The sequence below is a fragment of the Halomonas sp. CH40 genome, assembly GCA_041875495.1.
In the GTDB taxonomy this organism is placed as follows: domain Bacteria; phylum Pseudomonadota; class Gammaproteobacteria; order Pseudomonadales; family Halomonadaceae; genus Vreelandella.
Map to the genome: position 1 here is coordinate 1 of CP112982.1, position 115,343 is coordinate 115,343.

At 54.7% G+C, this 115,343-nt stretch carries 97 protein-coding genes, 3 tRNA genes, 6 rRNA genes and 1 other RNA gene (1 of these 107 running past the window's edge); 54 read left to right on the forward strand and 53 right to left on the reverse strand.

Going from position 1 to position 115,343, the window contains the following annotated elements:
- The 4 genes from dnaA to gyrB all read left to right on the forward strand — a co-directional run bounded on the left by dnaA (nt 1) and on the right by gyrB (nt 6,353).
- Nucleotides 1-1,467 (forward strand): chromosomal replication initiator protein DnaA, encoded by a 1,467-nt coding sequence (gene dnaA / locus OR573_00005; protein ID XGA80087.1) that lies wholly within the window; start codon nt 1-3, stop codon nt 1,465-1,467.
- Between the two features lie 23 nt (nt 1,468-1,490).
- Nucleotides 1,491-2,594, forward strand: coding sequence for a DNA polymerase III subunit beta (dnaN, locus tag OR573_00010; GenBank protein ID XGA80088.1), 1,104 nt, complete (start codon nt 1,491-1,493; stop codon nt 2,592-2,594).
- A gap of 124 nt (nt 2,595-2,718) precedes the next feature.
- A complete protein-coding gene (gene recF / locus OR573_00015; GenBank protein XGA80089.1) occupies nt 2,719-3,843 on the forward strand; it encodes a DNA replication/repair protein RecF in 1,125 nt (374 codons plus the stop codon).
- A gap of 89 nt (nt 3,844-3,932) precedes the next feature.
- Nucleotides 3,933-6,353, forward strand: a complete 2,421-nt coding sequence (gene gyrB, locus OR573_00020) for a DNA topoisomerase (ATP-hydrolyzing) subunit B (protein ID XGA80090.1) — start codon at nt 3,933-3,935, stop codon at nt 6,351-6,353.
- A 294-nt stretch (nt 6,354-6,647) separates the two neighbouring features.
- On the opposite strand, the gene glyS is transcribed toward gyrB, so the two are convergent.
- Nucleotides 6,648-8,714, reverse strand: coding sequence for a glycine--tRNA ligase subunit beta (gene glyS, locus OR573_00025; protein XGA80091.1), 2,067 nt, complete (start codon nt 8,712-8,714; stop codon nt 6,648-6,650).
- Nucleotides 8,714-9,673, reverse strand: coding sequence for a glycine--tRNA ligase subunit alpha (gene glyQ / locus OR573_00030; protein ID XGA80092.1), 960 nt, complete (start codon nt 9,671-9,673; stop codon nt 8,714-8,716). The genes glyS and glyQ overlap by 1 nt, the downstream gene beginning before the upstream one ends.
- A 140-nt stretch (nt 9,674-9,813) precedes the next feature.
- On the opposite strand from glyQ, the gene waaF reads away from it, so the two are divergent.
- A complete protein-coding gene (gene waaF / locus OR573_00035) occupies nt 9,814-10,854 on the forward strand; it encodes a lipopolysaccharide heptosyltransferase II (GenBank protein XGA80093.1) in 1,041 nt (346 codons plus the stop codon).
- Here waaF and OR573_00040 read toward each other — a convergent pair.
- The gene (locus OR573_00040; GenBank protein ID XGA80094.1) at nt 10,841-12,502 is read right to left on the reverse strand and encodes a sulfatase-like hydrolase/transferase; all 1,662 of its coding nucleotides are present in this window, start codon (nt 12,500-12,502) and stop codon (nt 10,841-10,843) included. The two genes, waaF and OR573_00040, sit on opposite strands and share 14 nt — an antisense overlap.
- Nucleotides 12,503-12,906: 404 nt before the next feature.
- Here OR573_00040 and OR573_00045 point away from each other — a divergent pair, with 404 nt between their 5' ends.
- From OR573_00045 to OR573_00055, 3 genes are read left to right on the forward strand one after another with little or no spacing between them, the layout of a single operon-like run.
- A complete protein-coding gene (locus OR573_00045) occupies nt 12,907-13,914 on the forward strand; it encodes an NAD-dependent epimerase (protein ID XGA80095.1) in 1,008 nt (335 codons plus the stop codon).
- Between the two features lie 25 nt (nt 13,915-13,939).
- Nucleotides 13,940-14,752: a glycosyltransferase family 2 protein gene (locus tag OR573_00050; protein XGA80096.1), complete on the forward strand. Its 813-nt coding sequence runs from the start codon at nt 13,940-13,942 to the stop codon at nt 14,750-14,752.
- A 26-nt stretch (nt 14,753-14,778) separates the two neighbouring features.
- Nucleotides 14,779-15,684 carry a glycosyltransferase family 2 protein gene (locus OR573_00055; GenBank protein ID XGA80097.1) on the forward strand — a complete coding sequence of 302 codons (906 nt, stop codon included), beginning with the start codon at nt 14,779-14,781 and terminating at the stop codon, nt 15,682-15,684.
- Between the two features lie 73 nt (nt 15,685-15,757).
- Here the strand turns inward: OR573_00055 and OR573_00060 are convergent, their stop codons facing one another.
- The 6 genes from OR573_00060 to OR573_00085 form a co-directional block, all read right to left on the reverse strand.
- The gene (locus OR573_00060; GenBank protein ID XGA80098.1) at nt 15,758-16,510 is read right to left on the reverse strand and encodes a glycosyltransferase family 25 protein; all 753 of its coding nucleotides are present in this window, start codon (nt 16,508-16,510) and stop codon (nt 15,758-15,760) included.
- Nucleotides 16,511-16,588: 78 nt separating this feature from the next.
- Nucleotides 16,589-17,494 carry a glycosyltransferase gene (locus OR573_00065; GenBank protein XGA80099.1) on the reverse strand — a complete coding sequence of 302 codons (906 nt, stop codon included), beginning with the start codon at nt 17,492-17,494 and terminating at the stop codon, nt 16,589-16,591.
- Nucleotides 17,491-18,780 carry an O-antigen ligase family protein gene (locus tag OR573_00070; protein XGA80100.1) on the reverse strand — a complete coding sequence of 430 codons (1,290 nt, stop codon included), beginning with the start codon at nt 18,778-18,780 and terminating at the stop codon, nt 17,491-17,493. The genes OR573_00065 and OR573_00070 overlap by 4 nt, the downstream gene beginning before the upstream one ends.
- Before the next feature lie 3 nt (nt 18,781-18,783).
- On the reverse strand, nt 18,784-19,737 hold the full coding sequence (locus tag OR573_00075) for a DUF6492 family protein (protein XGA80101.1): 954 nt from the start codon (nt 19,735-19,737) through the stop codon (nt 18,784-18,786).
- Nucleotides 19,734-20,639, reverse strand: coding sequence for a glycosyltransferase family A protein (locus OR573_00080; protein ID XGA80102.1), 906 nt, complete (start codon nt 20,637-20,639; stop codon nt 19,734-19,736). Before OR573_00080 ends, OR573_00075 begins: the two co-directional genes overlap by 4 nt.
- Before the next feature lie 180 nt (nt 20,640-20,819).
- Nucleotides 20,820-21,551 (reverse strand): 3-deoxy-D-manno-octulosonic acid kinase, encoded by a 732-nt coding sequence (locus OR573_00085; protein ID XGA80103.1) that lies wholly within the window; start codon nt 21,549-21,551, stop codon nt 20,820-20,822.
- Between OR573_00085 and OR573_00090 the strand changes: the two genes are divergently transcribed.
- Together OR573_00090 and waaA are read left to right on the forward strand one after the other, a co-directional pair.
- Complete coding sequence (locus tag OR573_00090) at nt 21,550-21,915, forward strand: hypothetical protein (GenBank protein XGA81785.1); 366 nt, start codon at nt 21,550-21,552, stop codon at nt 21,913-21,915. The two genes, OR573_00085 and OR573_00090, sit on opposite strands and share 2 nt — an antisense overlap.
- Nucleotides 21,916-21,917: 2 nt before the next feature.
- Nucleotides 21,918-23,219, forward strand: a complete 1,302-nt coding sequence (gene waaA / locus OR573_00095; protein ID XGA80104.1) for a lipid IV(A) 3-deoxy-D-manno-octulosonic acid transferase — start codon at nt 21,918-21,920, stop codon at nt 23,217-23,219.
- Here the strand turns inward: waaA and rpiA are convergent.
- Nucleotides 23,216-23,890: a ribose-5-phosphate isomerase RpiA gene (gene rpiA / locus OR573_00100; GenBank protein ID XGA80105.1), complete on the reverse strand. Its 675-nt coding sequence runs from the start codon at nt 23,888-23,890 to the stop codon at nt 23,216-23,218. The two genes, waaA and rpiA, sit on opposite strands and share 4 nt — an antisense overlap.
- A 124-nt stretch (nt 23,891-24,014) precedes the next feature.
- On the opposite strand from rpiA, the gene ilvA reads away from it, so the two are divergent.
- Nucleotides 24,015-25,562, forward strand: a complete 1,548-nt coding sequence (gene ilvA / locus OR573_00105) for a threonine ammonia-lyase, biosynthetic (protein ID XGA81784.1) — start codon at nt 24,015-24,017, stop codon at nt 25,560-25,562.
- Between the two features lie 449 nt (nt 25,563-26,011).
- Here the strand turns inward: ilvA and OR573_00110 are convergent, their stop codons facing one another.
- The 3 genes from OR573_00110 to OR573_00120 form a co-directional block, all read right to left on the reverse strand.
- Entirely contained in the window at nt 26,012-26,725 is a 714-nt protein-coding gene (locus tag OR573_00110; protein ID XGA80106.1) for a 5-formyltetrahydrofolate cyclo-ligase, read from the reverse strand.
- Between the two features lie 4 nt (nt 26,726-26,729).
- A non-coding RNA gene (gene ssrS / locus OR573_00115) (6S RNA) lies at nt 26,730-26,912 on the reverse strand.
- Nucleotides 26,913-27,023: 111 nt separating this feature from the next.
- Entirely contained in the window at nt 27,024-27,347 is a 324-nt protein-coding gene (locus OR573_00120; protein ID XGA80107.1) for a cell division protein ZapA, read from the reverse strand.
- 191 nt (nt 27,348-27,538) lie between these two features.
- On the opposite strand from OR573_00120, the gene OR573_00125 reads away from it, so the two are divergent.
- The 4 genes from OR573_00125 (at nt 27,539) to OR573_00140 (ending at nt 32,252) form a co-directional block, all read left to right on the forward strand.
- Nucleotides 27,539-28,117 carry a YecA family protein gene (locus tag OR573_00125; GenBank protein ID XGA80108.1) on the forward strand — a complete coding sequence of 193 codons (579 nt, stop codon included), beginning with the start codon at nt 27,539-27,541 and terminating at the stop codon, nt 28,115-28,117.
- 63 nt (nt 28,118-28,180) lie between these two features.
- Complete coding sequence (gene pepP / locus OR573_00130; GenBank protein XGA80109.1) at nt 28,181-29,527, forward strand: Xaa-Pro aminopeptidase; 1,347 nt, start codon at nt 28,181-28,183, stop codon at nt 29,525-29,527.
- A gap of 151 nt (nt 29,528-29,678) precedes the next feature.
- The gene (ubiH, locus tag OR573_00135) at nt 29,679-30,932 is read left to right on the forward strand and encodes a 2-octaprenyl-6-methoxyphenyl hydroxylase (protein ID XGA80110.1); all 1,254 of its coding nucleotides are present in this window, start codon (nt 29,679-29,681) and stop codon (nt 30,930-30,932) included.
- Between the two features lie 72 nt (nt 30,933-31,004).
- Nucleotides 31,005-32,252: a UbiH/UbiF/VisC/COQ6 family ubiquinone biosynthesis hydroxylase gene (locus OR573_00140; GenBank protein XGA80111.1), complete on the forward strand. Its 1,248-nt coding sequence runs from the start codon at nt 31,005-31,007 to the stop codon at nt 32,250-32,252.
- Between the two features lie 8 nt (nt 32,253-32,260).
- Here OR573_00140 and OR573_00145 read toward each other — a convergent pair whose 3' ends face one another.
- The 3 genes from OR573_00145 to gpmI all read right to left on the reverse strand — a co-directional run bounded on the left by OR573_00145 (nt 32,261) and on the right by gpmI (nt 36,397).
- Complete coding sequence (locus OR573_00145; protein XGA80112.1) at nt 32,261-33,580, reverse strand: S41 family peptidase; 1,320 nt, start codon at nt 33,578-33,580, stop codon at nt 32,261-32,263.
- Nucleotides 33,581-33,682: 102 nt separating this feature from the next.
- Nucleotides 33,683-34,822 carry a peptidoglycan DD-metalloendopeptidase family protein gene (locus OR573_00150; GenBank protein ID XGA80113.1) on the reverse strand — a complete coding sequence of 380 codons (1,140 nt, stop codon included), beginning with the start codon at nt 34,820-34,822 and terminating at the stop codon, nt 33,683-33,685.
- A 9-nt stretch (nt 34,823-34,831) separates the two neighbouring features.
- Nucleotides 34,832-36,397 carry a 2,3-bisphosphoglycerate-independent phosphoglycerate mutase gene (gpmI, locus tag OR573_00155; protein XGA80114.1) on the reverse strand — a complete coding sequence of 522 codons (1,566 nt, stop codon included), beginning with the start codon at nt 36,395-36,397 and terminating at the stop codon, nt 34,832-34,834.
- Nucleotides 36,398-36,590: 193 nt separating this feature from the next.
- On the opposite strand from gpmI, the gene OR573_00160 reads away from it, so the two are divergent.
- From OR573_00160 to ruvX, 7 genes are all read left to right on the forward strand, one after another.
- Nucleotides 36,591-37,013, forward strand: coding sequence for a rhodanese-like domain-containing protein (locus OR573_00160; GenBank protein ID XGA80115.1), 423 nt, complete (start codon nt 36,591-36,593; stop codon nt 37,011-37,013).
- A 34-nt stretch (nt 37,014-37,047) separates the two neighbouring features.
- Nucleotides 37,048-37,551, forward strand: coding sequence for a protein-export chaperone SecB (gene secB / locus OR573_00165; protein XGA80116.1), 504 nt, complete (start codon nt 37,048-37,050; stop codon nt 37,549-37,551).
- A gap of 5 nt (nt 37,552-37,556) precedes the next feature.
- The gene (locus tag OR573_00170) at nt 37,557-38,318 is read left to right on the forward strand and encodes a 16S rRNA (uracil(1498)-N(3))-methyltransferase (GenBank protein XGA80117.1); all 762 of its coding nucleotides are present in this window, start codon (nt 37,557-37,559) and stop codon (nt 38,316-38,318) included.
- A gap of 54 nt (nt 38,319-38,372) precedes the next feature.
- Entirely contained in the window at nt 38,373-39,083 is a 711-nt protein-coding gene (locus tag OR573_00175; protein ID XGA80118.1) for a S1-like domain-containing RNA-binding protein, read from the forward strand.
- Between the two features lie 112 nt (nt 39,084-39,195).
- Nucleotides 39,196-40,161 (forward strand): glutathione synthase, encoded by a 966-nt coding sequence (gene gshB, locus OR573_00180; protein ID XGA80119.1) that lies wholly within the window; start codon nt 39,196-39,198, stop codon nt 40,159-40,161.
- 42 nt (nt 40,162-40,203) lie between these two features.
- Complete coding sequence (locus tag OR573_00185; GenBank protein ID XGA80120.1) at nt 40,204-40,761, forward strand: YqgE/AlgH family protein; 558 nt, start codon at nt 40,204-40,206, stop codon at nt 40,759-40,761.
- Nucleotides 40,761-41,216, forward strand: a complete 456-nt coding sequence (ruvX, locus tag OR573_00190; GenBank protein XGA80121.1) for a Holliday junction resolvase RuvX — start codon at nt 40,761-40,763, stop codon at nt 41,214-41,216. The genes OR573_00185 and ruvX overlap by 1 nt, the downstream gene beginning before the upstream one ends.
- Before the next feature lie 41 nt (nt 41,217-41,257).
- Here the strand turns inward: ruvX and OR573_00195 are convergent, their stop codons facing one another.
- The gene (locus OR573_00195; protein XGA81631.1) at nt 41,258-42,283 is read right to left on the reverse strand and encodes an aspartate carbamoyltransferase; all 1,026 of its coding nucleotides are present in this window, start codon (nt 42,281-42,283) and stop codon (nt 41,258-41,260) included.
- A gap of 635 nt (nt 42,284-42,918) precedes the next feature.
- Between OR573_00195 and OR573_00200 the strand changes: the two genes are divergently transcribed.
- From OR573_00200 to OR573_00215, 4 genes are all read left to right on the forward strand, one after another.
- Nucleotides 42,919-44,451: ribosomal RNA gene (locus OR573_00200) — 16S ribosomal RNA — on the forward strand.
- Between the two features lie 336 nt (nt 44,452-44,787).
- Nucleotides 44,788-47,675: ribosomal RNA gene (locus tag OR573_00205) — 23S ribosomal RNA — on the forward strand.
- Nucleotides 47,676-47,805: 130 nt separating this feature from the next.
- Nucleotides 47,806-47,921: ribosomal RNA gene (gene rrf, locus OR573_00210) — 5S ribosomal RNA — on the forward strand.
- Together the 16S, 23S and 5S rRNA genes form the textbook arrangement of a ribosomal RNA operon.
- A 244-nt stretch (nt 47,922-48,165) precedes the next feature.
- Complete coding sequence (locus OR573_00215; GenBank protein XGA80122.1) at nt 48,166-49,500, forward strand: deoxyguanosinetriphosphate triphosphohydrolase; 1,335 nt, start codon at nt 48,166-48,168, stop codon at nt 49,498-49,500.
- A 15-nt stretch (nt 49,501-49,515) separates the two neighbouring features.
- Here the strand turns inward: OR573_00215 and OR573_00220 are convergent, their stop codons facing one another.
- The 9 genes from OR573_00220 to tkt all read right to left on the reverse strand — a co-directional run bounded on the left by OR573_00220 (nt 49,516) and on the right by tkt (nt 58,198).
- Entirely contained in the window at nt 49,516-50,427 is a 912-nt protein-coding gene (locus tag OR573_00220) for a nuclease-related domain-containing protein (protein XGA80123.1), read from the reverse strand.
- A 40-nt stretch (nt 50,428-50,467) separates the two neighbouring features.
- Entirely contained in the window at nt 50,468-50,842 is a 375-nt protein-coding gene (locus OR573_00225) for a translation initiation factor Sui1 (GenBank protein ID XGA80124.1), read from the reverse strand.
- Between the two features lie 2 nt (nt 50,843-50,844).
- Nucleotides 50,845-51,546, reverse strand: a complete 702-nt coding sequence (locus OR573_00230; protein XGA80125.1) for an HAD-IA family hydrolase — start codon at nt 51,544-51,546, stop codon at nt 50,845-50,847.
- 171 nt (nt 51,547-51,717) lie between these two features.
- Complete coding sequence (gene fba, locus OR573_00235) at nt 51,718-52,782, reverse strand: fructose-bisphosphate aldolase class II (protein XGA80126.1); 1,065 nt, start codon at nt 52,780-52,782, stop codon at nt 51,718-51,720.
- 72 nt (nt 52,783-52,854) lie between these two features.
- Nucleotides 52,855-54,024, reverse strand: coding sequence for a phosphoglycerate kinase (locus tag OR573_00240; protein XGA80127.1), 1,170 nt, complete (start codon nt 54,022-54,024; stop codon nt 52,855-52,857).
- Nucleotides 54,021-55,100, reverse strand: a complete 1,080-nt coding sequence (locus OR573_00245) for an erythrose-4-phosphate dehydrogenase (protein ID XGA80128.1) — start codon at nt 55,098-55,100, stop codon at nt 54,021-54,023. Before OR573_00245 ends, OR573_00240 begins: the two co-directional genes overlap by 4 nt.
- Nucleotides 55,101-55,131: 31 nt before the next feature.
- On the reverse strand, nt 55,132-55,845 hold the full coding sequence (locus tag OR573_00250) for an LrgB family protein (protein XGA80129.1): 714 nt from the start codon (nt 55,843-55,845) through the stop codon (nt 55,132-55,134).
- Complete coding sequence (locus tag OR573_00255) at nt 55,835-56,188, reverse strand: CidA/LrgA family protein (GenBank protein ID XGA80130.1); 354 nt, start codon at nt 56,186-56,188, stop codon at nt 55,835-55,837. Before OR573_00255 ends, OR573_00250 begins: the two co-directional genes overlap by 11 nt.
- A gap of 12 nt (nt 56,189-56,200) precedes the next feature.
- Nucleotides 56,201-58,198 carry a transketolase gene (gene tkt / locus OR573_00260; GenBank protein XGA80131.1) on the reverse strand — a complete coding sequence of 666 codons (1,998 nt, stop codon included), beginning with the start codon at nt 58,196-58,198 and terminating at the stop codon, nt 56,201-56,203.
- Nucleotides 58,199-58,470: 272 nt separating this feature from the next.
- Here tkt and metK point away from each other — a divergent pair, with 272 nt between their 5' ends.
- Nucleotides 58,471-59,691: a methionine adenosyltransferase gene (gene metK / locus OR573_00265; protein XGA80132.1), complete on the forward strand. Its 1,221-nt coding sequence runs from the start codon at nt 58,471-58,473 to the stop codon at nt 59,689-59,691.
- Nucleotides 59,692-59,816: 125 nt separating this feature from the next.
- Nucleotides 59,817-61,520: an NAD-dependent DNA ligase LigB gene (ligB, locus tag OR573_00270; GenBank protein XGA80133.1), complete on the forward strand. Its 1,704-nt coding sequence runs from the start codon at nt 59,817-59,819 to the stop codon at nt 61,518-61,520.
- A gap of 3 nt (nt 61,521-61,523) precedes the next feature.
- On the opposite strand, the gene OR573_00275 is transcribed toward ligB, so the two are convergent.
- Nucleotides 61,524-62,462, reverse strand: coding sequence for an AEC family transporter (locus tag OR573_00275; protein XGA80134.1), 939 nt, complete (start codon nt 62,460-62,462; stop codon nt 61,524-61,526).
- Nucleotides 62,463-62,618: 156 nt separating this feature from the next.
- Here OR573_00275 and metF point away from each other — a divergent pair, with 156 nt between their 5' ends.
- Nucleotides 62,619-63,461 carry a methylenetetrahydrofolate reductase [NAD(P)H] gene (gene metF, locus OR573_00280; protein XGA80135.1) on the forward strand — a complete coding sequence of 281 codons (843 nt, stop codon included), beginning with the start codon at nt 62,619-62,621 and terminating at the stop codon, nt 63,459-63,461.
- Between the two features lie 85 nt (nt 63,462-63,546).
- Here metF and OR573_00285 read toward each other — a convergent pair whose 3' ends face one another.
- The 5 genes from OR573_00285 to prlC form a co-directional block, all read right to left on the reverse strand.
- The gene (locus OR573_00285) at nt 63,547-65,745 is read right to left on the reverse strand and encodes a TRAP transporter fused permease subunit (GenBank protein ID XGA80136.1); all 2,199 of its coding nucleotides are present in this window, start codon (nt 65,743-65,745) and stop codon (nt 63,547-63,549) included.
- Nucleotides 65,746-65,850: 105 nt separating this feature from the next.
- Nucleotides 65,851-66,831, reverse strand: a complete 981-nt coding sequence (locus OR573_00290; GenBank protein ID XGA81632.1) for a TAXI family TRAP transporter solute-binding subunit — start codon at nt 66,829-66,831, stop codon at nt 65,851-65,853.
- A gap of 304 nt (nt 66,832-67,135) precedes the next feature.
- On the reverse strand, nt 67,136-68,917 hold the full coding sequence (locus OR573_00295) for a Na/Pi symporter (protein ID XGA80137.1): 1,782 nt from the start codon (nt 68,915-68,917) through the stop codon (nt 67,136-67,138).
- Nucleotides 68,918-68,952: 35 nt separating this feature from the next.
- Entirely contained in the window at nt 68,953-69,204 is a 252-nt protein-coding gene (locus OR573_00300) for a YheV family putative metal-binding protein (protein XGA80138.1), read from the reverse strand.
- Nucleotides 69,205-69,257: 53 nt separating this feature from the next.
- Nucleotides 69,258-71,306 carry an oligopeptidase A gene (gene prlC, locus OR573_00305; protein ID XGA80139.1) on the reverse strand — a complete coding sequence of 683 codons (2,049 nt, stop codon included), beginning with the start codon at nt 71,304-71,306 and terminating at the stop codon, nt 69,258-69,260.
- A 183-nt stretch (nt 71,307-71,489) separates the two neighbouring features.
- On the opposite strand from prlC, the gene OR573_00310 reads away from it, so the two are divergent.
- The 3 genes from OR573_00310 to OR573_00320 all read left to right on the forward strand — a co-directional run bounded on the left by OR573_00310 (nt 71,490) and on the right by OR573_00320 (nt 74,243).
- Nucleotides 71,490-72,830, forward strand: a complete 1,341-nt coding sequence (locus OR573_00310; protein XGA80140.1) for a sodium-dependent transporter — start codon at nt 71,490-71,492, stop codon at nt 72,828-72,830.
- Between the two features lie 36 nt (nt 72,831-72,866).
- The gene (locus tag OR573_00315) at nt 72,867-73,412 is read left to right on the forward strand and encodes a gamma carbonic anhydrase family protein (protein XGA80141.1); all 546 of its coding nucleotides are present in this window, start codon (nt 72,867-72,869) and stop codon (nt 73,410-73,412) included.
- A gap of 159 nt (nt 73,413-73,571) precedes the next feature.
- On the forward strand, nt 73,572-74,243 hold the full coding sequence (locus OR573_00320; protein ID XGA80142.1) for a metal-dependent hydrolase: 672 nt from the start codon (nt 73,572-73,574) through the stop codon (nt 74,241-74,243).
- Here the strand turns inward: OR573_00320 and OR573_00325 are convergent.
- From OR573_00325 to OR573_00335, 3 genes are read right to left on the reverse strand one after another with little or no spacing between them, the layout of a single operon-like run.
- Nucleotides 74,219-75,601, reverse strand: a complete 1,383-nt coding sequence (locus OR573_00325; protein ID XGA80143.1) for a sigma-54 dependent transcriptional regulator — start codon at nt 75,599-75,601, stop codon at nt 74,219-74,221. The two genes, OR573_00320 and OR573_00325, sit on opposite strands and share 25 nt — an antisense overlap.
- Complete coding sequence (locus OR573_00330; GenBank protein XGA80144.1) at nt 75,594-77,498, reverse strand: ATP-binding protein; 1,905 nt, start codon at nt 77,496-77,498, stop codon at nt 75,594-75,596. Before OR573_00330 ends, OR573_00325 begins: the two co-directional genes overlap by 8 nt.
- Nucleotides 77,495-78,265, reverse strand: a complete 771-nt coding sequence (locus tag OR573_00335) for a GntR family transcriptional regulator (protein XGA80145.1) — start codon at nt 78,263-78,265, stop codon at nt 77,495-77,497. Before OR573_00335 ends, OR573_00330 begins: the two co-directional genes overlap by 4 nt.
- A 693-nt stretch (nt 78,266-78,958) precedes the next feature.
- Here OR573_00335 and OR573_00340 point away from each other — a divergent pair.
- From OR573_00340 to rrf (OR573_00365), 6 genes are all read left to right on the forward strand, one after another.
- Nucleotides 78,959-80,491, forward strand: a 16S ribosomal RNA gene (locus OR573_00340).
- 87 nt (nt 80,492-80,578) lie between these two features.
- A tRNA-OTHER gene (locus OR573_00345) sits at nt 80,579-80,665 on the forward strand.
- Between the two features lie 9 nt (nt 80,666-80,674).
- Nucleotides 80,675-80,751 (forward strand) — tRNA-Ile (locus OR573_00350).
- 24 nt (nt 80,752-80,775) lie between these two features.
- Nucleotides 80,776-80,851, forward strand: a tRNA-Ala gene (locus tag OR573_00355).
- Nucleotides 80,852-81,202: 351 nt separating this feature from the next.
- Nucleotides 81,203-84,091 (forward strand): 23S ribosomal RNA (locus OR573_00360).
- A 134-nt stretch (nt 84,092-84,225) separates the two neighbouring features.
- A 5S ribosomal RNA gene (gene rrf / locus OR573_00365) occupies nt 84,226-84,341 on the forward strand.
- 134 nt (nt 84,342-84,475) lie between these two features.
- Here rrf (OR573_00365) and OR573_00370 read toward each other — a convergent pair.
- The 4 genes from OR573_00370 to flgA all read right to left on the reverse strand — a co-directional run bounded on the left by OR573_00370 (nt 84,476) and on the right by flgA (nt 86,828).
- Entirely contained in the window at nt 84,476-85,219 is a 744-nt protein-coding gene (locus OR573_00370) for an SDR family NAD(P)-dependent oxidoreductase (protein XGA80146.1), read from the reverse strand.
- Nucleotides 85,220-85,321: 102 nt separating this feature from the next.
- Nucleotides 85,322-85,771, reverse strand: a complete 450-nt coding sequence (gene flgN / locus OR573_00375; protein XGA80147.1) for a flagellar export chaperone FlgN — start codon at nt 85,769-85,771, stop codon at nt 85,322-85,324.
- Between the two features lie 38 nt (nt 85,772-85,809).
- On the reverse strand, nt 85,810-86,073 hold the full coding sequence (flgM, locus tag OR573_00380; GenBank protein XGA80148.1) for a flagellar biosynthesis anti-sigma factor FlgM: 264 nt from the start codon (nt 86,071-86,073) through the stop codon (nt 85,810-85,812).
- Nucleotides 86,074-86,159: 86 nt separating this feature from the next.
- Nucleotides 86,160-86,828 carry a flagellar basal body P-ring formation chaperone FlgA gene (flgA, locus tag OR573_00385; protein XGA81633.1) on the reverse strand — a complete coding sequence of 223 codons (669 nt, stop codon included), beginning with the start codon at nt 86,826-86,828 and terminating at the stop codon, nt 86,160-86,162.
- 234 nt (nt 86,829-87,062) lie between these two features.
- Between flgA and flgB the strand changes: the two genes are divergently transcribed.
- The 11 genes from flgB (at nt 87,063) to flgL (ending at nt 98,619) form a co-directional block, all read left to right on the forward strand.
- Nucleotides 87,063-87,494, forward strand: a complete 432-nt coding sequence (gene flgB, locus OR573_00390; protein XGA80149.1) for a flagellar basal body rod protein FlgB — start codon at nt 87,063-87,065, stop codon at nt 87,492-87,494.
- 12 nt (nt 87,495-87,506) lie between these two features.
- Complete coding sequence (gene flgC / locus OR573_00395) at nt 87,507-87,917, forward strand: flagellar basal body rod protein FlgC (protein XGA81634.1); 411 nt, start codon at nt 87,507-87,509, stop codon at nt 87,915-87,917.
- Nucleotides 87,918-87,920: 3 nt separating this feature from the next.
- Nucleotides 87,921-88,613, forward strand: coding sequence for a flagellar hook assembly protein FlgD (locus OR573_00400; protein ID XGA80150.1), 693 nt, complete (start codon nt 87,921-87,923; stop codon nt 88,611-88,613).
- An 87-nt stretch (nt 88,614-88,700) separates the two neighbouring features.
- Nucleotides 88,701-90,023, forward strand: coding sequence for a flagellar hook protein FlgE (flgE, locus tag OR573_00405; protein ID XGA80151.1), 1,323 nt, complete (start codon nt 88,701-88,703; stop codon nt 90,021-90,023).
- 43 nt (nt 90,024-90,066) lie between these two features.
- The gene (locus OR573_00410; protein XGA80152.1) at nt 90,067-90,825 is read left to right on the forward strand and encodes a flagellar basal body rod protein FlgF; all 759 of its coding nucleotides are present in this window, start codon (nt 90,067-90,069) and stop codon (nt 90,823-90,825) included.
- Nucleotides 90,826-90,855: 30 nt separating this feature from the next.
- The gene (gene flgG, locus OR573_00415; protein XGA80153.1) at nt 90,856-91,638 is read left to right on the forward strand and encodes a flagellar basal-body rod protein FlgG; all 783 of its coding nucleotides are present in this window, start codon (nt 90,856-90,858) and stop codon (nt 91,636-91,638) included.
- A 16-nt stretch (nt 91,639-91,654) separates the two neighbouring features.
- On the forward strand, nt 91,655-92,347 hold the full coding sequence (locus OR573_00420) for a flagellar basal body L-ring protein FlgH (protein ID XGA80154.1): 693 nt from the start codon (nt 91,655-91,657) through the stop codon (nt 92,345-92,347).
- Nucleotides 92,348-92,465: 118 nt separating this feature from the next.
- The gene (locus tag OR573_00425) at nt 92,466-93,524 is read left to right on the forward strand and encodes a flagellar basal body P-ring protein FlgI (GenBank protein XGA81635.1); all 1,059 of its coding nucleotides are present in this window, start codon (nt 92,466-92,468) and stop codon (nt 93,522-93,524) included.
- Nucleotides 93,524-94,549 carry a flagellar assembly peptidoglycan hydrolase FlgJ gene (gene flgJ / locus OR573_00430; protein ID XGA80155.1) on the forward strand — a complete coding sequence of 342 codons (1,026 nt, stop codon included), beginning with the start codon at nt 93,524-93,526 and terminating at the stop codon, nt 94,547-94,549. Before OR573_00425 ends, flgJ begins: the two co-directional genes overlap by 1 nt.
- Before the next feature lie 68 nt (nt 94,550-94,617).
- Nucleotides 94,618-97,308, forward strand: a complete 2,691-nt coding sequence (gene flgK, locus OR573_00435) for a flagellar hook-associated protein FlgK (protein XGA80156.1) — start codon at nt 94,618-94,620, stop codon at nt 97,306-97,308.
- A gap of 18 nt (nt 97,309-97,326) precedes the next feature.
- Nucleotides 97,327-98,619: a flagellar hook-associated protein FlgL gene (gene flgL, locus OR573_00440; GenBank protein ID XGA81636.1), complete on the forward strand. Its 1,293-nt coding sequence runs from the start codon at nt 97,327-97,329 to the stop codon at nt 98,617-98,619.
- Between the two features lie 66 nt (nt 98,620-98,685).
- Here the strand turns inward: flgL and fliR are convergent, their stop codons facing one another.
- From fliR to fliF, 13 genes are all read right to left on the reverse strand, one after another.
- The gene (gene fliR / locus OR573_00445; protein XGA80157.1) at nt 98,686-99,480 is read right to left on the reverse strand and encodes a flagellar biosynthetic protein FliR; all 795 of its coding nucleotides are present in this window, start codon (nt 99,478-99,480) and stop codon (nt 98,686-98,688) included.
- A 3-nt stretch (nt 99,481-99,483) separates the two neighbouring features.
- Nucleotides 99,484-99,753 (reverse strand): flagellar biosynthesis protein FliQ, encoded by a 270-nt coding sequence (gene fliQ, locus OR573_00450; protein ID XGA80158.1) that lies wholly within the window; start codon nt 99,751-99,753, stop codon nt 99,484-99,486.
- A 30-nt stretch (nt 99,754-99,783) separates the two neighbouring features.
- On the reverse strand, nt 99,784-100,497 hold the full coding sequence (fliP, locus tag OR573_00455; protein ID XGA81637.1) for a flagellar type III secretion system pore protein FliP: 714 nt from the start codon (nt 100,495-100,497) through the stop codon (nt 99,784-99,786).
- A gap of 95 nt (nt 100,498-100,592) precedes the next feature.
- A complete protein-coding gene (gene fliO, locus OR573_00460) occupies nt 100,593-101,054 on the reverse strand; it encodes a flagellar biosynthetic protein FliO (protein ID XGA80159.1) in 462 nt (153 codons plus the stop codon).
- Nucleotides 101,051-101,635, reverse strand: coding sequence for a flagellar motor switch protein FliN (fliN, locus tag OR573_00465; GenBank protein ID XGA80160.1), 585 nt, complete (start codon nt 101,633-101,635; stop codon nt 101,051-101,053). The genes fliO and fliN overlap by 4 nt, the downstream gene beginning before the upstream one ends.
- A complete protein-coding gene (fliM, locus tag OR573_00470; GenBank protein ID XGA80161.1) occupies nt 101,632-102,684 on the reverse strand; it encodes a flagellar motor switch protein FliM in 1,053 nt (350 codons plus the stop codon). The genes fliN and fliM overlap by 4 nt, the downstream gene beginning before the upstream one ends.
- A gap of 21 nt (nt 102,685-102,705) precedes the next feature.
- Nucleotides 102,706-103,179, reverse strand: coding sequence for a flagellar basal body-associated protein FliL (gene fliL, locus OR573_00475; protein XGA80162.1), 474 nt, complete (start codon nt 103,177-103,179; stop codon nt 102,706-102,708).
- A 147-nt stretch (nt 103,180-103,326) separates the two neighbouring features.
- Entirely contained in the window at nt 103,327-105,549 is a 2,223-nt protein-coding gene (locus OR573_00480) for a flagellar hook-length control protein FliK (GenBank protein ID XGA80163.1), read from the reverse strand.
- A 17-nt stretch (nt 105,550-105,566) separates the two neighbouring features.
- Nucleotides 105,567-106,031, reverse strand: coding sequence for a flagellar export protein FliJ (fliJ, locus tag OR573_00485; protein XGA80164.1), 465 nt, complete (start codon nt 106,029-106,031; stop codon nt 105,567-105,569).
- Nucleotides 106,028-107,437 carry a flagellar protein export ATPase FliI gene (fliI, locus tag OR573_00490; GenBank protein XGA80165.1) on the reverse strand — a complete coding sequence of 470 codons (1,410 nt, stop codon included), beginning with the start codon at nt 107,435-107,437 and terminating at the stop codon, nt 106,028-106,030. The genes fliJ and fliI overlap by 4 nt, the downstream gene beginning before the upstream one ends.
- Nucleotides 107,438-107,439: 2 nt before the next feature.
- Nucleotides 107,440-108,234 (reverse strand): flagellar assembly protein FliH, encoded by a 795-nt coding sequence (locus OR573_00495; GenBank protein XGA80166.1) that lies wholly within the window; start codon nt 108,232-108,234, stop codon nt 107,440-107,442.
- The gene (fliG, locus tag OR573_00500) at nt 108,227-109,234 is read right to left on the reverse strand and encodes a flagellar motor switch protein FliG (GenBank protein XGA80167.1); all 1,008 of its coding nucleotides are present in this window, start codon (nt 109,232-109,234) and stop codon (nt 108,227-108,229) included. The genes OR573_00495 and fliG overlap by 8 nt, the downstream gene beginning before the upstream one ends.
- Entirely contained in the window at nt 109,227-110,993 is a 1,767-nt protein-coding gene (gene fliF, locus OR573_00505; protein ID XGA80168.1) for a flagellar basal-body MS-ring/collar protein FliF, read from the reverse strand. Before fliF ends, fliG begins: the two co-directional genes overlap by 8 nt.
- A gap of 256 nt (nt 110,994-111,249) precedes the next feature.
- On the opposite strand from fliF, the gene fliE reads away from it, so the two are divergent.
- Nucleotides 111,250-111,591, forward strand: a complete 342-nt coding sequence (fliE, locus tag OR573_00510; protein XGA80169.1) for a flagellar hook-basal body complex protein FliE — start codon at nt 111,250-111,252, stop codon at nt 111,589-111,591.
- 4 nt (nt 111,592-111,595) lie between these two features.
- On the opposite strand, the gene OR573_00515 is transcribed toward fliE, so the two are convergent.
- Nucleotides 111,596-111,979 carry a flagellar protein FlaG gene (locus OR573_00515; protein XGA80170.1) on the reverse strand — a complete coding sequence of 128 codons (384 nt, stop codon included), beginning with the start codon at nt 111,977-111,979 and terminating at the stop codon, nt 111,596-111,598.
- Between the two features lie 338 nt (nt 111,980-112,317).
- Between OR573_00515 and OR573_00520 the strand changes: the two genes are divergently transcribed.
- From OR573_00520 to OR573_00535, 4 genes are all read left to right on the forward strand, one after another.
- Nucleotides 112,318-114,012: a PilZ domain-containing protein gene (locus OR573_00520; protein ID XGA80171.1), complete on the forward strand. Its 1,695-nt coding sequence runs from the start codon at nt 112,318-112,320 to the stop codon at nt 114,010-114,012.
- Between the two features lie 172 nt (nt 114,013-114,184).
- Nucleotides 114,185-114,580: a flagellar export chaperone FliS gene (gene fliS / locus OR573_00525; GenBank protein XGA80172.1), complete on the forward strand. Its 396-nt coding sequence runs from the start codon at nt 114,185-114,187 to the stop codon at nt 114,578-114,580.
- A 7-nt stretch (nt 114,581-114,587) separates the two neighbouring features.
- A complete protein-coding gene (fliT, locus tag OR573_00530) occupies nt 114,588-115,001 on the forward strand; it encodes a flagellar protein FliT (GenBank protein XGA80173.1) in 414 nt (137 codons plus the stop codon).
- Nucleotides 114,998-115,343: the 5' portion of a flagellar hook-length control protein FliK gene (locus OR573_00535; GenBank protein XGA80174.1), read on the forward strand. It continues 959 nt past the right edge of the window; the window shows 346 of its 1,305 coding nt (coding positions 1-346); it begins with the start codon at nt 114,998-115,000; its stop codon lies beyond the right edge, outside the window. Before fliT ends, OR573_00535 begins: the two co-directional genes overlap by 4 nt.

Genomic DNA, 115,343 nt, shown 5'->3' on the forward strand with positions numbered 1-115,343 from the left:
GTGTCTCTCGCGCTTTGGCAGCAATGCCTCGATTATCTGCAGGACGAGCTGAATTCGCAGCAGTTCAATACTTGGATACGTCCTCTTCAGGCCGAAGAAGGCGAGTCCAATGAGCTGTGTCTTTTAGCGCCTAACCGTTTTGTACGTGATTGGGTAAATGATAAATATGCCAAACGAATCAGCGAGTTGGTCAGAGAGCTCTCACCGGCAAAGCCTCCCAAGGTAAGCCTGACAGTCGGTAGCCGCCGCGTGGCTGCTCCTGCACCGCAGCCGCGTCAGCTGGGAACCCCCGTTTCAGCCTCAGCCAACAGGTCGCCGTCACCGGCTGTCAGTACACCTTCACGCACTCATATGAACGATGATCGTGAAATTGATCAACTGCGTGAGGAATCTGCGTCTAAACGCTCCGGTGAGCGTCAGGTGCAGGTCGAAGGCAGTCTGAAACACACCAGTGGCCTTAATCCTAACTTCACTTTTGAAACCTTCGTTGAAGGTAAATCCAACCAATTGGCGCGGGCCGCATCACGTCAGGTATCAGAAAACCCCGGTGGGGCTTATAACCCGTTGTTTTTATATGGTGGTGTGGGATTGGGTAAGACCCACCTGATGCATGCGGTGGGCAATGCGCTGGCAGAGCGGCGGGAAAATGCGCGCGTGGTGTATTTGCACTCAGAGCGTTTTGTAGCGGATATGGTAAAAGCCCTGCAATTGAATGCCATCAATGACTTCAAGCGTTTTTACCGTAGTGTTGATGCCCTGTTGATTGATGATATTCAATTCTTTGCTGGTAAAGAGCGTTCTCAGGAAGAGTTTTTCCATACGTTTAATGCCCTGCTGGAAGGTGGGCAGCAGATGATCCTTACCTCTGACCGCTATCCGAAAGAGATCAGTGGCGTTGAAGAGCGTTTGAAATCACGTTTTGGTTGGGGGCTGACGGTGGCGATTGAACCACCTGAGCTTGAAACTCGCGTGGCCATTCTGATGAAGAAAGCCGATCAATCCAAAGTGGATCTTCCCCATGATGCGGCGTTCTTTATTGCTCAGAAAATCCGCTCCAATGTCCGTGAGTTGGAAGGTGCCCTGAAAAAGGTGATTGCCGACTCCCACTTCATGGGCAAACCCATCACTCAGGATTTCATTCGTGAGTCGCTGAAAGACCTCTTGGCCCTGCAGGATAAACAGGTGGGTGTGGATAATATTCAGCGTACAGTGGCAGAATATTACAAGATCAAGGTCGCTGATCTGCTTTCCAAAAGGCGTTCACGTTCTGTTGCAAGGCCGCGTCAGGTGGCAATGGCACTTGCCAAAGAGCTTACCAATCACAGCTTGCCAGAGATTGGCGACGCCTTTGGTGGACGTGACCACACCACTGTGTTGCACGCCTGCCGCAAGGTAAAAGCCCTGCAGGAAGAAAATGCGGATATTCGTGAGGACTACAAGAATCTGTTGCGTCTGCTGACCAGCTAATTACCGACTAATCTGGAGCGTTGATGAAATTTTCCATTTCCCGAGAGGCGTTGCTGCGTCCACTGACACTGGTAGCCGGCGTGGTCGAACGTCGGCAAACGCTACCTGTGCTCTCGAATGTACTCATTGAAATTGAAGGCGACCAGGTCGCCTTGACCGGCACAGACCTTGAGGTTGAACTGATAGGACGCACGGTTGCCAGCGCTGTAGAGCAGGAAGGAGCCGCTACTGTACCTGCCCGTAAGTTGATGGATATCTGTAAATCGCTGCCCGAACAGGCAGAGATTCAGCTGGCCGTTGAAGAGGGTCGTGCGGTATTACGTAGTGGTCGTTCGCGCTTTACACTTTCTACGCTTCCCGCCGCTGAATTTCCGAGTATCGAAGAAGCTGAAGGGGGGCAGGAATTAAGCGTCCCCAGGGGAACGCTCAAGCACCTGATCGACTCGACGGCGTTTGCCATGGCCCAGCAGGATGTACGCTACTATCTGAACGGCCTGTTACTGGAAATTCAGACCAACCTGCTGCGCGCTGTCGCCACTGACGGGCACCGTCTGGCAATGTGTTCACGTTCAGTAGAGGTTGTTGTTGAGCAATCACAAAAGTTGATTGTGCCGCGTAAAGGTATTCTTGAGTTATCTCGCCTGCTGGATGACAGCGACGAACCAGTCAGCTTGACGTTAGGCTCAACCCATGTACGTGTACATACCGGTGACTTCACCTTTACGTCCAAGTTGATTGATGGCAAGTTTCCTGATTATGAACGGGTTGTGCCGCGTAACGGCGACAAGGTATTGCTTGCTGAGCGCGCTGATCTGCGCCAGATGCTGTCGCGTACAGCCATTCTGTCCAACGAGAAATATCGAGGCGTGCGGCTCTATCTGGAACCCGGCAACCTCAAGGTCATGGCAAATAATCCTGAGCAGGAAGAAGCCGAGGAAAATATTGCGGTTGAATACAATGGCGCCGCGATGGAAATCGGTTTTAATGTCGGTTATCTCGTCGACGTGCTCTCGGTGTTGAATGAAGATCGCATGCAAATGACGCTGGCAAATTCCAATAGCAGTGCTTTGATGGAAGAGCCTGGTGGTGGTGATGCCTTGTATGTTGTTATGCCAATGCGGTTGTAGTGGTTGGTGTGACGGCTTTTTCTGCCAGCATTGTATGTCTGATCAGGCGGCGCCACTCTTTCCCGGTGGCTGCCGTCTATGTTTTTATATCCGTGAATAGCACCTCGACAGGGTTGCGTCTCCAATGAGCATCCAACAGCTCAATTTTCAGGGGATACGAAACCTCCAGCCAACTCAGGTCTCTCCCTCAAGCCGCATCAATATTATTAGCGGTGCCAATGGAAGCGGTAAAACCAGCTTGCTTGAAGGCATTAATATTCTTGGATTGGGGCGTTCATTTCGTACCCGTCAATTAAAGAATGTTATTCAGCAGGGTGCCTCCGAGATGACGTTGTTTGCAAGGCTTGATGATGAGCAAGCCACCACTCTGGGTGTCCGTCGTCTACGTGAACAGCGCGAATTGGAGCTGCGTATTAAAAGCCAAAAGCAGGTTCGCCTGGTCGAGCTTGCTGAAATGATGCCGCTGCAATTAATTAATCCGGATGCTTTTCGCCTGCTTGAAGGCCCGCCTTCTGGCCGTAGAGAGTTTTTGGATTGGGGAGTGTTTCACGTGAAACATGAGTTCTTTAGCGTCTGGAAGCGGACGAGGCGGGCGCTGAAACATCGGAATGCTCTTCTCAGGCGTGGTAGAATATCCCCTGCCGAGATTGAGATATGGGAACAGGAACTGGCAAATAGCGGTGAAAGAATCGACCAGCAACGCCGAGAATGGTTTAGTAACTTTCTGCCGGTGTTTGAAGAAACGTTGCAATCATTATTATCGTTACAAGGGCTGACGCTTCACTATGCGCGAGGCTGGGATAAGAATCGCCCCTTGGCGGACGTCTTGGCAGCAAGCCGCGCAACGGATGAGCAGATGGGGTTTACTCAACAAGGCCCGCAGCGCGCTGACCTGAGAATTAAGGTCAACAAGCAGCCAGCTGTTGAGGTGCTTTCCAGAGGTCAGCAAAAATTGGTAGTGAGTGCCCTAAAACTGGCACAAGGCCGATTTCTGGAAAGCACAGCTAACAGACATTGCGTGTACCTGATTGATGACTTGCCAGCTGAGCTGGATGAACAGCATCGCCAGCGGTTTTGTCACCTTCTTGAATCTATTCAATGTCAGGCTTTTATAACGAGCGTCGAACCAACCGCCCTACAGAGTCGATGGCTTTCCGGTACTGAAGTGAAGATGTTTCACGTGAAACATGTTGAGCAGGATGGGGGAGTGCAGCCACTGTTAAGCCAGTTAAAAGAAACTGGGCAGTGAGCTTTGCAAGAGTCGTGCAACACTAAGCAAAAAGTGGTACCAGGCGGGTAGGCGATACGGACAAGACAGACTTCACGATGGAGTGGTCAATGAGCGAGCAGGCTTACGATTCATCAAGTATCAAAGTGCTCAAGGGGCTGGACGCAGTTCGCAAACGTCCAGGGATGTATATTGGCGACACAGATGACGGGACAGGGCTGCACCATATGGTGTTCGAGTTGGTGGATAATTCCATCGATGAAGCCTTGGCAGGTCACTGCAGCGAAATTCGCGTTATTATCCACCCCGATGAATCTATCAGCGTTAGCGATAATGGGCGTGGCATACCCACCGAGCTGCATGAAGAAGAAGGGGTGTCAGCCGCAGAAGTCATCATGACGGTGCTTCACGCCGGTGGTAAATTTGATGATAACTCCTACAAGGTCTCGGGTGGTCTGCACGGTGTTGGGGTGTCGGTTGTCAACGCACTCTCATCTGAGTTGCGCCTGACGATCTGGCGTCAGGGCGAAGTTTTCGAGCAGATTTATCAGCACGGTGTGCCTCAGGCGCCGCTTTCCGTTGTGGGTAAAACGGAGCAAAGTGGCACCAAGGTGCATTTCCGGCCTTCACCGGATACGTTTGCCAATATCGAGTTTCACTACGACATACTCGCCAAGCGTTTGCGTGAACTGTCATTCCTGAATTCAGGTGTTGCCATTCGGTTGATGGATGAGCGTAGTGGTAAAGAAGAGCTTTTCCACTATGAAGGCGGCCTTAAAGCTTTTGTTGACCACCTCAACAGTAAAAAGACTGTGCTCAACCCTGTGTTCCATTTCAATGCCGTGCGCGAAGATGGTGTTGAGGTGGAGGTTGCCATGCAGTGGAGCGATACCTTTACCGAGAATATTTTCTGCTACACCAATAACATCCCTCAGCGCGATGGGGGAACCCACCTGGCAGGTTTTCGTGCTGCATTAACGCGCACGCTGAACCACTATATTGAAGCAGAAGGTCTGCTCAAGAAATCCAAGGTGAACACCTCTGGTGATGATGCGCGTGAAGGCTTGACGGCGATTATTTCCGTTAAGGTGCCTGACCCCAAGTTCTCATCCCAGACCAAAGAAAAACTGGTATCCAGTGAAGTTAAAACAGCCGTCGAGCAGGAGATGGGTCGGTTGTTTTCTGAGTATCTGATTGAAAAGCCTAACGAAGCCAAGTCCATCGTTAACAAGATGTTGGATGCTGCCCGCGCTCGTGAAGCCGCGCGCAAAGCGCGCGATATGACGCGTAGAAAAGGCGCCCTGGATATTGCAGGTTTACCCGGCAAGTTGGCCGACTGTCAGGAAAAGGATCCCAGTTTTTCTGAGCTCTATCTGGTAGAGGGTGATTCTGCTGGAGGAAGTGCCAAGCAGGGGCGTGACCGCCGGACACAGGCAATATTGCCGCTGAAGGGTAAAATCCTCAACGTCGAAAAGGCACGCTTTGATAAGATGCTGTCTTCAGCTGAAGTGGGAACACTGATTACGGCGTTAGGCTGTGGCATTGGACGGGAGGAATTTAACCCGGATAAGCTGCGCTACCACTCAATTATTATCATGACCGATGCGGACGTGGACGGCTCACATATTCGTACCCTGTTGCTGACGTTTTTCTTTCGGCAAATGCCGGAGCTGATTGAGCGCGGCCATGTGTTTATCGCCCAGCCGCCGCTGTACAAAATCAAGCGTGGCAAGCAGGAGCTTTACCTTAAAGATGAACAGGCCATGGTGGACTACCTGACATCCACCGCGTTAGATGGCGCTCGCCTGCATGTTAATGCGGATGCGCCTGGCATTGCCGGTTCTCAGCTAGAAGCCCTGGTGACCCAATATCGTGGTGTGATGAAGCGTATTGATCGCCTGTCACGGGTTTACCCCCTTGAGGTGCTCAAGCAGGTGGTGCATGCATCCGGGCTTATGGGTGAAGAAAGCCTGAAAGATAACCTGACCATGCAGAACTGGATTGCAGAATTGCAGAAAGCCATGGATGATCAGGTTGCTTATGAAGGTGGGCCGCGCTACCACTTCCACCTGAAGGAAGATACTGAGCGCGGTCTCTATCTGCCGACCGTGTCTTTGCTTGCTCATGGTGTGACCACGGATTATATGTGGGGGCTGGATTTCTTCGAAAGCGCCGATTATCGCGCCATGGTGGCTTTGGGTGAAACTCTGAATGGTTTGCTGGAAGAGAGCGCCTATATCGCTCGCGGTGAGCGCCAGAAGCCTGTCAAGCAGTTTGCTGACGTGTTGAGCTGGCTGATGCAGGAAGGGCAGAGGGGGCTTTCTGTGCAGCGTTATAAAGGGTTGGGCGAGATGAACCCGGATCAGCTGTGGGAAACCACGATGGATCCGGACAGTCGCCGTATGCTCAGGGTGACCATTGAGGATGCTGTTGCCGCCGATATGATGTTCAATACTCTGATGGGCGATGACGTTGAGCCACGGCGCGACTTTATTGAAACCAACGCGCTTGTTGCTAACCTTGATATATAATCGGTAATGAAACTGAGAAAGCAAAAGATGTTTCACGTGAAACACCTTCCGCCTCTCTGATCTAAAGCAGGTTATGCTATCAAAAACGCCGCTGAACCATTGAGTTCAGCGGCGTTTTCCTTTGCCTGTTCTGAGTTGATGACACCATCCCGGTCGAGAATGATCAGTTTTTGCGCAGAAATCGACATGGCGTAGCTCTGTGTTTCACGTGAAACATCGTCAGTGAGTAAGACATAAAAAACCCGGCATAGCCGGGTTTTCGATTAGCATATATAAACTTCATGCGTCCGCGTATTACTGAGGAAGTTCAGAAATATCGGCAACTTCAAGGAATAACGCCTGCAGGCTGGCCAACAATGCCAGGCGATTGTTACGCACGGCAGTATCGTCCGCCATCACCATTACCTGATCAAAGAAGTCATCAATCGGCTGGCGTAGTGTTGCCAAGGTGTCGAGAGCTTCCATGTAATGACCACCTGCAAACAGCGGAGCAACACTTTCCCGCCGATTGGTAATTTCATGGTAAAGATTCTTTTCAGCCTCTTCACTCAACAGGCTGGCATCTACCTGGGCGCCACCATCATGGGACTGCTTGGTTAAGATGTTGGAAACACGCTTGTTGGCAGCGGCGAGGGCGGCTGCTTCTTCACGCTGGGCAAAGGCTTTTACCGCACGCAGGCGGCGGGCAAAATCCAAGGGCTTGGTAACCGGACGGGCACGAACAGCAAGGTACATTTCAGCGCTGATGCCTTCTTCCTGACCCCAGGCACGGAAGCGATCCATTACATAGGTCAACACATCCTCTACCAAGCTATCTGTTTTGGGTAGGTCACGATGTTGCTCAGCGGCACAAGCCAACAGCTCGCGCAAATCCAGATTCAGCTCGCCCTTGATCAGGATGTTGAGCACGCCTATGGAGGCACGGCGCAGAGCGAAGGGATCTTTGGCGCCGGTCGGGCGTTGGCCAATCCCAAAAATACCTACCAGGGTATCCAGACGGTCAGCAAGCGCCAGCGCCTTGCCGGTCGCGGTATGTGGAATATCATCGGCGGCAAAGCGGGGCAGATACTGTTCTTCCAGCGCCGTTGCGACTTCGTGGGGTTCGCCATCCTGTTTGGCATAATAGTGGCCCATGATGCCCTGCAGTTCAGGGAATTCCAGTACCATTTCAGTGACCAGGTCACACTTGGCAAGTTCGGCGGCGCGTTGGGCCAAAGCCGGATCACCGCCAATCTGATTGGCAATCAGTTGGGCAATGGTGCTTGTACGGCGTGCCTTATCCGCCAGGGTGCCCAGCTTCTGCTGAAACACAACGCTTTCCAGCATGGGAATGCGGCTGGCCAGGGTGCGCTTACGGTCTGTTTCGTAGAAGAAGGCAGCATCGGCCAGGCGAGGCCGAATGACCTTTTCGTTGCCCTGGATAACCTGATCCGGATCCTGGCTCTCAATGTTAGAAATGGTGATAAACAGCGGCTTGAGCTGGCCGCTGTCATCTACCAGATGGAAGTACTTCTGGTTGGCTTTCATCGAAGAAATCAGGCATTCGGCAGGTACTTCCAGGAAACGCTCATCGAAGCTGCCTGTCAGGGCGACGGGCCACTCTACCAAGCCACTGACCTCTGCCAGCAGTGACTCGTCAATCACGGCGGTTGCTTCCTGAACTTCCGCCTCAGACAGAACCTGTTCACGAATACGCTCGCGGCGCCTGTCGCGGTTGGCCAGTACATAGGCGTCTTCAAGCGCTGCCAGGTAGTCATCTGCATGGGCCAACTGAATGGCATCCGGGGCGTGGAAGCGGTGGCCGAAGGTGGTGCGGCTAGCTTCCAGGCCCAGGACTTCAGCGGCAATGACATCGCTGCCATACAGGGCGACCAGCCAGTGAACCGGGCGGGAGAATTCAACCCGTGAGGCACCCCAGCGCATGTTCTTGGGCACGGGTAGCCCGCCAATGGCCTTGCGCACAATCTCAGGCAACAAGGCCTGAATGGTCTCACCGGCTTGCTGTTCGTGATAACCCAGCCAGGTGCCTTTATCGGTTTCCAGGTGGATCAGTTGATCCACCGTAACACCGCAGGAGCGGGCGAAGCCCTCAGCGGCCTTGGTAGGTTGACCATCCTTGAAGGCAGCGGCCAGGGCTGGCCCGCGGCGCTCCACGTTGCGGTCTGGCTGTTTATCAGCCAGTTCGCGCACCTGGACGGCCAGGCGGCGCGGGCTGGCATAGGCGGTGACGTTATCAAAGGTGACGCCGGCTTCTTCCAGGCCGCGCTGAATGCCATTGGCAAAGGCATCTGACAGCGTATCCAACGCCGAGGGCGGAAGCTCTTCTGCGCCGAGTTCCAATAGAAGCGTATTAACAGCCATTATGCGTCTCCCTGATCGGCCAAGAGTTCACGCCGTAAGGCCTCTGGCGCCATGGGGAAACCTTCGGCTTTGCGTGAGTCATAATAAGAATGGGCAACATTGCGAGCCATGGTACGTACTCGCAGGATAAAGCGCTGACGCTCGGTCACTGAGATGGCGTGACGGGCGTCCAGCAGGTTGAAGGTGTGAGACGCTTTCAGCACCTGTTCGTAAGCGGGCAGCGGTAGCTTGGCATCAAGCAGCTTGCCGCACTCCTGCTCCTGATGATCAAAGGCCTTGAACAGTTGCTCAACGTCGGCATGTTCGAAATTGTAGGTGGATTGCTCGCGCTCGTTCTGAAGGTAAACGTCGCCATAGGTGACCTTGCTGCCATCCGGTGCGACGGTCCACACCAGATCATAGACGCTGTCCACGTCCTGCAGGTACATGGCAATCCGCTCAATACCGTAGGTCAGCTCACCGGTGACCGGGAAACACTCAATGCCGCCTGCCTGCTGGAAATAGGTAAACTGGGTAACTTCCATGCCGTTCAGCCAGATTTCCCAGCCCAGGCCCCAGGCGCCCAGAGTAGGGGATTCCCAGTTGTCTTCGACAAAGCGGATATCATGCACCAGAGGGTCAAGCCCCAGGCGCTTCAACGAGCCCAGGTAAAGCTCCTGGAAGTTGGCCGGTGATGGTTTCATTACCACCTGGAACTGGTAGTAATGCTGCAGGCGGTTCGGGTTTTCGCCATAGCGGCCATCGGTGGGGCGGCGTGACGGCTGAACATAGGCTGCATTCCAGGTTTCAGGACCAATGGAGCGCAAAAAGGTGGCCGGATGAAAGGTACCCGCGCCAACTTCCATATCCAGTGGCTGTAGCACAACACAACCTTGCTCTGCCCAATATTGCTGCAGGGCAAGGATTAATCCTTGAAAGGTCGACACATCAGGTGCCGCGCTTGGGGTTGAATCACTCATCGGGAAAAGCACCATTGGCCATGAATTCACAGAGCGTCAAGTATACAATCACAAGCAGGCAGGTTATAGGCGCATGGAGTATCCATTACTATCCAGCAAAGCTATGCTTTAACCCTTTCGTACCACAGTGAGCGTTATGAATGAATGAGTCCGCCAAGCGGCTACTGGTAATTGGCCCCTCCTGGGTGGGGGACATGGTCATGGCCCAGAGTCTGTTTATCACCCTGAAACAGCGTAATCCTGAAGCTATGCTGGGCGTGGTGGCACCGGCCTGGTTCCAGCCGATTCTGGCGCGCATGCCGGAAGTGGATGAGGTGTTGCCATTGGGCGTTGGGCATGGCGAGTTCGGCATCAAAACGCGTCGGGAGCTGGCCGGTAAGCTTAAAGGGCGTTACGATCGTGCCATTGTGCTGCCGCGTTCCTGGAAAGCAGCCCTGGTGCCTTTTCTTGCGCGTATTCCTGAGCGTGTCGGCTTTCTTGGCGAGCAGCGCTATGGCTTGCTGAAAGAGCGCCGCAAACTCGATAAACAGGTGCTTGACCAGACGGTGAAGCGTTTTGTATCGCTAGGGTTGTCAGAAGACGAAGCCAGCGCGGGGCAGTTTGCCATTCCACGTCCCCGCCTGATGATTGATCGCGATAATCTGGTCAATCTGCGTATTGCTCACCACCTGTCTTCCCGACCCGCGGTCGGCCTGATGCCAGGCGCCGAGTATGGCCCTGCCAAGCAGTGGCCGCTAACCTATTTTCATCAGCTGGCTGAGCGCCTAATGAGTGACGGCTATGAGGTACGTATCTTCGGTGGCCCCAAGGATCAGGATGCCGGTGATGTGATTGCCGAAGGGTTGCTGCATACCCATAATCTGTGTGGCAAGACAGGCCTGGCGGATGCCGTTGATCTGTTGGCGGATTGTGGCCAAGTGGTGACCAACGATTCGGGGCTGATGCACGTTGCCGCTGCAGTAGGTACTCGGGTACATGCTGTTTATGGTTCTTCATCACCTGCCTACACGCCACCGTTGACTGCCAACGCACAGATTCACTATCTAGCGCTGGAATGCTCTCCCTGCTTTCAGCGTGAATGCCCGCTGGGCCACACAAATTGCCTGAATAAACTGGATGTCGAGGGTGTCTATGCGGCTATCAGGTCAACGCCACGTCCACTGAAACTCAATGCGCAATAGGGTGTTCTTCTGTAGTGTCCTGCGGGGTTTCAAGTATTTGTGACTCTGTATCCGGGAGACTCTCAGGTTCTGAAGTCCGCTGAGGAGCCAACCCCTCCCACAGGCGCTGCTGCAGTTCGCTTTCTGCGTGTAAGCGCTCATTGATAGCTGCAACACCATGGCGCTCTATCAGGGTTTCCGAATCGCTGAGTAGCGAAACCCCCAGACCTGCCCGTGAGTTGTGCGGCGTATAGCCAAGCGCGTCCAGCAGAGTTGGAAAAACATCCATGGTCGAGGCGCTGCGTGTGATGCGCTGGGGCGCTTGATCGCTACCTAGCAGAATAAAGGTATTGTCCCTATCCAGAGTGGTCAGCTCATCCCATACTGAAACGCGCATGGTGAGGTGATCACTGAGAATCGCCACCACGGTATTCTCAAGCAGGTCGCGTTCTTCCAGGCGTTCGATAAGGTCGCGCGCCAGCCAGGCCGAGCACTCTACTGAATACAGAATATCGACCTCATCCCACTCGCCTTGCCGCTCAACGCAGCGCTGGGCGGGATAGCCGTTGGGCGCATGACCGGTAATGCTCAGGTTAACGACCCCCCAGGGGCTATCCGATTGGCGATCCAGGCGCTCGATTTCTTTCAGCGTCAAATCATAAAGGGTGTCATCATAAAGCCCCCAGTCATTGACGTATTCAGGATCTTCCAGCTGAGTCTGCAGAGCTTGCAGGCCGTAGACATGCTCAAATCCATGGTCGCGATAAAAACGCCCTTTACCGGCGAACTCGGTGCTGGCACCGCCCAGAAAGCTCAGCTGATAGCCCTGCGCACTGAGCAGGTCACCCAGGCATTCAACGCCTGGCACCACGGATGAAAGCGGCTCAAACTGGCGATCATGCAAAAGCCCGGCAGGCATCAAGGGGGCGCCGCACTGGCTGGCAATCATACCGGCCATGGTCCAGCCGGTATTATCAAGCTGCTTAACACCTTCAAATACCAGGCCCTGCTCGCCCAGATGGTCGAGATCTGCATAGGCATCACCAAAGGCAGGATGACTATAGGTGCGCTCAATGCTTTCCAGATACAGCACCAGCAGGTTGGGAGGGGAAGATTGAGAAGCAATGTCTGGCGTGACATAACGTCTGTCCAGCCAGCCATGATCATCCGCCACTACTACCGCGCTGCGCTGCCCCAGGCTGTAAAGCAGGGGGTTAGTTGCCATCAATAATACGGCAAGGAAAGGCTCCGAGCGTCGCCAGCGCCAGTCATTGCGTGCCAGCCAGGTGATTGAGATCAGCATTGCCAGCATGATCAGGGTGTAAAGAACCGCCGCCACTAGCCGCCCGGACCCGCCGTGGTCTTCCATGCCCGCCTGAAGGTGGTAAAAAACAGCCCCGATATCAACATCACCAAAACTGTCAGCCAGGTAAATGTACAAGCCCCAAAGGCACAGCGGTAGCAATGACCAGGGGGTTAGCTTGCGATAGCGGCGATAGCGTGGCTGCCCGCTACCCAGGCGGCGGCCAAGCCAGACAAAGGCGATGGCTATAAACGCAAACGACCACCAGGGGAGCCGGGTCAATATGGCAATCGCATAGCCCAGCCCGACACCGATAATGACGAGTGGTAACCAGGTACCAGGCGGCGGAAGCTTGAATCGGGGCATGAGGCTCCTACACAACAGTGATTCAAAAGGCTGTTCAGCGCCAGTCAATGCTTTCTCACGGCGCTGTTGTTGAATACAGTGAAAGCTTATCATGAGAAAGGGCCAGATGGGCGATGGCGGGTGCTTGCTGCCTTGATGGTTCAGTCGCCCTAGATAAGTGCGCTAAAGCATAAGTGATCCACATAAAATTGTGGATCACCCACACAGCACCGGATCAATGAATTTACTTTGAGTATTTGCCTGAAAAAATGGGGCCATAGGGGCCAATCGACATCGCCGGGTATGCCTGAATGCGCTTATCATGAAAGAAGAGAAGTGCTGACAACGGTCGATTATGCAAGAATTATAAGGCCTGCATGTGCTCGTTTGAGCTATTTTTTCATTAACGTTTGTGGAGCATCCATTTGACTACTCTGGTGACTGGCGCGGCAGGATTTATCGGTTCTGCAGTCGTGAAGCGTTTGCTTGAAAATGGCGAGAGAGTTGTCGGTCTGGACAACCATAATGCGTATTACGACCCTGAACTGAAAGAAGCACGGGTGTCACGCTTTGCTGCCCATAGCGGTTATGAACATTTGCGCGTTGACGTGGCAGACCGAGAAGCCATGGCAGACGTATTTCGGCGACACTCTTTCAGTCGTGTCGTCCATCTGGCCGCCCAGGTAGGTGTACGCTACTCGCTCGAGAATCCTGCTTCCTATATTGACAGCAATCTGATTGGGTTTGGCAATATCCTCGAAGGGTGCCGACAGCAGGTTGTTGAACACCTGGTTTACGCCAGCAGTTCCAGTGTATATGGCGCCAATGAGCAGATGCCATTTTCTACCCATCACACTGTCGACCACCCGATCAGCCTTTACGCAGCGACCAAGAAAGCTAATGAAGCCATGGCACACAGCTACAGCCACCTTTATGGCATCCCGACCACAGGCCTGCGCTTCTTTACTGTCTATGGCCCATGGGGGCGCCCTGATATGGCCCTTTTCAAGTTTACTCGGGCGATTTTGGCGGGAGAAACCATCCCGGTGTATCACTTTGGTCAGCATCGGCGCGATTTCACCTATATTGATGACATTGTGGAAGGCATTATTCGCGTACTGGAAAAGCCTGCGCAACCGAATCCGCAGTGGTCAGGTCAATCACCAGACCCTGCCACCAGTATGGCTCCTTGGCGTCTTTATAATATCGGAAATCAGGAGCCTGTTATCCTGATGGATTATATTGCAGCCCTTGAGCGTGCGCTGGGTATTAACGCCAATAAACAGTTGCTGCCCATGCAGCCTGGCGATGTACCGGATACCTACGCTGATGTGGAGGATTTGGTCGAACAGTTTGGTTACCAGCCTGCCACCCGAGTCGAGGACGGTGTGGCGAATTTCGTGGCCTGGTACCGCGATTTTTATCGTGTTTGATTTGTTAACTCTATAGTGATTGTTCATGAAGCTTTCTGTCGTTATCAGTACCTATAACTCGCCAAGGTGGTTGGAAAAAGTTCTTTGGGGTTATAGCGTACAGTCACATCAAGATTTCGAAATTATTATCGCCGACGACGGGTCAGGCAATGAAACGCGTCAATTGATTGACCGCTTTTGTAAGAACACATCCATGAGCATTCAACATGTTTGGCATCCGGATAACGGCTTTCAAAAGTGCCGCATCCTCAACAGCGCAGTAATAGCATCGGCTTACGACTATATAGTGTTCAGCGATGGGGACTGCATTCCGCGCAGGGATTTTCTCAGTGTTCATGCAAGCCAAGCGGCGCCTGGATATTATCTGTCAGGCGGTTACCACAAGCTTCCTATGGCGACCAGCGAGGCAATAACCAAAGACGATATTCTGTCCGGGCTCTGTTTTGATCTGAAGTGGCTTAAATCTAAAGGGTTGGCAACATCCTACAAGAACGTAAAGTTAACGGCTAACCACTGGCAGGCACGTCTGTTTAATACGCTGACCCCCACACGTTGCCGTTTCAAGGGGTCTAACGGTTCTGCCTGGAAAAAAGATATTCTGATGGTTAATGGTTTTGACGAAACCATGGCCTATGGCGGTGAGGACAGAGAGTTTGGCGTCCGGCTTGTCAATGCCGGTATCAAGCCAAAACATGTTCGCTACAACGCTGTGGTTATACACTTGGATCATGCCAGAGGCTATGTAGACCCTGATATTGTCATTGCCAACAAGCAGCATCGTCTTAAGGTTGAAAAAACCGGTATAAAGCGCACAGATCACGGCATTCAGCAACATTAGGCCTTTTATACGACTGGAGTTTGACATTGATTTTTTTTGTATTTTCATATAACCGCGGCCCTCATCTGAGAAACTGTATTGAATCCATTGAGATTTGTGCGCCCGATTCTCAAATTATCGTTTATGACGATGCCAGCAACGACCCTGAAACTCGACAAGTCCTTAATGACATCGAAACACGTCATGACGTCAGACGCCGAGACGACAAGGGTTCTGAAAACCAGCACGGTGCACTTTATACTAATATGCAGCGTGCCCTCGACTCCGTTGACGGCGATGAACTAATCTGTTTTCTTCAGGACGACACCCAGTTGGTGCGTCGGATTGAGGCAGAAGATATCCGCTTGATGGAAAACTATTTTGAAAAATTTCCCACCGCTGGATTCCTGGCGCCGGTTTTTCAGAAAGCCATCACACGTAAGCGCACACTCGAGCGTTTTGTTTATTATCCAGACCGTGACGTTTTTGTCTGTGAACACAGTAGCCGCAAACAGGTTGCTGGCGTCTACTATTCAGATATCTCGATTACCCGAAGTGAGCGCTTGCGTAAGGCTAACTGGCAATTTATTTCAGGAGAGTTTGAAAACGAAAAACAGGCAAAGGCGCATTTTCTTGAAATGGGTTATCTACGAGCCCCTTTTGCCATGTGGCTGCCTAATCCTCCTGCATATCGTAACAAAAAGAAAAGCTTTACCTTTCAGTTGGCGGAAATTATCAACAAGGCGGGGTTTTACCCTTTTAATATTATGGATGCTGAATCTACCAAGAAACTTCGCCAACATCCGACAAGCAAGGTTCCGATTGCTGAAGATTTTCTCACCGTTACTGATGAAACGCTCAAGTCGCCGTGGATCTATGATCCTCTGCGGCGCTATCGATTCTTACGCAAACTGGCCAAGTTTGAAGCACTGCTGAGGCGTTGTTGTCGATAGATAGGAAGGAGCACTCACCATTAAAAAAACCACCTGTATATATATCTTCACGTCAAAATTTCAGTGTCTAAGGCTACTTTTGCATTCTAGCTTTGAACATATAGTTATGGAGTTCTCGATTAAACTTGCCTTTCAGAAGGTACCAACGCCAACGTAGACGCATTAATCCACGCCTTGCCTGAGAAGTATCAATACCAGAATCTATAGCGGAGTCAAACTTGGGGTTGTGAGTAAGGCAGGGTTCAAGCACTCCGTAGCATTCAACGCCATTTGCCCAGAATTGATCCATCTCTATATCTACAGGCTCTACCCAGCGTTCACTATACTTCAGAAACTTCCGTGCAGCAGATGGAGTGAGGTAATAACCAGTAGCACTTTTATGGCCTCTTAGAAACTTGGCTATAGAGATATCCTCTTGCTCGAAAACCTGCCAGCTTTTTTTGTTTCGGGACTTGTTCTTGAACAACCTGACACATTCAATCTCCTGCGGGAGATTGGAAGACTGTTCCACAAATTTCAAAAATGGTTCTGGAAAGATCATGGCATCATCTTCGAGAACAATCACTGGCTTCCCTGCTTCGACGCAGTGCTGCCAGACAATAAAATGGCTTGCATAACAACCTAAGTGACCTGTTGTCAGAGGAATTTCGCCGATGCGTCTCGCCTTATCAGCATCATATTTGGTAAAGAGCTCGTGACCCTGCTTTCCATCGATTGCATCTAAAAAGCTAAAAGGCAACTTCAATTCAAAAAATTGTTGCTCAATTGATTGTCGTCTTTCGGTCGCTCGCTTCAGGCTAATGACTATAATTTTCGGTGATTCCATATTTTAATTATCCAGGCAGCAATATATTTTAAGCATTTTTATCCGGCAGAAGAAGTCCAATGACTTCGCTCAGGTCAATCAAATTTTAAACCAGCGTCGGAACATGATTTCAATATTGTTCATGTTTTTAAACAGTTTTAGCCCAGTTAAGGGGTTGTAAGTCCAAGGCTTTGGTGGCGAACTAGGAGTGCATTCAAGATAGTCTTCAGCGACTGGTAAGCGAGGAGGGTTCTGATGTCGAATTGAGACAGCTTCTTCGTCAGAGAGTCGTCTGAAGGGGTAAAAACCTACACGCTTTTTCTTTTCCGCCAATCGCAACCCAAGCGTTTTTTTCTTACCACGATAAGCAGGCACTTCAGGCAACCACATTGCAAATGGAAGCCACATGTAAGCCATCATATCGAAGTGTGTTCTAGCCTGTTCATCGTTGGCAGGCTCTGATTGTTGAAAATGCCAGCCTGCGCTGATGAGCCGGTCAGGTTTGAAAACGGCTAGGTCAGAATAATAGATGCCAGCACTTTGTCCACTGTCTTGGCGGAAAAAAATATTTGTAGTTGGCCCGCTCAATGGGATAACAGGACGCTTTTTTAAATCGATACCTCTGATAAAGCAAGGGTGCAGAAATCCCAGGGTAGGTTGGCAGTCAAATAATGTCTTCATTTCTTCAAGCTCTTGACTAGAGACAGGCCGGACTATCTGGGTATCATCCTGTAGAAAACATATCAGTTCGCGGTCATGGAAAAGTTCGAGTGCTGTATTCATATTGTGGTACAGACCGCCATGCTTAATGGTTCCAACTTCCTTTGGGCCTATAACCTGAAAGGTTTTTGCTGCTTGTTCAAGGTATTCTTGAGTATCAGGGTCATCACTAGAGTCATCAAAAATGATAATTTCAGCATCAGTAATGCATTGTTGAACAGACTCGACACAGTTTCGCAGGTATTTCCCTCGATTGAAGGAGAATATGCAGACCGTTAAGCTCATCTTGATATTCCTTTGGTGTGGTTGTGGGTATGTAAGGAGTGACTTTGTTCTTCACGCTTATAGCGACACCACGTCCAAACAAACACCAGAGGAATCCAGCCGATTAGCCAGACTGGGTGAGGGGAAATTAACAAGGTGTATTCATCCGTGAGAGTCAACAGCACAAAAAGGCCAAGAATGACAACAAGATGAAGCTTATTTGCGATGCAAAATGAGCTACGCAGAATGGCCATTAATGGAAGTGCCAAAAGCCCTACTTGCATGGCAACTCCGATGATGCCTGTATCCATGAAAGCGCCAAGCCAGATATTGTGAGGATGATAGACCTCGAATTCTAAGTCATTCAAATCGATTTTTGCTGCATCGGTCAGCCTGAAATCAAGGCCTGCGCCATGTCCTAACAGAAAGGATTCTGGTGGATGGTTAAAGACGGAAGTCCAGATATCCAGGCGATAGGAGGTGCCTCTTTCCTTAAATTGTTCATAAAGCAGGTCAAATCCAATAAACCAGTAAATGGCTAGAAGTAAGCCGATAAATATTCCGCCAACGAGATAGAACGTTGCAGGCCTTCGGTACTGATAGCTGATAAAAAGCCCGAAAAAGACGAGGTACCCCAAAAAAGTCACCTGTGGTGCCCGGCTCTGGCTAAGCGTTACAAAAATGCAAACAGCGATAATCGAAATAACAGTGAAAATAATATCGCCTCGGTTAACGGTTTTTTGGTTGGCATGGATTAAAAATAATCCTGTCGCCAGCAAGATGATGCTTATTGATGCGCCTTGAATCGGGTGCTCCATCATACCTAAGCCGCCGATACGAGCAGTAACCGATATATCTGTAAGTGACGATAAAAGACCAGCAAAAGCCCCTGCCGATGCAATAAATAAAAAGCCTCTTCCCCACAGGCGGGGCTGCGATATAACAGTTTGCATCCATATCCAGTAAGCGAGCATACCCAGAAAGGCCTCAAGGCCCCATCGGGATGCCTGGACGTTATCTGATAAAGCGTTATTCCCTACCAACCAAGTGGTAATAGCCATATAACCGCAAAAAATAATAAAAAGCCGTATAAAATTATCTTGCCATATAATTTTGTTATCTTGATTGGCTATCAAATAAATAGTTAATGGATAAATAAGAATATGAAAAAAAGCCCGATAAATAGTGTCAGGCATTGTGACACTAAGTAATAACCAAATGGCAAATAATAATGGCAACCAGTCAACCAACTTGAGATTTTTGAGGGTAGCTAAGCTGGCGACTGTTTGTCTAAAAGGTGTGTGCATGGTTCAGCCACCTTTTTGTATAAGTGATAAAAGCGGCCCAAGATAGGCATTTGCATCCCGAAGTTCGCGTCCACTAGCCTGAGAGTGAATCGTGATATAGTGAATACTGGGCTCTTTAAGTAATTCACTTACGGTTTTAATCACAGTTTGAGGGTGAGAAGTATCGTACAGGTAATGACAAAAAGAGGGAATACGCCAGTCCACACTGATTTTTGGTGTTTGCTTCAGCAAATATGCCTTGTAAATACCAAACTCGGACCATCGACGCGGTGGTCGATCCAGCAAGGCAGCATACCATGCTTTATGGGTATTGGATTCGAGGGTCGTGAGAGCTTTACAGAGTAGTTGCCGGTCAAATACAAAAGGGGTATCAAAATACGCATTCACTTGAGGTGTTTCCGAAGCTACATTAATCAGATATTCAGATTCATGGATCCAATTTTTGACTTTTCCTTTCAATCCAGCGCGATTCTGCCAATCAGCGAAGCATACGTAGCTGATGTCACTGACAAAGTCTTTATAACTGGCATTTGGGGTAACAATCACATCAGAATCAATAATAACGGCTTTATCGTAGTCAAGCTCACTAGCAAGCGTTAACTTGCAAAGTTGCTGGGTATGCCATCCTGTGTAAGACGGCCACACAGGCCAGGAAAATATGCGTTTGAAACTGCCGCATATTCGGGTCACTTTGCGGCCCAGGCATTGCGAAAGCCGACGTGCACGGTTTCTGCGATGTTCTATGTATTCAGGTAGCACGTCACGGGTGGAGAGAAGCGTTAGACCACTACGCCCACGAAATTCCTCGAACAGAGCGACGTCCTCATGCTGTACAACAACGTAATGGTCAAACCCGGCGAGGGGAGATTGTTCCAAGGAGGCTCGCATGACGCGGAAATGATCAAGGTCTCCCGCCCAAGTGGGTGTTATAAACACCATGCGCTGATTGTCGCTCATTCGCTGTTGTCTCTCTCTTTCTTGTCTCGCCAACGGGACTGCCAGACACGTAGTATTCTTCTTAATTTACTGCGCGTTTTATTTCCACTATAGCGCCCTTTAGCAACATGACGGATCCGATAGACGCCAGGCAGGTTGATGGGCTCCCCCTGACTACGGAGTAACCAGCGAAAAGCGCGATCTTCGTGGCATTTGGCAAAGGTGTCCACCGGTTGTTGATACAATGCGATTGCTTTGCAATAGCCCACGTGTCGGCACACGTCGCCATGAGCAATCTGTAACGGCCCGGTGGCTTTGGTAATAGTTCGAGACGTAAACGCAGACGTATCAATGTCCAAAACCTGTGGCCCCTTGTTGCCGGTTTGCAGCATGGGATTATTTTCTGCCAGCAGATCGGTTGTGCGCTCTTCTTGTGGAAAAAGCAGTGCATCCTGGCGACCCTGAAGGCTGTCAGCCAGGCTGTCCAGGCAGTTTTCACGGAACATAAGGTCACAGTCTGTGAACCAGACCCAATCTGCCGTGGTTGCCAGTGCTGCACGGTTCCGCCCAATGCTTCGCCGAAACAATGACTGCCTGGAAATGGGCTGCCAGTTCCAGGTAACGCCAGGCACCTGTTGTTCCTTGAAGAAAGCCAGCAACTCGGCTGTTTTTTTGTCCTCGGGGCTGTAGAACACCGTCATGGTGATATCAAGCTTTTGGGGAGGAAATAATACCAGGGAGCTAAGTTGGTAAACCAAAAAGTGGGAATAGTTCCAGCAGTGACTGACGACTTCCAGCTGAAGGTGCCCTGTTTTAGTCGCCCTGTTTTGTTGCAAGGGCAGGTTGGGCTCAAACCATTGTGGTGGTATTTTACCGCCGGCTGCAAAGCGGAAGAAAGCCAGTTTTATCGTGTTCCACATCATTAATTTTCCGGGTAGTGCTATTTTATGTGGCTGAAGGCAAATCGTGCTCGGCAGCCGCGCCGTCAAGATACAGGAATTCTAACATAGCAAATTGATTCATCTCATTTTAAGGCAGACGTGAAGAGCTGAATAATGACGCTATGATTATCCCTAGGAATGAGGCAGGGCGATTGTGGTTGATCAGTCTGGTGTACGGTAACCTTGAAGGATAGGCGTGGCCGATACGCTTGGATTAAATTTGTGTAAAGAGCGTTCAATTCTGTCCAAGTTTGCGTTCTGCCACATCCCCGGCTGGCGTAACCGGCAACGGTCTAGATCAATCAGCCAGGGCCTGTGTTGTGAATCAATCAGAATATTGCGGGCGTTGAGATCCACATGGTCTAAATGATGGTCGTGGAAGCGGCGAATCATGCGCCCGACGCTTGTGAGCAAGGTTCTTAAGGTGTTCTTCGATATTTGCTGGTCGTTTAAACAATCTGCCAGTGCCCGGGCGCCAGGTATGCGCTGTGTGATAAGCGCGGCCTCATAGGTGAATCCATGGCGACTGACCCAGGCGGCAATCGGGCGGGGTACGGGCAGGCCCAGTTCAAAAAGATGCGCATTCAGGCGCATTTCAGCAAAGGCGCGGGTGCGTTCGCGTCCGGTCCAGAGATACTGGTTGCGGCTCAGTTTAGCGATCAGCCCACCACGCAGGTAGTGGCGAATCACCCACTCCTGGTGGCTATCGGGTTCTGGCTGTATAAAAAGACTGTTGCCACGCCCGAGTGCTTCGCCGGTTATCCGGCCAAGCTGTTGCCAGTAAGAAGCAGTAAACAATGCGGGCTGAATCTGGTGCGACCCTACTGCGCCCGATAAACTGTCCGCATCGTATAAAATCAGGTTTTCTTCCTGTTGGAGTGTCGCTAAGCGCATGAAGCCCTCTTTGCCCGACCAACCTAAGCATATTGCCGCTCAGCAGTCAGCACTAGGCGATATGTGCAATATGATCCCGACCGTTCGGGCTTTCCGACGTTATTGTCATCAGGCGCGTAGTACCTGGCGTAGTACCTGGATGACCAACCTGGTAGCGTACAGTTTACTGGCTGCGGTATTGGGGGTCGAGCTTGTCGCTTACGACAGGTTCACTATCGGCCGGTTGATTGAAACCATTCAGCCAGATGAGATTGCCGGGGGAGCTGCCGTGCGCGCCAGAGGAGGAGAGGTCAAAGTGCTGGGCTTTGAAGACGGTGTTTCCACCACGGCAATGATTGCCACCATACTGGATCGTGAAGGGTGAGGATGGACTGGCCGCGTTTAGGTTATTCAGCCGCTTTGTATGCGCTGTCTCCGCTGATCTGGCAGCGGGTATGGCGTGAGCAGGTGCCCACTTACCAACGCCGGCAGCGGCTTGGCATCGAGTCGTCAGCGCGTTCAGGGCAAGCCTATATCTGGCTGCACTGCGCTTCAGTGGGTGAAGTGCGCGCCGCCCAGCCGCTTATCAAGGCGCTACTGGCGCGTTATCCACGCCATCACCTGTTGTTGACTACCATGACTGCCAGCGGCGCACAGCAGGTGCAAGCGCTCACTCACCTGTCATCGCGATTAATCCACCGCTTTATACCCCTGGACTTCCCCGGCAGCGCCAAACGCTTTGTGCGCCACTGGCAGCCTGCGCTGGCCATCCTGTTTGAAACCGAGCTATGGCCCAATCTGATTGCCTGCTGCCATCAACACCACCTACCTGTTGCTGTGGTCAATGGTCGTCTGTCGCCGCGGGCATTCAAGCGTTACCAGCGAATTCGCCCGCTGATGGTCAATACCTTACGCCGTATCAGCTGGCTGGCAGCCAAGTCTCAAGCCGATGCTGAACGTTTTGCGGCACTCGGCATGTCAGCTAATCGAACGCAGATTGTCGGCTCGCTCAAGTTTGAAATCAGCCACCAGAAAGGCACTGGTACTGAGAGTAAGTACTTACGTCGTGAGCTGGGTCTGGAGACCTGTAAACGCCCTGTCTGGGTAGCTGGCTCAACTCGGGAAGGAGAAGAAGCCGTGCTGCTCGCGGCTCATCGCAAGCTTGGCTGCCACCACCCTGAGGCGCTGTTGATACTCGCGCCGCGTCATCCGCAGCGCTTTGACGAGGTGGCAAAACTGTGTGAGAAAGCGCAATGTACAACGGCGCGTCGAAGCCTGCAGCAGCCGGTGACAGCGCAGACCCAGGTGTACCTGGCAGATACCCTGGGTGAACTGGAGCAGCTCTACACTGTAGGGGATCTAGCTTTTGTGGGTGGTAGTCTGGTGCCTCTGGGCGGCCATAACGTGGTGGAACCGGCAAGCCTTGGGCGCTTTACCCTGTGTGGCCCGTCACTGGAGAATTTCGAGGATGTGGCCAAGCCCCTGCAAGCTGCCGGAGCGCTGGAAAGCGTAGCCGATGAGCAGGCGCTTGTGGCAGCACTGGTGGCCGCCTTTGATGACCCCGAGGAGACGGCGCGCAAAGGTGCCCTGGGGCAGCAGGTTGTCGAACAGCAGCGCGGCGCGCTTGAGCGTACGCTGGCAGGTCTGGTTCAGCTACTGCCAGCGGAGGCGGGGCAAAATCCGGATTAGCGCCGCGCAGTGCGTTCGACGCCTTTTGGCGTACCCAGCAACAGGATATCGGCGCCGCGGGCGGCAAACAGGCCATTGGTCACCACGCCAACAATATTGTTCAGGCGAGCTTCCATGGCTTCAGGGTCATCAATCATGAACTCATAGCAGTCGATGATCTGGTTGCCGTTATCCGTCACCACCCCTTCACGGTAAACCGGCTCGGCGCCGAGTTTGACAAGCTCGCGGGCCACATAGGAGCGCGCCATGGGAATCACTTCAATGGGCAGGGGGAATTCGCCCAATCGAGCCACAGACTTTGAGCCATCCGCAATGCAGATAAAGCGTTCAGCGCAGGCAGCGACGATTTTCTCCCGAGTCAAGGCAGCACCGCCGCCCTTGATCATATGTAAGTGAGCATTCACTTCGTCTGCGCCATCGATGTAAAAGGGTAGCGTGCCCACAGAGTTAAGTTCGAGTACGTCAATTCCCTGCGCTTTCAGACGGCTGGCACTGGCGTCAGAACTGGCAACAGCGCCCTGGAAGCGGTCCCCCAGTCGTCCCAGGCGGTCGATAAACAGGTTGGCCGTGGAACCTGTGCCAATGCCCAGCACGGTATCCTTTTCAAGCCATGGTTCGATTTCCTTGATAGCGGCATCTGCCACTGCTGCTTTGAGTTCATCCTGGGTCATGGTGAGCCTTTTGATGCAATAAAAACTGAAAATGGTTAGGGCCTGTTGAGTCAGCAGTATAATGGCTCAAACAGTTCTAGACGACACTGGCCAGAATCTGCTAACAATATCGGCTTTATCTTAAATCAGTCCGAAAAGCCGCCAACGAGATACCTCCATGCTTGAAGCTACAGTGAAAAAGATCCTTAACGCTCGCGTTTACGGCGCTGCGCGTGAAACGCCTATTTCTTCCGCGCCTCTTCTATCACGTCGCTTCAACAACAAGATTCTGATAAAACGCGAAGATTTGCAGCCGGTGAACTCTTTCAAGATTCGCGGCGCCTATAACAAGATGACTCAACTGACGGAAGAACAGAAGGCCAAGGGGGTGATTGCGGCGTCAGCGGGTAATCACGCCCAGGGGCTGGCCATGGCGGCCAAGCAGATGGGCGTCAAGGCGGTGATTGTCATGCCGCGCATTACCCCCGAGATCAAGGTGCAGGCCGTGCGCGGCTGGGGCGCCAAGGTGGTGCTGAAAGGCGATGCCTTTGCCGCTGCCGCCGAGCATGCCCAGACGCTGATCGCCGAGCATGGGTATACCTATATTCCACCCTTTGACGATATTGATGTGATTGCGGGCCAGGGCACCATAGCGGTAGAAATGCTGCGCCAATATCCTGAACCGATTGATACCATTTTTGTAGCGGTGGGCGGCGGTGGCCTGCTGGCCGGAGTGCTGGCCTATGTCAAGTATCTGCGCCCCGAGATCAAGGTGATTGGCGTGGAGTCAGAAGACAGCGCCTGCCTCAAGGCTGCCATGGACGCCGGTGAGCGGGTGGTGCTGGAACATGTGGGGGTTTTTGCGGAAGGGGTGGCGGTTGGCCAGATCGGTGAAGTGCCTTTCAGCATCATCCAGGGGCTGGTGGATGATGTGATCACTGTCAATGCCGATGAAATGTGTGCCGCCGTGAAGGATATTTTTGAGGATACCCGCGCGGTTCCCGAGACATCCGGAGCGCTTTCCCTGGCAGGGTTGAAAAAATACGTGCAACAGACCGGGGTGGAAGGCCAAACCCTGATGTGTATCAACTGCGGGGCCAACATCAATTTTGATCGTCTTCAGCATATTGCCGAACGCGCCTCATTGGGTGAGCAGCGCGAAGCCATTCTGGCGGTGACCATTGATGAGCAGCCCGGCAGTTTCAAGAAGTTCTGCCGCACCCTTGGCAAGCGGATGGTGACGGAATTTGGCTATCGCTATTCGAATGCCAGTGAAGCGCATATCTTTGTGGGTGTGCAGGTCAAACCGGGGGGAGAAGACCGTCTGGCGGTTATCGAAAAGCTGGAAGAGGCTGGTTATCAGGTGGAAGACCTGACCGAAAACGAACTGGCTAAACTGCATACCCGTCATCTGGCAGGCGGGCGCCCCAGCGAGCATTTTGAAGAAGAACTTTATCGCTTTGAGTTTCCTGAGCGTCCGGGGGCGTTGATGAACTTCCTGACCAAGCTACCCCATGACTGGAACATTTCACTGTTTCATTACCGCAATCATGGTGCGGCATATGGTCGCGTGCTGGTAGGCATGCAAGTGCCTAATGGCCACCGTAAAAATGTTGAAACGCACCTGGATGCGATTGGTTACCGCTATTGGAAGGAAAGCGACAATCCGGCTTATCGCCTGTTTATGGCTTAGCACGTCTGTCTGAGCTTGAGTTGACTGCTTGTGAGACAGCCTCTCTCACAATGTGGGTAAAGTTAATTGGAGTTAAATCTGCGTTTAAGGGCATCCAGAGACTCAATTGGCCATTGATTGAGGGTGCCCATTGGCCCTATAGTCAACGGACTTTCTTATCCATTATTCATTGGTCGTCGCCACTGGTGATAAGCCACCCAGCATTTCTATGCTTGGATTTTGTGGAACGTCCTTGAATAGTTAGTTCAATCACTGCAAACATTCTTGGAGAAGGACAACATGCGCCGTAAAAAGCCGGATACGATCATGGCATTATTTGTGATCTTTGTACTGGGAGTCTTGGTTACCGGGTACGCGCAGGCACTGTCCGGCAGCTAACAAGCTGGATAAAGGCCGCATTCTTGTAGGGATGCTCCCTCTTCTGGAAACTTCTCTGGCGTCCGTGTCGGCTACTGGCTGACACGGACGCTTTCGTTAGCTCGAATGTCGCTGGTGCGAAGAAGGGTTGGGCGTATAACACCTTGATCTGTCACGATCGCACTGAGCGGAATATCCCAGGGTTCGACGGGAAGTGAGTCAACTTCCTGGCAGGCGTGGGCAACTCCCATCAAGCGTGGCGCCGGTCGACGGTGACGAACAAATGCCAGGGTGCGATCATAATAGCCACCGCCCATTCCCATCCGGTTGGCCTTAGCATCAAAGCCGACTAATGGTACCAGCATGGTATCCAGCGCCCAGGGGGGTAAGCGATTGCGCCTGTGAGCACTGAACTGGGCTGCGGGTTCCCAGATACGATAACGGTTCTTCACCATAGGGGTGTCTGGCCGGTAAGCAACAAACCACAGCGTATTGTCTGCCAATGGGCGCAAGACGGGCAGGTAAACCTTAACCCCACGCCGATATAACCAGGGCAGCAAGGGGGTAGGGTCGATTTCACCGTTGAGCGGTAAATACAGGCTGATGCGCCGGGCGCGCTGAATTTCCGGCAGCTGTTTTAGCTGCGCGCACAATTTCCGGGCGGCGAGCTGTTGAGCCTGCATGGAAAGGTTTCGCCGGCGGCGCTTGAGTTCGCGGCGCAGGGACGTTTTATCTTTACCTGCTGCCAGGGCGCCAGTGGGCTCTTGAGCAAGCGTTGGCGAGGCAAGGGTTACATCATACGTCATCTTAAGGTTCCCCAGAGTGCCGCTGTCGTTCTGGCCCTGAACCCAAAGGTTCAGGTGGGTGGCCGCAGCCAGCCCATCAGGCTTTCCGTCACGCGGACATGCACACAGGACTGGCTAGCATTTGGCCCCCTAGGTATTGCGCATAGGCTCAAGGGACGTAAACGACTGGCGAACACCCCAGGGAACGCAACCATCCTAACAGAGCCGCTTCGGATACCAAAGATGCGCTGTGAATTTTGCGAAACCTTTAGGCAATAATTTGCTGACTCAAACGCTTGGGAGCGACCCGCTGTTGCTGTCATGATGGCTTATTGGTGCCGTTGGCTGGCTCACGGCTTTTTGTTAGCGCAGTTTCCAGGCGCTCACTCAGGCGAGTGATATCAGCCTCGTAATGGCGCTGGGCGTCCTTGGTTTCCAACAGCTCATTGGTAATGTTGAGCGCAGCCATGATGGCAACGCGTTCGGTACCCAGCACGCTGCTTTGCGCCTGAATGCCCTGCATGGCACGGTCAAGGTAGCGGGCGACCCGCTCAAGTTTCTGCTCTTCACCCGGATCACAGGCAATGGTGTAGTGTCGCCCTAGCAGGGTGATATCCGTGGTTGGACGCTTGGCGTCACTCATTGAAAGCTCCGGCGCGGGCCTGCGTGGGCCCGATGCGTTAATATCACCGCATGGAAACATGCGTACAGCCTCAACTATAAGGAGCCACTGTTGCAGGGTCAATCGACGCCGTCAGTAAGATGCGCCGACGCGATTGTTGCAGCAGTGCCACGCTCAATTTTCACACACTTCAACACCTGATGGATTCTGTTATGTCCCTGATCGATGAACGCCACGAATTTTCTGATATTGCCGATGTGTTTCTGCTGCATGGCAGCATGCAGTCGCCCGCTTTTCTAGACGGGCGCTTGTGTGGGCTATTGGCACTTCGGGATATTTCAGCGTCGGCATGGCTGGAAGAGGTATGCCTGAGTCTGGGCGTTGAACAGCCCGCTGACACCAGCAGCGGTGAGCGCCTGCTGGGTTGGCGCAAGCAGACGCTGGAGGCTTTGAGTGCCAGCGATCTCAACTACACCCCCTTGCTGCCGGATGAGCTTTTTTCACTGGCTGAGCAGGCGCAAGGCCTCAAGGACTGGGTGCAAGGTTTTAACGAAGTCATTGACGACGTGGTAGATGATGAAACACGTAAGCGCTGGTCCCAGGCCTTGTGCGAGGCCCTTGATGATATGCCAGCCATTGCGGGGATCGACGCCGATATTGATGATAGCCCCGAAAATGAAAACGATCTGTTTGCGCTGACCGAGCACGTGCGTATGACGGCAATGTTGCTGTATACCGAACAGCACCCCGGCCAGCCGCAGGTTGAACAGGCCGATGCGCCCACCCATTAGCCAGGGGTTTCAGGTTGCTGGAAATATGCAAGGTTTTGAAAAGCTGACGTGACTGGAGACGCTATGCAGCCCGATTTGATGTTATCGCCCGCCCCGATTGCGCCACAGGTTTATCAGGCGCGCCGTGCTCGATTGATGCACAAGCTGCCAAGCCATTCGGCAGCCCTGATCCCGGGGGCCTCCTTGGTAACCCGTTCGCGCGACAGCGAATACCCGTTTCGCCAGGATAGTGATTTCTATTACCTGACCGGGATCACTGAGCCCGGCGCCCTCCTGGTGTTACTGCCTGATGGCAGCGATCAGGGCGGGCAGTGCGTGGTGTTCTGTCAGGATCGTGACTTCACCATGGAAGCCTGGACGGGGCGTCGCCTGGGGGCTGAAGGCGTTATGCGAGAGCATGCTGTTGAGCTGGCGTTTGAAAATGCCGAGCGCGAGGAGCAGCTCAAGACCTTGCTCAGCGGCCGTGAAATGCTCTATATCCCCCTCTCGCATCCAGAAGCCCAAGGCTTGGCTGACGACGCCTATCAGCAGGCGCAGGCCGCTCAGCGGCGTGGTCACCCGACGCTGCAGGGTTGGCTGGATATTGCGCCCTTGATTCATGATATGCGGCTGATCAAGGGAGATGAAGAGCTCACCTTGCTTCGCCATGCGGCCGCCATCTCGGCGCGGGCTCATTGCCGTGCCATGCGAGCAGCCGCACCTGGGCTGCATGAATACCACCTGCAGGCTGAGCTGGAGCATGAGTTTGTCTGGCAGGGCGGCAGCGGCCCTGCCTACAGCACCATTGTGGGCAGCGGTGCAAACGCCTGTGTTCTGCACTACATTGAAAATTCTGCCCCGCTCAAGGCAGGTGAGCTGGTGCTGATAGACGCTGGCGCTGAATATGCCCTCTATGCTGGTGATATCACCCGAACCTTCCCTGTCTCAGGCGTGTTTAGCGCACCCCAGCGGGCGCTTTACAGCCTTGTTCTCGAAGCCCAGAAGAATGCTGTTGCGGCTGTTTGCCCCGGTGCAACGCTTCATGAGATCCATCAAGGTGTGGTGCGCGACCTGACACAAGGGTTAATAGCGCTTGGGCTGCTGGAAGGTGAGCTTGATGAGTGCATCAAGAATGAAAGCTATCGGCGCTTCTACCTGCATTCCACCTCCCACTGGCTGGGTCTGGATGTTCATGACGTGGGCGCTTACCGCCTGGATCCAGAAACCTCTCGCCCTTTACAGCCGGGCATGGTGATTACCGTTGAACCAGGGCTTTACATGCCGGATGACGAAGATATTCCGGCTGACTACCGCAGCATCGGTATCCGTATCGAAGATGATGTAGTGGTGACCACTGAAGGCCACGAGATAATTACCTCTCATGTACCCAAAGAGATTGCAGATATTGAGGCCCTGATGGCTAATAAATAACCGCTGTTGGCTGGTTGTTTTATTTGTTATGTAATTTACATTACGAAATAAGCAGCTGATTTTTATGGTTTATGTCTTTTCCTGAGCCTTTCAACTTAGGTTATGTGCTGAGGCTTTTGTGCTGAGGCTTTTATACTAAAGAGGCGCAACGATGGCGATGTCCGAGCAAGCAGTCACTTACGATATTGTGATTATAGGAGGAGGCCTGGTGGGCGCCAGCCTGGGCTGTGCGCTGGCACCGCTGATCACGCAATATGGGTTACGCGTGGCGGTGATTGAAGCCACCGCCTTGCCGGAGGCTGCTGAACCGCCTGTCTGGCAGCCGAGTTTTGATGCCCGAGCCAGCGCGATTGCTGAGGGTTCGGCGCAGCGCTTTCGTCGCCTGGGCGTGTGGGAGGCGATGCAACAGGAAGCCTCTCCCATCCGGCGGATTCATATCAGTGAGCGGGGGCGGATGGGGGCAACACGTCTGAATGCGCAAGACGTTGGCGTTGAGGCGCTGGGGCATGTCATCCCGAACGCCTGGATAGGGCGTGTTTTACACCACGAACTAAGCGGCTTGCCGCTTGAATGGCATTGCCCAGCGCGCGTTGAACAATTGGCACCCGTGGCCGAGGGGCACCACCTGACCCTATCGGATGGCAGTGAGCTGGTGGCAGGGCTGACAGTGCTGGCCGATGGGGGGCGTTCAGGGCTCAAGGAGCAGCTGGGTATTCCCAGTGCGCAGACGTCCTATCAACAGACGGCCCTGATCACCCACGTAGGTGTCAGCCAGCCCCATCAAGGCATTGCCTATGAGCGTTTCACAACGGATGGCCCCATTGCACTACTGCCTTTGCCGGGCAATGCCATGGAACTGGTGTGGACGCACCCCAGCGGGGACGAAAAGGCCAGGTTAGCGCTGAGCGACAGTGATTTTCTCGCCCAGCTGCAAAAGGCCTTTGGTGACCGCGCCGGGCGTTTCACCCGGGTGGGCAACCGCCATGTCTATCCGCTCAAACTCACTACCGCAGATGAGCCGGTGCGGCCCGGCCTGGTGGTGTTAGGTAATGCGGCCCATGCGCTGCACCCGGTGGCAGGTCAGGGCTTTAACCTGGCATTGCGAGGCGTGATGGATCTTGTTGACACCCTGGCTCAAGCGCTGGCGCAGGGCAATTTTGAGAAAGGCGATAATCACTTGAACGCAGCGGCTACCCTAGGGGCGATGGAGACGCTGGCCCGATTCGAACAGCGCCGCGAGCGTGACCGCGCTAACGTTATCCGTTTCAGCGATGGCTTGGTAAGGCTGTTTGGGCTCGATTGGCCACTGTTGGGCCATGCCCGTGCGGCGGGGTTGATCGGCCTGAACCTGGCAGGGCCGCTGCGTCGCAGCTTGGCTCGCCGGGCAATGGGCGTGGAGCGTTGAGCAAGTAGTTGTCAGGAAAAGCGGTTTTCAGAAAAGGCGGCCAGAAATTTACAGCCAGAGGGTGTCGAGTCAATGCAATCAGCAAATCAACATACAGCAGCGTTTGATGTGGTGATAGTCGGTGCGGGTATGGTGGGAAGCAGTTTAAGCGCTCTGCTGGGCAATGCCGGCATGCGGGTTGGGCTGGTAGAAACCCGGCCAGCGCCGCTTATGCCAGCAGAGCGGGGTGTTGATACACCGCCAACGCCTCGGGTCAGTGCATTGACGCCTGTCTCTCAGCGTTTGCTGACCCATCTTCAGGCGTGGCCTGGCATGCAGGCTGATCGTGTGACGCCATACTCATTCATGCATGTCTGGGACGGCGAGGGCAGTGGTGATATTCATTTTTCAGCCGATGAAGCCGGGGTGGCGGTGCTTGGGCATATTGTTGAAAACGATGTCACCCTGGCAGCACTGAATCAGCAGTTGGTCAACCACCCCAAGGTGACGCGCTTTAATGGCGTCACGGTTGAGGCCTTGCAGACCGGGGCCAGGCAGCGCTATCTGGCGCTTAACGATGGCCGTCAGCTGCAGGCACCGCTGGTGGTTGCAGCCGACGGGGCGCGTTCACTGTTAAGAGAGATGGCAGAAATCGAGGTGCGCGAAGAAGATATGGGGCACACCTCAGTGGTGACCACGGTGCGCTGTGAAAAGCCCCACGGCAATACCGCCCGCCAGGTTTTCGTGGATGGCCAGCCGCTGGCTTTTCTGCCCTTGACGGTAAAGGGTGATGACCATTATTGCTCGATTGTCTGGTCTGTTGAGCCATCTAGAGCCGAACAGCTGTGTGGTTTATCCCGTGATGCATTGGGGAAGGCGCTGGCGGCTGCTCTTGAGCATCGCCTGGGCCAAGTAGAGGTGTGTGATCAGGCCCACAGTTTTCCGTTGGTCCAACGTCATGCCCGCCATTACGTGTTAGCGAATTTTGCATTAGTTGGTGATGCGGCGCACAGCATTCACCCGTTAGCCGGGCAGGGGGTTAACCTTGGCCTGATGGATGCAGCCGTATTGGCAGAAGAGGTCACCAATGCCTGGCAGCGCGGCGCCGCCTGGGGAGATGAGCGCATTCTGAGCCGTTATGAGCGCCGCCGCCGCGCAGACAACACGGCCATTCTGGCGCTGATGAAGGGGTTCAAGACCTTGTTTGGTTCGCGCCATCCGGTCCTGATGCTGGCGCGTAATATGGGTATGAGCGGTATGAATCGCCTGGCCCCATTGAAGCGCGCCGTCATGCATCAGGCAACAGGCGAACGGGGTCGCCTGCCCGCCAGCTGTCGCTGACGCTTTTATCAACGTCGGCGGCGATCCACCACATTCAGGGCTTTGAGCAGGTTCAGCGCTTCGCCCAGCTGATAATCGTCGCGTAGGCGCTGCGACATTGCCTGGCGCTCGGGGGCTTCATTTTGTGATTGCAGATGCCCGTCAAGGTCGGCTTCGCGAACCTGGCGGCGGCTTTCGGCGACTTCGAGCCGGCCGCGCACTACTTCAACGTCCGGGGTTATCCCCTGAGCCTGAATCGAGCGACCGTTAGGCGTGTAGTAAAGCGCCGTGGTCAGCTTCAGGCCCTCGCCGTTGTCTAACGGCATAATCTGCTGCACCGAGCCTTTACCAAAGCTGTCGGTGCCCATGATGACGCCGCGCCGCTGATCCTGAATGGCACCCGCGACGATTTCTGCTGCAGAGGCGCTGCCGCTGTTGATCAGCACCACCAGTGGAATCTCGGCGGCAGGCGTATTGCTAGTGGCTGAAAAGGACATCTGCGTATTGGACAGGCGCCCTTCGGTATAGACGACCAGGCCGTCATCCAGAAAAATGTCGGCAATATCAACGGCGCTTTGCAGGATGCCGCCTGGATTATTACGTAAATCCAGCACCAGGCCTTCAAGGGCTTGATCATCAGCCATGCGCTCCAGTGCCCGACGTGCCTGCTGGGCGGTGCGCGACTGGAACTGACTGATTCGCAGGTAGCCGTAACCGGGTTCGAGCAGCTCATGTTTGACGCTTTCGCTGCGAATGACTTCACGGGTCAGGGTGACATCCCTTGGGTTTTCCTCGCCGGGGCGCAGGATACCAAGGGTCAGTTCGCTGCCCGGCTCGCCGCGCATCAGGCTGACGGCCTCCTGCAGCGACATGCTGTCTGTGGGGGCGCCGTCGATGCTGATGATCAGATCCCGTGACATCAGTCCGGCTCGGGATGCAGGAGTGTCATCCACCGGGGTGATAATGGTCAACTGGCCGTTCTCCATGCCGACCTCAATGCCGATACCGCCAAATTCACCCTGTGTCGACTCCCTCAGGCTGGTGAACTCGTCTTCATCCAGGTAGGCCGAGTGCGGATCCAGTTCGCTGAGCATACCGCGCATGGCATTACGTAACAGGGTGCGATCATCAACGTCTTCCACATAGGCGCGCTTGATGCGTTCAAACACCTCGGCAAAGGTCTTGATTTCTTCAAGAGGAAGGTCGTCAAACTGACTTTCTGCATCAGGGCTAACGACATCAGGCGACTGTGCTGCCGCTATGACCGGAGCCGTCAGCAGAGCAACGGGTATAAGTACAGCCAGTGCCCGCTTGACGGGGGCTCTTAGCACCTCAACTGATAGCGTCATGATGACTCCGCAAAGCGTTAGGCAGTTTTGCTGCCGGATGAATGTTGGCTAACCATGGCGTTCGTGCAGCAGACGACACATTAGCCGCCCCAGCTTATCCCGTCAGCGCCGCGCAATCCATTGCTCTGGGTTGGTGGGTTCGCCGCGTCGGCGAACTTCAAAATAAAGCCCTGCCCGAGATTGCCCGCCAGTGTCACCCACTCGGCCTATCTCATCACCGCGCTGAACGGCCTGGCCGGGGCTGATACTAAAGCGCTGCAGGTGGGCGTAGAGCGTCATCATATGGTCGCCGTGATCAATAATCAGTAGATTGCCAAAACCACGCATCCAGTCAGCAAAGACCACTCGCCCTTGATGCACGGCAGTTACCGGGGTGCCGGCACTGGCCTGAATCATGATGCCCTCACGGTGAACGCCGGTGTCCTGGTGAAAGCCTTGTTGCAGGCTGCCTTTCACCGGCCAGGGCATGTCACCCCGAGTCTGGCTGAAACGGGTGCTGGGTGAGGGTTTGGAGAGACTCACCATTTCCTCACGAATGCGTTGCAGCGTTTTACGCGCCTCTTTCTGGTCGGCTTCAAGTGCCGCAAGTCGCTGTTCTTCCGTTTGATGACGGGCATCCAGTCGGCTGACCAGCTGCTGTCGCTGAGCGGTACGGTCGGCAAGCTGTTCACGCTGTTCTTCGAGTTGGCGGGCCAACTCATCCAGGCGGGTCTGGTGGCTCTGCAGCTGTGTGGCAGAACTGGCCAGGCTGGCATCCAGTTCGGCAATAGCCGCCATGCGCCGTTGACGTGCCTGGCCAAGCCGGTTCAGGTAAGCCTGCATGCGATCCAGTTGAGCCGGGTCTTCCTGATTAAGTAGCAGTTTGATCTGCAGCGTTGGCCCCAGCCGATGAAGCGCGATGAGCTGTTCACTCAGCGCTGCCGTCTGCTGATGGCGCTCCTGCTGTAGCTGCTCACGCTGCTGACGTAGCTGGTCGGCCTTGTCGTCAAGCTCCTCTCGCTCGCTTTGCAGCGTATCCAGGCGCTGGTGAGTTTCGGCAAGCTCGGTTTCAATCGCCTGAAGCTCGCGGCTGGCCTTGTCGCGCTCCGAGCCTGTGGCAGTCAAGCGCTTGGCAACGTTTTCAATCTTCTGACCAATACTTTCCAGCAGCCGCTGGGCACCGGATTCGCTTTCTTCCTGCCCCAGGGCTGGTGTTACCAGCCCTATGCAGCATATAAAACCCAGTGCGATAAAACACTTCATGGCGATCTCTCAGTCCAGGGAGATCAGCGGGGTCCCCGTCATGGCGTCGGGTACAGGCTGATCCATCAGCGTAAGCAGGGTAGGGGCGAGGTCACAAAGTCGTCCGTCGCTCAGTGTTCCTGGGCGCTCACCCACATAGACAAGCGGCACAACAAAGGTAGTGTGGGCTGTTTGCGGCTCGCCGGTTTGCGGATGAACCATCTGTTCGGCATTGCCGTGGTCAGCGGTGATCAGGCAGGCGCCATGGGCGCGCTCAATCGCCTCTACCACTCGGCCAACACATTCATCCACCGTTTCAATGGCCTTGACGGCAGCCTCAAAATCACCGGTATGACCCACCATATCGCCATTGGCATAGTTGCAGACAATCAGGTCAAAACGGTTGTTATCAATGGCATCGACCAGCTTGTCGGTAATTTCTCGGGCGCTCATTTCGGGCTTTTCGTCGTAGGTGCGAACATCCTGAGGGGAGGGCAGCAAAATGCGCGTTTCACCGTCGAATTCATCTTCCCGGCCGCCGGAGAAAAAGAAGGTAACGTGTGGGTATTTTTCTGTTTCAGCAATACGCAGCTGGGTCAGCCCACGCTTGGCGACCACTTCGCCCAGCGTATCGCTGAGGTCTGAGGGTGGAAACGCCGTAGGGGTGGGAATGTCAGCGGCGTAGCGCGTCATCATTACCAGGCCGTCGCCTGCCAGTCGGGGGCAGGTGTGGCGCTCAAAACCGCTAAAGTCAGGCTCGGCAAAGGCGCGGGTCAGCTCACGTGCACGGTCGGCACGGAAGTTGGCAAAAATGGCCGCATCACCGTTTTGCAGCGTTACCGCCTGATCGTTATTGACAATGCGAGTCGCTGATACAAATTCGTCAGTTTCTCCACGCGCATAAGCCTCCTGCAGAGCCTCTTCGGCACTCGCTGCCGTAAAGTCGGCACGCCCTTCGGTCAGCAGTTCATAGGCCTGGCTGACGCGCTCCCAGCGATTGTCGCGATCCATGGCATAAAAACGCCCAATCACAGAGGCTACAAAGCCATTATCTGCGCCAACCAGTTCTGCCAGACGCGTATTCGCGCGTTCAATGGAGGGGCGCGCACTTTCCGGTGGCATATCGCGGCCATCCAGAAAAGCATGGATATAAATCTGCTTGGCTCCGCGCCGTGCGGCGACTTCGGCCAGGGCCAGGAAATGGTTTTCATGGCTGTGAACACCGCCCGGTGACAGCAGCCCGATCAGGTGAACGGGGCGCTGGTTGGCCACGGCGGCATCAATTGGCTGGGTAAGCACCGGGTTGTTATCCAGATCACCGTCTTCAATGGCTTTGGTAATGCGGGTGAAGTCCTGATAAACAATGCGTCCGGCACCCAGGTTCATATGGCCGACTTCTGAGTTGCCCATCTGGCCGTCAGGCAACCCGACATGGCGGCCATCGGTATGTACGAAAGCGTGGGGGCGCTGAGACCATAGCGCATCCATGACAGGCGTATTGGCGCTGGCGACAGCGTTATGTTGGGCATCAGGATTGTGGCCGTAGCCATCCAGGATAATCAGCGCAACTGGGCGCGGTGTACTTGTTGTGTCCATTAAAGCCTCTTTATTGCCGAATGCAGATCGGTTCGGGGTCGCGACCCACCGACTCTTCGGGCATCATAGCGCAGGCCGTGTGGGTTCGTCATGATATCGGCCTGCGCGCAACCTTATGTGGCGTGTATACTGTGGCGTTTAAACGGCGGCAGTGCCGCTTTATTTCCGCATTGACCAAGAGATTTTGCACGCGATGATCGATCAGCTGTTCGAATTCGTACAAAACCATCCATTGCTGGTGGGCGCCTTTCTGCTCGTTCTGACCGCCTGGCTTATCTATGAAACGCGTAACGCTGCTACCAGCGGTGTGACGTCTACCCAGGCGACTCAGCTTATCAACCGTGAAGATGCGGTGGTACTTGATCTGCGCGAAAGCAAGGATTACAAGGCCGGCCATATCGCAGGTGCGCTTAATATTCCGCAAAGCAACCTCGATAGCCGCATGAACGAACTGGAAAAGCATAAAAGCAAACCGGTAATCATAGTATGCAAACATGGCCAGAGCTCAGGCGCTGTTCAGGCGAAACTGGCCAAAGCCGGGTTTGAGCGTGCGGTGAAACTCAAGGGCGGCATGATGCAATGGCAGGCTGATAGCCTACCCATGGTGAAAAAATAACCATTTAATCTAAATTGAATCCAAGGAGTCTCCAATGGCAGAAGACAACAACACCAATCCGGCAGCCGGTGCGCAGGCTGAAGACAAGCCGCAGCTGAAATTCTCGCTGCAGCGCATTTATGTCAAGGATATCTCGTTTGAAGCGCCTAATTCACCCGAGGTGTTCAAGCAGCCGTTCAAGCCCAAGGTTAATCTTGATCTGAACACTACCAGCAATCAGGTGGCTGAAGATCAGTTTGAAGTGGTCGTCAAGGTCACTGCACGGGTCGATGATAACGAAAGCGGCACAACCTCTTTCCTGGTAGAAGTCGAGCAGGCTGGCCTGTTCCGTATTTCCGGTATTGAAGGTGCTCAGCTGGATCAGACCCTGGGCGCGTTCTGCCCGAACCTGCTGTTCCCTTATGCTCGCGAATGTGTCGACAGCCTGGTCAACCGTGGTGGTTTCCCGCCGCTGATGCTGGCGCCGGTCAACTTCGAGGCCATGTATGCCCAGCGCAAGCAGCGTGAAGCCCAGCAGGCAGAAGGCACCCAAGCCTGATCAACATGAACAGTGTTGAATGGTCTGCTGAATACGCCAGGATGCCACGTATCCATGTGTCGGCGCCTTTGATTGAAGGGGCAACGCTGACCCTGCCGGAAGGTCCGGCGCGTCACATCACCCGTGTGTTGCGTATGCTGCCGGGGGCGCCGCTGGTGATCTTCGACGGTAACGGCCAAGAGGCCGGTGTGCGTCTGGCAGAAGTGACACGCAAGCAGGTCACGGTAAGCGTAGAAGCCTTATGGCCCGGACAAGGTGAGTCGTCGCTGATGATTCATCTTGGCCAGGCGGTCTCCAAGGGAGATCGTATGGATTACGCCATTCAGAAGGCTGTTGAGTTAGGCGTGAGTTGTATCACGCCGCTCTATACGCAACGCACCGAGGTGCGTCTGAAAGGCGAACGGGAAGCACGCAAGCATGCTCACTGGCAGGCCGTTGCGGCTAGTGCCAGTGAGCAGTGCGGGCGCGCCGTGGTACCCAGTGTTCACCCTCCCCAAGCGCTTGCGAGTTGGCTTGAACAGCGTGATGAAACCCTGCGGCTGATGCTTCATCTGGCCACCGGGAATCCCTTTCAGCGCACTGAAGCGCCTGCCAGTGTCGCCTTGTTGATCGGCCCGGAAGGTGGCTTGGCGGAGGATGACATCAAGGCAGCTGAAAATGCCGACTTCACCCCATTGACGTTGGGGCCACGCGTTTTGCGTACTGAAACCGCTCCTGTTGTTGCCTTGTCGCTACTTCAATATCATTTCGGTGATTTTCAGCCCTGATATCGGGCAGACAGGCGCCGCTTTTCTTCTCTTTATTCTCAGGACACCTTTGCCATGGCCCGTGATTCACGCTCCTCTCCTCCTCCTGCCACGGCCGTCAGCGCGTCCATCGGGGAGGTCGCCTACCTGACCGTGACGGCTGTCACCAGTGTGGGCGCCTTTCTGCGCTGGGGGCCACCGAAGGATGTCCTGCTGCCTTACAGTGAGCAGTCATTCCGTCCGGATGTGGGTAAACGTGTTCTGGTCAAGCTGTATGCAGATGATCAGCAGCGTCCAGTGGCTTCGATGCGCCTTGAGCGCTTTTTACAGGATGAAGCCTGGGCGCTTTCCCAGGGTGACCAAGTGACCCTGGTGGTTGCCGAGCGAACGGATCTGGGCATGAAGGTAGTGGTCAACCACGCCTATTGGGGGCTGGTCTATCAGGATGACCTCACTCAGCCACTGCGCCGTGGGCAAGGCCTGACAGGATTTGTCAAAAGGCGTCGTGAAGATGGACGTCTGGATATTGCGTTGTTACCTCCCGGTGAGGCGCGCCTGGATGTGGTGGGCGACAAAGTGCTTCAGGCACTGCGTGAAAGTGGTGGCTATCTGCCCCTGGGCGACAAAAGCAGTGCCCAGGAGATCAAAGCGCGGCTGGGCGTCAGCAAAAGCGCCTACAAACAGGCGATTGGGCGCCTTTACAAGCGTGAGCTGATTAGCATTGAGCCTTTGGCCATTCGCCTGCAGCCAGGTGTGGCCGCTAGCCTGACTCAGAACGCTACCTGAGATGCGTCAGGTTTGGCGTCTGGCACACCCTGCGGCATACTGCCCGTCATGGAAGAAGCGCCTGTTCACCAAGGGCAACTACTAACCTGTCTATTTCCGGAAGCGCTGATCAATGAGTCAATCGAGTCTTCGTCTGGGCGTAGTGATGGATCCCATCGCTGATATCGCCTATAAGAAAGATACTACCCTAGCCTTGCTCTGGGCAGCCCAGGATCGCGGCTACCAGCTGTATTACATGGAGCAGGAAGACCTGTTCCTGCAGGCGGGTGAGGCGTTTGCGCTGATGCGCCCGCTGAGCGTTCATCGTGACGCTGGGCACTGGTTTGATCTGGGAGACGCTGAAGCGCGACCGCTGACCGAGCTGGATACTATCCTGATGCGCAAGGATCCGCCGGTAGACGCAGACTTCATCAATGCGGTGCATCTGTTGGGGTTTGCCGAGCGAGAGGGGGTTCAGGTTGTCAATCCCACCGCTGCGCTGCTGCAGTGTAATGAAAAGCTGTTTGCCCAACAGTTCCCGCAGTGCTGTGCTTCTACCCTTGTCTCCAGCCGTGATGAGGTACTGCGCGCTTTCCACGCAGAACACGGTAACGTGATTTTTAAACCGCTTGATGGTATGGGCGGCACGGGCATCTTCCATATTGGCCCGGACGGTCGCAATATTGGCGCCGTGATTGAACAGCTGACCCTGCGTGGCCAGCGCCAGATCATGGCCCAGCGCTATCTGCCGGAAATCAAGGACGGCGATACGCGTATTCTTCTGGTGGATGGCGAGCCGGTGCCCTTTGGTCTGGCGCGCATACCGTCGGCGGGTGAAACCCGTGGTAACCTGGCAGCTGGTGGGCGCGGTGTTACCCGTGAATTAACCGAGCGCGATCACTGGTTGATTCAGCAGGTACAGCCGATGATCCGTGAAAAAGGCCTGCTGTTTGTGGGCCTGGATGTGATCGGTGACTACATTACTGAAATCAATGTCACCAGCCCTACCTGCGTACGTGAAATTGACGATCAGCGCGGTACCCATATTGCCGGTCTGCTGCTCGATGCCATCGAGCGCCGCCTCGTACCGTCAGCCTGAGACTGAAAAATTTGCCCGTAGAGGGTAAATGTTAGGAGCCGCATGCAAAGTCTGAAACATCATTTCCTGTTGGCCATGCCGCATATGGAAGATGCCAATTTTGCTTCCAGCCTAGTGTATCTATGCGACCACGATGACAACGGTTGCATGGGCGTTATTGTTAACAAACCGCTGGAAGTCACTCTGGATGCGCTGTTTGATCAGCTTTCTCTGGGTGGAGAGCGCAGCCTGCATCGCAGTGCGCCTGTTTATTATGGCGGCCCCATGCACAAGGATCGTGGTTTTATCCTCCATCGGGGTAATAGCCAGGAGTGGGATTCCAGCATTCAGGTGACCGATGACATCGCCCTGACGACCTCCATCGACATACTTCAGGCGCTGGCCAATAACACCGGGCCAGCGCATTTTCTCATTTGCCTGGGGTGCGCCGGTTGGGATGTGGGTCAGTTGGAGGATGAGCTGAAGGATAACGCCTGGCTGACGGTTGATGCCGCCTTGAGCGTTCTGTTCGAAACGCCACCTGCCGAGCGGCTTTCTGGCGCTGCAGGCCTTTTAGGAGTTGATCTTAACCTGATGACCCGGGATGCAGGGCACGCCTGATGGCTACCATGGGGCAACGCCTGGTGCTGGCATTTGATTTTGGTACTCGGCGTATCGGTATCGCCGTGGGTAATGAGCTTTTGAAAAGCGCCAGAGAACTCACACCGCTTCCAGCTCGTGATGGCATTCCCGATTGGAACCAGTTAACACGGTTAGTGGAAGAGTGGCAGCCGGATTTTTTCGTGGTGGGTTTGCCGCTTAACATGGACGGTAGTGAATCAGTCATGAGCACGCGGGCACGCAAGTTTGGTAACCGCTTGCATGGCCGCTATGGCAAACCCTGTCAGATGGTTGATGAGCGTGGCACCACTCGAGAAGCCAAGCAGATTGCCCATGCGGCTGGGCATCGCGGTAACTATCGTCAAGACAGTGTTGACGGTATTGCCGCTGTGCTTATCTTGGAAGGTTGGTTTGCCCACCTGGAAGGTTTGCCAGATGGGCGCGTCTCTTTATAACCAAACTAATATAACCAAAAGTCTGCTGCAGGCCGCCTACCTTAGCGATCCAGCGTGCCCGTCTGGTCAGGAACAAACCAGCGCACAGGGCGCATATCCTTTTCGATTAATTCATCGACCTGCAATAGCGTAGCGAAAATCGCCATACGCATGGGAATGCCATTGTCTGTCTGGCGGAAGATAGCCAGACGTGGGTCACCGTTCAGGTTCACATTCAGATCATTGGCCCCCGGGCGGCTGTCGCGGGGTAGCGGGTGCATCACAATGGTGCTCTGGCTGCAGCGCTGATCAAGAAAGTCCCGGTTGACCATGTAATCCTGGGAAAGCCCCTGAAAGCTCTCATTCATCTCATCGGTAAAGCGTTCTCTCTGGATGCGGGTGGTGTACACCACGTCCAGATCGGAAAAGTCGCTGGCCAGGGAGTCGCGCTGCTCGACAATGTGCCCACGGGAGGTGACCCGGTCAATCAACGCCTTAGGCATTTCAAGTCCCGGTGGAGATACCAGGGTAAAGCGCAGCGGATCATAAAGGGAAAGCAGCTTGATCAAGGAATGCACGGTACGCCCGTACTTCAAATCCCCAGTGAGCAAGATGTGCGCGCCCTTGAGTGATTTCCCCAGCCGCTGGAATTCTTTATCAATCGTATAGAGATCTAGCAGCGCCTGGCTGGGGTGTTCGCCCGGGCCATCACCACCGTTAATCACCGGCACGTTGGTCGCTGCTGCAAATTCCGCTACAGATCCTTGATCCGGGTGGCGCATGACAATCGCATCACAGTAGCCACTCATCACCCGGCTGGTGTCATAGAGTGACTCGCCCTTGGCCATGGAGGAGAACGTAAAGCCAGTGGTATCGCAGACGCTGCCGCCCAAACGGCAGAAGGCGGCATTAAAGCTCACCCGTGTGCGAGTGCTGGCTTCAAAAAACAGATTGCCGAGCACCGCTCCTTCCAGTACCCGTGTGACCTGGCGACGACTGGCAATCGGCTCCATACGCGCGGCGACGCGCAACAGGTGATCGACACTTTCTCGGTTTAAAGAATCGATGGTTAGCAGGTGCTGGCTCATCATGGACCTCAGGCTGGTTAGGGCGAATAAACAGAGACATTAAACAGACGGATAATCAAACAGACGGATAGTAGTGTAACTGCCAACCAAGTCATCGCCGAAGCGCTTTTCATCCGGTGAGCTTTAATCTGATAAGGTGGGTAATTGAAATTTTTTTACAAAGCCTCTTGCATCCCCGCCGGCAAATCCGTAAAGTACGCATCCGCTGCCGGGGACGCACAGCGTTACCAGCGGTACTTATTCGTAAGTTCGGAGGTGAAAACCTTCGGTTTGTCAGAGAGTTAGAGAACGTTGGCGAGAAGTTGCCGCGTCTAATTTCCTCGCTGAAATCGATCGAAACACGGTATCGAAATCAGCAGTTGACAAACACACAGGAATGCGTAGAATACGCTTTCCTCGCTGAGGCAAGTCATTCAGGTCATCGAATGGCAGGTTTAATAGCCGTCTCGCGAACAGCTCTTTAAAAATTTGATCAGGTAATTCATGTGGGCGCTTGCCGATGAGGGTGATAAATCACCAACTATCAAGGCAAGCGGTCATGACAATGTAAATTGAAATGAATTCGTTTGAACCTTGAGCCAAGTTTGATGCGCTTCTGTTGCCTTAGGGTGACGAGTAAGCATCACAATGATTTTAAACTGAAGAGTTTGATCATGGCTCAGATTGAACGCTGGCGGCAGGCCTAACACATGCAAGTCGAGCGGTAACAGGGGTAGCTTGCTACCCGCTGACGAGCGGCGGACGGGTGAGTGATGCATAGGAATTTACCCGATAGTGGGGGATAACCTGGGGAAACCCAGGCTAATACCGCATACGTCCTACGGGAGAAAGGGGGCTCCGGCTCCCGCTATCGGATGAGCCTATGCCGGATTAGCTGGTTGGTGAGGTAATGGCTCACCAAGGCGACGATCCGTAGCTGGTCTGAGAGGATGATCAGCCACATCGGGACTGAGACACGGCCCGAACTCCTACGGGAGGCAGCAGTGGGGAATATTGGACAATGGGCGCAAGCCTGATCCAGCCATGCCGCGTGTGTGAAGAAGGCCCTCGGGTTGTAAAGCACTTTCAGCGAGGAAGAACGCCTGGCGGTTAATACCCGCCAGGAAAGACATCACTCGCAGAAGAAGCACCGGCTAACTCCGTGCCAGCAGCCGCGGTAATACGGAGGGTGCAAGCGTTAATCGGAATTACTGGGCGTAAAGCGCGCGTAGGTGGCTTGATAAGCCGGTTGTGAAAGCCCCGGGCTCAACCTGGGAACGGCATCCGGAACTGTCAGGCTAGAGTGCAGGAGAGGAAGGTAGAATTCCCGGTGTAGCGGTGAAATGCGTAGAGATCGGGAGGAATACCAGTGGCGAAGGCGGCCTTCTGGACTGACACTGACACTGAGGTGCGAAAGCGTGGGTAGCAAACAGGATTAGATACCCTGGTAGTCCACGCCGTAAACGATGTCGACCAGCCGTTGGGTGCCTAGCGCACTTTGTGGCGAAGTTAACGCGATAAGTCGACCGCCTGGGGAGTACGGCCGCAAGGTTAAAACTCAAATGAATTGACGGGGGCCCGCACAAGCGGTGGAGCATGTGGTTTAATTCGATGCAACGCGAAGAACCTTACCTACTCTTGACATCCTGCGAACTGGTGAGAGATCACTGGGTGCCTTCGGGAACGCAGAGACAGGTGCTGCATGGCTGTCGTCAGCTCGTGTTGTGAAATGTTGGGTTAAGTCCCGTAACGAGCGCAACCCTTGTCCTTATTTGCCAGCACGTAATGGTGGGAACTCTAAGGAGACTGCCGGTGACAAACCGGAGGAAGGTGGGGACGACGTCAAGTCATCATGGCCCTTACGAGTAGGGCTACACACGTGCTACAATGGCCGGTACAAAGGGCGGCGAACTCGCGAGAGTCAGCGAATCCCTTAAAGCCGGTCTCAGTCCGGATCGGAGTCTGCAACTCGACTCCGTGAAGTCGGAATCGCTAGTAATCGTGAATCAGAATGTCACGGTGAATACGTTCCCGGGCCTTGTACACACCGCCCGTCACACCATGGGAGTGGACTGCACCAGAAGTGGTTAGCCTAACGCAAGAGGGCGATCACCACGGTGTGGTTCATGACTGGGGTGAAGTCGTAACAAGGTAGCCGTAGGGGAACCTGCGGCTGGATCACCTCCTTAAACGATGCATCATCCCTCGCGGTAAGCGCTCACAATGAATTACCTGATCAGATAAACGCTGACATTGCGCAGTGATAAACGAACACACGCCTCTGGCAACAGATGCGCTTGGAAGAAAACGTCTTCCTTATCGGTTCTTTTATCACTGCGCATAGCAGTCGCTCTTTAACAAGATATATCAAGCTGATAAACCTTTTGAAAGGTCAGTGATTCATCACGTTTTACGTGGTGAGACCCTGCCTGAAAAAAGGTGTACGTAGTAAATTGTTGTGTGATACGTCTCAAGCGTATCCGGCAATCGTTATCATTGCGCGACCAGACTCCTTCGGGTTATAGGGTCAAGCAATGAAGCGCACACGGTGGATGCCTAGGCAGCCAGAGGCGATGAAAGACGTGGAAGCCTGCGATAAGGCTCGGCGAGGTGGCAAACAACCTGTGACCCGGGCATTTCTGAATGGGGAAACCCACTCATCACAAGATGAGTATCTTACGCTGAATACATAGGCGTAAGAGGCGAACCAGGGGAACTGAAACATCTAAGTACCCTGAGGAAAAGAAATCAACCGAGATTCCCCTAGTAGCGGCGAGCGAACGGGGACCAGCCCTTAAGCATGTGACTGATTAGGCGAATGCGCTGGGAAGCGCGGCCATAGTGGGTGATAGCCCCGTAGTCGAAAATCTGATCATGTGAAATCGAGTAGGTCGGGGCACGAGAAACCTTGACTGAAGACGGGGGGACCATCCTCCAAGGCTAAATACTCCTGGCTGACCGATAGTGAACCAGTACCGTGAGGGAAAGGCGAAAAGAACCCCGGAGAGGGGAGTGAAATAGACCCTGAAACCGTGTGCGTACAAGCAGTCGGAGCGGACTTGTTCCGTGACGGCGTACCTTTTGTATAATGGGTCAGCGACTTATATTCTGTGGCGAGGTTAACCGATTAGGGGAGCCGTAGCGAAAGCGAGTCTTAACTGGGCGATGCAGTCGCAGGATATAGACCCGAAACCGAGCGATCTATCCATGAGCAGGGTGAAGATTGAGTAACATCAATTGGAGGCCCGAACCAGGATCTGTTGAAAAAGATTTGGATGACTTGTGGATCGGAGTGAAAGGCTAATCAAGCTCGGAGATAGCTGGTTCTCCTCGAAAGCTATTTAGGTAGCGCCTCATGTAGCACCACCGGGGGTAGAGCACTGTTTCGGCTAGGGGGTCATCCCGACTTACCAACCCGAGGCAAACTCCGAATACCGGTGAGTGACGCGTGGGAGACACACAGCGGGTGCTAACGTCCGTTGTGAAAAGGGAAACAACCCAGACCGTCAGCTAAGGTCCCGAAATCCTGATTAAGTGGGAAACGATGTGGGAAGGCTCAGACAGCTAGGAGGTTGGCTTAGAAGCAGCCATCCTTTAAAGAAAGCGTAATAGCTCACTAGTCGAGTCGGCCTGCGCGGAAGATGTAACGGGGCTAAATCAGGTACCGAAGCTACGGGTTCATCCTCTGGATGAGCGGTAGAGGAGCGTCGTGTAAGCCAATGAAGGGGAATTGAGAAGTTCGCTGGAGGTATCACGAGTGCGAATGCTGACATGAGTAACGATAAAGGGCGTGAAAAACGCCCTCGCCGGAAGACCAAGGGTTTCTGTTCGACGCTAATCGGAGCAGAGTGAGTCGGCCCCTAAGGCGAGGCCGAAAGGCGTAGTCGATGGGAAACGGGTCAATATTCCCGTACCGGACATGATTGCGATGGGGGGACGGAGAAGGCTAGGTGAGCCAGGCGTTGGTTGTCCTGGTGAAAGCAAGTAGGCCGAGTGCTCAGGTAAATCCGGGCGCTTAAAGCCGAGATGCGAAACGAACTGACCACGGTCAGGAAGTCACTGATGCCACGCTTCCAGGAAAAGCCTCTAAGCTTCAGATCATGTGCGACCGTACCCCAAACCGACACAGGTGGTCAGGGTGAGAATCCCAAGGCGCTTGAGAGAACTCGGGTGAAGGAACTAGGCAAAATGGTGCCGTAACTTCGGGAGAAGGCACGCCGGCGTAGGGTGACGAGACTTGCTCTCCAAGCCCGAACCGGTCGAAGATACCAGGTGGCTGCAACTGTTTAGTAAAAACACAGCACTCTGCCAAGTCGCAAGACGACGTATAGGGTGTGACGCCTGCCCGGTGCCGGAAGGTTAAGTGATGGTGTTATCCTCGGAGAAGCTCTTGATCGAAGCCCCGGTAAACGGCGGCCGTAACTATAACGGTCCTAAGGTAGCGAAATTCCTTGTCGGGTAAGTTCCGACCTGCACGAATGGCGTAATGATGGCCACGCTGTCTCCACCCGAGACTCAGTGAAATTGAAATCGCCGTGAAGATGCGGTGTACCCGCGGCTAGACGGAAAGACCCCGTGAACCTTTACTATAGCTTCACACTGGACGCTGATGTTGCCTGTGTAGGATAGCTGGGAGGCTTTGAACCTCGGACGCCAGTTCGAGCGGAGCCACCCTTGAAATACCAGCCTGGCATCATTGGCGTTCTCACTCAGGTCCGTTATCCGGATCGAGGACAGTGTGTGGTGGGTAGTTTGACTGGGGCGGTCTCCTCCCAAAGCGTAACGGAGGAGCACGAAGGTACCCTCAGCACGGTCGGACATCGTGCAATGAGTGCAAGAGCATAAGGGTGCTTGACTGCGAGACAGACACGTCGAGCAGGTGCGAAAGCAGGTTCTAGTGATCCGGTGGTTCTGTATGGAAGGGCCATCGCTCAACGGATAAAAGGTACTCCGGGGATAACAGGCTGATACCGCCCAAGAGTTCACATCGACGGCGGTGTTTGGCACCTCGATGTCGGCTCATCACATCCTGGGGCTGAAGTCGGTCCCAAGGGTATGGCTGTTCGCCATTTAAAGTGGTACGCGAGCTGGGTTTAGAACGTCGTGAGACAGTTCGGTCCCTATCTGCCGTGGGCGTAGGATGTTTGAGAAGGGCTGCTCCTAGTACGAGAGGACCGGAGTGGACGCACCTCTGGTGTTCCGGTTGTCACGCCAGTGGCATTGCCGGGTAGCTAAGTGCGGACGGGATAACCGCTGAAAGCATCTAAGCGGGAAGCCCCCTTCAAGATGAGGCATCCCTGAGGCCTAGAGCCTCCTGAAGGGCCCAGCGAGACCAGCTGGTTGATAGGCACGGTGTGGAAGCGCTGCAAGGCGTTGAGCTAACGTGTACTAATGGCCCGTGAGGCTTGACCCTATAACACCCAAGGGGTCTGAAGCTAGTGATAACGACGCGCGAAAGCGCACCGGATACGCAGAGACGATCACCGACATTACGCAGCGGCCATTGAACGCCGTTGAATCAGCTTGCTATATCACCTGTTACGCCTGACGACCATAGCGAGTGGGAACCACCTGATCCCTTGCCGAACTCAGCAGTGAAACCGCTTAGCGCCGATGGTAGTGTGGGGTCTCCCCATGCGAGAGTAGGTCATCGTCAGGCACTTATACCGCAAAAAACCCAGCCAACCGGCTGGGTTTTTTGTTTGTGTAGTGAAAGGAAAAGAAGGGTCTCCCCATGGAGAGTCCCGGAAGCCCGGCGCAGTCCTCGTGAGGCACTTATACTAAAAATCCCCCAGAGCTGACGGCTCTGGGGGATTTTTTTATGCGTGGAAATTTTGGCGTAAGGCGTGAGGAGAATTGTTGCAGCTATTTATGTCAGAATGCAGCATCTAAGGAGGAGCCTGATGACATCAATGCGCTGGGAGCAGCTGCTTTCACCACAACGTTTGCACGACAAACGCCTCGGCAGCAGCCGTGAGATTGGCCGAAGCCCTTTCCATAAAGATCATGACCGTATCATTTTTTCAGGGTCATTTCGCCGCCTGGGGCGTAAGACGCAGGTACATCCCTTAACTGAGAATGATCATATCCATACCCGTTTGACGCATTCGCTGGAAGTAGGCTGTGTTGGCCGCTCCTTGGGTATGAGCGTGGGTGAACTACTGGGAAGCCGTTTACCTAGCTGGATATCGCCTGCTGATTTGGGCGTCATTATCCAGACGGCCTGCCTTGGCCATGATATTGGTAACCCTCCTTTTGGCCATGCCGGTGAGTATGCTATCCGTGACTGGTTTCAGCGCGCTGAGAGCAGTGGCCTGCTGGATGGCTTATCAACGCCTGAACGGGATGACTTGCTTACCTATGAAGGTAATGCCCAAGGATTTCGAGTCATCACCCAGATTGAGTACAACCAGTTCCAGGGCGGTATGCGCATGACAGCAGCAACTTTGGGCACCTTGTTGAAATATCCCTGGAGCGTTGAGCATCGAACCCAGGAAGGTAAGTTTGGCGCTTACCAGTCAGAACTGGACATATTGCGTGAAGTGGCTGAAGCACTCGGGCTTTTAGCGCAGGGAGATAATCGTTGGTGTCGTCACCCGTTGGCCTGGTTGGTAGAAGCGGCTGATGATATTTGCTATGCCCTTCTAGATCTGGAAGATGGACTGGAAATGGGCATTCTGCACTACAGTGAGGTGAGTGACATTCTCAAGCATATTGCCGGAGAGGTGCCCGTTGAATATCTTGAAATGCAAAAGCGCGGCGTCTCCCAGCGGAGGCGTATTGCGCTTCTGCGCGGCTCGGCGATGGAGCGGGCGGTGAATGAAGTCAGTGCTGTGTTTGTTCAGCATGAGCAGGCGCTGTTAGCGGGCCGTCTGGAAAATGACCTGCTGGAACTTTGTCACCCTGACTTGGGTTGGGGGGTGCGTGCGGCTAAGCAGCTGGCACGGGAAAGGATATTCCAGAACGAAAGAAAGGCAAAACTTGAAATTGGTGCCTACACGACGCTGGGCATCTTGCTGGAAGCCTTTATAGGCGCTGCCCATGAGTTGCATCACACCGGGCGCTTATCCTTCAAGCATCAGAGGGTGTTGGCCCTGATAGGCGAAAACACGCCACAGCGTGACTGGACGCTATACGCCAGCTATCGCCGTATGCTGGACTTTATTGGCGGCATGACGGATCACTTTGCCGTTGATCTGGCACAGGAAATGGGCGGCAAGCTTAAAGGCAGCAGTTAAAAAGGTAAGGCGCATTCAAACGGAAGGCTGTCGCAGCGGCTTGCCTTCCATCAAACGGGCCCGTTCAAGCAGCAGATAGATGATCTTGTCATGCAGGGCATCATCAAGCTCGCCTAGAACCAGTCCTGAAAGCTTTTGGGCCAGGTCGTCACCACTTACGACGAGAATATCATCAGCGGCTTCGGAGGTGTCAATTTCCCAGCCGGGCAAGACCAGAACACCGCGGACAGGAACGCTGATGCCGCAGTTCTTTTCCAGCCACTGAGCGACCCAGTGAGCCGCCTGTCTTGTCTTGTACAAGGGGCGGCGCTCCTGCCAATGCGGGAAGCGCAGACGCTCATGCTCTACAAATACCTGTGTCAGCTCTTTGCCATTGCTTCCCAGCGCTTTGGAACGCGCCCGGGTTTCCACCACAAAGACTCCGTGTGGGGTGACCACCACATGATCAATGGTAAAGCTGTCTGTCGGCACATCATGAAAGATATAGTAAGGATGCGCGTCAGGCCGGATCAGTCTTTCCAGTTCCTGACCGACAGCAAGTTCACAGGCCAGCCCAAGCTTGAGGCGTCGGATACGCTGGTAATCGCGTATCAGCAACAGTGAAAAAACCAGCACCAGAACCGTGCTCAGCAGCCCATAAAGCGCCCACTCCACCCAGTCCTGGCGATCGACAAACAACATCCTGCCCATGCCATAAACCAAGGGTGAAAGGCTGATCAGCGGCCCCAGGGTGCCATTAAGAAAAAGGCTAGAGAATGCCTGGTCAAGGCGGTTACGTAAGGCCTGGCCGGGCGTGCGCAATGGATGGGCATCAAAGGGAGAATTAACGCGGGCATCATACAGACTACGCAAGGCAAGAACGATGGCCGCCATAGCGGCCATCGGAAATAGAAAAATCAGTGGTAGCAGGTATTCCAGCCAAACCATAACGAATGCCTTGGTAAGCCGATGGTCGATTCAGTTTGGTTCAACCACCGGCAAGTTTTGCCTGGTAACCATGTTCAGCGAGCGCTTGTTTGAGCGTTTCACGATGATCACCCTGGATTTCAATGACTCCCTCCTTGACCGCACCGCCAGTGCCGCAGCGTTTCTTCAGCTGCTTGGCCAGTACCTTGAGCTCCTTTTCAGGCAAAGGGATACCTGACAGTGTAGTGACGCCCTTACCCTTGCGGCCACTGGTTTCGCGACGAATGCGCACGATACCATCAAGCGAGGCAATGCGTGCCTGTTCAGCAAGGTCATCACAGCAGCAGCTTTCAAGCGCCTGGCGACAGTCCGGGCAGATATCACCCTGTTCTGTCGAGTAAACAAGCCCGCCGAGCTGATCACGTAATGACGCCATGATTAGGCTCCTTTATAACGTTTGAATGTGGTGCTGTTACCCCATCGTTCACGCGTCAACTGGTGAATGACAGTGGGTAGTTGATACATGCTGTTGATCATGATGGCGTCTTTAGGGGTTTTTTCGGCATCAGGAAAACGGTTCAGATGTACCACTGTCATCCCGGCATCCAGTGCTGCCTTGACACCGACCAATGCATCATCAATGGCAATGCAGTCAGCAGCGTCAAACCCCATATTGTGTGCTGCATGGAGATGTAAACCAGGCTCTGGCTTCCAACAGTTGGCCGCATAGCCGCTGAACAGGTGGCCATTGAAGTAGCCATCCAACGCGGTGGTTGCCAGGGCGTTGAGGATCTTTTTTTCTGGCCCGTTGGAAACCACCGCTCTGGGGTAGTCGCTTAACTGCTGCAGAGCTTCGCGGGCACCGTCGATAGTGGTGAGTTCATTGCTGAGGCGGGTGGCCAGATTGGCACGCATGGCACTTTCCATGATTTCCAGCTGATCACGGGCAACCGCGCCGTAGCGTTCTTGCAGCTCGGCCACAATACGACGAAAACGTGCACCGCGGAACTCACCCATATAGTCGGAAACGACAAAGGGAAGGCCTACCGCATTGAGGCCGATTGCCATCTCTTCTGCCAGAAGTGGCTCGCTATCGACCAGAGTGCCGTCGCAATCAAATAGCAGAAGAGGCAAAAACATGGTTGATCCTTGCACTGTTCAAAGCGCGGCTACCTGACACACACCATAACAACATAATAGGATGATTCTACGACGTTAGCGAACACTGTTCTATCACTTTTGCATTGTTCTGCGCAGACCTACTAAAAAGGCAGCCCATAAGGCTGCCTTGTTTGGCCATGGGTCAGGCAATTACCTGATCTTGGGAGCCAGTTCACCGCTTTCGTAGCGCTTGAACATCTCTTCCAGATTGATCGGTTTGATCTTGCTGGCATTGCCTGCTGTGCCGAAGGCTTCGTAGCGGTCAATACACAGGCCACGCATGGCGCTGACGGTTTCCTTGAGGAATTTGCGCGGATCAAATTCAGACGGGTTCTCAGCCAGAAAACGACGTACCGCACCTGTGGAAGCCAGACGCAGATCGGTATCAATGTTGACCTTGCGCACACCGTGCTTGATGCCCTGAATGATTTCTTCTACGGGAACGCCGTAGGTTTCAGGAATCTCGCCGCCATAGCGATTGATGACTTCCAGCCATTCTTGGGGTACGGAAGAAGAGCCGTGCATGACCAGGTGAGTGTCTGGAATGCGCGCATGAATTTCCTTGATACGCTGAATCGACAGGGTATCGCCCGTCGGCGGACGGGTAAACTTGTAAGCACCGTGGCTGGTGCCGATGGCAATGGCCAGGGCATCCACCTGGGTTGCCTTGACGAACTCTGCGGCTTCTTCAGGATCGGTCAGCAGCTGTTCCATATCCAGCTTGCCTTCTGCCCCGATACCGTCTTCTTCGCCAGCCATGCCGGTTTCCAGGCTGCCCAGGCAACCCAGCTCACCTTCCACTGAAACGCCACATGCATGTGCCATTTCAACAGTACGGCGGGTCACGTCAACGTTATAGTCGTAATCCATGGGCGTCTTGCCGTCTTCACCCAGGGAGCCATCCATCATCACCGAGGAGAAGCCCAGCTGAATGGAGCGTTGGCAGACCGCAGGGCTGGTGCCGTGGTCCTGGTGCATGGCCACCGGAATATGCGGGAATTCTTCAACGGCGGCCAGGATCAGATGGCGTAGGAAAGGCGCGCCCGCATATTTGCGTGCGCCAGCAGACGCCTGGACGATCACTGGAGAGTCGGTTTTATCCGCCGCTTCCATGATGGCGCGCATCTGTTCGAGGTTGTTGACGTTGAAAGCGGGAATGCCGTAACCGTATTCAGCGGCATGATCCAGCATCTGACGCATGCTAATAAGAGCCATAAAGTCACCTTATATAAAATAAATCGTTATCGTGTGTGGGTAGAGTCTGATCAAAATGGATTACCTGGCCGTCTAGGCGCCTGATGCCGCAGCCTCCAGAGCAGCGACTGCCGGTAATGTCTTGCCTTCGACGTATTCAAGGAATGCCCCGCCCCCCGTCGAGATATAGGAAACACGCCCGGCTATCGCGTACTTGTCGATAGCGGCCAATGTATCGCCGCCACCGGCAATTGAGAATGCCTGGCTTTCAGCAATCGCATGGGCAATGACTTCGGTGCCTTTGCCGAACTGGTCAATTTCAAAGACGCCCACCGGGCCGTTCCAAAGGATCGTTCCTGCGTCTTTCAGCAGGCCTGCCAAGTGGGCTGCGGTATCCGGGCCGATATCCAGAATCATTTCATTATCGGCCACCTGATCCACAGGTTTGACGACAGCTTCTGCCGACTCGGAAAACTCGGTGGCAACGACGACATCGGTCGGCATTGGAATAGCCACTTTCTCCATCAAGGCCTTGGCCTGAGCGACCAGATCAGCTTCATGGAGTGATTTACCTACATTATAGCCTGCTGCGGCGATAAAGGTGTTGGCGATGCCGCCACCGACAATCAGTTGGTCGCATTTTTCAGACAGAGCGTTGAGCACATCCAGCTTGGTGGATACCTTGGAGCCGCCCACAATGGCCGTCATCGGGCGCTTGGGGTGGGCTAGGGCTTTTTCCAGTGCTTCAAGTTCGTTGGCCAATAGCGGCCCGGCACATGCGGTGGGTGCAAAGCGGGCGACGCCATGGGTCGATGCCTGGGCGCGGTGGGCAGTGCCAAATGCATCCATCACAAAGATGTCGCACAGCGCGGCGTACTGCTTGGCCAGCGCTTCGTCATCTTTTTTCTCGCCTGTGTTAAAGCGTACGTTTTCAAGCAGCACGACATCGCCATCGCTCAGCTCGGGACCGCCTTCCAGGTAGTCCTTGACCAGTGTGACGGGGCGGCCCAACAGTTGGCCAAGGTGAGCGGCGACCGGAGCAAGGGAAAACTCTTCGGCAGGCTCGCCTTCTGTGGGGCGGCCAAGGTGGCTCATCAGCATCACCTTGGCACCAGCATCGGCAGCAGCCTGAATGGTGGGCAGGGCGGCACGCAGGCGGGCGTCACTGGAAACGCTGGCATTCTTGATAGGTACGTTCAGATCTTCACGAATCAGGACGCGTTGACCCTGGAGTGGCAGGTCGGTCATCTTTTTTACGTTCATGTGCAGCTGTCCTCGTGTGAGTCAGATGATAAGAAATCGTGGCGGGGCTGTGTCAGGCGTGCCAGGCGCTGGCTGATATCCAGCATGCGGTTGGCAAATCCCCATTCGTTATCAAACCAGCAAAGCAGTTTGATCAGCCGCGTGCCGGCTACCCGGGTCTGGGTGGCGTCCAGGATGCCGGAGTGCGGATCATGATTGAAATCCACTGAGGCCATGGGCGTTTCGGTATACCCCAGAATACCTTGCAGATGGCGCTGGCTTGCCGTCTTTAATAGCTGATTGACTTCCTCTACGTGGGTATCCCGGGCAACCGTGATGGCAAGATCCATCACCGAAACATTAATGGTCGGAACCCGCAGGTGCAAACACTCGAAACGCCCGGTCAATTTGGGCATCAAACGGCTGATGCCACGTGCCAGGCCGGTATCTACCGGGACAATCGAATGCATGGCGGAGCGTGTCAGGCGTAGGTCTGTCTGATGATAGGCATCAATCACCGGTTGATCATTCATGGAAGAATGAATCGTGGTGGTAACGCCGTGTTCAACCCCTAACGCCTCATCCAGCACGGTTAGCAGCGGTAGCAGGCAGTTGGTGGTGCAGGAAGCCGCCGACAGTATATGCTGCCCAGCTGACATCATGTCCTGATTGATGCCCCACACGATGGTGGCGTCCAGATCATTTTCGGCCGGTTGAGAGAACAGCAGGCGCTTGGCACCTGCTGCCAGGTGTTTCTCGGCGGTGGCACGATCCTTGAAACTGCCCGAGCACTCAAGCACCAGGTCGATATCAAGCGCTGCCCAGGGAAGCTTTTCCGGGTCAGGTTCGTTCAGAACCCGAATGGATTGACCATTGATCACCAGGTGGTCGTCATGGCTTTCCACCTGAACAGGAAAGCGTCCGTGGGTGGTATCGAAGCGGGTCAGGTAGGCGATGGTCGCCAGGTCGGAGAGCTCGTTGATCGCCACGATCTGGATATCTGCCGACTGACGCTCTACCAAGGCACGCAAAACGCACTGGCCAATGCGGCCATAGCCGTTGATGGCAATACGAAAAGTGGAAGCCCGCGCGGCCATATGTCTCCTTGATGCGTGCTAAAGATGGGAACTAGCTGATAAAGTGCCAGGCCAGTGGTAGCAACAATGCCGTGAAAATGCCTGTCAGGCTCATGCCTAACGAGGCAAATGCGCCTGCGGTAGGGCTGATCTCAAAGGCCCTGACCGTGCCAATAGCATGGCCATTAAGCCCTAGTGCAAAGCCGATCAGGCGCTCATCGCTAATCTTCATCAACTTAGTGGCGAGGCTGACAACGGCAATGGCCACGACGCCTGTGATCAGAAGCCCGCCCATCAGCAGCGGAATGGAGCCGCCCAACTGCTGGGTAATCCCGATGGCAATCGGGGCCGTGACGGATTTCGCTGCCAGAGAAGCCAGTACTGTGTCGGGCAAGCCCATCAGCCAGGCAATGCCCACCGCGTAAACAACCGCCAGGCTGGCACTCACCGGCAAACACACCATTAGAGGGCGCCATAGCTCGCGGATACGTGGAAACTGCTGATAAAGCGGCATACCCAGCGCCACTGTGGCGGGGCCAAGCAAAACCGACAACCAGGCTGCCCCTTGCTGATAAGTCGTGTAGTTAAGCCCGCTGATCAGCAGGAACACCGCCAGTAGCAAGGCAGCGATCAATACCGCCGGTAACCAGGTAGGTTGTTTAAGCCGCCTGAAGATGGCCATACCGATCAGGTAGGCGGCCAGGGTCAGTGCCACGGCAAACAATGGGGTTGCGGTCAGCTGTTCAAGTAAGGCGTCACTTAACATCCTGGCCCCGTATCAGGTGGCGCATCAGCCACAGGGTGGTCAATACGCTCAACAGAGTGCCCAGCGCGAGGCTCAGAATGATAGCGACCCACTGTCCACCAAGCTCCCCGGCGACGAAGAAAACGCCTACGACGCCAGGCATGATCAGCATCGCCAGCAGCGCAATCAGCGGTTGGGCCGCGGCCGCCAGGGTGTCAGGCACGCCACCGCGTAGCGCCAGGGTGATACTTAACAGCAGCATGCCCAACACGCCGGAAGAGACCGGAATGGCGGTGAGATAAACGATGACCTCACCGATCAGCCAGAAGCTGACAAGCCATAGAAAACCGCCTAACGCCGTCACAGGATTAACCTATCAGGCTTGCCCAAGCAGCTGATTGGCCTGTGCGACGATATTGTCGACGGTAAAGCCAAAGTGCTTGAACAGATCGCCAGCAGGTGCTGATTCACCATAGGTGGTCATGCCGATCACGCGGCCGTCCAGGCCAACATACTTGTACCAGTAATCGGCATGGCCTGCTTCGATAGCGATCCGCTTGGTGACGCTGGCTGGCAGTACTTTTTCCCGATACTCCGCATCCTGGCCGTTAAAGCGGTAGGTAGACGGCATGGAAACCACGCGCACTGCTTTGCCGTGTGTTTCCAGCTCGGCGGCGGCATCCATAGCCAGGGCGACTTCGGAGCCTGTGGCAATCAGAATCAGCTCAGGCGTTGTATCGCTGTCTTTGAGGATGTAACCACCGCATTGAATGTCAGCCAGCTGGGCCCTGGTGCGCGCCTGGTTAGGTAGGTTCTGGCGAGACAGCACCAGCGCCGTCGGGCCTGAATGACGCTTCAGCGCCGCATCCCAGGCAGCCGCAGTTTCGGTAGCATCACAGGGGCGCCAGGTGTTCAGATTGGGCGTGGTGCGCAGGCTGGTCAGCTGTTCAACGGGCTGATGCGTCGGGCCGTCTTCACCCAAGCCGATGGAGTCATGGGTGAAGACATAGATAGCACGTTGGCCCATCAGCGCGGCCATGCGTACGGCATTGCGCATATATTCCATGAAGATCAGGAAAGTAGCGCCATAGGGCACAAAGCCGCCGTGCAGGGCAATGCCGTTCATGATAGCGCCCATGCCGAACTCACGTACCCCGTAGTGCAGGTAGTTACCGCTGGCATCATCCGGCGTGATGGCCTTGGCGCCGTTCCAGAACGTCAGGTTGGAGGGCGCCAGGTCAGCGCTGCCGCCAAGCAGTTCGGGCATTTGCGGCCCCAGAACATTCAGGGCACCTAAGGATGCCTTGCGTGAAGCGATATTCTCGCCCTTTTCCTGGCTTTGCTGGACAAGAGCTTCGCTGGAAAGCTGGGGGGGCAGACGGCCTTTCAGGCGGCGCTTGAATTCCAGGGCCTCATCCGGAAACGCCTCTGCATAACGGCGCATCTGTTCTTCCCAGGCCTGCTGGCGCTGCTTGCCGGCTTCGCGGGCATCCCAGGCGGTGTAGACAGGCTCGGGAATATGGAAAGGCGCATGCGGCCAGCCAAGCTGTTCTCTGGCAGCCGCCACTTCATCATCACCCAGCGGCGCGCCATGGGATTCTTCCTTGCCCTGCTTGTTGGGGGCACCAAAGCCAATAATGGTTTTACAGATAACCAGGCTGGGCTTGTCATCCTGCTGCTTGGCCAGTTCGATAGCCGCCTTGATCTCTTCTGGCTTGTGGCCGTCAACGCTGGGCACCACGTGCCAGCCGTAGGCTTCAAAACGTTTGGCAGTATCGTCAGTGAACCAGCCATCAACCTCGCCATCAATTGAAATGCCGTTGTCATCATAGAAGGCTGTCAGCTTGCCCAGTTGCTGGGTGCCGGCCAGTGAGGCCACTTCATGGGAGATGCCTTCCATCAAGCAGCCGTCACCCATAAAGCACCAGGTGCGATGGTCGACAATGGTGTGGCCAGGGCGGTTGAACTGAGCGCCCAGGGTTTTCTCGGCAAGTGCCATGCCCACGGCATTGGCAAAGCCCTGACCCAGGGGGCCAGTAGTGGTTTCGATGCCCGGTGCATAACCGAATTCAGGGTGGCCTGCGGTCTGTGAGTGCAGCTGACGGAAGTTACGCAGCTGCTCCAGGCCAAGATCGTAACCGCTTAAATGCAGCAATGAATAAAGCAGCATCGAACCATGGCCGTTGGAGAGAACAAAACGGTCACGATCCGCCCATTTGGGATCTTCGGGGTTATGCTTGAGGTAGTCATTCCATAGCACCTCGGCAATATCTGCCATACCCATGGGGGCGCCAGGGTGGCCGGATTTGGCCTTCTGAACAGCATCCATGGAAAGGGCGCGAATGGCATTGGCCAACTCGAAACGGGACGGCATGGGGTGCTCCTCGCCTGAAAACGATAATAAAGCGCTTATTGTCGCTGACTTCGCCAGCGGCGGCAAATAATGCTGCATGGGTGGGGTTGGACAAGAGTTGTCAGTTGATAGCAGGGATATCCGCGTAAGACGCTGGGAAGCGCTGCCAACAGGGTGTAGACTCTGCCCCCCGAAGTGGCCGTGCCACTTTCGATTATGTAGGCAGGGCCTCCTGCCATGATTTCCTGCTGATGCTACGAGCGACAGCCGTCACACAGAGGGTCAAGAGCGCGATGAGCGAATATTCCCTGTTTACCTCCGAATCCGTTTCCGAAGGGCATCCCGACAAGATTGCCGATCAGATTTCTGATGCCGTGCTGGATGCCATCATCGCCCGTGACAAGCAGGCCCGGGTTGCCTGTGAAACCATGGTCAAGACGGGCGTTGCGATTATTGCCGGTGAGATTACCACAGCTGCCTGGGTCGATCTGGAAGCCCTGGTGCGCCAGGTAATTACCGATATCGGCTATACCTCATCAGATGTTGGCTTTGATGGCGCGACCTGCGGCGTTGTGAACCTGATTGGCAAGCAGAGCGTTGATATTGCCCAGGGCGTTGACCGCACCAAGCCGGAAGATCAGGGCGCGGGTGACCAAGGCCTGATGTTTGGCTACGCCACCAATGAAACCGCCTCGCTGATGCCTGCACCGATCCACTATTCCCATCGTCTGGTGGAGCGTCAGGCTGAGCTGCGTAAACAGGGCCTCTTACCCTGGCTGCGCCCGGATGCGAAAAGCCAGGTGACCTTCCGTTATGACGCCGATGGCAAGCCTTGTGGCGTGGATGCCGTGGTGCTTTCCACCCAGCACGACCCTGAGATTGATCAGGAAGCGCTGCGCACCATGGTCAAGCGGGAAATTATTGAAGAGGTTATTCCCGCTGAATGGCTGGATGACAGCACCCAGTTCCATATCAACCCGACCGGCAAGTTTGTGATTGGCGGCCCTGTGGGTGATTGTGGCCTGACCGGGCGTAAGATTATCGTCGATACCTACGGCGGTATGGCGCGCCACGGTGGCGGTGCCTTTTCCGGCAAGGACCCGTCCAAAGTTGACCGCAGTGCCGCCTATGCAGGCCGTTATGTAGCCAAGAATGTGGTTGCTGCAGGTCTTGCCGACAAGTGTGAGATTCAGATTTCCTACGCCATTGGCGTCGCCGATCCAACCTCGGTATCTGTCGATACATTCGGCACCGGAAATATTGCCGATGCTGAAATCGTCAAGCTGGTACGCGAGCATTTTGATCTACGTCCCTTTGCGATTACCAAGATGCTTGATCTGCTGCACCCGATGTACCAACTGACAGCCGCCTATGGTCACTTTGGTCGTGAGCCGTTTGAGCACAGCTACCGCTGGCTGGATGTCAAAGGCCAGGAGCAGGTCGAAACCTTTACCGCCTTCCCATGGGAAAAAACCGATAAGGCGGATGCCCTGCGTCAGTCGGCGGGCTTGTAACACCCCCTGAGACGTTGCATTTCTTAACAGCCTAGCGCCCCGCGGAATTTATCCACGGGGCGTTTTTTGTCTACGCTTAACTTAAAAGGCGCAGGTAAAGGCGCTAAACAAAGGAGAGCACAAGGATGTGTCGTCATCACTATTTTATCAATTATCTGTTACTTGTTTGGCTGGCGCTATGCAGTTCCACTGCCCAGGGGGCCGATTGCCCAATCAAACCGGCTGAAGCGCTTGATGCTGATATCCAGTCATTAAGCCAGCAGATCAGCCAATGGGATGACGCTTATTACCAGCAAGGCAAATCGCTGGTCAGCGATGATATTTACGATCAGGCGGTTGCCACGTTGGAACACTGGCGCCGCTGTGCGGGGGCCTCCCAACCACACCGGCCCGAACGAGAGGCTGTTACACCTCATGAACTGCTCGCCCACCCCTATGCTCAGCGTGGCCTTGAAAAGCGCGATAATGCAGGGATTCAGCGTTGGATGCAGCGCCGTGACGATCTCTGGATACAGCCCAAGGTGGATGGCGTTGCAATCACTCTTGAATACCTTGATGGGCGCTTGTTAAAGGCGATCAGCCGTGGCGATGGCCAGCACGGACAGGACTGGACGCCCCGTGCCCGCCAGATACCAGCGGTTCCCAACCGACTTCCAGAAGTCATTACGACAGTTCTACAAGGCGAGCTCTACTGGCGGGCAGACGACGATTATGTACAGTCTCAAGACGGGCACCGTCAGCTGCGTGGTAAAGTCGCCGGAGCGATGGCGCAGGAGGCGCCCGATGCAAAGACGTTGGCACGCATCGGGCTGTTTGTCTGGGCATGGCCGAACGGCCCTCAGACCATGGAGAAACAGCTGGCTCGGCTCGCAGAGCTAGGGTTTGATAGCGCAGAATATTCCCATCCCGTATCTGATTATGCTCAGGCTGAGCAGTGGCGTGAGCGCTGGTTTGATCAGCCTCTGCCGTTTGCAACCGACGGTGTGGTACTCAAACAAGCTCTGCTCTCTACTGAAGCACTGTCGTCAAACGATGCACCTCCGGCATGGGCGCTGGCCTGGAAATATCCCGCGCAACAGGCACTGGCAACCGTGCGTGGGATGGCTTTTCGGGTTGGCCGGACGGGACGTATCACGCCGCTGGTGCATCTCCAACCAGTCATACTGGAAGGGCGCCGAATCAGCCGTGTATCTCTGGGTTCGCTGGCGCAGTGGCAAGCGCTGGATATCCGTGCTGGTGATAAGGTAGCGGTAACGCTGGGTGGGCTGACGATTCCTCAGTTGGCGGGCGTGGTCTGGACGTCGCCCAAGCGCCAGCCCCTATGGGTGCCGGATGAGCAGGACTATCATGCATTGAGTTGCCTGACGCTTAACGAGGCGTTACCGGGCTGTCAGGATCAGCTGCTGGCCCGCCTGGTATGGCTTGGGGAGACGCTTGAAATGAAGGGTATCGGTGAAGGCACCTGGAAGAAGCTGATGAAAGCTGAGGTAGTGACCCACCTGATTGACTGGGTTCAGCTGGATAAACAGACACTGATAGCGGCTCCGGGTATTGGCGCCGCGACGGCAAACCGGCTTCTGGCCGAGTTTGATGCGGCAAGAAAGCAGCCATTTGCCAACTGGCTACAGGCGCTTGGCGCACCATCGGGCAGTGATCAAACACAAGGCGACTGGGCAAGCCTGGCCGCGCTGAGCGCAGCACAATGGCAGGCGCTGCCCAACGTTGGGCCTGTGCGCAGCAGAGCACTGGATGCGTTTTTTACCCACCCGGAAATCCAGCGGATGGCGGCTGCGCTTGAAAAAGCAGGCGTGGAGGGGTTTGAACGATAGCGGTTAACCCAGCCCGCTGAGTGTAAACATTACCCCCAGATAGACAGGAATCAGCAAAGGCGCCATCAGGGTAGTCACCAGCACTGCCAAGGCGCCTTTCTGGGGTTGAATGCCCAGTTCCATGGCAACCACCACCACGTTAGCGGCCATGGGCACCACGCCCAGTAGCAGAATGGCCATGGCCAGCGGTGCCGGAATGTTAAGCCAATGCTGCAATACCAGCACACTCCCCAGGGTGGCGAGTGGCCACACGCCATAGCGTAAGGCAACACAGGCGCCAATCAGGCGTGAATCCCAGGCGGCCAGGGTGACGTGACTGAGCGTCATACCAATAATCATCATGCCTAGCAGCGTATAGGTGGCGGGAAATACATCCAGCGAGGTCATCAAGGCAGCGGGCAGTGTGATACCCAGTTGGGTCAACAATAGCGCTGCCAGAAAGGCATAGATCAGTGGCAGGCGGGCAATCTTGTTAAGGCTCTGGCGCACCGAGAACTGACCTCGGGCGCTGACATAAAAGCCGACGGTAAATTCGTACAGGGTGATACCCAGAATGCAGAACAGGTAAAGGGTGATACCTTCGGCGGGCAATATGATCAGCGCCACTGGCAAGCCAAAGTAGCCGGTGTTGCCCGTACCGGCGGAAAACGCCAGTAATGCTCCTTCCTGAGCACCGAAATAGCGTTGGGTAATAGCGCGTACCAGCAAGGCAATGGCACTGCTGGCAATGAACAGGATCAGGGTCAGCAGCAGATAGTCGGGTGTCGGGCCGCCGTTCATCAGAGCGCGAAAAAACGTCAGTGGTGCAATCAGATAAACCAGCAGGGTCGCAATGGGCTGGGGGTCAATTCTTAGCCCGCGAGCGGCAATCCAGCCAAGGCCGACAAACGACAGCAGCATAAGCAGAGGCCCGGTCAAAGCGCCGGCTGCAAGGTTTTCCATGAATTATTTTCCTGTTCCTTTTATGTCCAACATGAGCAGAATTAAAGTTGCTGTGTGGAATCTTTCATTAGCCGCGAACCCACGCACCAGCGAGAATACACCCTCATAAAGCGCCATTCTATCGGCGAGCCGAATTGACTGACTATGAGGATTACCATGAGCCGCCAAGAACACCCCCTCGGTATCAGCTTCGAATTCTTCCCTCCGAACACCGACGCCGGGCGTGAAAAGCTGATGCGCACCCGCGACCAGCTGGCGGCTTGCCATCCACGGTTTTTTTCGGTGACCTACGGTGCCGGTGGTTCGACCCAAGTGCGTACCCGCAATGCGGTGCGTGAAATCAGCCAGAGTGGCATCACCACTGCGCCGCACCTCTCGTGTATTGGTAGTGACAAGGCCCAATTACGTGACCTGCTTGCAGAATACCGTGAAGAAGGCGTTGATCGCCTGGTGGCCTTGCGTGGTGATATGCCTTCGGGCACTGCCAGCATGGGTGAGCTGCGTTATGCCAATGAGCTGGTCGAGTTTATTCGTGAAGAAACGGGAGACCATTTTGAGATTGCCGTGGGTGCCTATCCGGAATCTCACCCCGAGGCGCCAAACCTTGATAAAGACGTGGAAAATTTCGCCCGCAAGATGAAAGCGGGGGCCAATATAGCAATCACCCAGTATTTCTTTACTGCGGATGCCTATTTCAACTTTGTTGATAAGGCACGTGCACTGGGTGTTACGCAGCCGATTATTCCCGGCATCATGCCAATCACCAACTATACCAAGCTGGCACGTTTCTCTGATGCCTGCGGGGCAGAAATACCACGCTGGATCCGCAAGCAGTTGGAAAGTTACGCCGATGATAGTGAAGCGATTGCTGATTTTGGCAACGAAGTGGTGACGCGTCTGTGTGAGCGGCTGTTGGATGGCGGTGCACCAGGTCTGCATTTCTACACGCTGAACCAGTCTGCTCCGGTGCTGAAGATTGTTGATAATCTGACGGGTTAGGGTTTCAAACCGTGTGGCTAATATTAAAAACCCCCGCCTCTTGTGAGTGCGGGGGTTTTTGTCAGCGGCTTTATAAGCGCTGTCGCTAGCCGGTTGAGGCAGCGGCTTTGCCGTTGCCATGTAATCGGCGCTGCATGACAACGAGCGCAACACCAATCGCAAGTCCGGCAATGTCGGTATAGATACCGCCATAGATCATAAAGATAGCGCCTATCAGCATGACGACCCGCTGCCATGTTTTAACTGGCCCAAAGAACCACGCCTGAACCACACCGGCCAGCAGGATGATGCCCAGCGTCGCGGTGAGGCCAACGCGCAGGATCTGCATGGCGCTGCCTTCCATCAGCATGGCAGGGCTATAGAAGAACATGAACGGCACGATGAAAGCGGCCAGGCCGATCTTGAACGAAGCCACGGAAGTGCCCATGGCATTATCGCCGGAAATACCCGCCGCTGCGTAGGATGCCAGGGCGACCGGCGGTGTGATGGCAGATACCACCGCGAAATAGAACACGAAGAAGTGCGCAATCAACGGTTCAATGCCGATATTGATCAGGCCCGGTGCAACGACCGATGCTGCTACCGCATAAGCGGCCGTGGTCGGCATACCCATGCCGAGTAGAATCGAGATACACATGGCAAAGAACAGCGCCAACAGCTGGCTGACACCCGCGACACCTAGTAGCAGCGACGAGAAGCGTGCGCCAACCCCGGTCAGGGAGATAACCCCCACAATCAAGCCTGCACAGGCACATACCGCAATGATCTGGATCGACATGATACCCGCCAACTGCAGGGCGCGCAGGATGGCGGCAAGTCCCATCTTGTTGGGTGAAAGCCAGCTGACAACGGCAGCAGATGCTGTGGCCAGAGTACCGGCACGGATCACCGAATAACCCATGAACAGCGCCACAATCAGAATGATGATGGGAGCAAACAGATAAACCTGTTTGGCTAACTTACGGAACTGGGGAATTTCGTCTTCGCGCATGCCGCGCATGCCTTTACGGGCCGCTTCAAAGTCGACCATGCAGTAGACAGACAGGAAGTAAAGAATGGCGGGAATAATCGCGGCAATAGCAATCTCGGTATACGGGATACCGGTAATTTCCGCCATGATAAAGGCACCTGCACCCATGATGGGCGGCATGATCTGCCCACCGGTAGACGCAGCGGCTTCAATGGCCCCGGCGCTACGCCCTGGGTAGCCGACTTTTTTCATCAGTGGAATCGTCAGCGAGCCTGTGGAAACCACGTTACCCGCTGAAGTGCCGTTAATCATGCCCATCAGGCCGGAGGCAAAGATCGATACCTTGGCTGGGCCGCCCCGAGCGCGCCCGGCGGCCGCAAAGGCGAAGTTGACGAAATAGTCACCGACCTTGGATGCCTGCAGGAAGGCAGCGAAAATAATAAACAGGATGATATAGGTGGAAGACACCGCTGTGGTGGGGCCGAGGATGCCGGTATCGGTGTAGACCTGGCTGAAAAAGCGGTTGATCGATAAGCCGGGATAACCCAGAAAGCCCGGCAGATATGGGCCTGCAAACACATAAAGCAGAAAGACGACTGAAATGACCACCAGTGCCAGGCCAGCTACACGGCGGGTCAGTTCCAGAATCAGCAATGAACCGGCAACCGCGGCCCATGAAATACCCACGGGGGCAAAAGAAGTGCCGGTGGACATGCGCATATTGGTACTGAAGGCCAACAGCAGGTAACCAGCGCTGGCCAGGGCGCACACCATCAGTACCAGATCCGCCGGGTTGAAGCGGTGACGCACCTGACGATACACCCAAGAAAGCACGATGGCAGCAGCGGTCGTCAGCATCAGCGGGTAACCGTAATGCCAGGACTCTATGGTTGGATCAATGCGCATGGCACCGCCAGCCAAGGTCTGCTGCATCATGAAGACCTGGAACAGCGAATAGAGCGCCGGAAGCAGCAGCGCATAACTGAGCCATTTAAGCGCCACAGGGGATTCTTCATGCTCACTTTTCGCGAAATTACTGCCAGCATAGAGACCGTACCCAAGGATCAAGGCACCGGCAATGTGCACGATCCGGTAGGACCAGGTCTCCATGGGAAAGATATTCAGTGAAATCAGATGAAAAGAAGAGTAGGCAACCGCCATGGCCGCAAACAACCAGAACTGCCAGCCGTTAAACAGGCGACGGTTATTCTCGACGACTTCTTCATCAACGCCTTCAACAACCACGACATCGGGCTGTTCGTCCGATGCCTTACCCGGAAGGTCGCCAGAGTTGGGGTCAGATTTGTGACTCATAAGAGGTCACCCTCACAGCAATACAAACAGAAAAAGGGGGAGGTATAAGCAAAAGCTGCCCCGCCCGGTGACGCCGGTGCGGGGCAGGCTTTGAGTACTTAAGGTTTACTTGATCATGTCTTCAGCAATGTCATAACCGTTTTCTTCGTACCAGCGAGCAGCGCCCGGGTGGAAGGGCAGCACGGTATTCTTGTCGATATTTTCCGGAATGGTCGTGGCAGCACTGCGGTGAATGGAGCGCATACGGTCGTTCTGTTCCATGGTCACCTTGGTGACTTCATAGACAAAATCTTCCGGCAGGTCGCAGCCAGCAATGGCAAAGTTCCACATGGAAACCGCACGAGCATCTTCTTCCAGCGTCTGATAGGTGCTGGCCGGAATCATGAACTCAGCTACCGGGAAGTTTTCAAGAATGGTGTCCACTTCAGCATCAGTAAACTCGATGATGTTGACGTCAGTCTGTACTTCAAGCTGGCTGACGGCAGGAATCGGGATGCCTGCTGCAAAAGCAATAACGTCAAGCAGACCGTCCTGCAACTGGCCGCCCAGATCAGACCAGCCGCCGTTACGACGGTCAAATTCTACCCCCAGGGTTTCAAGCATTGCCGGGAAGTAGGTGTCTGAAGTGGATGCCGCCGGGCCGAAACCGATGCGAGCGCCGTCCGGGATGTCTTCAATCGACTCGATGTCGGATGAAGCCAGTGCGGTGATCGAGAAAGGCGTTTCGTACATCGGGAACATGGCACAGACATTATCCATTTCCAACCCGGGAGCCAGCGGGCTTTCGCCGTTAATGGCATCGGATGCCGGGCCCATGGTGGTTAGGCCAAAGGCAACATCGCCACCGTGTACCAGGGCTAGGTTCTGGGTCGGGCCGCCGGTCACCTCGCCACCGCCGGAAATGTCCAGCTCGTCGGCAATGAAGTTGGCCCAGCCTGAACCATAAACATAGTAGGTGCCACCTTGGCTTGCGGTGCCGACGGTAAAGTTATCCGGCCACTCGGAACGGTCAGCCTGGGCGTTGCCAGCGGCCAGCAGGGCCACACCGGCCAGCAGGGTGGCGGCGGTGGGCAAGGCATTTTTCATTGCAGTCTTTTTCATGCGCATGGCGAGGATTCCTGAAACTGTTATTAGATGTGAAATGATTCAATCACCTTATCATCAGAGGCGATGACATCAGTGTAGTCACTATTTAGATGATGTCGGGCACCTGTTAATAAGCGATTATTGTGCCATTGACTGCTTTTTTATTAATAAACAGTTATTTGTATTTTATGTTTTGAACTTTTGTCTAAATTGGTTGGTCGTGAAGTGTTAACAATTCCGCACGTTATAGCGGTTAGGGTGTGCGGTTTTTCGCACATTTTCCTGTGCTGTGGTTCTGGGCGCGTCAGTCAGGTGACGGGTGGTACTGCCATTCACTGGCCATTGACGGCATCAGGGCATCAATCAAGCGGCTGGCCTGATGGAAATCGTTCATCAGAGTAGAGGCTTGCGCTGGCGCCAGGCGCTGCTGGCGTAGGCGCCTGGCTGTTTCTTCCTGCCAGAACTGGCTGGCCGTGTAGATAGGCTCGGCAAGAGCGCTGGTGTTGACGGCGTTTTCCTTCGAGCGTCGATTGAGGTAGTTAAGGCCCTGGGCCAGTGCCAGGCGCAGGGCGTCATGACCTTCCCTTAGCGGGCTGTCAGAGGCGGCGTGGCGCAGCAGGCTGCGCTGCAGGACTTCACCAAAACGCACCGCTTCCACCAAGCGGAACGTTTGCTGTAAACGTGTTTCAAGGTAGTCTTGTTGATCGTCTGCCAGAGGAGCTTCAAGGCGCGCGTAGAATGCCAGGATTTCGCTTAACAGTGGTTTGATGCGTTCATGGTAGCGCTCATTGACGGCCGGCCAGCGTTGGGCATCAATGGCCTGTTCAATTTTCTCTCTTGTCGGCAGGTGGCCCAGCGCATCGGCACTGCGTATCAGCAAGGCATTGCAAAGCAGGTGGTAAGCGCGCCTTTCAAGCCGTCGGCATTCCTGGTCGAGGGCATTCAGGGCGGTATCCGGGTGCTGCAGGGCAGTGGCATCCAGGTAGCGCGCCTGAGCGCGATCGAGATGATGGGCAGGAGAAGGCAAAAGGCGTTCCAGCCAGTTTGCCAGTGGCGTGATAAAGGGCAGCATCAACACGATGCCCAAAACATTGAACAAGGTATGAAACAGCGCCAGCTTAAGCGGCCAGGCCTCAGCGTCAATGCCGATCAGGGCGCTGGAAAAGTCCACCACCCAAGCCAATGGCAGCAGTAACGTAAGCGCTACCCCAGCCGTTAACAGGTTGAAAACGATATGCGCCCCGGCCAGCCGTTGCGCAGCCGTGCTGGCGCCCAGCGCGCCGAGTAAGGCGGTCACTGTGGTGCCTACGTTGGCACCTACCGCCACTGCCAGGGCGGGTAGGTAGTCCAATTGGCCGCTGGACAGCGCCGCCAGGGTAATCAGCAAGGTCGCATGGCTGGACTGCATGACCACAGTCGCTATCACGCCAAACAGTACGTAGAGCGGCCAGTGCCAGAATTGGGTGCCCGCCAACCCGGCCAGCGAAAGGCTATCCTGCCAGTCACTGAACCCCATCTTCATAAAATCAATGCCCAAAAATAAAAGACCAATACCCATCAGCAGATGGGCATAGCCGCGCAATGATTTGGGAAGCAGGCGAGCGCCGAGCAAGCCGACCGCCAGAAAGGGCATGGCATAACGTGCCAGATCAAATGATAGCCCGAAGGTGGCCATCAGCCAGGCGCCGGTGGTAGTGCCCAGGTTGGCACCGAACAGCAGGGCAATACCGGCGGGCAGGGTGACCAGGCCTGCGCTGACAAACGACATGCTCAGCAATGTCATCAGGGAGCTGGATTGCAGGGTAGCCGTGGTAGCGGCCCCGAACAGGATGGCGCGAGGTCGGGTGTGGGTCGCCTGTTGAAGCCAGCGTTCCAGTTTGCCGCCCGAGAGCTGCTTGATACCCTTTTCCAGGTACTTCATGCCCCATAAAAACAGCCCTAACCCGGCAGCCAGGGTCGCCAGATCAAGATAGGACATCAGCACAGCAGTCGCCGCAATAAGGCCGATAATCACCAGCCGGGTAGTGAGTGCTGGATGCGCATGGGCATGTTTACGCCAGTGGCCAAGCTGGGCGGCAAATGGCATCGCAGGCTCCCTGAACAAGGTTAAGTATCGTTACCTTACTTCGATGAGCTGCCGGGGTCGAGAATACGTACCGTCTGGATATCCTGCTGCTTTTGCTCTTCACGCAGTTTGTTGACGCGGGTCTGTAATTCCGGAGCAGTTTCATCTTCAATGGGCAGCTGCTCAAAGAAATCACAGCTGACGCATTCGCGATAACGGATGCCGTTCTGCTCCCAGGAGCGAATACGATCCATTTCGGCACAGCGTGGGCAGGTAACCCCTGCAATAAAGCGTTTTACCGTTGACATAATAGGCTCCACGCGTGGCCTTGAAGGGCCACGCGGCTGATGGGAGTGGGTGTTCAGGCGGCGCGAATGCCGCTATGGCGCAACAAGGGTTCAACGCTGGGTTCGCGGCCGCGAAACGCTGCGAACAGTTCGGCAGCATCGCGAGCGCCACCCTGCTCCAGAATATGCTGACGAAAGCGCTGGCCAGTCGTCGGGTCGAAAATCCCCTCTTCTTCAAAGGCGCTCCAAGCGTCGGCGGACAAGACTTCCGCCCACTTGTAGCTGTAGTAGCCCGCCGCATAGCCACCAGCAAAAATGTGCCCGAAGCTGTTCTGGAAACGATTGAAAGGCACAGCAGGCATCACCGCCACCTGTTGGCGCACCTCATCCAGCAGTGCCTGGATATGGGAAGCATCTGGCGCTGAAGCTTGATGATGCAGACGCAGGTCAAACAGTGAAAATTCGAGTTGGCGCACCATTCCCATGGCGGACTGGAAGTTCTTGGCGGCTTGCAGGCGTTCAAGCAGTTCACCCGGCAAGGGTTCATCAGTATCAATATGTGCCGCTAGAAGATCCAACCCTTCACGCTCCCAGCAATAATTTTCCATGAACTGGCTGGGCAGCTCGACCGCATCCCAGGCGACACCATTAATGCCGGAAATATCGGCAATCGTCTGGCGGGTCAGCATGTGGTGTAGCCCGTGGCCAAATTCATGGAACAGGGTAGTGACTTCATCATGAGTGAGCAGCGCGGGCTTGTCGCCTACCGGTGGGGTGAAATTGCAGGTCAGGAAGGCTACCGGCAGCTGCAGGCCATCGGACGTCTGGCGGCGAACACGGCAATCGGCCATCCAGGCACCGCCGCGCTTGCCTTCGCGGGCGTAGAGGTCGAGGTAAAAACCGGCAATGGGGGTGTCATTTTCGGTAATCTGAAAATAGCGGACATCCGGGTGGTAACAGGTGACCTGCTCATCTTCTTCAAAACGCACACCGTAGAGGCGCTCTACCACACTGAATAACCCCTCAACCACGCGGGGAGCCGGGAAGTAGGGGCGTAGCTGCTCCTGGGAAATCGCGTGACGTGCCTCGCGCAGCTTTTCGCTGGCATAGCCCACATCCCAGGGCTGTAGGTTTTCCAGCCCCAGCTCCTGTGAAGCAAAATCCTGCAGCTCGGCAAACTCTTCGCGTGCCTGAGGCACCGCGCGCTGGGTCAGGTCGTTCAGGAAATCCAGCACCTGCTCGGGGGAGTCCGCCATCTTGGTGGCCAGTGAGTAATCTGCATAGGTAGCAAAGCCCAGCAGTGCAGCTAGCTCGCTGCGTAATGCCAGTATCTCTTCCATGATAGCAGCATTATCAAACTGGCCAGCATTCGGACCCTGATCTGAGGCGCGGGTGACAAAGGCGGTATAGACTTCTTCGCGCAGGGCGCGGTCGTTGGCATAGGTAAGCACCGGATAAAAACTCGGGAAATCCAGCGTGATCCGGTAACCGTCGATGCCTTTGGCCTCTGCCAGGGAGTGCAGGGTAGCCAGCGCGCTTTCCGGCACGCCGGCCAGATCGTCAGCGTTTTCGATATCTTTGTGCCAGGCCTGAGTGGCATCCAGCACGTTATTGGAATACTGGTTGGTCAGCGTCGACAGGCGCGACTTGATCTCGCCATAGCGGGCTTTCTGCTCCGCTGGCAGGTCAACCCCCGCGAGGCGGAAATCGCGCAGCGCGTTCTCGACCGCACGTTTTTGAGCGGCGTCGAGGTCTGCCCAGCCAGGACCTTCCCTCAGGGCCTGGTAGGCATTGAACAAGCCTTCGTGCTGGCCAACCCAGGTGCTGAAGTCAGAGAGTTTGCCAATGCAGGCTTCATAGGCCTCACGTAGCTCGGGGCTGTTCATGGTGCCGTTGAGGTGTGAAATCGGGGACCAGGCATTGGATAGGCGGTCGTTAACGTCTTCAAGCGGGGCCGCGAAATTTTCCCAGCTGGGAGGCGTGTTGGTGGCCTGTTGGGCCAGTGCCTCAATGCGTTGACGGCTTTCTTCAAGCAGGCTGTCGAGGGCTGGCACGACATGCTGAGCGCGAATTTCATCAAAAGACGGCAGGGTGTGCGCAGCGAGCAGGGGGTTATTAGGCATGGCGACCTCAGTAGGAAAATTGCGGGGCAATATACATTTCCTATAGAGTGCGGGCGCGCTGACGAGGTTTCAATCCTCACGTTAGCTTAATCTCTGATGCCAACCACGGTTTGGCACGTTTTATCCGCTGTCTATTTTGGTGGGCGGTGCTTTTTTATTAACAGTGAGTGAACGGGGCAGGTCATGAGTGAAACACTGGAGCGCTGGGGATCAAGACGTGCTTTTATTCTGGCCGTCACCGGTGCCGCTGTTGGGCTAGGTAATATCTGGCGGTTTCCCTATATCGCTGGTGAAAACGGCGGGGCGGCTTTCCTGCTGGTGTACATCGCCTTTGTGCTGCTGCTGGGGTTGCCTGTCATGATGGCGGAAATCATGGTGGGAAGAGCCGGGCGGCGCGGGCCGATTCAGGCGCTGGGCACCTTGGCGGCAGAAGGCGGCGGCTCGCCACACTGGCGCTGGTTGGGCGCCTTTGGTGCCTTTACAGTGTTCTGTATTCTGTCGTTCTATTCGGTGGTGTCTGGCTGGTCGATTGAGTTTCTGGTGGCTTCTATCAACGGACAGTTCAGCGGTGCCACCGCGCAGGAAATCGGCGCAGGGTTTGATGCCTTTCTGGCCAATCCAGGATTGCTGGTCTTCAACCACACCCTGTTTCTGTTCATGACCATGAGCGTGGTGGCCGCGGGCGTTGCCAAAGGGCTGGAGCGGCTGAATAATCTTTTGATGCCGCTGCTTTATCTGCTGTTAGTAACGCTGGCCATCTATGCCAGCACCACAGAGGGCTTTGTGCCAGCGCTGGTTTGGCTATTCAAACCGTCAATGGCGTTGATAACGCCAACGGTGATTCTGCATGCCATGGGGCACGCCTTTTTCACCCTGGCCGTTGGTGCCTGCGCACTGATGGCGTATGGCGCCTATATGCCGGATAAGCAAAGCCTGCCAAAAGCCGCTGCTGCTGTCGCCGTGCTGGATATCAGCGTTGCGCTACTCGCAGGTATTGCGATCTTTGCCGTGGTGTTTGCTCAGGGGCTTGACCCGACCCAAGGCCCGGGGCTGATGTTTGTGACTCTGCCCATTGCCTTCTCAGGGCTGCCGTGGGGCGCGGTCTGGCTGAGCATTTTCTTTCTGCTATTACTGCTGGCTACCTGGACATCGGCGATCAATCTGGCGGAGCCTATGGTGGCGACTCTCCAGGGCGCAGGCTTGAAACGTGGCAAGGCAACGGCAGCCGTGGCGCTGGGTGTCTGGTTGATGGGGCTGTTATCCGCGCTATCATTTTCGACGCTGGCAGATTTTCGGCCCTTGTTCGGGCGCAATGTGTTTGAGTTGGTCAGCAGCATTCCGCCGGATATTTTTCTTCCGCTGGGCGGCATGCTGATTGCTGTCTTTGCCGCTTGGGTCATGCCTCAACACAAAGCGCAACAGGCGCTAGGTAACAGCGGTTGGGGCTTTTATCTGTGGCTCAATGTGGTGCGCTGGATAGCCATTCCACTGACCTTTATCGTATTGTTGAGCGCACTGTTTTAAGTCTAAATACGGGTGTGAATCAATCAGGAGTCAGCAATGAGCAATGCTTTAAGAAGCTATCAGGGCAGCGAGCCGCAGTTGGGCGAGCGGGTTTACATTGATCCTGCCTGCACGGTGATCGGCGATGTGGTGCTGGGCGATGACTGTTCGGTCTGGCCGATGACGGTGATTCGCGGTGATATGCACCGTATCCGTATCGGCGCACGGGTCAGCGTGCAGGATGGCAGCGTGCTGCATATTACTCATGCCAGCGACTATAACCCCGAGGGTTTTCCGCTGACGTTAGGCGATGATGTCACCGTTGGCCACAAGGCGATTCTGCATGGTTGCACGCTGGGAAGTCGTATTCTGGTAGGGATGGGCGCCATTGTGATGGATGGCGCTGTGGTGGAAGATGAAGTGATTATTGCCGCCGGGGCCGTGGTGACACCTGGCAAACAGCTGGAAAGTGGCTACGTCTACGCAGGCAACCCTGCCCGGCAGCTGCGGCCGCTTAAGGACAAAGAGCGTGCTTTCTTCGCCTACACCGCCGGTAACTACGTCAAGCTGAAAGACCGCTTCCTGGCAGAAGCCAACGATTAACGGGTTGACAGTTGATGGTGTGACTTACTTGTTTAACTGCCGATTAACTATCTTCTAACTCTCTGCCAGGCGGTACTTTTTCCTTGTTTTTTGCTGAAAAGCCATGTTGCGGCGGAATGAAATCTGGTAATTTATACAGCTTTCAGGATGCCGCATGACATGGCTAATTTTCGCACGCATATTTCAGTTGCAGCGGTAGGTGGGGCAGTGCTGGCATTTGTGGGTTGTCAGGCCCAGTGGTGGCCTGCGTCCCAAGCTCTGTTGATAGGTGTGCTGACCGCTTTTGGTGGCATCCTGCCAGACATTGATGCTGACAGATCACGTTCTATTCGTTTGATTTTCAGTCTGTTATCGGTGCCAGCTCTAGTGCTGGGCGTTATTGTGCTGCAAGGTTGGCTGTCTCCTGGGTCGCTTTTGGTAGCGTGCGGTGGGATTTATCTGCTGGTGCGTTATGTAGGCAGCGCGGTGTTTGCCTATCTGACGGTACACCGTGGCGTGTGGCATTCACTACTGGCCGGGGCGCTCTGCGGTATGGCCGCAGCGGCCATCAGCTTTCAGCTGTTGGTGCAGTCAGCCTGGTTTGCCTGGTCCCATGGGCTGGCAATAGCGGTGGGGTTTGTCATTCACCTTGTGCTGGATGAAATTTACAGCGTCGACCTGGAAGGCGCCCGCCTTAAACGCTCTTTTGGAACGGCGCTAAAACTGGCGGATGCCCGCCGTCCGCTGGCCAGCCTGCTGATGCTGATTGCCACGCTGACACTGGTCCCCTGGTTGCCACCCTGGGCCGACCTTTGGGAGCTGCTCCATCAGGGGTCACTTTTGTGGCGGTAATCTTCTGCTTGTAACGCATGCTTTTTGAGCTTGTCGTAAAGCGTCTTGCGCGGCAGGCATAGATGCTCGCAGACTTGGGTCACCCGCCCATGATGACGCGCCAGCGACTGGCTGATCAGGCTTTTTTCGAACAGCTCTACCTGGCGCGTCAGTGAGGTTGTCTGGGTTTCTGTGTTATCGCCTTCCAGCAGAGCCGCCAGGCGATAGTCAAACGCCGCCCCTAGCAGGACATAGCGTTCGGCCAGATTGCGCAGTTCGCGTACATTGCCAGGCCAGTCGTGAGCCAGCAAGGCGGCAATGGCGTGACTGTCAAGCGGGGGGGCTTCCAGCCCGCTGCGGTTAGCCGCGATGACAGCAAAATGCTGGAACAATAGCGGAATATCCTCACGTCGTTCGCGCAGGGCAGGCAGTGGCAAAGTAACAACGTTCAACCGGTAGTAAAGGTCTTCACGGAAGCGGCCGGCTTCTGAGGCGGCTTTAAGGTCAACCTTGGTGGCGGCAATAACACGAATATCCAGTTTGATCACATCATTGGCACCGAGGCGTTCAATGCTGCGCTCCTGAAGCACGCGCAACAGCTTGACCTGCAGCGCCAGAGGCATGGATTCAATTTCATCAAGAAAGACAGTGCCGCCATTAGCGTGCTCAAACTTGCCAATACGGCGTTCAACCGCGCCGGTGAAGGCCCCTTTCTCGTGGCCAAAAAGTTCTGACTCAATAGTGTTTTCAGGCACTGCACCACAATTGATTGCCATGAAAGGGTGATGACGTCGACGGCTGCGCTCATGAATGGCCCGCGCGACCAGATCCTTGCCCGTGCCGGTTTCCCCAAACAGCAATACATCCGTCTCAACCTGGCTGATGCGCTGGATCATGGCCGCAAGACGCGAAATGGTTTCGGTGCGCCCGACAAGGCGCGGCCCAAGTGCTGCTTGCTGAGCTTCCAGTTCGGCCTTGAGGCGATCATTCTCCAGGCTGAGCTGGCGCTTCTCAATACCTCGTCGCACCACATCAAGCAGTTGATCACCCGCAAACGGTTTCTCCAGAAAATCCCAGGCGCCGGCGCGCATGGCTTCAACAGCGGTGGAGATATCGCCGTGGCCGGTAATCAGAATAATCGGCAGCGTCGGGTCGCGTTCGCGCAGGGTGCGCAGCAACGTCATGCCATCCATGCCCGGCATGCGGATATCACTGACGATTACGCCTGGAAAGTTGGGCGTCAGGGCATCGAGTGCCTGTTCGGCAGACTCAAAGCAGTGTGGCGTATAACCGCCCAGTTCAAGGGTCTGGCTGGCGGTGATGCGCAAGTGCTCTTCGTCGTCGATCACCATGACGGGCAGTGTCGACGGGTCATGCATGAGAGAGATGCTCCATTGAGGTGTCCGGGGCCATGGCAAGGGGGAGAATAATACTGAACTGAGCACCGCCCGTGGGGTGGTTGCAGGCCTTCAGCTGGCCACCCAGATCCTCCATGATACGTGATGAAATGGAAAGCCCCAGTCCCAAGCCGTTGCCGGGTGCCTTGGTGGTAAAAAAAGGCGCGAAGATCTGGTTGATATGGGCGCTGTCGATACCCGGCCCATTATCAATAATATGAATATGCACATTTGTCTCATCTGCTTCCACGCGCACGATAAGGCGTGGGGCAGAGCTATCTGTCATGGCCTGTAAGGCATTGCTGATCAGGTTGACGATCACTTGTTCAAGACGTACCAGATCACCTTTGACCCATAGAGTCGCCACAGGTAATTGCTGCTCAACCTTAACCTGACTGTCACGTAGACGGCTATGAAACAGGCGCAAGGCATATTCTATGCACGACTGTACGGCGATATTTTCCTGACGCTCGCTGCTTTTGCGCGAAAACTGACGAAGCTGGGCGCTGATATCCGCCATGCGATGAGTCAGTTCGACAATCTGTTCCAGGTTGGCGTCTGTCTGGTTAAGCCGTGACAGAGCCAGAAAGCGCCGGGCATTTTCAGCATAGGCACGAATGGCCGCCAAGGGTTGGTTGAGTTCGTGATTGATGCCAGCCGCCAGCTGGCCTAACACGGCAAGTTTGGCCGCCTGGATCAGCTCGTCCTGGGTCTGGCGCAGATTTTCCTCGGCGCGGCGGCGCTCCTCAATTTCAGCTGAAAGGCGCTGGTTGCTTGCCACCAGGTCCCGGGTTCGCCGCTCAACACTTTCTTCAAGCTCGTCGCGAACCCGCGCCAGGGTGAGCCTTTCCCGCTCAGCAAAGGTTTCGCGTTCGCGGCGCAAACGCAAGCGCTGCCAGCCTATCCCGCCGCCGAGGGCAACAACACCATAAAGACCACCGGCCATCAGGGCTGCCAGCCACTGTGCGCTGGTGACAGTGTCTAGTGGTTTGAGGATATGAATGTCCCATTCAAACTCTGCTATCGGGCGGGTCAGGCGTAAAAAGCGTTCATCCTCTAACACGCCGCGTGAAAAGCTGACGATATGGGCATCTGCCGAGTGAGTTTCTTCTATGACGATGCCTGATGCATTTAACGGCTCGACCGCATAGCGTCGAGTGTTGCGCAGCATTTCGCGCTGTTGGTCAGAAAGTGGGTAAAGTGCATTCATGCGTAATTCAGGCTTGCTGGCCATGAAGATGATGTCATCACTATCAGTGACAAATAGCGTTGCTTCCTGCTCGGCCCAGCTTTGTTCAACGTCATCGAGTAGCACCTTGATGACCATGACACCATCTGGGCGAGCATCAGGAGACGTATCTTCCAGATAAACCGGAGATGAAAAATAGTAGCCACGTTCGCGTGATTGTACGCCTAGCCCATAAAAGCGCCCTTGGCCACCGGCAATGGCATCACGGTAATAACTGCGAAACGCGTAGTTCTGGCCGATAAAGGTATTGGGGCGGTGCCAGTTGCTAGCGGCAATGGTATCGCCTCGTTCATCAAGCAGATAAACATCGGAAACCCCTGCGGTGAAGCGAAAACGGTCAAGTAGCAGATTGAGTGGCATCGGGTCCTGATTATCCGGTGAGGCAAGAAATCGCTGGACGCCTTCGCGAGTGGCGAGCATTTGCGGCAGGTAGTCGTAACGCAGTAAATAGCCGTTCAGGTGAGCGGCTGACAGGCGCAACTCGTTCTCGGCATCTTCGCGTAAGTTTTCCAACGCCTGTTCGCGGGCGATCTGGGAGGCTTGCCAGATGCACAATAAAAGGCCGAGAGAGACCAGCGTCAGAGCAAACCATCGCCAACGTAATGGAGGCCGCTGAGCTTTTTTAATCATGCGCTGGTCACACCTCCTTGTGCTCTGCGTAAGGCACGCTGCGCACGGGTTTCAGCGCGGGCCATTTCCATCAAGCCTTCTTCTACAAACACCAGATGCTCATGTGCACGGCTACGGGCGTCTTCGGCGCGCCCATCAAGGATGGCATCCAACAAGGCGCGATGTTGCTTCATTAATTGGCTGCGAGAATCGGGTTTGGCAAAAAGAAAGGCCAGGTTATCGACAATGCTCTGTTCCAGTAGGTGAAAGATGCCGCGTATGGTGTGAAGCAACAGTACGTTATGTGCTGCTTCAGCAATGGAAAGGTGAAAGGCAGCATCAAGTTTGGCTTCTGCGGCAGGATCCTTGCCAGCAAAGCCATTGTTGAGCTCTTCAAAGCGCTGAATCAGAATAGCCTTATCGGCAGGGGTTGAACGCAGAGCGGCATAATAGGCCGAGATCCCTTCCATTGCATCGCGAAACTCAAGCAGGTCAAGGTGAAACTCTTCGTGCCGCGTCAGCATTTCCAGCAAAGGGTCTGTGTAGCCACTATTAAGATCGTCGTTGACGAAATTGCCCCCGCCCTGGCGGCTGACCAGCAACCCTCTGGCGGCCAGTTTTTGAATGGCTTCGCGCAGCGAGGGGCGTGAAACTCCGAACTGCTGGGCCAGTTCGCGCTCAGGTGGCAAGCGTTGCCCAGGCTTAAGGCTGCCTTCAAGCATCATCGCTTCAAGGCGTTCAGTAATCACGTCGGCCAATCTAGGTTGACGAAGAGGTGTATAGGACATCGTTAGCTCCTTGATTGGCAGAGCCAATGCAAAAGTTCAGCTATCATTCTATATGGGTCAGCGGGAAAGATAGCGACTAATTGGTTTTACCAATTTATAGCTATCGATGCGAGTATGAAAAAGTAGCGGTGAGGCGTTATGTTGATCATAAAGCCTGACAGCTGACGTTTTTTGCACTATTGTTCAAATAGCCCTTGCATCCCTGCCGGCAAATCCGTAGAGTACGCATCCGCTGCCGGAGACGCACAGCGTTACCAGCGGTACTTATTCGTAGGTTCGGAGGTGAAAACCTTCGGTTTGTCAGAGGGTTAGAGAAAACGTCGGCGAGAAGTTGTCGCGTCTAATTTTCCTCGCTGAAATCGATCGCAACACGGTATCGAAATCAGCAGTTGACAAACACACAGGAATGCGTAGAATACGCCTTCCTCGCTGAGGCAAGTCATTCAGGTCACCGAATGACAAAGGTTAATAACCGTCTCGCGAACAGCTCTTTAAAAATTTGATCAGGTAATTCATGTGGGCGCTTGCCGATGAGGGTGATAAATCACCAGCTATCAAGGCAAGCGGTCATGAGAACGACAGTTTTTAAACGTAAGTTTTTAAACAATAGTTGAATGAATTCGTTTGAACCTTGAGCCAAGTTTGATGCGCTTTTGTTGCCTTTGGGTGATGAGTAAGCATCACAATGATTTTAAACTGAAGAGTTTGATCATGGCTCAGATTGAACGCTGGCGGCAGGCCTAACACATGCAAGTCGAGCGGTAACAGGGGTAGCTTGCTACCCGCTGACGAGCGGCGGACGGGTGAGTAATGCATAGGAATTTACCCGATAGTGGGGGATAACCTGGGGAAACCCAGGCTAATACCGCATACGTCCTACGGGAGAAAGGGGGCTTTGGCTCTCGCTATCGGATGAGTCTATGCCGGATTAGCTGGTTGGTGAGGTAATGGCTCACCAAGGCGACGATCCGTAGCTGGTCTGAGAGGATGATCAGCCACATCGGGACTGAGACACGGCCCGAACTCCTACGGGAGGCAGCAGTGGGGAATATTGGACAATGGGCGCAAGCCTGATCCAGCCATGCCGCGTGTGTGAAGAAGGCCCTCGGGTTGTAAAGCACTTTCAGCGAGGAAGAACGCCTGGCGGTTAATACCCGCCAGGAAAGACATCACTCGCAGAAGAAGCACCGGCTAACTCCGTGCCAGCAGCCGCGGTAATACGGAGGGTGCAAGCGTTAATCGGAATTACTGGGCGTAAAGCGCGCGTAGGTGGCTTGATAAGCCGGTTGTGAAAGCCCCGGGCTCAACCTGGGAACGGCATCCGGAACTGTCAGGCTAGAGTGCAGGAGAGGAAGGTAGAATTCCCGGTGTAGCGGTGAAATGCGTAGAGATCGGGAGGAATACCAGTGGCGAAGGCGGCCTTCTGGACTGACACTGACACTGAGGTGCGAAAGCGTGGGTAGCAAACAGGATTAGATACCCTGGTAGTCCACGCCGTAAACGATGTCGACCAGCCGTTGGGTGCCTAGCGCACTTTGTGGCGAAGTTAACGCGATAAGTCGACCGCCTGGGGAGTACGGCCGCAAGGTTAAAACTCAAATGAATTGACGGGGGCCCGCACAAGCGGTGGAGCATGTGGTTTAATTCGATGCAACGCGAAGAACCTTACCTACTCTTGACATCCTGCGAACTGGTGAGAGATCACTGGGTGCCTTCGGGAACGCAGAGACAGGTGCTGCATGGCTGTCGTCAGCTCGTGTTGTGAAATGTTGGGTTAAGTCCCGTAACGAGCGCAACCCTTGTCCTTATTTGCCAGCACGTAATGGTGGGAACTCTAAGGAGACTGCCGGTGACAAACCGGAGGAAGGTGGGGACGACGTCAAGTCATCATGGCCCTTACGAGTAGGGCTACACACGTGCTACAATGGCCGGTACAAAGGGCGGCGAGCTCGCGAGAGTCAGCGAATCCCTTAAAGCCGGTCTCAGTCCGGATCGGAGTCTGCAACTCGACTCCGTGAAGTCGGAATCGCTAGTAATCGTGAATCAGAATGTCACGGTGAATACGTTCCCGGGCCTTGTACACACCGCCCGTCACACCATGGGAGTGGACTGCACCAGAAGTGGTTAGCCTAACGCAAGAGGGCGATCACCACGGTGTGGTTCATGACTGGGGTGAAGTCGTAACAAGGTAGCCGTAGGGGAACCTGCGGCTGGATCACCTCCTTAAACGATGCATCATCTCTCGCGGTAAGCGCTCACAATGAATTACCTGATCAGATAATAGAGCAAACGGTTTAAGCATGATTCCCTCTTGGGTCTGTAGCTCAGTTGGTTAGAGCGCACCCCCTGACCTTATATAGAAAGTAGGGTGAGGTCGGCAAGTTGACTTGTTAGGATTCATCAGTAAATGGGTCTGTAGCTCAGTTGGTTAGAGCGCACCCCTGATAAGGGTGAGGTCGGCAGTTCAAGTCTGCCCAGACCCACCATTTACGCCGGTAAATCTGTAAAATGGGGCCATAGCTCAGCTGGGAGAGCGCCTGCCTTGCACGCAGGAGGTCAGCGGTTCGATCCCGCTTGGCTCCACCATTATTGTAGATATGGAACTGACCCTGTTACGGTCAGCGGCTCGAGCGAAACGTCGCACCGCCCGCTTGGCTTCACCATTGTCCAGCATACTAACAACCGTTTGTTGATGTTTTGTGACCATTGATAAGTCAGAACGTGATTAATACGCTGGCTTATCACTGTTCATCGAACAGTCGCTCTTTAACAAGATATATCAAGCTGATAAACCTTTTGAAAGGTCAGATATTAATAACGCTCTGCGTTGTGAATACCTGCCTGAAAAAAGGTGTACGTAGTAAATTGTTGTGTGATACGTCTCAAGCGTATCCGGCAATCGTTATCATTGCGCGACCAGACTCCTTCGGGTTATAGGGTCAAGCAATGAAGCGCACACGGTGGATGCCTAGGCAGCCAGAGGCGATGAAAGACGTGGAAGCCTGCGATAAGGCTCGGCGAGGTGGCAAACAACCTGTGACCCGGGCATTTCTGAATGGGGAAACCCACTCATCACAAGATGAGTATCCTGCACTGAATACATAGGTGACAGGAGGCGAACCAGGGGAACTGAAACATCTAAGTACCCTGAGGAAAAGAAATCAACCGAGATTCCCCTAGTAGCGGCGAGCGAACGGGGACCAGCCCTTAAGCATGTGACTGATTAGGCGAATGCGCTGGGAAGCGCGGCCATAGTGGGTGATAGCCCCGTAGTCGAAAATCTGATCATGTGAAATCGAGTAGGTCGGGGCACGAGAAACCTTGACTGAAGACGGGGGGACCATCCTCCAAGGCTAAATACTCCTGGCTGACCGATAGTGAACCAGTACCGTGAGGGAAAGGCGAAAAGAACCCCGGAGAGGGGAGTGAAATAGACCCTGAAACCGTGTGCGTACAAGCAGTCGGAGCGGACTTGTTCCGTGACGGCGTACCTTTTGTATAATGGGTCAGCGACTTATATTCTGTGGCGAGGTTAACCGATTAGGGGAGCCGTAGCGAAAGCGAGTCTTAACTGGGCGATGCAGTCGCAGGATATAGACCCGAAACCGAGCGATCTATCCATGAGCAGGGTGAAGATTGAGTAACATCAATTGGAGGCCCGAACCAGGATCTGTTGAAAAAGATTTGGATGACTTGTGGATCGGAGTGAAAGGCTAATCAAGCTCGGAGATAGCTGGTTCTCCTCGAAAGCTATTTAGGTAGCGCCTCATGTAGCACCACCGGGGGTAGAGCACTGTTTCGGCTAGGGGGTCATCCCGACTTACCAACCCGAGGCAAACTCCGAATACCGGTGAGTGACGCGTGGGAGACACACAGCGGGTGCTAACGTCCGTTGTGAAAAGGGAAACAACCCAGACCGTCAGCTAAGGTCCCGAAATCCTGATTAAGTGGGAAACGATGTGGGAAGGCTCAGACAGCTAGGAGGTTGGCTTAGAAGCAGCCATCCTTTAAAGAAAGCGTAATAGCTCACTAGTCGAGTCGGCCTGCGCGGAAGATGTAACGGGGCTAAATCAGGTACCGAAGCTACGGGTTCATCCTCTGGATGAGCGGTAGAGGAGCGTCGTGTAAGCCAATGAAGGGGAATTGAGAAGTTCGCTGGAGGTATCACGAGTGCGAATGCTGACATGAGTAACGATAAAGGGCGTGAAAAACGCCCTCGCCGGAAGACCAAGGGTTTCTGTTCGACGCTAATCGGAGCAGAGTGAGTCGGCCCCTAAGGCGAGGCCGAAAGGCGTAGTCGATGGGAAACGGGTCAATATTCCCGTACCGGACATGATTGCGATGGGGGGACGGAGAAGGCTAGGTGAGCCAGGCGTTGGTTGTCCTGGTGAAAGCAAGTAGGCCGAGTGCTCAGGTAAATCCGGGCGCTTAAAGCCGAGATGCGAAACGAACTGACCACGGTCAGGAAGTCACTGATGCCACGCTTCCAGGAAAAGCCTCTAAGCTTCAGATCATGTGCGACCGTACCCCAAACCGACACAGGTGGTCAGGGTGAGAATCCCAAGGCGCTTGAGAGAACTCGGGTGAAGGAACTAGGCAAAATGGTGCCGTAACTTCGGGAGAAGGCACGCCGGCGTAGGGTGACGAGACTTGCTCTCCAAGCCCGAACCGGTCGAAGATACCAGGTGGCTGCAACTGTTTAGTAAAAACACAGCACTCTGCCAAGTCGCAAGACGACGTATAGGGTGTGACGCCTGCCCGGTGCCGGAAGGTTAAGTGATGGTGTTATCCTCGGAGAAGCTCTTGATCGAAGCCCCGGTAAACGGCGGCCGTAACTATAACGGTCCTAAGGTAGCGAAATTCCTTGTCGGGTAAGTTCCGACCTGCACGAATGGCGTAATGATGGCCACGCTGTCTCCACCCGAGACTCAGTGAAATTGAAATCGCCGTGAAGATGCGGTGTACCCGCGGCTAGACGGAAAGACCCCGTGAACCTTTACTATAGCTTCACACTGGACGCTGATGTTGCCTGTGTAGGATAGCTGGGAGGCTTTGAACCTCGGACGCCAGTTCGAGCGGAGCCACCCTTGAAATACCAGCCTGGCATCATTGGCGTTCTCACTCAGGTCCGTTATCCGGATCGAGGACAGTGTGTGGTGGGTAGTTTGACTGGGGCGGTCTCCTCCCAAAGCGTAACGGAGGAGCACGAAGGTACCCTCAGCACGGTCGGACATCGTGCAATGAGTGCAAGAGCATAAGGGTGCTTGACTGCGAGACAGACACGTCGAGCAGGTGCGAAAGCAGGTTCTAGTGATCCGGTGGTTCTGTATGGAAGGGCCATCGCTCAACGGATAAAAGGTACTCCGGGGATAACAGGCTGATACCGCCCAAGAGTTCACATCGACGGCGGTGTTTGGCACCTCGATGTCGGCTCATCACATCCTGGGGCTGAAGTCGGTCCCAAGGGTATGGCTGTTCGCCATTTAAAGTGGTACGCGAGCTGGGTTTAGAACGTCGTGAGACAGTTCGGTCCCTATCTGCCGTGGGCGTAGGATGTTTGAGAAGGGCTGCTCCTAGTACGAGAGGACCGGAGTGGACGCACCTCTGGTGTTCCGGTTGTCACGCCAGTGGCATTGCCGGGTAGCTAAGTGCGGACGGGATAACCGCTGAAAGCATCTAAGCGGGAAGCCCCCTTCAAGATGAGACATCCCTGAGGCCTAGAGCCTCCTGAAGGGCCCAGCGAGACCAGCTGGTTGATAGGCACGGTGTGGAAGCGCTGCAAGGCGTTGAGCTAACGTGTACTAATGGCCCGTGAGGCTTGACCCTATAACACCCAAGGGGTCTGGAGCCAATGATAACGATGGCTGAATAAGCCAGAGCCGGATACGAAGAGACGATCACCGACACTACGCAGCGGCCATTGAACGCCGTTGAATCAGCTTGTTATATCACCTGTTACGCCTGACGACCATAGCGAGTGGGAACCACCTGATCCCTTGCCGAACTCAGCAGTGAAACCGCTTAGCGCCGATGGTAGTGTGGGGTCTCCCCATGCGAGAGTAGGTCATCGTCAGGCACCTATATAGAAACGCCCCATGCACACCGTGTATGGGGCGTTTTGCTGTGTGCTCTTCAAAAAAACCTTGCCCTCCGGCAGAGGGCTTTGCTTTTCTGTTCACGATTCACGATTCACGATTCACGATTCACGATTCACCATTCGATGGACTCGCCAGCCCAATCCCAGAAGCTACCAGTATCATCAGGTGTGCGTTGAGACATGACGTCCAGTAGGCTTTCTGCCACAAAATCAGGCGTAAAAAGCTTATGTTCTGGAACACGCCCTTGAAAGGGCCTGGAAAGCTCAGTATCCGTGGTGCCTGGATGCAAGCTAAGGACAATAGACTGCTTATTTAGCCGTTTAAGCTCGATCGAAAGCGTCTTCATCAACATGTTGTGGGCTGACTTGCTGGCACGATAGCTGTACCACCCCCCAAAGCCATTATCGCCAATAGACCCCACGCGCGCTGACAGGCTGCCAATCACAACAGGATGTTTGCCTTGCAAGGAACGCTTGATAGCGGCGAACAACAAGGCGGGGGTGGCCGCATTAATATGCATGACCTTGGCAAAATGATCGGCGTCGATGTCGTCCATGCGTTTTTCAGGTGCGATACTATCAGCGTCATCGTGAAGAATGCCGATGGCGTTAAACACCAAGTGGACGGGTTGTTTATCGAGGTGCTGTTGAAGAGCGCTCCGCCCGTCTTCCTGGCTAACATCCGCCGTCAATGTTTCGATACGCGGATCAGCAAATTCCAGCGGTGAACGACTGACCGCAATAATACGTGAAGGTCGCTGTGAAGCAGATAACGCCTTGACTACTGCCTGACCAATACCACCGCCAGCGCCAACCACTACGGCAGTAAACGCATCAGGTAAATGGGGCAATAACATGAAGGACTCCAGAACAGAGGATGATGCTCTATTGAAGCCTTTTGTATAATGGTTGTCTATGTTTAATAGAGATATTTGCGAGGCAAGCGTGATGTGAGAGCATCAAGCTGAAGCATTGATACGACCAGGCTGAGCACTATTGCGGCCATCGGGCTTATAGAGTGTCTTTTCAGCAATCTGGCGGATATAGTCAAGCATTTGCTGGTTGTGTTTCATACGCAAAGAGAGCATCTGCCCGGTCAGGTCATTCATACGCGCCACGCGTTCACTTTTGATCAGAAGGCTTTGCCAGTCCTCCTGGCAGTTGGCATCCTGGGCGGCCTGTTTGGCGCCAGCGTGACCAGCAGGATAACCAAGACGCTTTTGTACATCGCGGCGTAGTGCTTCCATCTTATCCAATTCAGCGAGCAGTAACTGTTTCTCTTCAGCTAGGCGTGCCAACGCCTCACCATCGATATCACCTTGAGTAAGGAGCTTCTGCTCCTGTTCCATCAAGCTGATCAGGTGATCCATACGTGTTTGCTGTGTCGCGAGAAGGCGTGAAAGGCTCATCAATATTTCCTCACAGGCATTACCATCACAGATAGTTCTCAGACATCAAGCTTTGACAGTAAGCCATCAGCAATGCGTTCAGGGTTAATTTCCATGCGACCCTCGCGAATAGCCGTGCGAATCTCATCCACCTTGGCGCTGTCAATATCCTGGGATACATCCATGCTTTGCTGGCTCAGCCGGGTTTCAGACGTTGCCGCAGCACTGGAATCGGTCGTTTTCTGCATTTGCGCTCGCTGCGCATCATCGCGCTGCTGGGCCTGGTTAGGGCGCAAAAGCGAATTCAATGTGTCAATTTTCACGTTGTTTGCCTCCATCAACATGGGTAGGCGGTGATGCGCCAATGATACAACTATCGGCACACATCAAAAAAACTTTAGCACTCAGGTTAGAAATCAATCATCAAAAGTCCATCCCCCACGACACGTGCTTCAAGAATATCCCGGGAGCCAAAGCGGACGCGTATGCGCTCGCCTTCAGCACCATTGTCCATGGCTTCACCTTCGCGGGAAACCTGAAACGCATTACCTTGAGCAATAACGTTCACCCGTTGGCCACGCTTTACCAGTAAAGGTGCTTGAATATCATGAGGTTGAAGTGTGCTGCCACTACGGATAGGCCGACGGGCGACCTTGCCAATAATCTCTTGGGGATCCGTTATGGTGCGGGATGTAAGGTCTCCAAGATTACCCTGTTGCTGACCAAGCATAGCCGCATTGATCGTCGCACCACGGGGAATATCTTGGGCGGCCACGGCATATTCGCCGATAACATCAACGGTTGCCTGCAAATAGCGCACCTGACGCTGATTTTCGCCACAACGCACACCCACGTTGACGCGACCCAAAGGTGACTGATCAGCATTTGGCAAAAACGGTTCGGGACCAATACAAGCGGATAAGTGCGGCGAAGAGGGGCGTAATTCGATGATCACCTCTTCACCTAACGCCTGAGTCTGCTCATATAAAAATTGTTGCACCCGTTGGGTGAGCGCTTGGTCATCAGCATGTACCGCCATGGAAGCCAGTGTCAGAGCCAGCCCGGTTGCAAGCAGCATACGGATATCCCGCCAGATGGAATGCAGCCCATCAAAAAGAGCGTTGAGCATAGAAGCCTGCAAAGTTAGTGAAGCGGTCAGGAGCTTTAGAGTCTACGCAATGAACTCAGCGGCATCAGCAGAAATACAGGGCGAAAAAACGGCTGTTCTCTGCTTTAGGCTGACGACTGCACGGGTATTCTTCATGCTGATAAATTTTCTTTTTTTAACATTTCGCACAGTGCGAGGTTAGGCATGATTGATCAGCTTGAATCTGCCTTTAATTATCATCAGCAGGCACTAGGCTTGCGTCACGCCCGTCATGAAGTCTTGGCAGCGAATATTGCTAATGCCGATACGCCTAATTACAAGGCGCGTGATATTGATTTTAGCAGTGAGCTAAAGCGTGCTGTGGATAGCGGTGTGCAGGCATCCCAAGAGCAAGGCGGTCTGGCATTGGCATTGACCTCACAGCGTCATTTGCCTGGTCAAGGGCCTGCGATGAGCGGCGCAAATAATCTTGATCTTTTCTACCGTGTGCCTGACCAACCCAGCCTGGACGGCAATACGGTTGATATGGATGAAGAGCGCACTCAGTTTGCCGATAACGCCGTGCGCTATCGCGTTGGGCTTTCCATGCTCAACAGCCGTATTCAGGGGCTGAAAAGCGCCATGCAGCCAGAATAACCAGGAGCACCTATCGCCATGTTTTCCGCCTTCGACATTTCAGGCTCTGCCATGAACGCGCAATCCCAGCGCATGAACGTGACTGCCAGCAACCTTGCTAACGCTGACAGTATTGCTGGGCCGGAGGGTGAAACCTACCGCGCCAAGCAGGTGATGTTTGAAACCCAGGCGCAAAATAACCGCTATGGGGTTGGCGGCGTACGGGTCACTGAAGTGGTGGAAGACGATTCTCCCCTGCGTCGCGAGTATTTGCCTAACCACCCAGCGGCTGACGAAGAAGGCTATGTGACCAAACCTAACGTTGAGCCGGCCCATGAAATGGTCAATATGATTTCAGCCTCGCGCTCTTATCAAGCCAATGTGGAAGTTTTCAATACCAGCAAGCAGTTACTGATGCAGACGCTGACGCTGGGTGAGGGGTAAACCATGATAGACGGTATTAATCCAGCCACGCTCAGCAATATCAACGGTGGCGGAGCCAAGTTAAGTGAAAACGAGTCTGACGAGCTGCGTCAGAGTTTCCTGACCCTGTTGATCACTCAGCTAGAGAATCAGGATCCGCTGAACCCGATGGAAAATGCGGAAATGACCTCCCAGCTGGCTCAGATCAATACCGTCAGTGGTATCGAACAGCTTAACGAGACATTGCAAGGTATTACCCAGCAGATGGATGCCGGCAAAATGCTTCAGGCTTCTGGCCTGATTGGTAACGCCGTGCTGGTGCCTGGCAACAGTGTCAAGGTGGGTAGCAATGAAGACGGCTCGGTCAACGCTACACCTTTTGGTGTTGAGTTGGATCAGCCTGCCCAGCGCCTTGAGACTACGGTACGCAGCCAGGGCGGTGAAGTGGTTTATACCGAGCAGGTAGAGAACGTTAATGCGGGTGTCCAGTCGTTCAGCTGGGATGGCTTGAATAGCGATGGTGAGCCGTTACCGCCAGGGGATTACCGGGTCAGCCTGAATGCGATTGATAGCGAAGGCGAGGAAATGGATTCACAGGCTCTTAACTATGCGCTGGTGCAAGGTGTTTCACCCGCTGAAAGTAATGGCGAAGTGCGTCTTGATCTCGGTGCCGTCTACGGTCAGGTAGGCCTGGAGCAGATCAAGCAGATTCTTTGAATTTTTAGTTATCTATAAACATTAAGTTAAAGACGTTTTTAACAATAAAGACGTTTTAGACAATCAGGCTTTGGTGAGGAAACAACGATGTCATTTACAACCGCAGTGGCAGGCCTTAACGCCCAATCAGATAAGCTGAACTCGGCAGGCAATAATATCGCTAACTCTCAAACGCGGGGCTATAAAAGTTCTGACGTCCTGTTTGCCGATGTGTTTGCGGCGTCCCGAGGGATTGGTGTGAAGGTATCTGATGTACGCCAGGACTTTACTCAAGGAAGTATCGAAAATACTGGGCGTAACCTGGACTTGGCGATTGCCGGTGACGGCTTCTACCGTCTGGAGCGCTCCACTGGTGAAGTTGGCTATTCACGTAACGGCGAGTTCAACATTACGGCGACTGGCGATATTGTTAATGCTCAAGGCGATAAGCTGATGGGTTATGGTATGGATGAGACCATCACAGAAGCGGCTGATGGTGAATTACCATTCCCGTTCTCAGACGTTGTGGTGGGTGGCGCGCCGCAGGCTTTGAATGTGCCACCTGATGATATTCCTGCCAAGGCCACTACAGAAGTCAATGCCTTACTGAATCTGGATGCTACGGTACAGGCTGGAGCAGATCTTAGTACTATAGAAATAAATATCCCACCAGGTGGTGGTCCAGGGGATGAGCTCAACTACCATTTTTCTAACAACTTCACCGCTTATGACTCTTTAGGCAACGCGATAAATGTTGCAACATATTTTGAGAGGACTGCAGTAGCTGATGAGACTAGCAACGTTTGGCAAGCTACTGTTGTCACTGATGGTGAAGAACAAGGCTCATTTACTTTAGAGTTTGGAACTAACGGTAAAATCCTAACCGATGCAGATGGCGTTGTTACTGGAGTAGGAGGAGCAGACGTAACGCTAGGTAGTGACGGTGCTAGCGCAACCGTTGCAGGTATTCCTGGAGGTGATGTCGCCAACCCGCTAGACATTGAATTTCGCTTCGATGGCACCACCCAATTCGCCGCCGACTCTCTACAGAAAGAGCTGAATCAAGATGGTTTCACTTCAGGTGCCCTGGCAGGTATTACCGTCACCGAAGATGGCCAGATTCAGCGTAACTTTACCAACGGTGAAACCCGCGCTGCTGGGCAAATTGCCCTGGCCAGCTTTCGTAATGAAGAAGGTCTGAATCCGATTGGTAATAACCTGTGGTCCGCCACCAATGCGTCGGGCCTTGAAAACCTTGGTGCGCCGGGTACCGGCAGTTTCGGTCAGATTCAGGCGGAAGCTGTGGAAGCCTCCAACGTGGACCTGGCCAGTGAACTGGTTGATACGATTATCGCTCAACGCGCCTATCAGGCGAACTCCAATACCATCAGTACCCAGGATGAACTGCTGCAGACCATTATCAACCTGTGATGATGGTCTACTCGCTTGATTTTCTGACCGTCAGGAGGCCAGCGTGGATCGAATGCTCTATACCGCAATGAGTGGTGCCAAGCACAGCATGGATCAGCAATCCGTGGTGAGTAACAACCTGGCCAACGTCACCACCACGGGGTTTCGTGCCCAGTTTGATGCCGTGCGCTCAGTGCCCATCCAGGGCGAAGCGCGTTTGGATTCGCGTACGCATGCGGTGACCACAACACCGGGCAGCGACTTTTCCCAGGGCCCGCTGGAACAGACAGGGCGTGCCCTGGATGTGGCCATGCAGGGCGATGCTTTTCTGGCCGTTCAGTCTGAAGATGGCAGCGAAACCTACACACGCCGTGGCGATCTGCAGATTGATGCCGACGGCATAGTGTTAAATCTGGGTCGGCCGGTGGTGGGTGACGGTGGGCCAATCAATGTACCGCAAGGGGCTGAAGTCTTTATCGGTGCAGATGGTACCTTGAGTGCCATTCCTCAGGGTGAAGGCCCTGAAGCCTTGGTGGATGTTGGGCGTCTCAAGCTGGTAACACCGGAAGCGGGCGAACTGACCCGCGGTGAAGATGGCCTATTTCGCGCCTCGGAAAATGAAGAAGGTGAGCCGGGAGAGTTGGCAGCCGATGACAATGCCCGTCTGGTCAGTGGTTCGCTGGAAGGCAGTAACGTCAGCGCGGTGGACGCTATGGTATCAATGATTGATGTGGCACGCCGTTACGACCTGCAAATGAAGGTGATCAGCACTGCAGATGAAAATGCCCAACGCGCCAACGGCATCCTTTCGATTCAAGGCTGATAAAGCCAAGCAGCCAAAGGAAACAATCCAATGATCTCATCTCTCTGGACAGGCAAAACCGGCCTGGAAGCACAGCAAACCAAGCTGGACGTGATTTCCAACAACTTGGCGAACGTCAGCACCAACGGCTTTAAGCGCTCACGGCCGGTATTTGAAGATCTGCTCTATCAGAATATGCGCCAACCAGGCGCGCAGAATAATATCCAGGATCGCTTGCCGTCAGGTATGCAGGTCGGTACCGGGGTGCGTTCTGTGGCTACCGAGCGTCTGCACACTCAGGGCGGCCTGGAGCAGACCGAAAACTCGCGGGACTTGGCCATTAATGGCCAAGGTTTTTTTCAGGTACTGATGCCGGATGGCACCACGGCCTATACCCGTGATGGCAGTTTCCAGCTGAATGAAAACGGCCAGATGGTCACGGCGAATGGCTACCCGCTGGAACCGGCCATTTTTATTCCGCCTAATGCCTTGACGATCACCATTGGCGAAGACGGCACGGTAAGCGTCAAGGAACCAGGCAACCCCTTAGGTAATGAAGTCGGCCAGGTAAATCTGGCATCCTTTATTAATCCGACTGGGCTTGAAAGCATTGGCGGTAATCTGTATCTCGAAACCGGGTCATCTGGTGCACCCAACCAGAATGTTCCCGGCCAGAACGGTACCGGAAGCCTTTTCCAGGGCTATGTCGAGACCTCTAATGTCAGCGTGGTAGAAGAAATGGTCACCATGATCCAGACCCAGCGCGCCTACGAGATCAACAGCAAATCCATCTCCACCAGTGATGAAATGCTGGCACGTTTGAGCCAGCTGTAATGGTGAGGTTTCCAGCATGAGCCAGTGGTTAACCCATTACGGTCAGCGTCTAGCGCTGTGCGGGTTAGGCCTGCTATTAATCCTTGTGTCTGGCTGCGCGCAGGTTCCCCGCGCCTCTGTGGTCGGGGAGCAGGAGCAGATCTCGATTGTCGATCGCCCGCCGCCGGTGGCTAACGGTTCCATCTATCAGGCGCGCCGAGGCTACCAGCCGCTATTTGAGGATCGGCGCCCGCGCTCGATTGGCGATATTCTGACCATCGTTCTAGATGAAGAAGTCAGTGCCAGCAAAAACGCTCAGTCCAATGCTGGCCGTGAAGGCAGTGCCGGGCTGGAGCTGGAGCAGCTCCCAGATGTCTTGGACACCTTGGCGGATTTCGGGTTTAACGTCTCCGGAAACAGTGATTTTTCCGGCAGTGGTGGCTCCCAGGCTTCCAACTCCTTTACCGGTACGATTACGGTGTCGGTGCTTGAAGTGATGAGTAACGGTAACCTCAGGGTGCGCGGTGAAAAGCAGATCGCGATTAATCAGGGAACCGAGTTCATCCGCTTTTCCGGTGTGGTGAACCCGCGCACTGTAACGGCCCAGAACACGGTGCCTTCCACTCAGGTGGCGGATGCGCGGATTGAGTACGTGGGTGATGGCTATATCAATGAGGCCCAGACCATGGGGTGGCTACAGCGTTTCTTCCTGAACGTATCGCCTTTCTAGGTTAACTGAACGGCAAGCAGGCATTCTGATGCACAGTCAGCAATTCGATGAAATCAAGCAAGCCACTAACAGACGAAAACGTTGGCAGTCTCTGGGTGCTTTTGCCCTGGTCTGCCTGATGGCGTTACCCGTGCAGGCTGAGCAGGTGCGCGAACTGACCACTTTTGCTGGGGTGCGTGACAACCAGCTGGTAGGCTACGGTCTGGTAGTGGGCCTGGATGGTACCGGTGACCAGACGACTCAGGCGCCTTTTACCAGCCAGAGTCTGACCAATATGCTTTCCCAGTTGGGGGTAACGGTGCCGAGCGGAACCAACCTGCAGTTGCGCAATGTAGCAGCGGTGATGGTGACCGCCAATCTGCCGCCTTTTGCTCGCCCCGGTCAGGATCTGGATATTGTGGTTTCTTCTATTGCCAATGCGCGTAGCCTGCGCGGCGGTACTCTGTTGATGACGCCTCTGAAGGGCGCCGACGGTGATACCTACGCCATCGCCCAGGGTAATATGCTGGTGGGTGGTGCCGGTGCCGAAGCCGGGGGTAGCAGTGTGCAGATCAATCAGCAGGCATCAGGCCGGATTCCCAATGGCGCCATGGTTGAGCGAGAAGTGCCGCTAAATCTGGGCGCTAATGGCGGTACCCTGGAGCTACAACTTAACGAGGCGGATTTTGGCACAGCGCAGCGCATGGTCACGGCGATCAACGATGAGTTTGGTAGCCCGGTAGCCTATGCCCGCAACGGCGGCGTCATTGCTCTGGATGGCCCCGCGGATGATAACGCTAGAGTCAACTTCATGGCACGGGTAGAAAACATCAATATGACGCCTAACCGCGCGCGCGCCAAGGTGGTCGTCAATTCACGTACAGGTTCGGTAGTGATGAATCAGGCGGTTACTTTGCAGCAAGCCGCAGTGGCTCACGGTAGCCTGTCGATCATGATTGATGCCCGTTTTGGGGTCAGCCAGCCCAACTCGCTGGGGCAAGGCGAGACCGTCGTGGTGCCTGATACGGATGTGGATATCGAGCAGCAGGAAGCCTTCCTGCAGATTGTTGAAGGCGCTGCCCTGAACGAAGTGGTCAATGCACTGAATGCACTGGGTGCCACGCCGCAAGATCTGATGTCGATTCTGGAAGCCCTGAGAGTCGCTGGCGCTTTGCGCGCTGAACTGGAGGTGATCTAGTGAGCATCAATCAGGATATGACCGGCCAGTTCGCGCTGGATATGCAAGGTTTTCAACGCCTTCAGCACACCGCACGCACCAATCCTGAGCAAGGCGTTGAAAGCGCTGCCCAGCAGTTTGAGGCGATCTTCGTGCAGATGATGATCAAAAGCATGCGTGAGGCAGTGCCAACCTCCGGCTTGATGAACAGTCAGGCCACGGATTCTTATCAGTCGATGCTTGATCAGCAGTGGTCACAGGTGATTGCCTCCAAGGGGATGGGGCTGGCCGATGCCCTGGTCAACCAGCTTGAGCGTCAGGGCGCTTTTCAGCGTAGTGAGAGCGTTGCCGGGAAAGATAGCGATACTCAGGCGTTGATTGCCGGTATCCCTCGTGGCACTCCTCAGCCGCTGAGTGGTAAGGATTCCCTGGCAGTTGAGACGCCGCAGGGCGCGGCTGATGCTAGTGATTTTCTGAACCAGATTGAAACCAGCCGCACAGCGCCCCCGCCATCAGTGGCGCCAGAAGCGCCAGGTGCCGAACCAAGGTCCACCCAGTCTGATCATGTGCAGCAGTTCAAGGCGACTCTGGCTGAACCTGCCCAACAGGCCAGCCAGGTTACCGGTGTACCGGCTGAGCTGATTCTGGCCCAGGCTGCGCTGGAAACCGGCTGGGGGCAGCATGCCATCTCAACTCAGGACGGCCAGAACAGCCACAATCTGTTTGGTATTAAGGCAGGCAGCCGCTGGGAAGGCAAAACCACGGACATTGTGACCCACGAATATATCGGCGGGAAACGGACTCAGGTAGTTGATACCTTTCGCGTTTATGATTCCTACACTGATGCTTTTACCGACTACGCTTCGCTGATCGGCAACAATCCGCGCTATGGTGAGGTTGTCAACGCAGATAGCCCGCAACAGGCAGCGCAAGCTCTGCAGACCGGTGGCTACGCAACCGACCCGCGCTACGCTGACAAATTGGTGGCCGTCATGCAGACCCTTGGCCAACTGGAAACGGGTAACTTGCTGGCCCAATCACGCTAATCAAACTTGACCCTCAAGTATTGAGGCATCAGGCCGATAACTAGCCCATCGGCTTAAGGAAAATGACCATGAGCATGTTCTCGATAGGGTTAAGCGGCCTGAATACCGCACAAAGTGCCCTCAATACCACCAGTAATAACATCAGCAATGTCTACACACCCGGCTATAACCGGGAAATTGCTCAGCTGGGTGAAGGTCCCGCAGGCTCAAAGGGCGTTCAGGTCAATGATATCGAGCGCCAGTTCAACCGCTTTGTGGCTGATCAGCTTAACGATGCCAAAACGCAGTCCAGCGCGTTGCAGGCCTACGAAGGGCAGATTAACCAGATTGATAACCTGCTGGCGGATCGCGATGCGGGCCTTGCCCCGCTAATGCAGAACTTCTTTTCCTCACTTGAAGACCTTTCCAGCGCCCCCTCAGACCCGGCGGCGCGTCAAGGCGTTATTGGCGCGGCCCAGACAATGACGGCTCAGTTCCGTTCGTTTGATGGCTATTTGCAGGATATGCAAAGCAACGTCAACAGTGAAATCAAGGATGAAATCATCCAGATCAATAATACGACCAAACAGATTGCTGGGTTGAATCGTGAAATCGCCCTGGCGCGCGCTCAAACCGGTGAAGCGCCCAATAGTATGTTAAACCAGCGTGATCATCTGATATCCGAACTGAACGAGTCGATGGATATCCGCCTGAATATTCAGGATGGCAAATCCTATAACGTCAGCCTGCCGAACGGGCAGCCTCTGGTGACAGGCACTAATGCGCTGAAGCTTGAACCGGTAGCGTCAGACCTAGATCCTCAGAGGACGGTGGTTGGCTATAGAGATGCCAATGGTAAGGTGACCGAGCTGGATGAAAATCTGATTCAGGGAGGCCAGCTAGGTGGCCTGATGAGCTTTCGTCAGGAAACTTTGGATCGCACTCAAAATCAGGTTGGTCAACTGTCAGTGGCATTAACAACTGCCTTTAATGAGCAGCACAGGCAAGGCTTCGATCTCAATGCTAAGCAAGGCGAAAACTTTTTTACTATTGGTGAGCCGCAAGGGTATAGCCGTTCTGATAATAGTGCAGATATTTCTTCTATTGCGTTTGACCCTACGCGCGTTGATGACTTGCGTGCAGCAGATTATCAGGTGAAGTACGACAACGGTACGTTTACTGTTACGCAGCAAGATACAAAAAAAGAAGTTGATGCTGATTGGGATGGAGAAGTTCTCGCATTTGGCGGTGTAAACATGACTTTTACTGGCGCACTCTCTAATGGTGATACCTTCGAAGTGCAACCAGTACGTAGTGCTGCAGGTGATATGGGTGTGCGTATCAATGACCTTGATAAAATCGCTGCCGCTCAAGGCCCTGTTCGCCCGATGCCTTACTCGACAGTTGATTTTCAATCACAAAATACAGCTCGGCTCGGAGACACTGATAGTATCCAAAGCGTTTTTCAAAATGGTGTTACAAGAAGCGAGGCATCTGGTCTTAAGCCAATTGCCTTTATTCCAGAAGGCACAAAAAATATCGAAATTGAACTTGATGCTTTCAGCTTAGATGATGACATCCAGCTGTTTAGCCGAGATGGTAAGCATCTAGTAGGTACACCTGTAGAAGGTAGTGACCCGGATGTTACATGGTCTATAAATGGAGTAAATTCAGCAGCTGATGTAGAAAACAAAATTTTTACAGTGGAGAATGGCTTTACCCCAGGCACATCATATAATTCTGAAGATCTCTTTAGTTATGAAGGAGCGTTATATTCTAATGAAATTAAAGATGGCTCTGAATTTACTTCAGATAAAAATATAACGTTTACTTATACTGGAGATGGTGCGAGATTTGAAAGTAATACTCAAACCAGAAGTCAAACTGATAGTTATCATGCACAAGAGCGCCTAAGAATTGATAGTGCGGAAGAATCGCTGTTCTTGCTAATTTCCGGTAATGGTAGTTTTAATATCAAGGTTAGCTGGGACGAAACATCTGGCCCTTCTGGTGCTAGCGGTGTTGCTGTAGATAATAGCCCTATTGGTCGGGTTCAAGACCAGCTCAAAGTTAGTGATGTTGAAGTAGCACCTGGGTTTAAGGAGATGGATAACAACTACCGCCCCCCTAGCTTTGCGGTAAAAGCGGCAGACGATGGCTCACTAAGCCTAGGTTTTTTCGGAGCTGATAGTGAAAATAACCTATTTGTTTCTCCCGATGCAGGCGCAGTGCCTAGCTCTCCACCGCCATCTGGCGTATTTAGTGTCTTTAAGGAGGACGGTACAGAAATTGATAATGTCCTCTCAGTCAACTCAGGTACAGGCGACACCCTTGCCGTGGGCGAGCAACTAACAATCAAAGATGATGCCACAGGTAAAACGATTTTAAGGTTCACTATTGATGAGTTACCCAGTGAAGGTACTAGTGGTGTTACCTTTACAGGCTTATCAGGCGCTATTGGCCCAGGCGATAACCGCAACGTGCTGGAGTTACAGGATCTGCAGAGTCAGCCGATTGTCGGTGGGAGTGCATCACTAAGCAGCGCCTATGGCGGGATTGTCAGCGATGTGGGTAATCGCACCAATATTACCCAGGTCAATCTGGATGCCCGCCAGGGGCTGACGGATCAATTGCGTGCCGTTCAGCAGTCCGAGTCCGGGGTCAATCTTGATGAAGAGGCGGCTAATCTGATTCGCTACCAGCAGTACTATCAGGCCAATGCGCAAGTGATTGATTCGGCGACGACGATCATGGATACCATTCTCGGTCTGCGCAGTTAACCCAGGAGCTAAGCTATGATGCGTATCAGTTCGGTCACCATGTTTGAGCAGAGCACGGCGTCGATTAACCGTCAGCAAAGCGATTTTCTTGAGGTTAGCCAGCAGATTGCCAGTGGTCGTCGTGTGGTTAATCCCTCTGATGACCCTCAGGCGGCTTCCCGTGCCGTGCGGGTAGACCAATCCATAGCGGTGACAGAGCAATATGCAGAAGCTCGTGTCAGCGTGCGTAACTCGCTTTCCCAGACCGAGAGCATCCTCAATAGTGTCAGCGATGCGGTGACCAGTGCCAAGACGCTGTTGGTACAAGCATCCAGCGACACCTTAAGCGATGCTGACCGTCAATCGGTGGCCAGTGAGCTGCGCGGCGTTTACGAAACCATGATCGGCCAAGCCAACGCCACAGACGGTAACGGGCGTCATCTGTTCGGTGGCTATTCGGATAGCGCACCCCCTTTTGTCAAAAATACCGATGGCAATGTGGAATATCAAGGCGACAGTAATATCCGTGAACAGCGTATTGACGCTTCACGGCGCATGCCTGCCGCAGAGAATGGAGAGTCAATTTTTCAATCAGTGCCCAGTGGCGCAGGTTATGTAGCGGAAGCGGTCAAAACGGATGACAGCGGTAGCCCATTGACAGGCCCAGCGGCACGTAACGATGGCAGTGTAACGTTTAGCGGCCCGCAAGTGGTTGATGTGAATAATGACGATTATGGCGACAGCTTCAGATTGAGCTTCGGTGGAGATGCTGATAAGCCGACGGTAAGCGTTCAGCGCTTTGAGGAGGGCGCTTGGGCAGACTACGACTCCGCTGGGGATGGCAGCTTAACGGATACAGCCTACACTGAAGGCGACAGCTTATCTTTTGGGGGTGTGGAAGTTACCTTGAACGGAACGCCGGAAAGCGGCGATCAGATTCTGGTATCCCAAGCAGGCAGTGAGCAGCGCGAGCCGAATCTGTTCAGAACCATGGAAGAAGCAATTCGAGTGTTGGAAACCCCTGCCGAAACCGACGCCCAGAAAGCGGATCTGCGTAATACCCTGAATACCTCCATGCGCGATCTGGATAATTCGCTGGATAACGTCCTAACCGTACGCGCCTCTGCCGGTGCACGCCTCAACGAACTGGATGTCGTGGATTCAGTAGGCAGCAACCGGATGCTCAACTATGAACAGACACTGTCAGATCTGGTAGACCTTGACTACGTGGAAGCCATTTCAGAATACAGCCTCCGCCAGGTAGGCCTGCAGGCCTCGCAGCAGGCCTTTGTGGATATCAAGGGCTCAACGCTGTTTGACTATCTGCGTTAACCAATCAACGAGATTTGATCTGAATACTGCTACAAAAAAAGCCTCAGTCTGGGGCTTTTTTTGTGGTTAACCTCCCGCCTGCGCCATCAGTTCGATCAGTTCATGTAGAAACATCAGACCGTCGCTGAAAAGTCGTTCCAGGAAGCGTTGCAGGTCAGTCATGACGATCATCAGCAGGATGATGCCGACAATCAGGGACGTGGGGAAACCGATATTGAAGATGGTGAGCTGTGGCGCTGAGCGGTTTAGAATCCCCAGCCCCAGGCTGATAATCAGCAGAGGTGCCATAATGGGCAGCGCCATTAGCATGCCGGAGGCAAAAATGGTGCCGCCATAGCGCGCCACAATCTCGAAGGCATTGGCGTTAAGCATGTCGATACCGATGGGCAAGCTTTGAAAGCTCATGACCAGGGTTTCAAGCACCATCAAGTGGCCATTAAGCGCCACAAACATCAACAGGGTAATCATATATAAGATACGCGACAGCACCATGATATTGGTGCCGCTGGCGGTATCAAAAAAGCTGGCAAAGGCCAGCCCCATCTGCAGGCCAATAAATTCCCCGGCGGCCTGTACAACGGCAAAGACAATCCGCATGACCAGCCCAATCGCCACGCCAATCACAACCTGTTCGGCAATGATGCCCACGCTTGCCCAAGACATCAGCGGTGCTTCAGGCATCGGGGGCAATATAGGAGCAATGACCACGGCAATAACAGCTGCCAGGGCAACTTTTGCCTGGTTGGGAATGCTTGAGTGCCCCCAGACAGGGGAGGCCGCCATAAAAGCGGTGATGCGCACAAACGGCCAGAAAAAAGCCACAAGCCAGGCCTGCAACTGGGCAAAGGTGACCTCAACCATGGCTTACATCACCATGGCGGGTAGTTCAGCAAACAGCCGTTGGGTGTAGTCCATGATCACTTGCAGCATCCAGGGGCCGGCCAGTACCAGGGTGGCAAACACCGCCAGAATCTTGGGAATGAACGTCAGAGTCATTTCGTTGACCTGAGTGGCTGCCTGAAAAAGACTGATAATCAGGCCCGTTAATAGTGCCACCAGCAGTAAGGGGCCACCTAGCAGCAGGGTGACCCTCATACCTTGATAGGCAATGCTCATCACCATTTCGGGTGTCATGAGACAACTCCAGCACCGACGCGCGGCGCGCTAAAGCATGTAAAAACTTTCTGCCAGCGAACCGACAATCAGCTGCCAGCCGTCCACCAATACAAAAAGCATCAATTTGAACGGCAGTGAGATGGTGATAGGGGGTACCATCATCATGCCCAATGCCATCAAGGTGCTGGCCACTACCAGGTCGATAATCAGAAAGGGAATGAAAATCGTGAAACCGATCTGGAAAGCGGTTTTCAACTCGCTGGTGACAAAAGAGGGCAGTAATACGCGCATGGGCAGATCTTCCGGGCCTTCCATAGGGCCTATATCCGCCAGACGTGCAAATAGAGCTATATCAGGTTCGCGGGTCTGTGCCAGCATGAACTCACGAAAAGGCTGTTGAGCCACGACCAAAAACTCTTCAAAGTTGATCTGCTCTTCGGACAGCGGCACCCAGGCGGTCTGGTACACCTGGTCAAGCACGGGTGACATGATAAAGAAGGTTAAAAAAAGCGCTATTCCGAGTAATACCTGATTAGGCGGCGTTGCCTGGGTACCCATGGCGGTGCGCAGCAGACTCAGCACAATGATGATGCGCGTAAAGCTGGTCATCATTAGTAACATGGCGGGCAGGAACGCCAGCGAACTGAGAAACAGTAGGGTTTGCAGCGATACCGACCACTGCTGGCCACCATCTTCCATGGGCTCACTGATAATACCCGGCAGCTGTTGAGCAACGCTGACATCCGGTAAGCACAGCAGCATAATGGCCAGGCAAACCCATAGCCCGAGCACTGGCCGGGTACTGAAGGCTATGAGGGGCGCAGTGCGTCGCAGAGAAATCGTCGGTATCCGCTGGCTCATGAACTTGAATCGGACTTGTCGGAATCAGAAAACATGGTAGTGCCACCTTGTCGTTTGATGGCGTGGGCAAAGCGCTGGGCGAAGGGTTCTTCGCTATCATTGCGATGCGGTTCTGGCGGCGCGGGCAGTTCATGCAGCTTGCTGATCTGGCCATTGCCGACGCCCAGAACCAGCCAGGTGCCTTCTATTTCAACGACCACGACCCGTTCACGATTACCTACCGCCGTGCTGCCAACCACCTGTAGGCGGGCGCCCTGACGAACGTGACGATTACCCCAGCGCTTCAGAATAGCCGCACATATCAGGATGATAGCGACAACCAGCGCAAGCGCCGCCGCCGTTTTGCCCAGCGCCGCCATTCCGATCAAGGCATCGCTATTGCTTCCGGCGCTTTGCAAGGCGCTGGAAGCTGCGTCACCTGAGCCTGCCGCGGCAGCCGTGTTGGCGTCGTTGTTCATCGGTTCAGCTTGTGAATCCGCTCAGACGGTGTGATGATCTCGGTAATACGAATGCCGTACTTGTCTTCGATCACGACCACTTCACCTTGAGCGATCAGGTAGCCATTGATTAGGATGTCCATCGGCTCGCCCGCCAAGCCATCAAGTTCAATCACTGAGCCTTGTGCCAGCTCCAAAAGCTGTTTGATTGTCAGCTTGGTACGCCCTAGCTCAACGGTCAGCTTGACCGGGATATCCATGATCATTTCAAGATCACGGGCGTTGCCATGGCCGTTTGACTGACTCAGCGGTGGAAAGACATCACTGCTGGCCTGCCTGGCCTCAACTGGTTCGGAGGCGGCTTGTTCAGTCGCAGACGAAGCTTCTTCTACCGCCTGCTGTTCGGCCATGGCCGCTGCCCAAGGGTCGCCGCTTTCATCCATGCCGGTTCTACTGCTGCCCTGGTCATCCTTGTCCGACTGTGCCTGGTCAAATGCATCATCAGCGTCTGCGCTGTCGTTGTCTGCCGCCTGCTCGGACATGGCAGCCGCCCAATCATCGTCAGAAACGTTCTGATCGTCAGGCTTGTTGGGATCAGTCATGCGTTGGATTCCTTGGCTTTCTGTCGTACGGACTGGGTTAAAAAGTCATTGGACGAGACGTCATTCATTGCCGCGTGATCAATCATGCGTAGAACTCTGAGCGCACGCTGCTGTTTCTGGCTACCGAAGTGGCATTCCATCACTGGCACGCCATCCACGTGAGCGCTGACGACGTTAGGGATATCCACTGGCAGTACGTCGCCCTTTTTCAGCCCCATTACCTGGCCGATACGGCTGGATATCTGAGCAAATTCGGCTACCAGCTCAACCTCTGAGTGCTGAATCTCGCTGGCCATGCGTTTGTTCCAGGTGCCGTCCTGATCGTGATTGCTATCGTTGATCGGGTTGGCCAGCAGATCGCGCAATGGCTCGATCATGGCGTAGGGCAAACAGACCTGAAAATGGCTGCTCAGGTTACCGACCTCAAGGTTGAACTTGGTGTTCACCACAATTTCGTTGGGTGAGTTGGTGATATTGGCGAACTTGGATTGTACTTCGGAGCGTAAAAAGCTGGTTTCCAGCGGGTAGACGACCTTCCAGGCTTCCTGGTAGGCATCCAGCGCCAGATTCAACAAACGCTGGATAATACGCTGCTCGGTATTGGTAAATTCACGCCCATCAGACTTGGTGACAAAACGCCCGTCCCCACCAAAAAGGTTGTCGACCACCATAAACACCAGATTGGGTGGAAACACGACCAGTGCCGAGCCACGCAGTGGCTTGAGCGCCACTATATTCAGGTTGGTAGGCACTGGCACGTTACGCGCAAAATCGCTAAAACTTTGGTAACGTACTGATTCAACCGTGATATCTGCGCTACGCCGGATCAGGTTAAAAAGCCCGGTACGAAAGTAGCGCGCAAAGCGTTCGTTGATGAAGTCCAAGGCGTGCAGGCGCTCGCGAATGACGCGATGCTGCGTGGATGGATCGTACGGACGAATCCGCGATTCATCATTTTGTGATGATGAAGAGGATGGCTCGTCATCACCGCTGACGCCTTTCAACAGGGCATCGATTTCTTCCTGGGACAGTAGATCGTCCTGTGACATGACGGCTCCGAGTTCCCGGGGTTATTGCACAATAAATTCAGTGAACAGCACTTCGCGCAGTTCCAGCGGAGGCTGGTTTTCGGTCAGCGGCACTTCCAGCCGGTTGCGAATGCGCTGAGAGAGCAGTTCCTTGCCTTCCGGCGATGTCAGGTCATTGGCCTGCATGGCTGATAGCGCCGTGATCAGGCGGCTGCGAACCTGAGGCATATGCTCTTCCAGAATGGTTTTGCTTTCTTCATCACCCACGCGCAGCGTGATGCCGGTATACAGTAGGCGAGAAGCACGGTCATCAGCCAGGTTGACGGTAAAAGGCTCAACTTCGACAAAAATCGGTGATTGACGCTGTGGAACGGCTTCCTGAGCTTGCTCGCCATTGCCGTTATTTGTTTGGTTCATCACCATATAAATGGCGGCTGCTGCGCCGCCAGATGACAATAGCACCAGAATGATCATGATCCAGAGCAGTTTTTTAGACCCGCCGCTTGATTCTGCCATCGTATTTCCCATGTCTCCTTGCGCTGGGCACCATTATGCCCGTTACGCCTTGTTGTGATGAAACGAACAGGCTCGCAGTGCGAGCCTATCTTTTAGCTTAATTGAGCCAATGCCTGAACCACAGCATAACGCTGATGGAGGTTATTTTTATGCATACAGATCCACACGACCATCAAGGGTAAGCGACTGACGTTGCGGGGTGATATCGACTGATTCCTCGCTTTCATTCGGACCCGAGGCGTTACTGCCTTGACCATTACCGCCACCGGCTAATGCAGCCTCGTCGTCACTCTGCTGGCGCTGCTCCCCAACAGACGTGTCTGCCAGCATGATGCCCTGTTCGGCCAGCGCTTCGCGCAACTGGGGGATGGCTTGTTCGATCACCTGCCTGACCTGAGCATGAGCAGATAAAAAGTGTGCCTGAGTGCCCTGCTCACCCATTTTAAGTGAGACGGAAAGCGGGCCAAGCTCTGCCGGATGAATATTCAGTTTGATCTGCTGTTCGCCACCACGTTGAGCAAACTGCACCAGCTGTTGACCCAACTCACGCGGCCAGGCGGCACTGTTGAGCGGGGCTTGCAGGCTACCTTGAGCCGTTTGAGCCAGTGAGCCGGCTGCATTTGCCTGGGCAGTCATTGATACCCCTTGGGCATTCATGCCCTGAGCGGGCAGCTCAAAGCCATCCTGGCCAGCACTGGTGCGGCCGCTAATGTTGGCCGCGTTGAGCGCCGCAAGCAATAAATCGCTGCTTCCACGCGTCGGCGGGGCTCCGCCGCTATCAGCCAGGGGGTGTGGTCGTTGGGTGGCGTCAAGCAGTGTTGTTGAGTCGCCATTCAGCCCGCCAGATGAAGACAGGCTGAGCGATGAAAGACTGGCAGACGCCTGAGACACTTTTTCAAGGCTGCGATTTTCAGCATCAGCTGACGGATGTTGTCTGGCAGCCGCCACGCTTTGCAGCATAGCCATCATCTGCTCTGCACGTTGAGGCAGTTGGGCATCATAGGTGGGTGCCACAGCGGGTTGCACGCTCTGCTGAGGGGCTGCCGCAATGTTGATGCTAGCAACGTCGGGCGTCATTGAGGCGTTGGACGCTTGAGGCATCGCTGCTGCCAGCGCTTCACGCAGCTGAGGAGCTGCCTGTTCGATGGCCTGGCGAACCTGAGGGTCAGCGGAGGCAAAGGTGGCCTGCAGGCCCTGATCACCTGAGGCCAGTGTCACCGTCAACAGGCCGCGCTCAGCAGGGGTCAGCTGGAGCTGAGCCTGAACGACGGGCTGGGAAGACGAGGCTGTCTGTGCTGCCGAGTCTCTCGGCGTTGGCTGGGCGGCTTGAGTCGTATCAGCTTCCTGAACCGCCTGAGCCATGCGGGCAAGCTGCTGGCCAAGCTGGTTAGCCCAGTCAGTGCTTGTCAACGTGGCTGCAATGCGCGACTCAGTGGCCTGAGGGGCTGCCTCAGTACTGATGCTAACAAGGTTGGGCGGCATGGATGCGTTGGACGCTTGAGGCGCCGCTGTTGCCAGCGCTTCACGCAGCTGAGGAGCCGCCTGTTCGATGGCCTGGCGAACCTGAGGGTCAGCGGAGGCAAAGGTGGCCTGCAGGCCCTGGTCAGTTGAGGCCAGTGTCACCGTCAGCGGGCCGCGCTCAGCGGGGGTAAGCTGGAGCTGAGCCTGAACGACGGGCTGGGAAGACGAGGCTGTCTGTGCTGCCGGATCTCTCAGCGTTGGCTGGGCGGCTTGAGCCGTGTCAGTGCTCTGAACCGCCTGAGCCATGCGGGCAAGCTGCTGGCCAATCTGATTGGCCCAGTCAGCGCTTGTCAGCGCAGCTGCAATGCGTGGTTGGTCCACTGCTTCTGCTGAGCTGGCGGTAGGTGGGGCCGCACCAAACTGGGCGACCAGCGAGAGCCGTTGGGTAATCTCCTGAAGAGGGTCGGGAGCCAGCTCGCTGTCAGCAACTGCGCTATCAGGTAACCCTTGAGGTATTGCATCGGCACTTGCCATGAACATCGGTTTGCCCATATTGGCAAGCCTGTCACCCGTTTGGACCGTGAATGAGCCGCTTAGTGTCTCCAGGGCATCCAGCAGGGCGGGTTGGTCAAGAATATCTTCCACCATGGCCTGCATATCGTCACGCTGCAGCTGTTCCTCGCTGATACCCAGCGCTTGCAGGCGACGCTCAACGCCTTGATGTGACGTTTCAAAAGCCACCGGGGAAGGGTTAACAGGCATGGTGGGAACAGGCACTGGTTTCACCGAGGCTTGAGTAAAGGCCTGCAAAAAACCGCTCTGACCTGTTTGAGCACGACTACTCATACTCCCTTGTGGAGGAGCCTCGGTATTACCCTGTAGCGACGCCAACATAGCGTGAATGTTCATGATACCTTCCGGCCTCATTAAAGAGGCGTGTCAGATTGCCGGTAGGCCCGGCGGCTGGCTACCAGGTCATCGTTGGTCTTCTGCTCTTGGCGGTTGTCACGCCGCTGAGCCTCAAGCTGGCGCCTTGATGTCAGTGTATCGTACGACGAGAGTTTGCGTTGTTCCTGGCGCCAGTTTTCCTGGGTCTTGGCAACGCGCTGTTCCTGATCTGCCAGCGCTTGCCTGGCGCGTGCCAGGGCAGCGTCCAGGGAGGCCAGAAACTGCTGGTAATTGTACATGCTGGCAGGGTCAATACCCTTGTGCATGGCCGCCTGCAGACGCTCGCTGTATTCTGCGCGATAGCGATGCAGGGTCTGCAGCTGGGCTTGCGTCTGCTGTTTGGTCTGGCGCTCCTTGGCCAACAGTTGCCCGGCCTGGTCGCGGGCATCCCGTGCCAGTTGAGTGAGCATATCCAGTTGGGAGGTATCGGTATTGGACGTCATGATTGCCCTCCAGCGTTGGCCTGGCCAACAACGGCTGCCAGTGCCTGGCGCGAGTCGCTGATAGTGGCCTGCTCATTCATACGCTGCTGAAGAAAGTGTTCAAGCTCCGGAAAGCGTTTTACCGCTTCATCAAGCTGTGGGTCGTGTCCGGGCGAGTAAGCCCCGACGCTGATCAGGTCACGGTTACGCTGATAGCGTGAAAAAAGACGTTTGAAATTGCGCGCCTGCTGCTGCTGTTTCATATCCGTGATGGCGGTCATCGCACGACTGATCGATGCTTCAATATCAATGGCCGGATAATGACCTGACTCTGCCAGGGTGCGTGATAATACAATGTGTCCGTCCAGAATAGCACGGGCCGCGTCAGCAATGGGATCCTGTTGGTCATCGCCCTCTGTCAGTACGGTATAGAAGGCGGTAATGGAGCCGCCGCCGCGCTCGGCATTGCCCGCCCGTTCCACCAGGCTGGGCATTTTAGCAAATACAGAAGGCGGGTAGCCTTTGGTCGCTGGGGGTTCGCCAATCGCCAGGGCGATTTCGCGCTGGGCCATGGCAAAGCGGGTCAGTGAATCCATAATCAGCAAGACATCGCGCCCTTCATCGCGAAAGCCCTCGGCCAGCCGCGTGGCATAGGCGGCCCCCTGTAAGCGTTGCAGCGGTGAAGTGTCGGCGGGGGCCGCGACCACGACCGAGCGTTTACGCCCTTCGGGGCCGAGAATATTGTCAATAAAGTCCTGCACCTCACGGCCACGCTCACCAATCAGGCCGACAACAATCACATCGGCTCGGGTGTAACGCGCCATCATGCCGAGCAGCACGGATTTACCCACCCCGGAACCAGCAAACAGCCCCATACGCTGGCCGCGCCCAACGCTTAACAGCGCATTGATAGCGCGAATGCCGACGTCAATCTGCTGTTCGATCGGGGCGCGGGAAAGGGGGTTCAATGGCGTCGTGCTGAGCGTTGCCCGAGGGGCATCATCAAGGCTTTCGCGGTCGTCCAATGGGTTGCCATTCCCATCCAGCACCCGGCCCAGCAGATGTACGCCCACCGGGAAGCGTCGGGCACTATGGCCGCTGGTGTCGCCCAGAGGCGTGACCCGGGCGCCAGGCATCAGGCCAGAAATTTCTTCCAACGGCATCAGGTAGAGTTTGTCGTCGGAAAACCCGACAACCTCAGCCTCGGCGTGGTGAGCGCTGGTGCCCAGGCGCCCATCACGGCCAGGCAATTCAATCACGCAGGCGCTGCCCACGGCCACCTTCAGGCCAACCACTTCAATCACCATGCCAGTGGCACGGATCACCCGGCCGCTGGCGCGGTAAAGCGAGAGCTGGCTGATACGTGTCTGGGTGCGCTGAACAGCTTTCTGCCAGCGCTGTTGATGAACAGAGGCGGTCGTGCTCATGGCTATTCTGGCCTGTCGTCTGATGATACTTCGGCGGCGCTTTTATCCTTGGAAAGTTTATGATGACGTTGGCGCCGATGTGCATTGATTGCTTGCCAGCGGCTTTCAAAGGTCGCGTCAAGCTCGCCCTGAGCGCTGGTTACCCGGCAGCCGCCCCGCGCCAGCTGGTCATCCGGCTGGAGTTTCCAGTTGGCAGCACTGAGTTCATCGGCCAGGTGCTGGCTGACCAGAGTATGATCCTCCGGATTCAGCCATAGGCGTTGCTGGCCGACCAGCGGTGGTTCGGTATGCAGCAGTTGGCGCACCAGGCGCAGAATTTCTTCTGGCTTGGCTTCAAGGGCTTCGCCTGCCAGCTGACGGCCGGTCAGCAGGGCCAACTCCACCAGATCATCGGCAAGGCTTTCATCAAGCCTTGCGAGCGCATCATCAAACTGCTTGGCGATATGGGCCAGGGGCGCCAGGGTCTGGTTGATCTGTTGCTCCAGCGCCTGCTTGGCTTCCTGTTGGCCGGCTTCCAGGCCTTCGGCATGGCCTTCCTGCTGGCCACGTTTGAAGCCTGCCTGGTAGCCCTCCTGCTCGGCTTGTTGTCGGATCTTCTGATAATCTGCCTTGCGCGCCTGTTCTTCGCGCTGGCGAGCCTCTTCAGCGGCTTTTTGTGCCGCCGCGACCTTGCGGCGGTGGATGGCCGCCGGGGATTCCGGCTCGTCAGAACGCTGAGCAGGCTTGGCCAGCTCATCCATTTTCCAGCGTCGCCAGCTTTCATGGCGATCAAATTCCGAGGGCTGGAAATCAGACATAGGCGTCATCTCCTCCCGCCAGGACTATTTCACCGGCATCGGCCAGGCGGCGGACGATCTGCAGGATGGCTTTCTGCTCGGCTTCGACCTGAGAGACACGAATCGGGCCGCGGGCTTCCATATCCTCGCGGACAAGATCTGCCGCCCGCTGGGACATGTTGCGCAGAAACTTGTCGACCAGCTCGTCTTCGGCACCTTTGAGGGCCACGACCAGTGAATTGTTCTCGACTTCCTGAAGCACCATCTGGATCGCGCGGTTGTCGAGATCCAGAAGGTTCTCGAACAGGAACATCTCGTCGATGATCTTCTGGGCCAGATCCTCGTTATGAGAGCGCACGGTTTCGATGGCGGTTTCTTCCTGGGAGGAATTCATCAGGTTGAGGATCTCGGCCGCCGTTCTTACCCCGCCCATCTTGCTGCGTTTGAGGTTCTGGCCTTCCAGCATGCTGGTGAGCACCTCGGTCAGCTCCTGCAGGGCGGCGGGTTGCACACCGCTGAAAGTGGCAACGCGTAGAATCACATCGTTGCGCAGTTTTTCATCAAACAGTTCAAGAATGTCGGCCGCCTGGTGGCGTTCCAAGTGAACCAGAATGGTGGCGATAATCTGCGGATGCTCATCGCGGATCAGCTCGGACACCATAGAGGCTTCCATCAGATTGAGTGCATCGATGCCGGAGTTTTCCCCAGTGGTTTCGAGTATATCCTCAATCAGGCTGGTGGCGCGCTCGCTACCCAGTGCCTTGGTCAGCACGGAGCGAATGTGCTCGCTGGAGTTGAGGTTAAGCGCTACAAACTCTTCGGTTTCCTGATGGAACGCTTCCAGAACAGCTTTCATGTCTTCATGAGAGATCTGGTGCAGGCGGGTCATTTCCAGGCTGATTTCCTGCACCTCGTTAGCGCCCAGGTACTTGAACACTTCTGCTGCACTGTCTTCATCAAGCGCCAGTAGCAAGATGGCGCTTTTGCGTGCGCCGCTCATCTGGGTAACGGGACTAGTCATGAGAGTTCATCCAACTGCGAATTATCATGGCGACCATACGGGGGTCTTCCTGAGCCATTTCACGCAGATCCTGAAGGTTGTGTTCATAAAGCGATGTTTTGCGTTTGCGCTTGGGTCGACGGTAGGTTTCTTCGTCGTCGTCGCTGGCTGTATCGCTGGCGTCTTCCTCGTCATCGTCACCCACACTGGTGTTTAGGGTGCTTTCCGCTGGCATGGCGGCGGCCATGACCGGGTCTTGGGTGTAGCGCTTGATCAAGGGCCGCAAGATCAGCAGGTAAAGCAGTAGCGCCGCCAGCCCAACCAGCAGGTAGCGGCCTGCATTGGCCGCCATGGCCAGTATTTCCGGGCGCTGCCACCATTCCAGCACCTCTTCTTCCTCACCCACACGGGCAAAGGGGGTGTTAACGACATCAATTGCATCACCGCGAGCGACCGAGAAGCCCATTGCCTGACGTACCAGGCGTTCTATCTGACTGACTTCCTCGTTGCTCAAGGCAACCGGTATCGGTTCGCCTTCGTCGTTGATTTCTTCACGGTAGTTGACCACAACCGCCGCAGTTAAACGCTCAATCTCACCGCGACGGTATTGAACGTGGGCGATATTACGATCCACTTCGTAGTTGACCACGTCATCCTGATTCAGGCGCTGCAAGGCCGCTGGATCGTTTTCCCCCTCGCCGTTATCTTCTTCTTCGTCATCAGGCGCATTAATCGGTGAAGGAGCAGTACCTGGCGGCGTATTGCTGAGCGCGCCAGGAATGCCGGTTGCCAGTGGGTCTTCGCCATCAAAGGAAAGGCTCAGCTGACGACTGCGCACGGCAGCTTCGTTGGGTGCCTGGTTCGGGCCGTAGGTTTCGGTGGTTTCTTCGCGGCTGGAGAAGTCGATCTGTGCGGCTACCTGAGCGCGGACGTTATCGGTGCCAAGAATCGGTGCGAGGATATTTTCAATCCGGCGTTGGTAGGAGCGCTCGACTTCGTGGATGTATTCCAGCTGCGAACCGTCCAGATCATTATTGCCATTGCCGCTGGTATCCGCCGAGAGTAAGCGGCCATCCTGGTTGACCACCGAGACGTCGGCTGCCGCAAGTTCTGGCACGCTACTGGAGACCATATGCACAATTGCGCTGACCTGTCCTTGGCCAAGCGCACGGCCAGGTAGCATAGTGAGCACGATGGATGCCTTGGCGGGTTCGGAGTCACGAATAAACACCGAAGGTTGCGCCAGCGACAGATGCACCCTGGCCTCTTCTACTGGGCCAAGGGAGCGAATTGAGCGGGCAAGCTCGCCTTCAAGGCCGCGCTGATAGTTGACCTGCTCGGTGAACTGGCTGACCCCGAAAGCCTGGTTCTGCATCAACTCAAGGCCGACATCGCCACCGCGTGGCAGGCCCTGCTCAGCCAGCTGTAAACGCAAGGGATAGACGTTTTCACTCGGCACCAGTATGGCCTGGCCATTATTGCTGAACTGGTAGGGCACTCCACGGGTATCGAGTTCGGCAATAATGCGTCCACCGTCCGCTTCGCTTAGATTGTTATACAGAACGCGGTATTCCGGGCTGCTGGCCCACATCAACAGCACCGCAATAATAGCGATGCTGGCCGCGCCTGCAATCAGCAGGGCGATCAAAGGGTTACCGCGCAGCTGTTGTTTCACCCGCCCAAAAGCCGACACGGAAGCATTTTGCGCTTCCGTGTCACTTGCTGGCGGTGTTCGAGTCGTGCTGTTCTGACGGCCTGGCGTAGAATCAGTTTCGCTCATTCACTCCTCCGTGAGCACAAGCAAAGCTGATGACGGCCCAGGCGCATCACCAAAGAAAACATAGGCTGCATCCGTCAATCGCGATGATCCGCTGACTATTCAAGCGGAATTATGATGAACGCCATTATCCGGTGGCCTGTCACCCCTAAAGGAACGAAAAGATTCGCTTTCCATACGTATTTGTTGGCATGAAGTGAGCAGCACGGATGTTAGGCTTATTAATATTATTTCACTTTTTAACGCTGAAGGCATGTGTATGAGCTCACCCGCTATTCAATCAGTGCTACAGCAGATGCAAGGTCTGGCGAATCAGGCCAGCCAGCCGACCAATCAACTCGGCCTTAATGGCTCCCAACTGGCATCAACGGTGGGGCAGGGGAGTTTTGGTGGTGAACTGCAGGCCTCCATTCGGCGCATCAATGAGCTGCAGAAAACGGCGGCCAGTCAGGCCATGGATTTCCAGACAGGCGAGTCTGATCTGCCGCTGAATCAGGTGATGGCAGATATGCAAAAGTCCAGCGTTGCCTTTCAGATGGGCACACAGGTAAGAAACCGCTTGGTGACGGCTTATAGAGATGTGATGAATATGCAGGTTTAGCCACTCAGGCCTTAACGCTGATCAGGCCACCCTGCAGTTTACTCAAGCGCAGTTCACTCAAGCGCTCTGCAAGGCGCAGCACTTCTTCGGCCGGAATCTGGCGGATAACCCCGCCAGACTCGCGATCAACCACCCGTGTAATCACCCGTGAATTTTCATCACTGATTTCAAACTCCAGCCCGCGCTGATTCATAATCGCATTAATTTGTTCAACGGGTTCAGCAAGTTCAGCGGCGTCAAGGCGTTTTTGTTGCTCTTCCTGCTGTGCGGATAAGGCGGCAGCAGGCATCGCTGGTTGGATATGGGTATCGACAGGTTGGCGCAAGATGGTTTCCTGTCTAGCCGGTGGCGTCAGCGTCGGTACGGCATCAATCAATGGTGAATACATCTTGATGTCCTCTTCTTTATATTGTTATAGCTTAGCCGAGCGCTCAGAGTTCGCCCCCATTTAATCGCGATCTGTATTTTGCTGTTTGGGCTGTTTTTCTGGCACTCAAGATAAATCGGCCAATATCCAGCCAACTTTAGCGCTTTTTCAGCGGCAGCGATGAGTCTCTAATCGGTAGATATTAAGGTTAAAAAAAGTTAGCTTAATCCTGTACGCTGCCTGTAAAGGTTCTGGTATGCTTTTGCGTCGCATTAACTCGAATGCCGCCCGCTGCCCGTTTGGCAGTGCATGGCCTGAGCATGACATCTTATGGTGAAGGATAGGGAAGCGAGGCGTGGATGGCAGCGCAAGGCAATGAATACGAACGCATCACCGGCCCGGTGATGATCGAAATGCTGTTGAATGACCTGATTGAGAACGGTGGCGTATCGCTTTGTCTGGATGAGCCGCAGGCGCGTCAGGAGCCCATCGTGCTGATGGAACAGCATGCTGATAATACCTTGGTAATGGATCTTTCCTCGGTTGATTATCTGTTGACGCAGCTACAGGACGGTGCAACCTTTACGCTGCGCGGACAAGCGCAGGGTAAGGTGGTTCACACCCCTTCGCTCGGGCTGACCGAAGTGCGTTATTCCGGCGGCCGTTACCTGTGTTGTAGTAATTACCCAGGCTATCTGGATATGCTACAGCGCCGTGAGTCCTTTCGTGCCGAACTGCGAATGGGTATGCAGGTAAAGGTGACGCTGCTGGGCGATGATCATCAGGCCGTCAATGGCGACCTGCGTGATTTAAGCCAGGAAGGCTGCCTGGTAGAGTTGCCGATGACTGCCAGTGGCATCCTGGCGGCGGCTGGCAGTCATCCCATCAAGATGGCGTTGACTTTTCCTGATAACACCTACTTCGAAGCCTACGGTGAAGCGCGCCACCAGAGCACGGAACCTGATCAGCAGTTGCTGCGGGTTGGGTTCCGCTTTCAGCGCTGTGACGGTGAACAGGAACGTCAAGTCTGGTACTTCGTGTGCGAGATCGAGCGTGAAGCTGCCCGCTATGAACGAGAAAACCAGTCAGCGCGACAGCCTTCCCCACTGTTTGCCGCGCCCCAGCCACGCCACGCCGCGGATGACCATGCGGGTCGGCGCGAAGTGCGCCTTTATGCAACTCCCATAGCGCGTCGCCTGGCCAAGGTAGCTGCGTACCTTGATGCCCAGATGTTGCTGCTGCAAAACGGTAGCGATATTGATTCACGCCAGCTATCGCGCTATGCAGACCGTTTGCTGGCGCTGCATGAAGAAGATCGCGAAGCGCTGCTGTTTGCCTGCCGCTGCATGACGCGGGAGCCACTGCTGGTACGCCACAGCCTGGCGGTGGCGGTGCATCTGCTGGATCTGGTCGGCAATCATATCCCTCAGGATGTGCGCAAGGCGATTGCTGCCAGTGCCATGGTGCATGACCTGGGTAAAGCGCTGGTTCCCCAGGTGTTATTCCAGGCCAAAACCTTTGATGCCTCGCACCGTAACACCATGAGTGAACACGTTGAGCTGCTGTTGATGCGGATGAAAAACTGCCACTGGCTGTCGGCCAGTATTGCCCATGCCGTCGTTGGGGGTATCAACGAGCGTATGGATGGCAGCGGTTACCCGAAAGGTGTCAGTGGAGAGCAGCTCCATGAGCTGGCAAAAGCCAGCGCCGTTGTCGACGTGGTTGAAGCCATGCGTCGTGACCGCCCTGATCGCCCGGCCCGTACCGTGCAGCAGATTTACCGCCATATGCTGCGTCATCCCCATCAGTTCGACCCGCGTTGGATGAAGCGTTACGTGGAACACTTCAAAACACTGCCGATTGGCTCCCTGGTGCGCTTTTCCAGCGATCAGCTGGCCTGGGTGCAGCGCCTTGATGCTGAGGGTAACCCGGTGGAAGTTCAGGTTACCCAACATGCCGAATCCCCCAGCAACACCAACCTCGGAACCCTGGTCAGAGGCGATGTCAAGGAGCGCCTGGGGCGCCCGATGAGCGAGATAGCCGTCTCAACCTGAGGCGCTTAAGCTCTGACGAGTGCTTGACTATCAGATCACCTAAGCCGTGATTAAGCTATAAAAAGGTGCGTCATTGTTAAAGTAGCGGTGGCTCTTGCCGATATAAAATCTACACTTGAACAAGCGTAGTCAGGCATTGCCAGCTGCGTTTTTAAAACAGGAGCGACACCAAATGACGTACTCGCGTGGTGCAAATGCCTATGCACGGGTCGGGGTAGAGAGCGGGGTGATGTCAGCAGACCCGCATAAGCTGATCGTTATGCTTTTTGATGGCGCCCAGGCGGCTATCCGTGCTGCCCGCATTCATATGCAGGCGGGCAATATAGCCGAAAAAGGCAAGGCAATTTCCAAGGCGCTGGATATCATCAACAACGGCTTGGCCGCAGCGCTGGATCAGGAAAAAGGCGGTGAAATTGCCGAACGTCTTGGCTCGCTTTACGACTACATTGCCCGCCTGTTGCTTACGGCCAATTTGCGCAATGACGAAGAAAGTCTCAATCAGGCCGAAAGTCTGCTCGAAGATGTTGCCTCGGCATGGCGGGAAATCGGCCAACAGCAAAGCGCATGAGGCCTGAATGTCAGTATTTCGGACGGCTCAGCATCATCTGACCCAGCAGTCCCTGCTGGATGCCTATGCGGCCCTGCTGGATAGCGCCGCACAGATGCATGAGCTTGCAAATCAGGAAGAATGGGCGGCGCTGATTGATCAGCGCACCCATTACCTTATGCTGGTTGAAAAACTACGCGAAATGGACGCCAGCGTCGTGCTGGACGCTACAGGGCAGCAGCGCAAGGCAGAGCTGCTTGAGGCGATTCTGGAGCACGATGTGGAAATCCGTCGCCAGTTGGTGGCGCGTCGCGATGAGTTGGGCAAGCTGATCGGCCTGGCCCAGCAGCAGCGCAAGTTACACCGCGCCTATGCCCCCCAGCAAGGTGATTCAGAGGCCATCTATTCACTCGGTGAGGCACCCACCAAGAGGTCACCGTGAGCGGTATCAACCCCCTGATTGATACGCTCATGCACCAGGTGTTGGGCAAACGGGGGGACGGTGCGCCACGGGTTCTTAATGAACCGGTGCGCCCGGTAGACCCGGGAACCGGCCCGCAGGCGCTGCGCAGTGACTCGCGTCTGGATGGACGTGCTGACCCGCGCCTTTCTGAGCTGAACCGCTTGCCCCCCTCGCTGGATATGCCACGACAGAGTGGCCGCGGCGAACTGCCCGCCGGGCAGCAGGGGTCGACACAGACTCATTTCAGCCCCGCCGCGCGCAGCATTGCTGATGTCTTGCTGCGCTTTCCCGCGCCGCCGTCCACCCTGCGTATTGAAGCCC

Coding starts and splice junctions, on each gene's coding strand:
- dnaN (XGA80088.1), top strand. CDS start 1,491: ATGAAATTTTCCATTTCCCGAGAGGCGTTGCTGCGTCCACTGACACTG.
- recF (XGA80089.1), top strand. CDS start 2,719: ATGAGCATCCAACAGCTCAATTTTCAGGGGATACGAAACCTCCAGCCA.
- gyrB (XGA80090.1), top strand. CDS start 3,933: ATGAGCGAGCAGGCTTACGATTCATCAAGTATCAAAGTGCTCAAGGGG.
- glyS (XGA80091.1), bottom strand. CDS start 8,714: ATGGCTGTTAATACGCTTCTATTGGAACTCGGCGCAGAAGAGCTTCCG.
- glyQ (XGA80092.1), bottom strand. CDS start 9,673: ATGAGTGATTCAACCCCAAGCGCGGCACCTGATGTGTCGACCTTTCAA.
- waaF (XGA80093.1), top strand. CDS start 9,814: ATGAATGAGTCCGCCAAGCGGCTACTGGTAATTGGCCCCTCCTGGGTG.
- OR573_00040 (XGA80094.1), bottom strand. CDS start 12,502: ATGCCCCGATTCAAGCTTCCGCCGCCTGGTACCTGGTTACCACTCGTC.
- OR573_00050 (XGA80096.1), top strand. CDS start 13,940: ATGAAGCTTTCTGTCGTTATCAGTACCTATAACTCGCCAAGGTGGTTG.
- OR573_00060 (XGA80098.1), bottom strand. CDS start 16,510: ATGGAATCACCGAAAATTATAGTCATTAGCCTGAAGCGAGCGACCGAA.
- OR573_00065 (XGA80099.1), bottom strand. CDS start 17,494: ATGAGCTTAACGGTCTGCATATTCTCCTTCAATCGAGGGAAATACCTG.
- OR573_00070 (XGA80100.1), bottom strand. CDS start 18,780: ATGCACACACCTTTTAGACAAACAGTCGCCAGCTTAGCTACCCTCAAA.
- OR573_00075 (XGA80101.1), bottom strand. CDS start 19,737: ATGAGCGACAATCAGCGCATGGTGTTTATAACACCCACTTGGGCGGGA.
- OR573_00080 (XGA80102.1), bottom strand. CDS start 20,639: ATGATGTGGAACACGATAAAACTGGCTTTCTTCCGCTTTGCAGCCGGC.
- OR573_00090 (XGA81785.1), top strand. CDS start 21,550: ATGAAGCCCTCTTTGCCCGACCAACCTAAGCATATTGCCGCTCAGCAG.
- OR573_00085 (XGA80103.1), bottom strand. CDS start 21,551: ATGCGCTTAGCGACACTCCAACAGGAAGAAAACCTGATTTTATACGAT.
- waaA (XGA80104.1), top strand. CDS start 21,918: ATGGACTGGCCGCGTTTAGGTTATTCAGCCGCTTTGTATGCGCTGTCT.
- rpiA (XGA80105.1), bottom strand. CDS start 23,890: ATGACCCAGGATGAACTCAAAGCAGCAGTGGCAGATGCCGCTATCAAG.
- OR573_00110 (XGA80106.1), bottom strand. CDS start 26,725: ATGACGTATGATGTAACCCTTGCCTCGCCAACGCTTGCTCAAGAGCCC.
- OR573_00120 (XGA80107.1), bottom strand. CDS start 27,347: ATGAGTGACGCCAAGCGTCCAACCACGGATATCACCCTGCTAGGGCGA.
- OR573_00125 (XGA80108.1), top strand. CDS start 27,539: ATGTCCCTGATCGATGAACGCCACGAATTTTCTGATATTGCCGATGTG.
- pepP (XGA80109.1), top strand. CDS start 28,181: ATGCAGCCCGATTTGATGTTATCGCCCGCCCCGATTGCGCCACAGGTT.
- ubiH (XGA80110.1), top strand. CDS start 29,679: ATGGCGATGTCCGAGCAAGCAGTCACTTACGATATTGTGATTATAGGA.
- OR573_00140 (XGA80111.1), top strand. CDS start 31,005: ATGCAATCAGCAAATCAACATACAGCAGCGTTTGATGTGGTGATAGTC.
- OR573_00145 (XGA80112.1), bottom strand. CDS start 33,580: ATGACGCTATCAGTTGAGGTGCTAAGAGCCCCCGTCAAGCGGGCACTG.
- OR573_00150 (XGA80113.1), bottom strand. CDS start 34,822: ATGAAGTGTTTTATCGCACTGGGTTTTATATGCTGCATAGGGCTGGTA.
- gpmI (XGA80114.1), bottom strand. CDS start 36,397: ATGGACACAACAAGTACACCGCGCCCAGTTGCGCTGATTATCCTGGAT.
- OR573_00160 (XGA80115.1), top strand. CDS start 36,591: ATGATCGATCAGCTGTTCGAATTCGTACAAAACCATCCATTGCTGGTG.
- secB (XGA80116.1), top strand. CDS start 37,048: ATGGCAGAAGACAACAACACCAATCCGGCAGCCGGTGCGCAGGCTGAA.
- OR573_00170 (XGA80117.1), top strand. CDS start 37,557: ATGAACAGTGTTGAATGGTCTGCTGAATACGCCAGGATGCCACGTATC.
- OR573_00175 (XGA80118.1), top strand. CDS start 38,373: ATGGCCCGTGATTCACGCTCCTCTCCTCCTCCTGCCACGGCCGTCAGC.
- gshB (XGA80119.1), top strand. CDS start 39,196: ATGAGTCAATCGAGTCTTCGTCTGGGCGTAGTGATGGATCCCATCGCT.
- OR573_00185 (XGA80120.1), top strand. CDS start 40,204: ATGCAAAGTCTGAAACATCATTTCCTGTTGGCCATGCCGCATATGGAA.
- ruvX (XGA80121.1), top strand. CDS start 40,761: ATGGCTACCATGGGGCAACGCCTGGTGCTGGCATTTGATTTTGGTACT.
- OR573_00195 (XGA81631.1), bottom strand. CDS start 42,283: ATGAGCCAGCACCTGCTAACCATCGATTCTTTAAACCGAGAAAGTGTC.
- OR573_00215 (XGA80122.1), top strand. CDS start 48,166: ATGACATCAATGCGCTGGGAGCAGCTGCTTTCACCACAACGTTTGCAC.
- OR573_00220 (XGA80123.1), bottom strand. CDS start 50,427: ATGGTTTGGCTGGAATACCTGCTACCACTGATTTTTCTATTTCCGATG.
- OR573_00225 (XGA80124.1), bottom strand. CDS start 50,842: ATGGCGTCATTACGTGATCAGCTCGGCGGGCTTGTTTACTCGACAGAA.
- OR573_00230 (XGA80125.1), bottom strand. CDS start 51,546: ATGTTTTTGCCTCTTCTGCTATTTGATTGCGACGGCACTCTGGTCGAT.
- fba (XGA80126.1), bottom strand. CDS start 52,782: ATGGCTCTTATTAGCATGCGTCAGATGCTGGATCATGCCGCTGAATAC.
- OR573_00240 (XGA80127.1), bottom strand. CDS start 54,024: ATGAACGTAAAAAAGATGACCGACCTGCCACTCCAGGGTCAACGCGTC.
- OR573_00245 (XGA80128.1), bottom strand. CDS start 55,100: ATGGCCGCGCGGGCTTCCACTTTTCGTATTGCCATCAACGGCTATGGC.
- OR573_00250 (XGA80129.1), bottom strand. CDS start 55,845: ATGTTAAGTGACGCCTTACTTGAACAGCTGACCGCAACCCCATTGTTT.
- tkt (XGA80131.1), bottom strand. CDS start 58,198: ATGCCGTCCCGTTTCGAGTTGGCCAATGCCATTCGCGCCCTTTCCATG.
- metK (XGA80132.1), top strand. CDS start 58,471: ATGAGCGAATATTCCCTGTTTACCTCCGAATCCGTTTCCGAAGGGCAT.
- ligB (XGA80133.1), top strand. CDS start 59,817: ATGTGTCGTCATCACTATTTTATCAATTATCTGTTACTTGTTTGGCTG.
- OR573_00275 (XGA80134.1), bottom strand. CDS start 62,462: ATGGAAAACCTTGCAGCCGGCGCTTTGACCGGGCCTCTGCTTATGCTG.
- metF (XGA80135.1), top strand. CDS start 62,619: ATGAGCCGCCAAGAACACCCCCTCGGTATCAGCTTCGAATTCTTCCCT.
- OR573_00285 (XGA80136.1), bottom strand. CDS start 65,745: ATGAGTCACAAATCTGACCCCAACTCTGGCGACCTTCCGGGTAAGGCA.
- OR573_00290 (XGA81632.1), bottom strand. CDS start 66,831: ATGAAAAATGCCTTGCCCACCGCCGCCACCCTGCTGGCCGGTGTGGCC.
- OR573_00295 (XGA80137.1), bottom strand. CDS start 68,917: ATGCCATTTGCCGCCCAGCTTGGCCACTGGCGTAAACATGCCCATGCG.
- OR573_00300 (XGA80138.1), bottom strand. CDS start 69,204: ATGTCAACGGTAAAACGCTTTATTGCAGGGGTTACCTGCCCACGCTGT.
- prlC (XGA80139.1), bottom strand. CDS start 71,306: ATGCCTAATAACCCCCTGCTCGCTGCGCACACCCTGCCGTCTTTTGAT.
- OR573_00310 (XGA80140.1), top strand. CDS start 71,490: ATGAGTGAAACACTGGAGCGCTGGGGATCAAGACGTGCTTTTATTCTG.
- OR573_00315 (XGA80141.1), top strand. CDS start 72,867: ATGAGCAATGCTTTAAGAAGCTATCAGGGCAGCGAGCCGCAGTTGGGC.
- OR573_00320 (XGA80142.1), top strand. CDS start 73,572: ATGGCTAATTTTCGCACGCATATTTCAGTTGCAGCGGTAGGTGGGGCA.
- OR573_00325 (XGA80143.1), bottom strand. CDS start 75,601: ATGCATGACCCGTCGACACTGCCCGTCATGGTGATCGACGACGAAGAG.
- OR573_00330 (XGA80144.1), bottom strand. CDS start 77,498: ATGATTAAAAAAGCTCAGCGGCCTCCATTACGTTGGCGATGGTTTGCT.
- OR573_00335 (XGA80145.1), bottom strand. CDS start 78,265: ATGTCCTATACACCTCTTCGTCAACCTAGATTGGCCGACGTGATTACT.
- OR573_00370 (XGA80146.1), bottom strand. CDS start 85,219: ATGTTATTGCCCCATTTACCTGATGCGTTTACTGCCGTAGTGGTTGGC.
- flgN (XGA80147.1), bottom strand. CDS start 85,771: ATGAGCCTTTCACGCCTTCTCGCGACACAGCAAACACGTATGGATCAC.
- flgA (XGA81633.1), bottom strand. CDS start 86,828: ATGCTGCTTGCAACCGGGCTGGCTCTGACACTGGCTTCCATGGCGGTA.
- flgB (XGA80149.1), top strand. CDS start 87,063: ATGATTGATCAGCTTGAATCTGCCTTTAATTATCATCAGCAGGCACTA.
- OR573_00400 (XGA80150.1), top strand. CDS start 87,921: ATGATAGACGGTATTAATCCAGCCACGCTCAGCAATATCAACGGTGGC.
- flgE (XGA80151.1), top strand. CDS start 88,701: ATGTCATTTACAACCGCAGTGGCAGGCCTTAACGCCCAATCAGATAAG.
- flgG (XGA80153.1), top strand. CDS start 90,856: ATGATCTCATCTCTCTGGACAGGCAAAACCGGCCTGGAAGCACAGCAA.
- OR573_00420 (XGA80154.1), top strand. CDS start 91,655: ATGAGCCAGTGGTTAACCCATTACGGTCAGCGTCTAGCGCTGTGCGGG.
- OR573_00425 (XGA81635.1), top strand. CDS start 92,466: ATGGCGTTACCCGTGCAGGCTGAGCAGGTGCGCGAACTGACCACTTTT.
- flgK (XGA80156.1), top strand. CDS start 94,618: ATGAGCATGTTCTCGATAGGGTTAAGCGGCCTGAATACCGCACAAAGT.
- flgL (XGA81636.1), top strand. CDS start 97,327: ATGCGTATCAGTTCGGTCACCATGTTTGAGCAGAGCACGGCGTCGATT.
- fliR (XGA80157.1), bottom strand. CDS start 99,480: ATGGTTGAGGTCACCTTTGCCCAGTTGCAGGCCTGGCTTGTGGCTTTT.
- fliQ (XGA80158.1), bottom strand. CDS start 99,753: ATGACACCCGAAATGGTGATGAGCATTGCCTATCAAGGTATGAGGGTC.
- fliP (XGA81637.1), bottom strand. CDS start 100,497: ATGCTGCTGTGCTTACCGGATGTCAGCGTTGCTCAACAGCTGCCGGGT.
- fliO (XGA80159.1), bottom strand. CDS start 101,054: ATGAACAACGACGCCAACACGGCTGCCGCGGCAGGCTCAGGTGACGCA.
- fliN (XGA80160.1), bottom strand. CDS start 101,635: ATGACTGATCCCAACAAGCCTGACGATCAGAACGTTTCTGACGATGAT.
- fliM (XGA80161.1), bottom strand. CDS start 102,684: ATGTCACAGGACGATCTACTGTCCCAGGAAGAAATCGATGCCCTGTTG.
- fliL (XGA80162.1), bottom strand. CDS start 103,179: ATGGCAGAATCAAGCGGCGGGTCTAAAAAACTGCTCTGGATCATGATC.
- OR573_00480 (XGA80163.1), bottom strand. CDS start 105,549: ATGAACATTCACGCTATGTTGGCGTCGCTACAGGGTAATACCGAGGCT.
- fliJ (XGA80164.1), bottom strand. CDS start 106,031: ATGACGTCCAATACCGATACCTCCCAACTGGATATGCTCACTCAACTG.
- fliI (XGA80165.1), bottom strand. CDS start 107,437: ATGAGCACGACCGCCTCTGTTCATCAACAGCGCTGGCAGAAAGCTGTT.
- OR573_00495 (XGA80166.1), bottom strand. CDS start 108,234: ATGTCTGATTTCCAGCCCTCGGAATTTGATCGCCATGAAAGCTGGCGA.
- fliG (XGA80167.1), bottom strand. CDS start 109,234: ATGACTAGTCCCGTTACCCAGATGAGCGGCGCACGCAAAAGCGCCATC.
- fliF (XGA80168.1), bottom strand. CDS start 110,993: ATGAGCGAAACTGATTCTACGCCAGGCCGTCAGAACAGCACGACTCGA.
- fliE (XGA80169.1), top strand. CDS start 111,250: ATGAGCTCACCCGCTATTCAATCAGTGCTACAGCAGATGCAAGGTCTG.
- OR573_00515 (XGA80170.1), bottom strand. CDS start 111,979: ATGTATTCACCATTGATTGATGCCGTACCGACGCTGACGCCACCGGCT.
- OR573_00520 (XGA80171.1), top strand. CDS start 112,318: ATGGCAGCGCAAGGCAATGAATACGAACGCATCACCGGCCCGGTGATG.
- fliS (XGA80172.1), top strand. CDS start 114,185: ATGACGTACTCGCGTGGTGCAAATGCCTATGCACGGGTCGGGGTAGAG.
- fliT (XGA80173.1), top strand. CDS start 114,588: ATGTCAGTATTTCGGACGGCTCAGCATCATCTGACCCAGCAGTCCCTG.